Source organism: Candidatus Methanoperedens sp. (genome assembly GCA_012026795.1).
GTDB lineage: Archaea > Halobacteriota > Methanosarcinia > Methanosarcinales > Methanoperedenaceae > Methanoperedens.
This window is the reverse complement of sequence record VEPM01000018.1, coordinates 1-87215: the sequence shown is the minus strand read 5'-3', so window position 1 is coordinate 87215 and position 87215 is coordinate 1. Positions and strand designations below refer to the sequence as shown.

The 87215-nt window shown below is 39.0% G+C and carries 87 protein-coding genes; 32 read left to right on the top strand and 55 right to left on the bottom strand.

Annotation, left to right across the window (positions count from 1 at the left end; translation table 11 throughout):
- Positions 1–169 precede the first annotated feature (169 nt).
- Positions 170–1183, top strand: coding sequence for a DNA primase regulatory subunit PriL (priL, locus tag FIB07_10315; GenBank protein NJD53249.1), 1014 nt, complete (start codon positions 170–172; stop codon positions 1181–1183).
- Between the two features lie 255 nt (positions 1184–1438).
- Here the strand turns inward: priL and FIB07_10310 are convergent, their stop codons facing one another.
- The 8 genes from FIB07_10310 to FIB07_10275 all read right to left on the bottom strand — a co-directional run bounded on the left by FIB07_10310 (position 1439) and on the right by FIB07_10275 (position 8590).
- On the bottom strand, positions 1439–2068 hold the full coding sequence (locus FIB07_10310; GenBank protein ID NJD53248.1) for a hypothetical protein: 630 nt from the start codon (positions 2066–2068) through the stop codon (positions 1439–1441).
- Between the two features lie 24 nt (positions 2069–2092).
- Positions 2093–3067, bottom strand: coding sequence for a biotin--[acetyl-CoA-carboxylase] ligase (locus FIB07_10305; GenBank protein NJD53247.1), 975 nt, complete (start codon positions 3065–3067; stop codon positions 2093–2095).
- Entirely contained in the window at positions 3057–4547 is a 1491-nt protein-coding gene (locus tag FIB07_10300) for an acetyl-CoA carboxylase biotin carboxylase subunit (GenBank protein NJD53246.1), read from the bottom strand. The genes FIB07_10305 and FIB07_10300 overlap by 11 nt, the downstream gene beginning before the upstream one ends.
- Before the next feature lie 107 nt (positions 4548–4654).
- The gene (locus tag FIB07_10295; GenBank protein NJD53245.1) at positions 4655–5734 is read right to left on the bottom strand and encodes a hypothetical protein; all 1080 of its coding nucleotides are present in this window, start codon (positions 5732–5734) and stop codon (positions 4655–4657) included.
- Between the two features lie 86 nt (positions 5735–5820).
- A complete protein-coding gene (locus FIB07_10290; protein ID NJD53244.1) occupies positions 5821–6411 on the bottom strand; it encodes a hypothetical protein in 591 nt (196 codons plus the stop codon).
- 68 nt (positions 6412–6479) lie between these two features.
- Positions 6480–7967: a hypothetical protein gene (locus tag FIB07_10285; protein ID NJD53243.1), complete on the bottom strand. Its 1488-nt coding sequence runs from the start codon at positions 7965–7967 to the stop codon at positions 6480–6482.
- Positions 7968–7979: 12 nt separating this feature from the next.
- The gene (locus tag FIB07_10280; protein ID NJD53242.1) at positions 7980–8252 is read right to left on the bottom strand and encodes a hypothetical protein; all 273 of its coding nucleotides are present in this window, start codon (positions 8250–8252) and stop codon (positions 7980–7982) included.
- On the bottom strand, positions 8249–8590 hold the full coding sequence (locus FIB07_10275) for a TrmB family transcriptional regulator (GenBank protein NJD53241.1): 342 nt from the start codon (positions 8588–8590) through the stop codon (positions 8249–8251). Before FIB07_10275 ends, FIB07_10280 begins: the two co-directional genes overlap by 4 nt.
- Positions 8591–8724: 134 nt before the next feature.
- Here FIB07_10275 and FIB07_10270 point away from each other — a divergent pair, with 134 nt between their 5' ends.
- The 19 genes from FIB07_10270 (at position 8725) to radB (ending at position 27020) form a co-directional block, all read left to right on the top strand.
- A complete protein-coding gene (locus tag FIB07_10270; GenBank protein NJD53240.1) occupies positions 8725–9189 on the top strand; it encodes a hypothetical protein in 465 nt (154 codons plus the stop codon).
- The gene (locus FIB07_10265) at positions 9186–10184 is read left to right on the top strand and encodes a hypothetical protein (protein NJD53239.1); all 999 of its coding nucleotides are present in this window, start codon (positions 9186–9188) and stop codon (positions 10182–10184) included. Before FIB07_10270 ends, FIB07_10265 begins: the two co-directional genes overlap by 4 nt.
- Positions 10185–10198: 14 nt before the next feature.
- Positions 10199–11644 carry a 4Fe-4S binding protein gene (locus FIB07_10260; GenBank protein NJD53238.1) on the top strand — a complete coding sequence of 482 codons (1446 nt, stop codon included), beginning with the start codon at positions 10199–10201 and terminating at the stop codon, positions 11642–11644.
- Complete coding sequence (locus tag FIB07_10255; protein NJD53237.1) at positions 11626–12072, top strand: hypothetical protein; 447 nt, start codon at positions 11626–11628, stop codon at positions 12070–12072. Before FIB07_10260 ends, FIB07_10255 begins: the two co-directional genes overlap by 19 nt.
- A 9-nt stretch (positions 12073–12081) precedes the next feature.
- The gene (locus tag FIB07_10250) at positions 12082–13320 is read left to right on the top strand and encodes a hypothetical protein (protein NJD53236.1); all 1239 of its coding nucleotides are present in this window, start codon (positions 12082–12084) and stop codon (positions 13318–13320) included.
- Positions 13317–15389, top strand: a complete 2073-nt coding sequence (locus FIB07_10245; GenBank protein ID NJD53235.1) for a hypothetical protein — start codon at positions 13317–13319, stop codon at positions 15387–15389. The genes FIB07_10250 and FIB07_10245 overlap by 4 nt, the downstream gene beginning before the upstream one ends.
- A gap of 167 nt (positions 15390–15556) precedes the next feature.
- On the top strand, positions 15557–17131 hold the full coding sequence (locus FIB07_10240) for a hypothetical protein (GenBank protein NJD53234.1): 1575 nt from the start codon (positions 15557–15559) through the stop codon (positions 17129–17131).
- Complete coding sequence (locus FIB07_10235) at positions 17128–17817, top strand: hypothetical protein (GenBank protein NJD53233.1); 690 nt, start codon at positions 17128–17130, stop codon at positions 17815–17817. The genes FIB07_10240 and FIB07_10235 overlap by 4 nt, the downstream gene beginning before the upstream one ends.
- 15 nt (positions 17818–17832) lie before the next feature.
- On the top strand, positions 17833–18240 hold the full coding sequence (locus FIB07_10230) for a hypothetical protein (protein NJD53232.1): 408 nt from the start codon (positions 17833–17835) through the stop codon (positions 18238–18240).
- A 144-nt stretch (positions 18241–18384) separates the two neighbouring features.
- On the top strand, positions 18385–19095 hold the full coding sequence (locus FIB07_10225; protein ID NJD53231.1) for a hypothetical protein: 711 nt from the start codon (positions 18385–18387) through the stop codon (positions 19093–19095).
- 33 nt (positions 19096–19128) lie between these two features.
- Entirely contained in the window at positions 19129–19854 is a 726-nt protein-coding gene (locus FIB07_10220) for a signal peptidase I (protein ID NJD53230.1), read from the top strand.
- Between the two features lie 59 nt (positions 19855–19913).
- A complete protein-coding gene (locus FIB07_10215; GenBank protein ID NJD53229.1) occupies positions 19914–21527 on the top strand; it encodes a hypothetical protein in 1614 nt (537 codons plus the stop codon).
- Entirely contained in the window at positions 21499–22473 is a 975-nt protein-coding gene (locus FIB07_10210; protein NJD53228.1) for a hypothetical protein, read from the top strand. The genes FIB07_10215 and FIB07_10210 overlap by 29 nt, the downstream gene beginning before the upstream one ends.
- Positions 22474–22509: 36 nt before the next feature.
- Positions 22510–23829 carry a hypothetical protein gene (locus FIB07_10205; GenBank protein NJD53227.1) on the top strand — a complete coding sequence of 440 codons (1320 nt, stop codon included), beginning with the start codon at positions 22510–22512 and terminating at the stop codon, positions 23827–23829.
- A gap of 4 nt (positions 23830–23833) precedes the next feature.
- Entirely contained in the window at positions 23834–24241 is a 408-nt protein-coding gene (locus FIB07_10200) for a hypothetical protein (protein NJD53226.1), read from the top strand.
- Positions 24242–24244: 3 nt separating this feature from the next.
- The gene (locus tag FIB07_10195; GenBank protein NJD53225.1) at positions 24245–24856 is read left to right on the top strand and encodes a YkgJ family cysteine cluster protein; all 612 of its coding nucleotides are present in this window, start codon (positions 24245–24247) and stop codon (positions 24854–24856) included.
- A gap of 84 nt (positions 24857–24940) precedes the next feature.
- A complete protein-coding gene (locus FIB07_10190) occupies positions 24941–25573 on the top strand; it encodes a metallophosphoesterase (GenBank protein NJD53224.1) in 633 nt (210 codons plus the stop codon).
- Complete coding sequence (locus FIB07_10185) at positions 25573–26331, top strand: cobalamin biosynthesis protein CobN (protein ID NJD53223.1); 759 nt, start codon at positions 25573–25575, stop codon at positions 26329–26331. The genes FIB07_10190 and FIB07_10185 overlap by 1 nt, the downstream gene beginning before the upstream one ends.
- Complete coding sequence (gene radB / locus FIB07_10180) at positions 26328–27020, top strand: DNA repair and recombination protein RadB (protein ID NJD53222.1); 693 nt, start codon at positions 26328–26330, stop codon at positions 27018–27020. Before FIB07_10185 ends, radB begins: the two co-directional genes overlap by 4 nt.
- Before the next feature lie 30 nt (positions 27021–27050).
- Here the strand turns inward: radB and FIB07_10175 are convergent, their stop codons facing one another.
- The 6 genes from FIB07_10175 to FIB07_10150 all read right to left on the bottom strand — a co-directional run bounded on the left by FIB07_10175 (position 27051) and on the right by FIB07_10150 (position 32859).
- Entirely contained in the window at positions 27051–27380 is a 330-nt protein-coding gene (locus tag FIB07_10175) for a DUF2551 domain-containing protein (protein NJD53221.1), read from the bottom strand.
- A gap of 81 nt (positions 27381–27461) precedes the next feature.
- Positions 27462–27905, bottom strand: coding sequence for a hypothetical protein (locus tag FIB07_10170; protein ID NJD53220.1), 444 nt, complete (start codon positions 27903–27905; stop codon positions 27462–27464).
- On the bottom strand, positions 27905–29545 hold the full coding sequence (locus FIB07_10165) for a hypothetical protein (protein ID NJD53219.1): 1641 nt from the start codon (positions 29543–29545) through the stop codon (positions 27905–27907). Before FIB07_10165 ends, FIB07_10170 begins: the two co-directional genes overlap by 1 nt.
- Before the next feature lie 145 nt (positions 29546–29690).
- Positions 29691–30929, bottom strand: coding sequence for an MBL fold metallo-hydrolase (locus FIB07_10160; GenBank protein ID NJD53218.1), 1239 nt, complete (start codon positions 30927–30929; stop codon positions 29691–29693).
- A gap of 111 nt (positions 30930–31040) precedes the next feature.
- Positions 31041–32342: an ATP-binding protein gene (locus tag FIB07_10155; GenBank protein ID NJD53217.1), complete on the bottom strand. Its 1302-nt coding sequence runs from the start codon at positions 32340–32342 to the stop codon at positions 31041–31043.
- Between the two features lie 52 nt (positions 32343–32394).
- On the bottom strand, positions 32395–32859 hold the full coding sequence (locus FIB07_10150; GenBank protein NJD53216.1) for a phosphopantetheine adenylyltransferase: 465 nt from the start codon (positions 32857–32859) through the stop codon (positions 32395–32397).
- 68 nt (positions 32860–32927) lie between these two features.
- Here FIB07_10150 and FIB07_10145 point away from each other — a divergent pair, with 68 nt between their 5' ends.
- Both FIB07_10145 and FIB07_10140 read left to right on the top strand, forming a co-directional pair.
- The gene (locus FIB07_10145) at positions 32928–34436 is read left to right on the top strand and encodes a lysine--tRNA ligase (GenBank protein NJD53215.1); all 1509 of its coding nucleotides are present in this window, start codon (positions 32928–32930) and stop codon (positions 34434–34436) included.
- Between the two features lie 123 nt (positions 34437–34559).
- The gene (locus tag FIB07_10140; GenBank protein NJD53214.1) at positions 34560–36275 is read left to right on the top strand and encodes a DUF11 domain-containing protein; all 1716 of its coding nucleotides are present in this window, start codon (positions 34560–34562) and stop codon (positions 36273–36275) included.
- An 18-nt stretch (positions 36276–36293) separates the two neighbouring features.
- On the opposite strand, the gene engB is transcribed toward FIB07_10140, so the two are convergent.
- The gene (gene engB / locus FIB07_10135; GenBank protein NJD53213.1) at positions 36294–36866 is read right to left on the bottom strand and encodes a GTP-binding protein EngB; all 573 of its coding nucleotides are present in this window, start codon (positions 36864–36866) and stop codon (positions 36294–36296) included.
- Between the two features lie 43 nt (positions 36867–36909).
- Positions 36910–38574, bottom strand: coding sequence for a DUF11 domain-containing protein (locus FIB07_10130; GenBank protein ID NJD53212.1), 1665 nt, complete (start codon positions 38572–38574; stop codon positions 36910–36912).
- A 200-nt stretch (positions 38575–38774) separates the two neighbouring features.
- Between FIB07_10130 and FIB07_10125 the strand changes: the two genes are divergently transcribed.
- Positions 38775–38963: a hypothetical protein gene (locus FIB07_10125; protein NJD53211.1), complete on the top strand. Its 189-nt coding sequence runs from the start codon at positions 38775–38777 to the stop codon at positions 38961–38963.
- 147 nt (positions 38964–39110) lie between these two features.
- Here the strand turns inward: FIB07_10125 and FIB07_10120 are convergent, their stop codons facing one another.
- From FIB07_10120 to gmd, 27 genes are all read right to left on the bottom strand, one after another.
- Complete coding sequence (locus FIB07_10120; protein ID NJD53210.1) at positions 39111–41702, bottom strand: oligosaccharyl transferase, archaeosortase A system-associated; 2592 nt, start codon at positions 41700–41702, stop codon at positions 39111–39113.
- 116 nt (positions 41703–41818) lie between these two features.
- Positions 41819–42685 carry a glycosyltransferase gene (locus tag FIB07_10115; protein ID NJD53209.1) on the bottom strand — a complete coding sequence of 289 codons (867 nt, stop codon included), beginning with the start codon at positions 42683–42685 and terminating at the stop codon, positions 41819–41821.
- A 9-nt stretch (positions 42686–42694) separates the two neighbouring features.
- Positions 42695–43630, bottom strand: coding sequence for a GDP-L-fucose synthase (locus FIB07_10110; protein ID NJD53208.1), 936 nt, complete (start codon positions 43628–43630; stop codon positions 42695–42697).
- A 35-nt stretch (positions 43631–43665) separates the two neighbouring features.
- The gene (locus FIB07_10105) at positions 43666–44892 is read right to left on the bottom strand and encodes a glycosyltransferase (GenBank protein NJD53207.1); all 1227 of its coding nucleotides are present in this window, start codon (positions 44890–44892) and stop codon (positions 43666–43668) included.
- Positions 44893–44895: 3 nt separating this feature from the next.
- Positions 44896–45891 (bottom strand): hypothetical protein, encoded by a 996-nt coding sequence (locus FIB07_10100; protein ID NJD53206.1) that lies wholly within the window; start codon positions 45889–45891, stop codon positions 44896–44898.
- Positions 45888–46463: a class I SAM-dependent methyltransferase gene (locus tag FIB07_10095; GenBank protein ID NJD53205.1), complete on the bottom strand. Its 576-nt coding sequence runs from the start codon at positions 46461–46463 to the stop codon at positions 45888–45890. The genes FIB07_10100 and FIB07_10095 overlap by 4 nt, the downstream gene beginning before the upstream one ends.
- A gap of 64 nt (positions 46464–46527) precedes the next feature.
- The gene (locus tag FIB07_10090; protein NJD53204.1) at positions 46528–47397 is read right to left on the bottom strand and encodes an FkbM family methyltransferase; all 870 of its coding nucleotides are present in this window, start codon (positions 47395–47397) and stop codon (positions 46528–46530) included.
- A 41-nt stretch (positions 47398–47438) separates the two neighbouring features.
- On the bottom strand, positions 47439–48929 hold the full coding sequence (locus FIB07_10085) for a radical SAM protein (protein NJD53203.1): 1491 nt from the start codon (positions 48927–48929) through the stop codon (positions 47439–47441).
- Complete coding sequence (locus tag FIB07_10080; protein NJD53202.1) at positions 48926–50143, bottom strand: glycosyltransferase family 1 protein; 1218 nt, start codon at positions 50141–50143, stop codon at positions 48926–48928. The genes FIB07_10085 and FIB07_10080 overlap by 4 nt, the downstream gene beginning before the upstream one ends.
- A gap of 6 nt (positions 50144–50149) precedes the next feature.
- Complete coding sequence (locus FIB07_10075; GenBank protein ID NJD53201.1) at positions 50150–51457, bottom strand: nucleotide sugar dehydrogenase; 1308 nt, start codon at positions 51455–51457, stop codon at positions 50150–50152.
- A gap of 13 nt (positions 51458–51470) precedes the next feature.
- Entirely contained in the window at positions 51471–52448 is a 978-nt protein-coding gene (locus tag FIB07_10070) for an SDR family NAD(P)-dependent oxidoreductase (GenBank protein ID NJD53200.1), read from the bottom strand.
- Positions 52449–52587: 139 nt separating this feature from the next.
- Positions 52588–53463: a hypothetical protein gene (locus tag FIB07_10065; protein ID NJD53199.1), complete on the bottom strand. Its 876-nt coding sequence runs from the start codon at positions 53461–53463 to the stop codon at positions 52588–52590.
- Positions 53464–53511: 48 nt separating this feature from the next.
- A complete protein-coding gene (locus FIB07_10060; GenBank protein ID NJD53198.1) occupies positions 53512–54576 on the bottom strand; it encodes an NAD-dependent epimerase/dehydratase family protein in 1065 nt (354 codons plus the stop codon).
- Complete coding sequence (locus tag FIB07_10055) at positions 54573–55598, bottom strand: hypothetical protein (GenBank protein ID NJD53197.1); 1026 nt, start codon at positions 55596–55598, stop codon at positions 54573–54575. The genes FIB07_10060 and FIB07_10055 overlap by 4 nt, the downstream gene beginning before the upstream one ends.
- Before the next feature lie 37 nt (positions 55599–55635).
- Positions 55636–56574, bottom strand: coding sequence for an FkbM family methyltransferase (locus FIB07_10050; protein NJD53196.1), 939 nt, complete (start codon positions 56572–56574; stop codon positions 55636–55638).
- Positions 56522–57040, bottom strand: coding sequence for a methyltransferase domain-containing protein (locus FIB07_10045; GenBank protein ID NJD53195.1), 519 nt, complete (start codon positions 57038–57040; stop codon positions 56522–56524). Before FIB07_10045 ends, FIB07_10050 begins: the two co-directional genes overlap by 53 nt.
- 34 nt (positions 57041–57074) lie before the next feature.
- Positions 57075–57872, bottom strand: a complete 798-nt coding sequence (locus FIB07_10040) for a DUF268 domain-containing protein (GenBank protein NJD53194.1) — start codon at positions 57870–57872, stop codon at positions 57075–57077.
- Between the two features lie 33 nt (positions 57873–57905).
- The gene (locus tag FIB07_10035) at positions 57906–59096 is read right to left on the bottom strand and encodes a hypothetical protein (GenBank protein NJD53193.1); all 1191 of its coding nucleotides are present in this window, start codon (positions 59094–59096) and stop codon (positions 57906–57908) included.
- Positions 59097–59116: 20 nt separating this feature from the next.
- Positions 59117–60064, bottom strand: coding sequence for a class I SAM-dependent methyltransferase (locus tag FIB07_10030; GenBank protein NJD53192.1), 948 nt, complete (start codon positions 60062–60064; stop codon positions 59117–59119).
- On the bottom strand, positions 60054–60590 hold the full coding sequence (locus FIB07_10025) for an HAD-IIIA family hydrolase (protein ID NJD53191.1): 537 nt from the start codon (positions 60588–60590) through the stop codon (positions 60054–60056). The genes FIB07_10030 and FIB07_10025 overlap by 11 nt, the downstream gene beginning before the upstream one ends.
- The gene (locus FIB07_10020; protein ID NJD53190.1) at positions 60587–61657 is read right to left on the bottom strand and encodes an N-acetylneuraminate synthase; all 1071 of its coding nucleotides are present in this window, start codon (positions 61655–61657) and stop codon (positions 60587–60589) included. The genes FIB07_10025 and FIB07_10020 overlap by 4 nt, the downstream gene beginning before the upstream one ends.
- Before the next feature lie 38 nt (positions 61658–61695).
- Positions 61696–62499: a hypothetical protein gene (locus FIB07_10015; protein NJD53189.1), complete on the bottom strand. Its 804-nt coding sequence runs from the start codon at positions 62497–62499 to the stop codon at positions 61696–61698.
- A gap of 2 nt (positions 62500–62501) precedes the next feature.
- Complete coding sequence (locus tag FIB07_10010; GenBank protein ID NJD53188.1) at positions 62502–63572, bottom strand: radical SAM protein; 1071 nt, start codon at positions 63570–63572, stop codon at positions 62502–62504.
- A gap of 36 nt (positions 63573–63608) precedes the next feature.
- A complete protein-coding gene (locus FIB07_10005) occupies positions 63609–64844 on the bottom strand; it encodes a DegT/DnrJ/EryC1/StrS family aminotransferase (GenBank protein ID NJD53187.1) in 1236 nt (411 codons plus the stop codon).
- 28 nt (positions 64845–64872) lie between these two features.
- Complete coding sequence (locus FIB07_10000; protein NJD53186.1) at positions 64873–66327, bottom strand: flippase; 1455 nt, start codon at positions 66325–66327, stop codon at positions 64873–64875.
- A gap of 44 nt (positions 66328–66371) precedes the next feature.
- The gene (locus FIB07_09995; protein NJD53185.1) at positions 66372–66725 is read right to left on the bottom strand and encodes a hypothetical protein; all 354 of its coding nucleotides are present in this window, start codon (positions 66723–66725) and stop codon (positions 66372–66374) included.
- Between the two features lie 363 nt (positions 66726–67088).
- Positions 67089–68129 (bottom strand): GDP-mannose 4,6-dehydratase, encoded by a 1041-nt coding sequence (gene gmd / locus FIB07_09990; GenBank protein NJD53184.1) that lies wholly within the window; start codon positions 68127–68129, stop codon positions 67089–67091.
- Positions 68130–68271: 142 nt separating this feature from the next.
- Here gmd and FIB07_09985 point away from each other — a divergent pair, with 142 nt between their 5' ends.
- Entirely contained in the window at positions 68272–69033 is a 762-nt protein-coding gene (locus FIB07_09985) for a coenzyme F420-0:L-glutamate ligase (protein NJD53183.1), read from the top strand.
- Here the strand turns inward: FIB07_09985 and FIB07_09980 are convergent.
- Genes FIB07_09980 through FIB07_09970 form a run of 3 tightly spaced genes read right to left on the bottom strand, consistent with a single transcriptional unit; the run spans position 69014 to position 70846 of the window.
- The gene (locus FIB07_09980) at positions 69014–70204 is read right to left on the bottom strand and encodes an HD domain-containing protein (protein NJD53182.1); all 1191 of its coding nucleotides are present in this window, start codon (positions 70202–70204) and stop codon (positions 69014–69016) included. The two genes, FIB07_09985 and FIB07_09980, sit on opposite strands and share 20 nt — an antisense overlap.
- Before the next feature lie 3 nt (positions 70205–70207).
- Positions 70208–70618 carry a type II toxin-antitoxin system VapC family toxin gene (locus FIB07_09975; protein ID NJD53181.1) on the bottom strand — a complete coding sequence of 137 codons (411 nt, stop codon included), beginning with the start codon at positions 70616–70618 and terminating at the stop codon, positions 70208–70210.
- Positions 70619–70846 (bottom strand): AbrB/MazE/SpoVT family DNA-binding domain-containing protein, encoded by a 228-nt coding sequence (locus FIB07_09970; protein NJD53180.1) that lies wholly within the window; start codon positions 70844–70846, stop codon positions 70619–70621.
- Positions 70847–70955: 109 nt separating this feature from the next.
- Between FIB07_09970 and FIB07_09965 the strand changes: the two genes are divergently transcribed.
- From FIB07_09965 to FIB07_09950, 4 genes are all read left to right on the top strand, one after another.
- On the top strand, positions 70956–72476 hold the full coding sequence (locus FIB07_09965) for a 2-isopropylmalate synthase (protein ID NJD53179.1): 1521 nt from the start codon (positions 70956–70958) through the stop codon (positions 72474–72476).
- A gap of 247 nt (positions 72477–72723) precedes the next feature.
- Positions 72724–73134, top strand: coding sequence for a hypothetical protein (locus FIB07_09960; protein NJD53178.1), 411 nt, complete (start codon positions 72724–72726; stop codon positions 73132–73134).
- Between the two features lie 580 nt (positions 73135–73714).
- Positions 73715–75055, top strand: a complete 1341-nt coding sequence (locus FIB07_09955) for a DEAD/DEAH box helicase (GenBank protein ID NJD53177.1) — start codon at positions 73715–73717, stop codon at positions 75053–75055.
- A 5-nt stretch (positions 75056–75060) separates the two neighbouring features.
- Positions 75061–76560, top strand: a complete 1500-nt coding sequence (locus FIB07_09950; GenBank protein ID NJD53176.1) for a DUF790 family protein — start codon at positions 75061–75063, stop codon at positions 76558–76560.
- 15 nt (positions 76561–76575) lie between these two features.
- On the opposite strand, the gene FIB07_09945 is transcribed toward FIB07_09950, so the two are convergent.
- The 6 genes from FIB07_09945 to FIB07_09920 form a co-directional block, all read right to left on the bottom strand.
- Positions 76576–77592, bottom strand: a complete 1017-nt coding sequence (locus FIB07_09945) for a bifunctional oligoribonuclease/PAP phosphatase NrnA (GenBank protein ID NJD53175.1) — start codon at positions 77590–77592, stop codon at positions 76576–76578.
- Between the two features lie 2 nt (positions 77593–77594).
- Positions 77595–77951 carry a prefoldin subunit beta gene (locus tag FIB07_09940; protein ID NJD53174.1) on the bottom strand — a complete coding sequence of 119 codons (357 nt, stop codon included), beginning with the start codon at positions 77949–77951 and terminating at the stop codon, positions 77595–77597.
- Positions 77952–77994: 43 nt separating this feature from the next.
- The gene (locus FIB07_09935; GenBank protein ID NJD53173.1) at positions 77995–78252 is read right to left on the bottom strand and encodes a hypothetical protein; all 258 of its coding nucleotides are present in this window, start codon (positions 78250–78252) and stop codon (positions 77995–77997) included.
- A 50-nt stretch (positions 78253–78302) separates the two neighbouring features.
- The gene (locus FIB07_09930; protein NJD53172.1) at positions 78303–78560 is read right to left on the bottom strand and encodes a ParA family protein; all 258 of its coding nucleotides are present in this window, start codon (positions 78558–78560) and stop codon (positions 78303–78305) included.
- Between the two features lie 221 nt (positions 78561–78781).
- Positions 78782–79048 carry a hypothetical protein gene (locus tag FIB07_09925; protein NJD53171.1) on the bottom strand — a complete coding sequence of 89 codons (267 nt, stop codon included), beginning with the start codon at positions 79046–79048 and terminating at the stop codon, positions 78782–78784.
- A gap of 3 nt (positions 79049–79051) precedes the next feature.
- Positions 79052–79291: a DUF2683 domain-containing protein gene (locus tag FIB07_09920; protein NJD53170.1), complete on the bottom strand. Its 240-nt coding sequence runs from the start codon at positions 79289–79291 to the stop codon at positions 79052–79054.
- 264 nt (positions 79292–79555) lie between these two features.
- Between FIB07_09920 and FIB07_09915 the strand changes: the two genes are divergently transcribed.
- Together FIB07_09915 and FIB07_09910 are read left to right on the top strand one after the other, a co-directional pair.
- Entirely contained in the window at positions 79556–79954 is a 399-nt protein-coding gene (locus FIB07_09915; protein ID NJD53169.1) for a hypothetical protein, read from the top strand.
- A 789-nt stretch (positions 79955–80743) separates the two neighbouring features.
- On the top strand, positions 80744–82531 hold the full coding sequence (locus tag FIB07_09910; protein ID NJD53168.1) for a hypothetical protein: 1788 nt from the start codon (positions 80744–80746) through the stop codon (positions 82529–82531).
- Between the two features lie 120 nt (positions 82532–82651).
- On the opposite strand, the gene FIB07_09905 is transcribed toward FIB07_09910, so the two are convergent.
- Both FIB07_09905 and FIB07_09900 read right to left on the bottom strand, forming a co-directional pair.
- Entirely contained in the window at positions 82652–83269 is a 618-nt protein-coding gene (locus tag FIB07_09905) for a protein clustered with O-phosphoseryl-tRNA(Cys) synthetase (protein ID NJD53167.1), read from the bottom strand.
- 6 nt (positions 83270–83275) lie between these two features.
- Positions 83276–84655, bottom strand: coding sequence for a hypothetical protein (locus tag FIB07_09900; protein ID NJD53166.1), 1380 nt, complete (start codon positions 84653–84655; stop codon positions 83276–83278).
- A gap of 111 nt (positions 84656–84766) precedes the next feature.
- Here FIB07_09900 and FIB07_09895 point away from each other — a divergent pair, with 111 nt between their 5' ends.
- Positions 84767–85813, top strand: a complete 1047-nt coding sequence (locus tag FIB07_09895) for a flippase-like domain-containing protein (protein ID NJD53165.1) — start codon at positions 84767–84769, stop codon at positions 85811–85813.
- A gap of 53 nt (positions 85814–85866) precedes the next feature.
- The gene (locus FIB07_09890) at positions 85867–86466 is read left to right on the top strand and encodes a CTP--2,3-di-O-geranylgeranyl-sn-glycero-1-phosphate cytidyltransferase (GenBank protein NJD53164.1); all 600 of its coding nucleotides are present in this window, start codon (positions 85867–85869) and stop codon (positions 86464–86466) included.
- Between the two features lie 144 nt (positions 86467–86610).
- On the opposite strand, the gene FIB07_09885 is transcribed toward FIB07_09890, so the two are convergent.
- The coding region (locus tag FIB07_09885; protein ID NJD53163.1) for a transposase at positions 86611–87215 on the bottom strand (605 nt) is incomplete at its 5' end.

Below are 87215 nucleotides of genomic sequence, written 5' to 3'. Positions count from 1 at the left end.
ATTGGTTTTTCGGATAATTATTTTCAATGTTGCTGTTTTAGAGAAAATTTGCCAGTATTGTCTGGCTTAACCGGAAAAAGGGGGTCTGAATAGTTACAAATATATAAGCCTTAATTCATGTAGTTTTTAATTCGATTGATTAAGATATATTGTATATCAGGAAAAATATATGGATGTTTTCAGGTTTGCTTATTTTCCTTTTGTCAATGCAGCCGCCAAATATGTAGAAGCACTGGATTTCAAACTTGAAGAACTCTTTTCCGAGAGGGCATTTGAACAGGTAAGAGAACGCGGAAAGCACCGCGTGCTCGAGGCTATCGGGGATGGTATCACACGAAATCCATCTCCTGACCGGGTGAGCGCAGAAAAGGAACTTCTCTCCTATCCTGTTGCAAGAATTCTTGTGTCGTGCATCAATGACGGATATCTTATCAAGCGGTATGCGCTTTCTGAGGCAAAATCAGCTTTTGAGAAGGTAAAAGAACTGCGGGAAGATGAGCTTAAGGAATTTGCGCTTGATTTCAATATAAACGCTGTTCTTGATGAGAAAGGAGCAGTCATTCATTTTACGGATTATATATGCTATGCGAATGTGATCCATGAACCCAAATGGAAGCTTGTGAACAGGAATATTGATCATGGCAGGGTGTCCCTTTCAAAGGAAGATTTCTCACGCATAATGGAAGAAGCCATCAGGAAACGTATTGAATATGGTCTTCCGCTTGCTGTTCCTCCTGAGATATGCACGTCTTTGGCGCTAAATCTAGAGGATATCAGGAACGCCCTGACAACCCGAAAATCCGAATTCAATATCGAGGAGTTCAAGGAAATAATGCCTGATTGTTTCCCTCCATGTGTTCGCCATGCCCTCGAAAATGTCAAGGCCGGGGTGAATCTTGCACATTCGATGCGCTTTGCCCTTGTCTCTTTTTTGCTAAATATCGGGATGAACATGGAGGGGATAATTGAACTCTTTAAGGTCTCACCGGATTTTGATGAGGAGCGCACGCGATACCAGGTCAATCATATCCACGGCGCAACAGGCACAACATATACATCTCCTTCATGCGCCACCATGATAACATACGGGAATTGTTATAGAAAAGAGGCGCTGTGCGACAGGATCTCGCATCCGCTATCGTATTACAGGAAGAAAGCATGGATATTGAAGAAAGGGAAATGAGAGAAATTATACTATATACAGCTCCATACAACTGATAGCCTATTAGACCCCGCTGGACTCACTTCACCTTGCTGTGGCGCAGAACTCTCTGCTATGCCAGACAGGGTGTTCAGTCCTGAGGTGGCGGCTTACCCTTCCCTCATGCTGGATTTTCACCAGCTGGCGACTATGGGCTTTGCCCGGCGCGTCCGAACAATCCGTGTTCTGATGTCATTTTGTAGTATGAAAAAGCGCCACAAAAATTATAGTGAATTTCTATCTGTACCCATACTCCCTTTTTGCTTTCATCAAATCCCCTATCTTCGTTGAAGTCAGAAGTTCAAAAACTATTAGCAATAAGAAAAAATACATAAGATTCATTGCAACTCCAGAAGTCCCTTTCTCCAGTGCTATCAATGCCACGATCAAAGGTGCCGCAAGAGTCCCGAAAACACCTGAAGCGTGCATGAGCGCTCTTTTCACACCTCTTGCTTTAAGGTATGAAATATAATTGATCCGAAGAGTAGGCTCGATGCGTGCAGGACCATTAAGATAATAATGCGTGAACCCGATCCCGAAAAGTCTGCCTGTCAAATAATGTGAAAGCGGATGTAGTGTCGCCATAAGAATGAAGGCGCATAGATATAATATCCAGTCTGTATTAATCCGAAAAGCAAGAACAACAGCAGCAATTGTAGCAATAATTTCCAATAAGTTCCCGGTAAATAATCCGAGGGTAAAAGACACTTTTTCTTCAAACCTTTTCCGGCTTAAATTTTCAATTTGCATGAGAAGTTCATTATCATCAATCTTATCTTTCTTAATCTTATTAACGATAGACAGGAACTCTTTTCCATTGTAATTGTTTTCAAGCTTTTTCACGCGTTCTTTCAAATCATCGTGCATAATATCCTTCCTTACTGAAGTGTTTTATGAGCGCCTCAGGTGCTCGCAACTCCCTGACACGATCTTTTCAAGACGTCCTTCACCTGTTTCAAGAATGAGCGCTCCTTCACTATCCACACCTATCGCTTCACCATATATTGAATGCGACTGGGTCGTTATCTTAACCCATTCGCCTATTGTGGCCGACATATTTCTCCAGTCTTCCAGTATGGATTTGAATCCTTCCTTCTGGAATTTCAGGTACAATCCATCAAACTCTTCAAGTAACTTCCTGAAAAAGCCAGCACGATTTATTTTCGTCCCTTTTTCTTTTTTAAGCGATGTTGAACTATCCCTGACATCATCGGGGAATGATTCCGTATCTACATTTGCATCTATTCCTATCCCTACAATAAGATAATCAATGAGATCAGCTTCAGCCCGGATTTCTGTGAGGATGCCGCATACTTTTTTCCCGTTGATAAGAATGTCATTAGGCCATTTTATTTTTGCAGGAAGACCCAGACTCCGTATTGCCCTGGCAACACAAACTCCTGCAAGAAGCGTGATCCTGGGAGCATGTGAAGGTTGTATCTGCGGCTTGAGTATTATAGAAAGCCATATTCCTCCTTCAGGAGAAATCCATTTACGCCCGAGACGGCCGCGTCCTGCTGTCTGGGCTTCAGCTATCACAATGGTACCCTCATCAACTGATGCTGCTATCTCATGAGCCACAATATTCGTACTTTCTGTCTCTTTAAAATATTTTATCTCTTTTCCTATAATCTTTGTTTTAAGCCCGGCTTTAATCTCACCGGGGGTGAGCCTGTCAGGTGTTTCGATAAGTGAATACCCGAGATTTGTTGACGAATCGATCATATATCCCTCATCCCTTAAGACCTTAATATGTTTCCAGATGGCAGTTCTTGAAACGCAAAGTTCACTTGCGAGCTGTTCTCCGGAAATCCGCATGCCTTTATTATTAATTAGTCTTTCAAGTATCTTATCTTTAATGTTCATTTAGTTCACCCAGCTTTGCATTCTGGATATATGTGCCAACAGCCGCTGTTATTGCTGCCACCTTTTTATCCTCTGCTCCCAGGGCAGATGCAAGCGTGGCGCCTTTTTCCTTTTCAGCTTCTATTATTTTCTCCACCTCTTTTATGATATTATGATCTTCAATGAAATGAGTGGTCAAATCCCCGCGCTTGAAATATTCGTTATTCATAACTGCTTTATGGAACGGTATGTTAGTAGTTACCCCGACAATTATATATTCATATAATGCGCGTCTCATCCTGGCGATTGCTTCGTTCCTGTCCCTGCCCCAGACAGTTAGTTTCGAGATAAGGGAATCGTAGTACGGTGTAATGGTAAATCCTGTATGTACGCCGCTGTCCACACGCACGCCCGGACCGCCGGAAGAGCGGTATCTCCTGAGCTTACCCGGAGCGGGCGTAAAGTTATTAAGCGGATCTTCCGCATTCAACCTGCACTCAATAGCCCAGCCTCTTTGCTGGATATCCGACTGTTTATATGTCAGCGTTTCACCCGAGGCTATCCTTAATTGCTCTTTTGCCAGGTCAACTCCTGTTACAATTTCAGTTATCGGATGCTCTACCTGCAACCTTGTGTTCATTTCAAGAAAATAATAATCCCCTTTTGAATAAAGGAACTCGATTGTTCCCGCATTAGTATAATTTATAGCAGCAGCCGCTTTCACTGCATCAGAACCCATCTTTTCTCTTAATTCAGGTGTCATTATGGGAGATGGTGATTCTTCGATCAATTTCTGGTGCCTGCGCTGGATAGAGCATTCACGGTCACCAACATGGATAATATTCCCGTATGAATCTGCAAGTATCTGGAATTCAATATGGCGCGGCTCTTCCAGATATTTTTCAATGAAAACTGTTGCATCCCCGAAGGATGATTTTGCCACTCTTCGTGTGGATTCTATGGTTTCGCGCAGCTCTTCGGTCTTCCTGACCACTTTCATGCCTATGCCGCCGCCGCCTGCCGAGGCTTTAACGATCACGGGATAACCGATAGATTCCGCCACATCAACAGCAGAATCCAGATCATCAATACCATTCTTGCTGCCAGGTATTACCGGGATCCCTGCAGCTTCCATGGTCTTTTTTGCTGCGATTTTACTGCCAACACTTTCTATGGTTTTACCTGAAGGGCCGATAAAAACTATCCCTTCTTTTTTGCACCTGTCTGCGAAGATCTCGTTCTCAGACAGAAAACCGTAACCGGGATGGATAGCTTCTGCGCCTGTTTTATGCGCCACTTCAAGAATGTTATCCATATTCAGGTAGCTCTGTGAGGCAGGCGCAGGGCCTATGGGACGTGCTTCATCCGCGTACTTTGCAAAAAGCGCATTTTTATCTACATCAGAATAAACCGCCACTGTCTTTACATCAAGCTCCCTGCATGCACGCATGACGCGGATTGCTATTTCACCGCGGTTGGCTATCAGGACTTTTTTGAACATGAATTTTATTACTCCTTCAACAGACTAAAATGCTTATTGTCTTGGAGGCTTAAATAATTCATTCTTGAAGTTATCAAATGGAAAAAGTGAATTCAAGTGCTATTACTCTATGAATACCTGAAATGCACATCAATATCAGCCTTGCCCATAGTTGATTGGATAATGATTCCTTCTCCTTTTTTTGCCGTGACTTTGCGGCTGAAGGTTTTTACCTGTTTGCTCTCTAATATGGAATCTATATTGTTATTCTTCAGGAAGAGATCATACTGTTCCCTGCCTTGCACCAGGTAAATGTCAATATATTCAGTTGAGCTGATATCAACAGATACAGGCACATCGAAATCAAATGGGTACGAAGGGTCGTATAAATATGTGAACGTCACATATCTATAATCCAATTTTATATTTTGATTATTCTCAAGACCCGCAAAAACCATTACTGCATAACAATTTTTCTTTTCGCAATATACTCCTGTCCCGCCGTCGCTGAACAACCTGTCCCTGTCCACGATCGGAGACCTGTGTCCCGGACTTTTCATCCATCCGTCCACGATTGCCCGGCTCATATTTCCTTCATCGCTTAAACCTTCTATCATATACAGGTCTTCTGCGACTATAGTGTAAAATATTTTATTTTCCCGAAGCCTGTCACCAACGCTCTTCCCTTCAAGGTCCTTATGGGCAAACCCCTCAATAGAAAGCGTTTTGCTGTAATTCCTGGCAATCTGTGCGATCCTGGTATCCCATTTGAGCGTACTGGTCCCTGAAGTCTTTCTTTCCTCATTGATATTATCGAAAATTTCACTTTCTATCTTTTGAATATCAATAAAAGAAGCGTTGAAAATGGCTTTATTGAGCTCGTTTCTACTTAGTGAAAAATTTATCCCGCTATAATTGAGACTATCCTTCGGGAATTCGAAAAAGAATTCAAATGCCTGGTTATTGTAAGTCCCGTTTATGGAAATAAGTCCGGGTCTCAATTTCTCAATTGTTGTGACCAAGCTTCCATTCGTTGCGAATCCCAATAAATTATCGTTGTTATAGACATTCCCTTCAAGAGGTTCAAATGTCTCATTCACGAAAAAATGCATTTTATAAGAGCTATCTCCGATGTATGACGTGCATCCTGCTGTGAATGTTGCAAGCGTAATAAGAAGAAGAACTGAAAATGCATTTTTGAATCTCATGTTAACAGGGTAATATGTTTTGATTAAATATAATTTTCTATACTTTTAAATAGATCGATGGAAATTTGAAACGGGCATGGTCACTTCTAAATTTTTCCATATATCAAACGCATGATTACAAAATACCCTATGAAAACTCCCAGGTAAATAAATATACTATTATTGACCGATTGAACATGGTTCATCTCCCAGTTTTTAGATGTGAACATTGATTCGGCATGTTCTGTTTTAAAAGAAATCCTCATATCTTCAGTTTCTTTTGTACCTATCTCGATACTATCTTCAAACTGCAGGGAAGAGTCAAAATTAAATTCAGCTTTGACAGGTTCAAGCCACCTGTTTACCCCTTTATCAGTACGGCTTATTTCAGGCGGTTCAAGATTGAACTGGAGAATATACTCCCCGGGTTTTAGAGCCACATTGGCACCATAATGAAATTTCTCCCCATACATTGGCATAAAATTGATATCTTTCCGTTCATTATTTTCCCTGTCTATAACAGTAACTGTTATTTTCATGTACGGTATTCTTGATCCATCCAGGGATTCAGGTATTACTTCAAAATGATGTGTTTCTCCTGCCTGAGGCTTTTTTTCTTCCAGAATAATTTTACCATACGTTGTTGGTAAAATTGCAAAAAAAAATAATATCAGCAAAATTGTAACGATTTTTCCCATATTAAATCAGATATAAACAAATTTACCATATATATATTTTTGTATTTGATCCATCACATTTTTTATTATTAAACGTTATATTTTTTTATTAAAAAACATATGCTGAATGCGATTATCCCATATAATATTTCAAATCCGGGCAATTTTTGCCTTTCCTGATAAACATTGCTATCTTCATATACGACCGTCCTCATTTCGGTCTTGATATTACCTGCCCGGTCTATGGCGGTTATGGTAATCAGGTTAGAGCCGGGCGAAAGAGCAAGAGTTGCATTCCAATCAGTACTTCCGGCTTTTGTTCCATTGACGATTACTACCAGGATACCGCCTTGATCCTGGGCTCTCCCGGAAATAACAAATTTTCCAGAACTTACCCGGGAAGGGATTGTGTCGATCTTCAGTACAGGTGGGATATTATCAGGAACTGCGACCGGAGCTGTTCCCTCTTCCCGCGGATCCGGGGCGCCAAAGGCAGATACATAACCGTTTTGTGTTACAGCAAATAACATATTGTCTGATAGAGCAAGGGATTTTATCCCGCTTTCAAGTTCATCATATTTTTCTACTAATTTTCCATCATGGTCAAGAATATATATGGTGCCATCCCTCGATCCCACATATACCAGGTCTCTTGTTACTATCGGCGATGAATCGATCCGGTCGTTTGTCTGGAATTTCCAGATTATATCCCCATTATCAATACTAAATGCGTATAGGAAGGTATCCTCAGACCCGATATATACTTTCTTTCCGATAATTGCAGGAGAAGAACTGATCCTGCCATTTGTTCTTTTGCTCCATTTCAACGTCCCGTCCCTCATATCAAATACATAAAAATTATTGTCATCTGACCCGATATATACCTTTCCGTTTACTACGGCAGGCGATGATGATATTCCCCTGTTCGTCCGCTTTTTCCATACAAGGCTCTGGTTTTCATAGTCGATAGCATAAATGTAATTATCATTTGAACCAAAATAGACTATTCCCTGAGCGATGGCCGGGGTAGATCCGATAAAACCTTCTGTTTCATATTTCCATTTAATGCTTCCATTATTGATGTAGATGGCATAGGCATACTTATCAAATCCGCCATATAGAACATTTTCATAAGCTACGGGAGGAGAAAACATACTGCTTGCCGTATTATATTTCCATTCAAGGTCTCCCTCAATATCCAGAGCATAAATATAATTATCAAAAGAGGCGGCAAATATCATACTGTCTTTTGAAGTCGGTGTATATACCTTTCCCTGGGTGGGAAATGACCATTTCAATTTTCCTGTTTTCACATCAATTGCATACAGGTTGTTATCATCAGACCCGATGAACAGGACGCCTTCATTTACTACCGGGGCGGATATATCTGGGCCTCCGATTTTATATTTCCATCTTAACTCCAGAGGAATCGGCGCAGTATCTGCAAATCCGCTGTGCACAGGGTCGCCGCCGATATTCTGCCAGGCTCCCAGGGATATGGGAGCAGATAAAACTATATATAATGCAACAAAAGAAAAAAGAACCAGGATTTTATTAATATGTTTAAATAATTCCATATAATTAAAAATTTATTTATTTATTTTAATTGAGTACAATATCATGAACATTCCTATAGTAAACATTGGTATCCTGACCAGATGAGCATGTATTACTTCATAACCCATGATGTTTAACACAAAATCTTCAAAAAGATTGGAAAAGGCGATGACAAGAAAACCTGCACATAATATTAAAAAAGACCTGTTCCGGTTCTTTTTATATGTCCTGTAACCTATTAAAAAAAGATGTACTCCTATCGCCATTGAGATTATGCTCAGAACAGAAAGATATAACGCCATCATGAAGTATCACTCAATTTATTCCATATTTCACTTAATTTTTTACTGTCGTCCATCATATAATGTACTTTAATATTATTTGAATCTATGGTTAGAATTATTTTATTAAATTTTGCATGATATATTTTGGAGTGGTGCCCGTCATAACTCAATGTCATTTTATTTACGCCGATGACATTCTTGTTTTCAAGGTCATTTAAAATCCGGTAAGTTGTAGATATAGGGATATCCAGCTTTTTGCTAAGCTCCTGTGCCGAATTATCTGAATCGACAAGTGAAAGGAGGATTTTTTTACTGTTCTCCTGTGTCAATATTGATAAAATGACCTCATCCTGCAACATTGTGATAAAATTCGTCTTGATATTATTAATCCTTTTCTCATGCAGTGAGAATGATATTATTGGTATATGTTATCATAAAAATTAGTTAGATACTACACTATTTAAAGTGACATATAAAAAACGGACGAATAAGTATGAAAAAGGACAAGTTAATCCAATTCTTAGTGATTTTTGTTATTTTTGCAAGTATTTTGATAACAGTTGGTACATCGGCCACAACAGACCCGACAGAAGAACATCCCCAACGAGAAATCATAATTGAAGCAAAGAAGTTCTCTTACAACCCTGAGATCATCGAGGTCAACCAGGGAGACAGGGTGACTATCATTTTAAAAAGCACTGATGTTCATCACGGCTTATATATCGATGGCTATGAACTCAAAACAGACGCCAAACCCGGTTCTGAGGGAAATATCACATTCATTGCTGACAAGACCGGAAAATTCGCTATGCGTTGTTCTGTTACCTGCGGCCCTTTCCATCCGTACATGATAAGTTACCTGAAAGTTAAGCCGGATTACAGGTTATTTGGTTCTATTGTCGCCACTATTACTCTGTTCATCGGCTCAGTATTATTAGTATTCAGGGTGAAAAAATGATTACCTTAGAAGATCTGCACTGGAATGAGACCAAATCCAGGATATGCGATCACTGCGGCGCATGTGTGCCATTTTGCGATTGGGAAAAATGTAAGAACGATAAAAATAAAATCGATGATCAAAGGCTTGGCAAATGTGATATTTGTTATCTGTTCTGTCCCAGGACTTCTTCAAGTGCAATCAACTACAAAACAACTGTAAAGAATAATTTCTCCACGAACAGTGTAAAATCTGTTGAAGTCGCAAAAAACGGGCAGGATGGTTCGTTCGTAACTACACTAACAAAATATTTGCTGAGAGATAAACTGGTCGATGCAGTTATCCTGACAGGAAAAAATGAAGAATGGAAACCAATCCCGTTCATAGCAACAACAGAAGCTGACATAGAAAGAGCATCCGGATCAAAGTATAGTGTTGCTCCTGCCCCTTCTCTCATAAAAGAAGCTACCGAGAAATTTGAGAAAATAGCGTTTGTCGGCGTCCCATGCCAGATCAGGGCATTGCGAAATATGCAATTGCAGAAAAAACACGATCTGAAAATGGATAGGATAATTCTTGCCATCGGGCTTTTTTGCCGTGAGAATTTTGAATACGACAAGCTGAAGGACTTTGTGGAAAACGAAGGAATAAAAATGGCCGATGTCAAGAAGTTTGACATCAGCGCAGGGAAGTTCAAAATATATACTGATTCGGGTGTCATTGAAAAACCAGTCAGGAACCTGGACCGGCAAGTCTGGGCGGTATGCCATTCCTGCATTGATTTTGCATCTGATTTTTCAGACCTTTCAGCTGGTTCGGTGGGATCCAAAAAAGGATTTACTACCGTGCTCATAAGAACTGATAACGGATATGAGATGTTCAGGAGAATGCTTGAAAAGAACCTTTTTGAAATTGAACCTGAAGTCGATCTGGCATTAATAGAAAAACTCTCAAATGACAAGAAGAAGAACATTGAAAATCTTTCTGATGAAGTTAAAAATATATTATTATGTTAAATGGAGGATAAAAAATGAAAGAAAAATTGCTGGGAATTATTCCTCTCGATTGGAGGTTTGATATTGCATCTTTACCTCATGTTCGTAGTGTATTGAAAAGCAGATGGTTTCCCTTTTTAGCCATTGTGTTCAACCTTTTATTTTTCACAATTATATTATTGGCAGGCCTTGTTGGGGGGGTTTCGGCTGGTAACTACAATTTTGCCATTATGTTTGTCTGGATATTATGGTGGGTAATGCTGATGCTGATATTAGTCCCTATCTTCTCAAGACTATGGTGTTCCGTCTGTCCGCTTCCCGCTTTCGGGGAATGGATACAGAGGATGGGATTCATCAGGATAAGTAATAAATTACATGGTTTACAAAAAAAATGGCCAAAGCCATTGAAGAATATGTGGCTTATGAACATATTATTCCTTGCAACCACATTCACGACCGGTTTCCTGACAACACGCCCCATTGCCACATTTATTCTTCTGATGACGATCATTGTGGGTAGCATAATATTGAGTTTGATATATGAAAAAAGGAGCTTCTGCCTGTATTGCTGTCCTGTTAGCGGATTCCAGGGCCTATATTCGAATATGGCGATGACAGAGGTACGCGTTAAGGATCCGGGCGTTTGCAGGGATCATAATGTATCTACACGCGCAAAAGCGCTTGAGTGTGATTACCAGCAAAGGGACTGTATGCGAGGAAATGATAAAGGTTATGGTTGTCCATGGCTGGAGCGTCCTTTTGATGCCAATAGAAGGAATACGTATTGCGGCATGTGCTTTGAATGCTTCAAAACATGTCCGAAAGATAATATTGCGTTCAATATCAGGCCTCCGGCAACTGATTTACTTATAGATAAAAAGCGAGGTTATGATGAGGCATGGAAATCGTTCATGATGCTTGGTATAGCGATCCACTTCTTCCTGATAATGCAGGGCCCTTTCGGGTTCCTGAAAGATTGGGCGAATGCCGCAACTCTTAAAGGCTATCTCTCATACATCAGCATTCACTCACTATTCAATCTGTTAGTTGTCCCGGGCATATTCTTCATCTTTGCTTACGTTTCTTACTCGATAACAAGTAAACATGTTACCCTGAAGAAGATATTTATCGATTATTCCTATACTCTTGTTCCTCTTGGTCTAATGGCCTGGATATCTTTCAGTGTAGGATTGATATTTGCCAATGGAAGCTATCTTGTGCATATAATATCAGATCCGTTCGCATGGGGCTGGAATCTATTCGGAACTGCCAATTTCCCATGGACACCGTTTTTGACAGGATATGTACCATACATGCAAATAGGAGGATTGCTCTTCGGTCTTGCCTTATCCTTAGACATAGGAGTGAAGATAAGCAGAAGGACATTTAAAAATATTGATGATGCGATCATGGGCTATTATCCGGTAGCCGCTTTCTTAACAATTACAACTATGTTCCTGATATGGCTGTTCACAGGATAGGAGATGTAAAAATGGAAAAAAAACAAATTTTTGAAATAATAGCAGGGATCCTTTTAATCCTTGCCACTGCTGGTACAATTTCAGGAGTGTATCTTTATGAACATAAGTTTATCAATGAGTTCAAGACCGTAGATCTGGAAGCCCGATCCCCTGAGATGGGCAACTGGAGCTTACCAGAAATAAACCTGGTGCAGGGCGAAGAGATTAGGTTAAGGATCAGAAATACCGATACCGTTACACATGGTTTCAGTGTCCCTGAACTTGGTATAGGGGTGGATCATCCCATTGAAATAAAAGCAGGGCATGTTGAATTTGTATTTATAACACCAACTAAAAAAGGGACTTTCCTGTATGCATGTACTGTATGGTGCAGCAAACAACATCCCAAGATGGTTGGAAAAATAATTGTTACTGAAAAAAATACATAGGTGATAAATATGAGATTTAAAAATATATCTTCTGTATGTAAAATTCTGACAATAATTGTTTTCTGGACAATTTTACCTGTTCAGGCCTCCCCTGATGATTTCAAGAACAGTTTTACCTGTTCTGAATGCCACAAAGGGATTTTTGACCAGTGGTCGCGTTCAATGCATGCACTGGCAATCAGCGACCCGATTTTCAGGGCAGCTTATACAAAAGCGCTACTATCCAACCCAAAAAACAGAGAATACTGCCTGGATTGCCATGCTCCTACGACAATATGGACAAAAGATTTCAATTTAACAAGATCAATATCAATCGAAGGAGTTACTTGCAGTTTCTGCCATGCGGTTAACAAAATTGATGGAAATAATTACAGCACTAATGACGGAAAAGAGATGGAAGGGCCACATGGTGAATTGCATAGTGATTTGCAGACTGAAGCTCATGGAACAAAAAAATCCCTGTTGCTCCCAAAATCAGAATTCTGTGCCGGATGCCATGAATTTTCATTGAACGGCGTACCTATCTCGGAAACCTATTCTGAATGGAAGGAGGGCCCTTATGCGGAAGAAGGCAAACAGTGCCAGTTCTGTCACATGGCGCCAAAAAGCGGATTTGAACCTGAAAAAGGAACTCAAAAGGAAAATACTTTTGGACATATCTGGTCTGGGGGGCATTCAGGACAATTACTGGAAAAAAGCATGAAAATGGAGTCAAATATCAAGAGAACGGGAAACAAAGCACAAGTTACACTCAATATTACTAATGTTAACGTTGGCCATAAGATCCCAAGCGGTTTTCCTTCTAGGAAGTTGATCCTGAATTTCATTGCATCCGACGGTGATGGGAAAATAATTTACAGCGATGAGAAAAAATATCAAAAAACTCTTGTCGACCAGTATGGAAATGAAATATATGACTTCTGGAAAGCATACTCCATAGCTTCAGATAACAGGATCAAGCCAAAAGAAACACGCGTTGAGGTATTTGAGTTTGATATCCCCGATGGAACGAAAAAACTGGATATCCGGGCTTCCGTGACCTACCAGCTTGATGCGGAAATCATGGAATTGTCAAAAGAAACCATGAAAGTCGAGATCGCACGATTAAATGAAACCAGGTTGTTGTTTGAAGCGCCCGTCACAACGCCCCGGGAATCGCCGGCCATTGGATGGATTATCACTGTAATGGTATTTGCAGTATTGATCAGAAAGATGAAAAAACCTGACAATGGAGGAAAAACCGAATGATATCCCGAAATACAATCTGGGCGGTATTTTTTATTATCGGGGTAACGATCGTAGGACTGCTACTGGCTGGATTACCTACTTCAGCCCTTGGTAAACTTTATTCCTTAGATCAGGGTTTTTCTGGTGATGTTGTTAATTCGGTCGGCGTTCCTGTCACAGGAGCAAAAATACATCTTTTACCGGTATCATATATTAATAAAGCGCCTATAAAGGCTAGCGATATTTTTTACCCGCCATTCAAAGCAGAATCGTATGATGAACCGCTCGAAGATGCGATCAGGCTGCATGGGACGGATTTCCCAAATGCTGTCACGGATACCGGTGGCAGGTTTATTATTCCTGAAGTTCCGGACGGGAAGTACTTTATTTATGTAACACCTTCCGAAAGGGATACTGAACACCTTCCCGGGGGCGACAGGAGCAGGTTAGCAATTGACGCCAGGACATTGCGAAGCATGGCAATGACCATCAAGGTCTCAAGCCGCCCGCCTCTTGATGCTTCCTATGTCGGCAGCTCAAAATGCCTTGGCTGTCATCCAAATCGTGAAACGCTGAAGCAAACAGGACACAAATTAGCCCTGACAGTACCGGATGCCCCCGGCGGCCTCCAGGACCATTCCAGGTTTCCGGACTATTTCAATGCGCTTTCAAAATTCATAGAAGTGGATCGATACACTGACGGAAAACATCTGGAACTTGGCGATTATGATCCGTCAAAAGGTACAGACAAATTCAAAATAAGGGAGTTTGGCGATACCAGGCCATCGATAGATACGATATATTTCGATGTCTATCTATGGAAGAATAAAACAGATGGGAAATATTATATCAGCATTTCAAACAGGTTAAATCCTTCTGATCAGATGAGCCCTTCGCATTTGCAGTTGAAACTGATCTATGGTGGTGCGGTTCACAGACAAAGGTTCATAGTACAGGTTCCTGAAAATATGGGAGACAGAAAGGCCTGGTACGTTGTGCTTCATTACAATCCTGACGGGAATAACGACAGGTGGAATGAAGACAGGCGCATTTGGAAGGATTATTCTTTCGATGAGTTCTGGGATGCCGGAGCGGATGAAAAATACGGTACTGGCGATGATGTCCTGAAAGTGCCATCCTTAAACAACCGGACTTTCCAGGGACAGTGCGCTGCCTGCCATGTAAATGGCTGGGAGCGATATGAGGACCCTGATACAGGCGAGCTGCTGGTAAGAGGTGTAGATGATCCGAATGGCGAATTGAATATAGATGACGATCCCCAACAAGACGAGATCAATATAGGTTGCGAGAAATGCCATGGCCCCGGATCAAAACATATTACAAATCCGGGAAGATTCATCGTGAATCCGAAATTACTCGCATCCGAGCGTACAAGCGTTATCTGCGGCAGATGCCATGACAGAAGGCAGGGAAATGAAGGCGATATAGACGGAATCCAGCCTCTTAATGAAAAAGGTGAATTTTTGAGACCCGGGGAAAGCCGGAACACGTTGCTTACAGAATATAGCAACCCGAAAAAGAAAGGGCCTGAACCAAAACTGGACATATGGCCTGATGATATCCATTCAAAAAGACCAAACCAGCAATATTCTGATTTTGTGAAGTCAAAACTGTATAGAAATGAGAAGATACTGGTCACATGCACAGATTGTCACGATATCCACGGGGGAACGCCTTACAGGCGTTTGCTTTCGAATAACCCGGATGATGCATTTTCACCGTTGTGCCAGAAATGTCATCCTGTTGACTTTATCCCTCACATGGAAAACAGGTTCGGGGCGAAAATGAAGGGCAGACTGACACGCTGTATTGATTGTCATATGCCGGGTACCGCGATAGAGGAACATGGTGGTACTTTTGGAGGATTCATAAAATCCCCACCGTACAATTCCACCGTAGAAGAAGACAAGAACGTCTACTGGGAAGGACTGATAAATTCACATACATTCAAAGTTCCCTTCAAGAACAATCCCGGAATTGCGGGAATTGATCCGGGAAAGGCCATGTTCATCCCCTATACAAATAAATGCGGAGGTTGTCACTTCATTTATAAGTTACCTTTTAAATAAAACTGCATGGATGGCATAGGGAACTGATTTCTCTATGCCTTTTCATGAAAATCGTCTGCATGATTGCCTGGTAGAAAAGTAAAAAATGTCATTCAAAAACAATGGCCGACCATATAAATCGTATTTATAGAATCATATTAGTTCTGCTAATCATTAACATCAGCGCATTGCCTGCATTATCGGATGATGTCGAATGGGTGGATGCACAGGAGAAAACGCTCAGGTTCAAAGAATCTGTTTCCAGAAATGGTTATCTGATCGAAGCAACTGATTTTTTTGGAGCGTCTGTCCTTATAACGGTCTATTCTTCTAATGGCAGCCTATTATTAAGAAACGTCAGCAGGACTGGCGATTATATGACATTAAATGATGATTTGAATATCACTGTACTTGAAGTTCGGGAGAAAAGAGGTAAGATCGGCGCAAACCTGGGATTGAATGTCATTGTTGATGAATGGGCAAAGATCCAGACAAGGATCGCAGGAAGACCTGTGCCAAAGGTGTCGGTGGTCCCATATCAAAAAAGGATCAACAAGAAATTGAATTTAAGCTATGAATTCACATCAAACTCGGATATCAGGATCAATATATCAGTAAAAAATGATGGGAAAGCGGTCTTCAGGAGTCCAAAACTAAAAATAACTTCAAAATTGCCGTTGTTCGAAAGAGAAAAACTGGATTACGAACTTGTGGATATAAAAGGGATGAATGAATCCGACGACATTACCGTTTTATTCAAAGCTCCTCCGGCGGATGAGAAGAAAAATTTCACGATTCAGGCTGAATTAACAGGCTATGATGATTTTGGGAAAGCATACAGATCCAGTGATTCCATAAACATAACTGTTTTGCCGACCAGTGAAAGAGATGGAAAACTCGAAATCAAGAAATATGTTTCTGAAAAAATATATGTCGGGGATGTCGCAGTTGTTTCCCTGGATATAAAAAACCATGGAAGCCGGAAAATCAGCAATGCCACTTTGACCGAGATCCTGCCCGCTGGACTTGAACCCGTCGATAAGAACCTGACCTGGGATCTTTCTTTTGAGCCTTTCGAATCAAAAATGATATCCTATAAAATAAAACCGGATAAACCGGGAATTTATTATTTCCTACCCGGAAGCACCCGTATAGAATATAATGGCATACTGAAATCCAACCCAAAAACTAACAGGTTGATCGTATCGGGACCATATATCATTTTAACAAAATCAGCAAGTATTTTTGAAGCTGCCAAAGGAGAAGATGTCACAGTAAAAATAGAAGCAAAAAATATCGGGGACGCTACAGCAATTGTAAAATTCGTAGATGTTGCTCCTGTAAATCATTCACTTTCAGATACAGGGAAAATCAATATCCAGGACACATTAGTTGTCCGGCCTGGAAGATCAGAGTCCGTATCTTATACGGTTTATTCAAACACTTCAGGCAGTTTTCAACTATCCCCTGTGAAAGCAAAAGTAACCGATCGTTTTCTTTATAATGAGGAAAGATATGCACAGAAAATCACGTCCAATGATCTTTTAATAAATGTCAGAGAGAGCAGGACGGATGAATCCATTAAATCCATGATTACACCTCTGCCCGCAGGAACAGCGAAGGCGGTCGAGCCGGAGACCACTGAAATCCCCATAACCGGAGAACCGCAAAAATCTCCGGGATTCCAGAGAAATATGTTATTGGGCATCGTTTTTGGAATTATTCTAATAATAAAATTAAGGGATTGTGAAAAAACCAAATGAAAAAAGTGATAACAATGTTCGGATCCAAAAAATGTTTTATTACTTTATTATTTTTAATGTCTTATATTGTTTTAGCATCGCCACCGGCTAATGCTTATGAAAGGCAAGAATTCATGGACGGACTGGCTGAAAAATGGCACCCTGGAAGTTTTTGCATACCATGCCATTACACCGTTGCAGGAACAGAAAAAGCAAAGAAGATATCAACAGGCTGCCAGTGCCATAATTATAAACAGAAAAATAATCCCGGCATGAAAATCGATATGACAAGGATACTTGACATCCATACTGACATGGTGTGCATAAAATGTCATATGGGATCGGAAAAAAACCTGGGAAATACCAATGCATCGGATATACACAGGATCATGAAAAGGGTGGCATGCCTGAAATGTCATTCTGTTGAGAATGGGACTATGTTAAAGCCGAAAGATAAAAAATGCTCTTTCTGCCATGGCGCCGATCCTCACATAGTTCATGGAAAGAAACTTGAAAGCATTTGTGTGGCATGCCATGCTGAATTCGGGGAAAAATACGTAAATAAGAGCGTTGACCAGACCGAGAAAATGAGCTCCCCTTCTTCAATTGTTAAAATGGAGAACTCAATCCAGGGAGAATCAAGGAATCCTTCAATTGGAGAAATAGTTAGTAAATTATTTTCATCAATGATGAATTTGATATGGTGATTTATGAGAAGAAATATGATACTTTTAATTATTATTTTAAGTATCCTGATATCAGGATGTATCGAAAATCCTTTCAGGCAGGTACCGATAGTAAAAATAAATATGACTTTTATTGAAAAAGATGGCATTGCAGAAGTTATGAATTATGATATAACACAGGAAAGCGTGAGCTATCTTGCAAGGCCTGTGAGAGAACATGCTCCATTCCCTGCAATATCTGCCAGAGCAATGATAGTTAAAGGCATAAATAGCAGCATAGGGCCATGGGAAATGCTGCCATATTCAGGTCCCGGTACATATACCATCAACGTTAGTTTTGAAAAGAACCCTGTTGTTAATGATAGCATACATATATCAGTATATGTTCTGGATAAAGATGGGGAAAGGATGGGCGCCTTCAAGGATAATATCGTATGGAGATAATATTATCGGTAGACACATTCTCACTACCTGAGAATTATATTCTATATTAATAATCCATGGGAAGAATCTATCCATATTCCTGCCAAATTAATACCAAATTTTTGCAGAATTGGGTAGGATGAATAAATGTAGGAGGACATAAAAATGGATAAAAAAATATACCTGATTGGGATTGCAATAGTGGCAATAGGATTGGTTGCGCTTCCGCAGTCACTTGCGTTGTTCTCAGGCCAGCACAACTGGTATGATACCGGAGCAGCTGATTTACCTGAGGATGACAAAGCAATTCCCTGTCAAAAATGTCATGGAGATATACAGGCTGAACTTGATCAACCTGGTTTTCCAAACCAGATGCATAGAGGACAGAGTTGTAAAGGTTGCCATATGGCAGCACCTATAAGGAAAGGCAAGACCTGGGGTGGAGCTATTGAAAACGATTTCCACGCCGCTGCAGCGCCAGCATGTCTGGATTGCCATGACGGATCATTCACAACGGATGCAAGGTCCATACAAAATGGTACTGAAGAAGTTCACAAGCCATTCGTACGAGAAGTTGCAAAGGAAGCGAATTCGATGTTAAAGGGTGCTAATGAAGCATGCATTGGCTGCCATACCCATGTTGCTGTTAATATTAACTGGACAAAAGCATATATGATGAAATTCAACGTCAATGAATATGTTTATGTGAACCAGACAGGTGTTACCCTGCATGACTGGACAGTTGGTAATTTCTCAGCAAATGGTACAGCTCTGATAGAGACGTATGGTAACCAGACGGGAGCGATCTATAATGGTACCAAACCAATACTTTCCATCTCTCCACCACCCCCAGGATTTGATCCGAACAATCCCTGATTAAAAGGATTTTATTCCTTTTAATTTTTTTTTATGTATTTAACAACATATTATATAGCGTTTGTTCTTTTGACAACTATTGTTTTATTGTTACTATATAAAAGAATATTATACGATTATAATCCTTTTGAATCTATGATGAACAAATATTATGAAAATGAACGAAATTCAAAAATAAATAATTATATTAGATACGTATATAAAAAGCCAGCTGATCTCCAAATGATAATATTTTCAGAAAGTTTAACATTAATGGGCGTTCTTCTTATCATTTTCTTTATCATAACCAATAGTTTGTTTTTCACTGCAATAATATCGGATAGTATGCGCCCATCCTTTGAAAAAAATGACCTGGTTTTAATTCAAAATATTCAGCGAACATATGATGAGGGAGATATTATCATGTTCAAAACACCCGATACCTCAAAACCGATTCTTCATAGAATTGTCTTAAAATCAGACAGTGATAATATTCGTACGGCAGGTGATGCCATAGGCCAGATGGACTGGTGGGTGCTCAAAGAAGAAGATATTATTGGAAAAGCTATTCTGATACACGGCAGGCCCCTCGTCATTGAAGACATTGGAAAATTTTTTATACTCGATGAGAATAGCGAGGAGTATGGTGTTTTCAAACAGGAATATGGTAATTATTTCTTATTTTTTGAAATAGTTAAGTTTTACGGATATATCATTGCTGCGGCTTCATTGATATTATATATAATATTTACGGTCAGGACAAAACCATGGCAGGATTAGATAATATGATTACTTCATACTCATACGAACAAATTTAACGTAATATTCTTGGATTTATTATGGCCCGGAGACATTTATTCCTGTTAACAGCGATATTATCGGTTGGTATACTGATGGTACCCCAGGTTCTATCTTTATTTTCAGGGCAGCATGATATGTACGACACAGGCCAGTCAGATGACCCGGAAGATGATTTTTCCATACCATGCCAGAAATGCCATTCTGATGTCCAGTATGAATTGAAATCCTCCTCGATACACCAAACGTTCAAATGCTCAAATTGTCATGTGAAATCCGGATCAAATGATTCACATGTAAGCATCGAAGCCCCCAGATGTCTTGACTGCCATGCGAACGGAAGGCAGGTAAATGACTCCAACGGGAACATCCGTATCGCGCCTATCGCAGATGTATTCGGGGAAAATATTTCAAGTAATGAAGTACATATACCTTTTATTGAATCTGCTAAATCATCTTATATGATGAAAGGCGAGAATGAAGCATGTATGGCCTGCCATACAAGAAAATCGCTTTCAATTTCCTGGCTTTTCTATGACACTTATAAATTCAATGCAGACAGGCTTACATCAAGCTCATGGGATGTTTCGAGATTTTCAAAAAGCGCTGAACCGGGGACTCCCGCGTTGATATTTGCGAATGAGTCAGTAGGCAAACATTACTTTTCGGAAAAATCACAGTTAAAGTTCAAATGTGAAAAATGCCACCCAAATATCAGGTCAGAGCTGAATATATCAAAACATCACACAAATTTCAACTGCTTTTCATGCCATCAACGCCATACGATATTCCATGCAGCAAGCGTACCGCCATGCCTTAGCTGTCATGGAAATCCACCGGCTGAAGTTACGGACAGGAACGGCGTAAGTTTTATCGCCCCCATAGCCCCTGTTTTCTCAGACAATATAATGAACGGGCCGGAACCGCACATACCTCTGGTCAGCGGCGCAAATAACAATATGGTCTCAATAGATAAAAATGAAGCATGTGCATCCTGTCATTCAAGTTTCAAGAATAATATTACATTTTCAAGGCCAGAATTCGTAGAATGGGATATTGTGACTGTAAATGGAAACTGGATCATACAAAATATGACATATGGCCCCATGAAGGAAATAAATGTAATAAAAAACCTGGATGGAAAAGTGCATAATATATCAAATATTGAAAATGTGAATTGCGTCGCCTGCCACCAGGATATCAGGCAGGCTGTATTAAATGGGGGTCATTCATTTGAACAATGGAAGAGAAAACATGATCCTGGCAGTTCCGATTACCGGGATAATATCAATTCCTACTGCAAAGCCTGCCACAGGCCTGTAACTGAAGATCAATACGAGAATTCCCCGTATCCGGCATTCCCTTTCAATTCAACCGTCCATGCTGCAATGAAAATTGCCTGTCTGGACTGCCACTCCAAACCGGATGCATTTTCGGTTTATATAAACGGAGGAATGAGAAAACCGCCATGGGACAATGAAAAAATGCACAACGTCCAGAATTCGATAAACCAGCAGCCTGCTTTTGTGAGATCCTATATCTGCATAGCATGCAAGAACGCAGACCTCCCAACACCGGAGAATAAAATACACTTTAAACTATACACGGAGCCACTGATAAAAGTATATGTCGACGGAAGACAGCAATACCCTTAAATTAAAGAGAAATCCTTTGATCGATATAGATGAGGATATCTTTATCAAACCGTTCCATCAATATTCTTTCTTTAAAAAAATCGGTTTGATGAGTGCATTAATTATTTCCATAGTTATCTTAATATTTTCAATTTTTTCTTTATACAACGATATTATTCTTACTGATAACTATAATTATGCTATTATAGATCTCATTGTTATTGTTCTTGTGTGCATGTTCGTGGTTTTTTATATCATTGATGAATTTAAATCAAGGATCGTTACTGATATACTGATTGATAGTGCATTTCAGGAAGGTATCTATAAAAGGATGCATCCATTGATTGAGAATATTGCAAAGGCGCATATAGATACGAACCTTCTCCTGGAGAAAGTTGAGAAAATCGATTTAAAAATCCAGAACCTTTCAAAAGAAAGCTATGAAAAGGAGATAAATACCGACAATATTATGCAGGAACCCATTGCCCTGGGCACCTCCATTAAATTCACTGTGAAATCCATATTCTTTATAACCTTGACCATGGCAGTTTTCATGTTACTTGTGAATTTCAATATTGGCTGGGTAACACAGTATGCAGTGCTTTCCATATTTTTCATATGGTGGTGTTTCATTACCAATGAATATAAACTCTGGAATGAAAAAAACGCATGGAGTTTTGTTTTTTTACCGGTGCTGCTTGTCCCGGTCATTGTAATGGTTTTAAACAAGACCCTGAATTATAACCTATTGATCGCAACACTATATTTTTTCGTAGGGTCATATACTATTGTTTATTATCTCTGGGCAAATTATATTTCTACCGGGGGCCTGCCTTTTATCACGATAAAAAAACAAAACCAGACACAGGATTTTTTTTCCATGCAGAAAAATGGCTTCTTCACGGACTTATTGAGGTCAGTAGCAAGCCGGCTTGAACAGAAAATAAATAAAGAAAAAAAGAAGTAAAAATAACTAAAAATTGCTTTTGGTGTTAAAGATATTATGATGAAAAACGTATTTAATCCGTATCTCAAGAATGTGGTAATGATTTTTATATTGTTGCAGCTGGCCTTCCCGGCATCTGCGCTGGACGGATATGCCCAGATAGTATCCAATGTAAAAGGATTGCAGGATTACGAACTCCACTGGAATGATAAGTTCCCTCCGGGAAGCAATTTGAAGATTTACGTGGAAGCATCGGAAATCAATCATAAACGTTACGTTGGAGTAGATTATGTTTTTATTATCCGGGATTCGAATAATAATAAAGTGGATATAAAGTCATTCAGCAACAGATATGAAGATTACAGGGAAAATGATTTAATTACATATTCCATGATAGTCCCGGAGAAATGGGACGACGGTGTTTATAAGGCGTATATCTATATATTTGACCTTCTGGACGATGATATAATGGAAGAATATCAGAATAATATCACGGTCTCCATGCTTAACGATAGTACCCTGCCTGATATCCCCTATCTGGAAAGAGGGGAGATCCTGCTCATGAACGGCACTGAAAAACAAAAACATTACAAGGCGATTGAGAAAGAATTCTATATTGATAAATATGCAAACAAATATCCTATGGACAGATTCAGGGTCGAGAATATGAAGCTGGATAAAATAATTATTGCTCCGGGTGAACCGATGCATGTAAGTGTTAACGTATCAAACATTTTTTATGAAAAAGGTTCAACATCACTTGACCTGATATTAGATAATGAACTGATAGACAGCGCAAAGGTGGAAGTTAATGAAAGCGGGACGGCCCAGGTCAATTTCACGTTATCCACTGAACACATAGGACATCACACTGTTGAAATAATCCCATCCGGGAAAAATACTATCGCGTTGAAAACGATAGCATTTTTTGAAGTCAGTTCATTACAAAAAGTTGAGACCCCGACAAATTTCGTTTACAGGGAGATCACGACCGATAAGATAAAGGTCGATCCTTCAGTGAAGGTCAATATCTCTATCACAGTGGAAAACAAGGGTGGAGAAGGCTCTCAACAGATAGGATTATACATTAATGATGTCCTTGAGGAAGAAAGACAGGTACATTTGAAAAATTCGGAAATTAAAGAAATAATTTTCGAGGTTGAAAAGCAGGATGCTGGGGCTTACAGGGTAACGACCGCGCAATCAAACCTCAGCAAGGTCTTTTTCGTGGGAACACCTGTGACCACGCCTGAGGCTATTACAGAACAGGAGACAAGAAAAGAAAATAAACCGAAAGCTGCAATAATACTTGGGTTATCGATCCTTGTTATTTGCACCCACATTTTGAGAAAATATCTAAAAAAGAGATATAAGTGATATCATGCTCGATGATAACAGTGTAAGACAGGCTAAAGAAGACAGGCTGGAAGAAGTGGATTATGCTATTTTAAAAGCGATAGCCTGCGATATCAAGACAAACAAGGAAATAACAAAGGCATTGAAAATAAGAAATATTATTGTGGATAGACAACTTTATAAATTGATCAAGGAAGGATCGATCAAATATCTGCAATATGCTGTCCTTACTTCCAGAGGTAGTGATCGTATAAGGGATTTTGAAATAAATAGACCTGAAAACGTCTGGAGACCGATACATGAATATATAGTTTCGGTCAAGGAACATGATATGGAACTTAAACAGAAGAGAATAAAATTGATTGATAAGTTTTTATTAGTTTTTATGGCTATTTTAATAATATTGATCATTTATTTTATTATATATTATTAGAGAATGATAAAAGCTGAACTGGCACGCCTCAGGAATTCGTTCCATAAAGCCCTGGAAATTGATGAAAAAGAGCTTGCTATGCAGATAAAAGCAACAGGTTTCCTGTGCAGGAAATGCGCACAGTGCTGCAGGGCTGAATTTGGCGATAATACCGTGACCGTTTTTCCTTCGGAAATAAATTGTATTCGTGAAACAACAGGGCTTTTCCGTGATGATTTTGTAATACCCACTCCTTCAGTGGATAAGGATGCGAAAGGCAATATCCATACCTTTGAATGGGTCCTTAGGAAAAATGGCGATTGCATTTTCCTGGAAAATGACCTGTGTGAAATATACGAATGCAGGCCGCATATATGCAGGACGTATCCATTTTTCCTGCTTGACGGGAAACTTGAGGTTTCAGAATGCATCGGGCTTGGAGGCAATATCAATGATGAAGAGAGCCTGATGCTGGCAGTGCTCCTTAAACAAAGATATATTAAGGAGATAATGGAGTCGATAGCTCTTCTTGAAAGATTCAATGGATTCATTCCTGGCAGCAGCGGCAATGTATGCGTGCATGACAGCGAGGGTGAACACTGGTTAATGATTAAGGATCATACTAATTTAGAATAGGCTAATTACGATTGGCTAATTCAACTTTTTTTAAACCACATACTGACATTACCATTATAAACATTAAACTAAATATGACACAATATGAAACTGCTCGCTTTATCAGACCTTCACGGCGATTATTCGCACGTAGCATCTATTCTTGAGAAGGCAGGGGATATTGATGCTGTCCTGATAGCAGGCGATATAACCGATTTCGGACCTGATGAAAAGGCGCTTGAGGTACTGGGAATGTTCAAGGTTCCTGTTCTTGCAGTACCCGGAAATTGTGATAAGCCCTCAATACTGAAGGTCCTTGATAAGGAGAAAAATACCATTAATCTGCATAATTCATCTCATACAATTGGGGATTTGACATTTATCGGGATTGGCGGCTCAAACCCGACTCCTTTTAACACACCATTTGAATTATCAGAAAAAAAGATCGGTGAATATGTAGGAACATTATTGGGCAGATCAAAAGGAAGACTGGTTTTATTATCCCATGCCCCCCCGAAAAATACTACGGACAAATTACCTCATGGGAACGTCGGAAGTGCTTCACTTGCAAGATACCTGGGAATATTTGACCTGATCGTTTGCGGACATATCCATGAAGCGCGGGGAATTGTAAATGCTAATGGTACCCAGGTCGTAAATCCGGGGATGGCATCAAAGGGACAGGGGGCTGTGATTACGATAGGTGAAAAAATCGATATAGGATTTATTGATGCATAATGACCAAAATAGCAATATCAGGTAAAGGCGGCGTAGGGAAAACAACACTCGCAGGGACACTGGCGCGGCTTTTTGCAAGAAAAGGATACGATGTTCTTGCAATTGACGCTGATCCCAGCATGAACCTTGCCTCTGCGCTTGGAATAAAAAATCCGCCAGGACCTCTTACACAATATAAAGAATTGATCGATGAAAGAGCCGGCGGCCCTGCAGGTGTTTTTAAGCTGAACCCGAAAGTGGATGATATTGTTGATAAATTCGGGGTAACAGGGCCTGATAATGTGAAACTGCTGGTAATGGGTACTGTTGAAAGAGGGGGTAGTGGATGCATGTGTCCTGCAAGCTCATTCCTTAAAGCCCTTATGCGCCATGTGATCCTTAAATTGAACAGTGTCGTGATACTTGATATGGAAGCAGGTGTAGAGCACCTGGGGCGCGGCACTACAAAAGGAATAGACTATATGGTAATTGTAGTAGAACCGGGCGCAAGGTCAATTGAAACAGCAGGCAGGATTGCGGAACTCGGTCGCCAGATCGGGATAGACAAATTCGGCATTGTCATAAATAAAGCGGGTGATGAAGTGCCGGATATCGAAAAAAAATTAAAAATATACGATTTACCTGTTATTGGTTCGATCCCCTTTGATAATGATCTTGTCAGGGCCGACCTTGATAGCATTTCGCCGATCGAAATAGGTGGCGCAGCAATTTCTTCGATAACAAGGATCTTTGAAAAATTATCTGATAAAATGGAGTGAGAACCATAAAAAAGCCTGAACTGATCCCAAGCGGATGCGCACCCCTTGATGAAATGCTGGGCGGCGGCTTTGAAACCGGAATCGTCACACAAATATATGGGGGCTCAGGTACGGGAAAAACCAATATATGCATACAGCTGGCAGTAGAATGTGTCAGGAGCGGAAAAAAAGTCATATTCATAGATACCGAAGGTTTCTCAGCCGAGCGGTTCAAACAGATAGCTGGCGAGGATGCAAAAAAAATCGCCGGAGAGATAATCATATACGAACCCGTGAGCTTTGAGCAGCAGTATTCTGCAATTACCGACATCGAAAAGCTCATGAATGAGAAGATCGGTTTGATAATTCTTGACTCTGCAGCGCTTTTTTACAGGCTGGGACTCACTCAGGATGACACAGGTGAAGAGAACGTGACAATTAGGCGTGAACTTGTGAACCAGATAGGAATACTTCACGGAATCGCGAGAAAATATGGTGTAGCAGTCGTGATCACAAACCAGGTCTATAAAGATGTGACAACAGGAGAACTATGCCCTGTGGGGGGAAATGCATTTGAACATCTCTCAAAAACTATTATTTTATTAGATAAGATCGGGCCTTCAAAACGAAGAGCAACTTTACGAAAGCACAGATCAAAAAGCGAGGGGGTTTCCTGTGAATTCATGCTGACCGATAAAGGTGCTAAATAGGCTGATGAAATTAAAGGCAGTTAAAAAAAATTAAGGGATAGAATGTAGTGTTTTTCCTGGAAATCTGGTTGGAGTTGATAAAATCATTTTCACAATGTCCCTGTGGTCTTCCTTGAGGGAATAACATCGATGTTCCCTTTTCAGATAAATACGCAATATTCCAAGCCTTGTATGCATTTGCCCGACCATAGCAGAGACACCCCTGTAATTAACTTCAAATCCCTGTTTTTTGAGATAATCATAAACTTCACAGGTTGTATAATTCCTGGTCTGCAAGAACAGGTTCAGAAGAGATTTCCTTATGCCTACTTTATCCCTGACAAGAAATTTTAATAACCTTGTTTTCACACCATCTTCCATATTATTTGTTATAGCATCACCTATAACAGGTATGTACGGATTGTTTATTAAACTTGCTGGTTTAATTCTGAAAAAACATGATTATGATTTTAATTTTATTTTCTCCCCTTTAAGTATTTTATATAGTTTCTGTAAAAAATCCTTTACTTTGAAAATCAATGTTTTCGGCTGGTCAGCAACAGGAGGTGTGGCAGCAGTTGTACCATCCATAACAACAGGTACATCCTTCTTTACAGCAGGTGCAGATTCCTTTAAAAGGTACCATGTCAGTACTTTATGATATGATATAACCCCGATAAAAGCAGACCATATAAGGAGAAGGATGTGCAGGTTAAATACCTGTATCCCTGAATATGAGATCTGCAATATTGAAACGAATGCCTCCGCCGTATCCGGAAGAATAAAAACAAAAACCACAGGAATAAGTATCATGATCAAAGCGGAAAGTAAAGGCGATACAAATACCATAATTCCAAGAATCAGGAGTGAATATATGAAAAAAACCAATATTGAAAAAATATCCATTAATTCGACCTCGTCTTAATTTTTGTTATTAAATAAGCTGTGAATGCAATACTTCCGATTATTCCGGATATCACAATAAATGACACTATCATAAATGCTATTATCTCATAGCGACCTGCATTTATATGTGTATCCACATTATCGAGTTTTGTTGATCCGGGGATTTCGTTCTTTTGTATGGCGTTTGATTGTGCCTGCCTTATGGTCCCCCGGATATCACGATATGTTGCATAAGCTTCAGGAAGAGAGATGACATTGCCTTTCAATGAATACTTGAAACTTGCGCTCTTTCCGGCATCCACAAAACCCGACCAGGTTGTTGAGCCGCTCTCCAGAGGAAAGCCATCAGGTATTTTATCATTCACCGTAACAATTGCGGGCCTGTCTCCACTATTGGTAATTTCCAGTTCTACATCTGTCAGGCCATCATTGTTCAATGCCTTCTTGACCAAGTTTATGTATGGCATGTGAACGGTCATATTAACATTCTTTGATGTACTTTTCTCTCTGTCCCACTGCGCTGTTGCGCTGGTAAGCTGATATACTCCGGGTTTTGAAGGAGCTATATAATATGATACGTTCGCTGATTTCTTTGGCTCTACTTCAATACGCCAATCCCTCTGGTTTTCTAATGAGTCTTCGGTTACGTTATCATGAATGCGTACGAATGTCCTGTTTGGTCCGGAATTATATACTAATAATTCAACCAGGACTTTTTCATCATCAGTTTCTTCAGGAACACGTTTTATAATGGATATATAAGGAGCAACAGATACTTCCTTGCTTTGTGTGGATATGTAGGTATTATTGAAGTAGTCGCGCCCTTCTATTTTTGCATTAATGGTGAGCTTTAAATCTGGAGGAAGTTTATTTATCCGGGATTTGAAGGATTTTGTACCATTAATATTAACCCCGGTAAAAAGATCTGGCTCGAATGTTATCGGGCTTTTACTATCAAGACTCAAACCTGCAATGTTAAGAGTTTCATCAGCCGTGATATTTATTAATATGGAAATGTTTTCATCGGAAAAATATTCATCTTTATCAGTAATTATTTCTGCTTTGATTGTCGGGATCTTATATTTGAAAAGTTCAATATCTATAAAACCGGTTCTATTTATATCCCTGACTACTATTCGCAAGTTATCATAATTTTTTGAACCATTTTTTGTGAAAACATCTGTATTAACAGTTTTTTTGTTTGATACAGTAAGATTTACTGAATTTTTACCAATGGCCTCAATTCCTATAGAATAATCTTCAAACGAATATATATCTGCCCATTTTAAAGTCATTCTTCCTGAAGGTATCCAGATATCTTTGTTTTCAAGGCGGCTAAAGGCGATCCATGAATCGTCCCCGGTTATCCCCAGAAGAGTTATTCCGATATCATCATATTTCTTAAATTCATTTACTCTAAACTCTTTCGTTTCTACCAATCCCCTGTCTTTGTAAACAATCATTGTTGAATTTGTATTATTCAGGGCAATAACTTTCACAAGATAATTTTCAAAAGCCATAGATTCATCGACCTTAGTAAAACCTGAGGATTTTGCGCTCCAGACCTTTTCGGTTGCACCGAGAGAGGCAACAGGAAGAAAAACTATTATTATGAAACATATTATAATTTTTATATTCATTGAATTATAAATTGTAATACTCAATAAGTTTAATACCTCTTTTGACTTCATATTGAATATATCATTATATATTTATGCTTGTATATATAATTAATTGTTTAACAGCTTATATTTTGAATTCAATTGGTTTGAACATTTCCTTGGTTTAAATGTATATTGTTTCTTTATTGGCAGGAGCAAGGGATTTTACACCAAGTTCTTCATTGACCCAATTTGCGAACCCCCCGGTGTTGTCACCATGTACTGCGATAACGGTTTCCGTACCTCTGTCGCAGAAAGTCTTTACAACATCTTTTAATTGTGTATCCCCGCAATGTGCTGAAAAATCATACAGCTCAAGCCCGCAATTAAGCCTGACAGTACGTTTCCCGTTTTCTATGTACCTGCTTTCAAGAGCCTTTCTTCCATTTGTGTTTTCTGCCTGGTAACCTGTAAGATGGATCTTGGATCTGGGATCATCGAAAATCTCATCGATATAATATAAAACAGGTCCTCCGTTTAACATTCCAGCGCTTGTTACGATTATGGAAGGTTCATTTATTATAGCTTCCCTGTCTTCCCTTTTTACGATATTTGCGCTGGTGAACGCGTTTTCAAGTTTCTTTATATCAGATATATTTTCAGGGGACTTCCTGATCAGGTTGAATACATCAACCCCCATGCCGTCAACATATGCAAAAAGCCCGTGTTTTTTAAGTATCAGCATGATCTCCTGAGTCCTTCCAATGCCAAAAGCCGGGATTATTGCTCTTCCTCCGCTTTCAATTGTTTCTCTTATTGATGCGATGAACCGTTCCTCAAGTATTTTCCTGGGAGTATGATCCCTCCCGAAATATGTACTTTCAATAAGAAGTATATCGCTATCCGGGAAATCTGTATCTGCGCCAGTCTGGAGTTCTGTCCTGATCGTGTTCAAATCTCCGGTATAAAACAGGGTCTGTTTATCCTTTTCAAGATGCACCATGGAAGAACCCGGAATATGGCCTGCATCGTAAAAAGACACAGAATACCCATTTGTATTGAATTCTTTTTTGTATCCTATCGGCCTGACTTTTCGTTCGAATTCCTGGATCTCTTCATGATAATAAGGGATAATATGGCCTTTTTTACCTGCTATTTTAAGAGTATCCCTGGCCAGGAGCCCTGATAATTTTGCAGTCAGGGATGTGCAATATACCTCAGGCTCAAGATCCATGAGATTCGGGGCAAGTCCGCAATGGTCAAGATGTCCGTGGGAAATTATCATGGTTTTCGGACGAAGACCATTTGAAGGATATGATGGCGGATCAGTAGGTTTAATTCCGTAATCAAGAAGAAGCTCATCGTTTAACAGGATGGCGGATCGTCCAACTTCTCCTGCTCCTCCAAGGAATCGTATGTTTATGTTATCGCCTCAATAATTTTGTAGCCTTAATTCTATTCAGGAGATATTATAGTCTTTTGTTTTGAAGATGATTTGATATTCTGATATGGATCATGCCACCACATAAATAAATCATATACTCAACAGCCATAGCCACATAGGCATATAACTTATCTTCTTAGTCCCTATAACTTCTTCAGCTTCGTAGTCTTCTGTTAATATAAGACCACTCTCAAGATCAAATTCATTCAAAACCGAAAGCATACCCTCAACTTCGCGCTTTTTGACTTCAGGTTGAATAATTTCCCAGCATACCTGAATAGCATTGCTTACCTTGTTTTCGCTCATCTGGAGGAAATCCGTTTCTTTTTGCTTTTTGTCATGCCAGTAGAATATTCTGGACAGGGGATTAGAAGAAGTTCTTCTTTTTAACTCTATGAATACAATATTTTCAGCAATTCGTCCGTAATCCAGAGAAAACCTAAATCCTTTGATATTCCGTATGCCATTATCTATGCAATATACTTTCTTGGGATTTATCTCCTGCGCTTTAACGGAAAAGCTAAATATTGGCACAGTAAAGACAAGGTACGCATCCCTCAGATATGTCACATACTCACCAACTGTATCCACAGAAAGTAAAATATCCTTTCCGATTTTGCTGAAATTCATGGGATTTGAGATGTTCTGTAAAAACATATTGATCATTCTTTCCATCTTTGCTGCACTTCTCAGGTCCCGTTTTTTTATTATGTCCCTGTAAATTATAGTGTCAAAGTAAAACTGAAGCAGTTGTTTTTTCATGCCGGGATCCTTTTCAAGGACAACTTCTGGAAATCCCCCAAATTCCATATATTCAAATAAATAATGCTTTATTTCATCTTTCTTAGAAAGAGCTTCGATCTTATCTTTAATTGTGAGCTTTATTTTGAGGAATTCTTTGAAACTCAAAGGATAAACTTCAAAGTACGCAATTCTGCCTGCGAGTCTGAAGCTGAAATCCTCCTTTTGCATCGAGAAGTTTGAACCTGATATAATTAATTTAATTTCTTTTTCCAGATCATATATCCGTTTCAGGGTATTTTCCCAGTTATCTATCTCCTGGACTTCATCAATAAAAATAAAAATCTTGCCGTGCGGATTTACCAGTTGCATGTAGCTTTTTATTGCATCATCTATCAAATTTTCTTTTTGAACCCTGTCATCATCGCATTTGATAAAAAGAATGTTTTTCCGGGGGATATTTGAACTTAATCGGCTTATGAGGATATTCATTAAAGTCGTCTTGCCAGATCTTCGGACACCGAGAAATCCTAATATCTCCTTTCTTTCAAGCCATGGTTCGATGTCTCCTACTAATTCGCGTTCGATCAGCTTAGATCCAGCCGTTTCCTCCCAGTGAGAATTCCATTCAACCAGAATCTCTTTATTCATACATTCTACTATAGTAGAGTGATATAATTAAATCTTTCGATTATAATCGAGTCTATTGCGAATTCATATTTAATACCTTCCCGTGCTCATCTATCTCCCCGTTCCTGATACGAGTGCTCGATATCGGTAAACCATCTTCGGCAAAAACATAATCAACAAGAACGATCTTTAATGGTTTCATGTTTTTTTCACTGCGTATCCTGTTTATTTTAAGTCCGATAGGATGCGTTTCAGGAGATACCACAAGATAATCAAAATCCTCAATTATGGTCGGTCCACAGGGGTCATCAAGCTTTACAATCCTGGGGACAACACCCTGGTCACGGATAAATTCCATTACTGCATTATAGCGCGACCGGTAATCATCGACTTCATGTTTCTTGTTTTTCACCATTTCATCCGATGTCAACCCTATCAGCAGCTCACCATTCCTTCCCAGTTCAACAGCTTTCATCAAAAGTGCCTTATGCCCGTCATGCAAAGGGTCAAAAGTTCCTCCAACAGCTACTCGCGCCATGCACTAATTATTGGAGAATTAAACGATAAGAGTATCTTTTAATATCTCTTGTGCGATTTTAGGGGAATATGACAGAAGAGACAATACACTGGGCAGATGTTATAGCGCAAAATCTGCTTTCGCGCGGAAAAAAGCATACTGTGGCCTCAGGAATTACTCCTTCAGGCCCCATTCATATAGGGAACATGAGAGAAGTCGTGACTGCGGATGCGGTTTACAGAGCACTTCTGGATAAAGGGGCAGATGTACGCCTGATCTATATCGCTGACACTTTTGATCCTCTTCGTAAAGTTTACCCGTTCCTTTCAAAGGATTATGAAGCACATGTGGGAAAACCGCTTTCTGAAATCCCATGCCCCTGCAGGAACCACAAGAGCTATGCAGAGCATTTCCTCCTGCCTTTTATTGAAGCGCTGCATACTCTTGGTATAAAACCGGAAGTTTACAGGGCAGATGTGCTTTATAAAGAGGGAAAATACATTGAATCAATTAAGAAAGCACTCACCAGCAGGGATGCAATCGCGCGGATATTGTCAGACGTTGCAGGCCGCGAACTTGAGCCTGACTGGAGCCCATATAATACGATATGCAAAGAATGCGGGCGGCTAAGCACCACGAAAGTAACGGGTTTTGATGCAGAGAAGGAAACTATTGATTATGTGTGCAAATGCGGCTCTTCGGGAACCGTTTCCATGAAAGGCGGTGGAAAACTCAACTGGCGCGTTGACTGGCCTGCGCGCTGGCCGCTGTTTGGTACAACTGTTGAACCTTTTGGCAAAGATCATGCTACAGCCGGGGGTTCTTATGACACGGGAAAACGTATCGCCCGTGAAATATATGATTACGAACCTCCCTATCCGATCGTATATGAGTGGATAATGTTAAAAGGCAAAGGTGCAATGCATTCATCTACTGGTCTTGCGATATCCATTAATGATATGCTTGAAATAGTGCCGCCTGAGGTCCTTCGTTATCTTATCATCAGGCAAAAACCCGAAAAACACATTGAATTTGACCCGGGTCTTTCCTTCCTTAATCTTATTGACGAGTATGACCAGGTTGAAGGCGATAAAAGAGCTTACCAGCTTTCAAGGACAGAAGGGACAAAACCTTCAAAGATCCCTTTCAGGCACATGGTTACAGCGGTACAGATCGCTGGTGACAGGGGTTTTGACTATCTTCTTACTGTTCTGAAACGAACAGATTACGATACATCGGATGTAGAAGCAATCAGGCAAAGAGCAAATAATGCAAGGAACTGGCTTGCCAAATATGCTCCCCTGTTTGTTAAGTTTAAAGTCCAGGAGACAATTCCTCCCCAGGTAAAAAGTTTCACAAAAGAACAGAAACTTGCACTCGCAATTCTTGCCGATGAACTGGAGCATGGGATGTCAGGACAGGAGATACATGATAACCTGTATAAGATTGCCAGGGAAACAGGTCTTGATGGAAAACAGGTTTTTGAGACCGTATATCTGGCACTTCTTGGTTTGAAGTCCGGACCCAGGGCAGGGCATTTCCTTGCGTCCCTGGAGAAAGATTTCATTGTAAAAAGGTTTAAAGAGGCAAGTTTGTAAAGAACATAATCATCATACTGATTATTTGTATGTTCGCAATTCCACGAACATAGCCTTTAAGTACTATGTAAGATTTATTATCTCTGAGGTTGTAAGATTATTGTAAATAATTTTACTAGTAATATGACAGAAGGAAGGAAAATTTCAGGGCCAATAAATTGGATAATAATATGTGTTATATTTTTATATTTTGCCAGTGTTGCGGCTGCCTATGATGGGCTCGAATGGGAAAACGGAACATCCGGAACCTTGAAACGGAACGAGGTAATTTCGTTTGGAGATTATTCTGTAAAGGTTGTGGCTTTTAGCTCTCCTGTAGAATCAGAAAAGTATAAAAATATACCAATTGAACCGGTCGAACCTTTTGTGGGATTAAATATTTCCAGGAATGGTAGTTTTCTAAATGAAACGTTTCTCGCACAAGGCGAGTCATTTATCTCTGCTGATAGCGAATTTAGGGCTGAAGTCGTACAACTTCCGTCAGGTTCATCCAAAGATTGGTTATATGAAAGTTACAATCCATGGGCGACATTACAATTAAGCAAGAGAGGAAAACCACAATTAGAACTATCAATAGAAACTGATGATGAGTATATAGCCAGTCAGAACACTGAAATCAATGCAGTGATCACATTGAGAAATACCGGAACAGCCGCTATAAATGATGTTGATCTGGACTTAGGTACGGAACTTCCTACATTGAGAGGGAAATTAAAATATCATTATGAGACGATCACGAAAGGAAAGGAGATCAGTGAGAGCGTTACTTTTTCAACACCAGCTATTACGGAACTAAAAAAATTTAATATATTCGTGAACTCCAGCGGAGTTGATGCCAAGGATATTCCTTATAAAGAAACACAACTAAAAACTATCCTGATCGCACCACCCCCCCAGCAAGCTCCTTCCCTGACTAAGAATGCGAATTCAAAGGCTTACTTAAAAGACTTGATCATGGTATCGATTTCTTTTAAGAACAATGCTGATTATGAACTCAAGAACATCAGTATTGTGGATTCCGTTCCAAAAGGATTCAAACAGGTGAGCAATAGCACGCTTCGCTGGGTTGTCAATGTCGGTCCGAATAAAGAATGGTATTTCCGCTATCTTTTGAAGCCAACGGGAGCCGGGAAAGTAATATTCCCCTCCACTACCGCGGAATTTGATATGAAGAATGAATATTACATGATCCAGTCGAACAGACCGGAGACCGTAATATATGGGCCAAGGATTGAACTGAGTAAACAGGCAGATAAATCAGAAATTAATCCTGGCGGTGATGAAGTGACCGTTACTGTCATCGCTAAAAATAGCGGAACCACTCCCACAATGGTCATGATCAAAGACGATCTACAGCCGGATACTACGCTCATAAACGGTACTACAACCATTGGAGAGTATCTTGAAGCCGGAAAGGAATCAAGTATAAGCTATACTCTCACTACAAATTCCTTAGAACCTGTTCTGTTGCCTCCGGCTAAAGCAGAATATTTTGAATTAGGCTCCCAGGGTTCAAAATTAACTACAATGAGCGAAGAACTCCTCCTGAGCATCAGGCCGCCGCCAACCCCCGAGCCAACTCCGGAACCCACCCCTGATCCAGCTTTTGAAATATCGGATAATTCTACGGAAGTACCCATTGACCAGCAAGGGGCTGAACCTGTAGTTGATCCCGGACAGGAGCCTGAACAACCACCTGTTATTGTAGAACCCACACCAACTTTTGGTGACGCAAATTCTGTTTTGAATCTTCTTATCGGGTGCGGGAGTAATAACGATGGTATTCCACAAGTCAATATGACAACTGACATTTGCTCCCTTGTAGGAAATAATCCCTAATTAACTTCGATACCGAAACTAAACTGAATTAGAGATTTTTTCCATTTTCTTTTGTATCAGTTGTTTTAATTCGCCAAGATTTCCTTTTTTTGCGCTTACAGGAACGATCTTATCCAGCCACTGTCTCCAGGGAGGTGACATGCCTAACCGTTGTGCTATCTCATCAAGCGCTAAATCCCTATCCTTCACTTTATCCATTTTATTAGCAGCTACTATCACATCTATGTCCAGTTCACCGAAGAACTCGAAAAGCTCAACTTCCACAGGTATTTCATTTTTCCAGGTCCACCTGTCCACGATTTCTGCAAACGATGTTGTATTTACGACCAGAACTGCAAGAAGGATATTTGATGCATTATCTTCTATATAATGAACAATATTATCCTTTATCGCTTCCTGGCCTTTCCTGGTTATCCTGCTCATGTATCCAAATCCCGGCATATCGGTAATTTGAATATTCTGGTAAGGTAAATGAAGTGGCTTTCTTGTTACGCCCGGAAGTTTTCCTACAGGGACTTTTTTTCCTGTAAGCGCCCTGATCAGAGTGGATTTACCAACATTAGATCGTCCTACAAAAATTATCTCTTTCATGTACCAACTGCATTTATCAAAGTCATATAAAAATGCTTCTTGATCATTTATGCCTGGAAATTGAAGCAAGCATCAATACAATGATCCCAAACATGATACCGAATCCCGGAGTGATGGGAGTGGGAGTTGGTTCTAAAGGGGGTGATGAGGTTGCCTGTGGCAGGATAGCTTCTACTGATTTCATCTGGACATTTGGAGTAAGAGTCGGAATGTCTGGATTTATCGATCTATTCGCTGATGGATCAAAAATTGTGATGACAGGGCGTCCGGATTTTACAGATGAGCGTGTCATTCCCCTGTATTCTATGCCGGTATAGTTAGCCATAGCCGCAGGTAGTTCAATATTTTCTCTGGTATTTATCCTGATTATATAGCTGAATCCTATAGGAGTATTTAACTCCAGGAATGTCGAATCAAGAGACGTTGAACCGCTGACAAGGCTTACATTCTCCGGAAGAAAATCTTTAACTTCCATACGTGTTGCAATATTTCCTATATTCTGAATGCTCACTGTCACTGTTACATCATCACTGATGTTTACAATCTGTTTATCTACTGTTTTATTAATTATTATTTTTGGCCCATTTACAATAACCGTAGAAGTATTCGAGGAAATATTATATTGTTTATTATTAACTTTGAATTGGGCATTAACTGCCGGAAATGTAAATCCATTGATGTTTGTTTCCAGAGGTTTGATGGAATACGCTATCTCCTTCCACTCCCCAGGTTTAATGACAGGTATATCCCAGGTCAACGGTATATCGGATTTTAATTCGAAATTTGGGTTTATGCTATCTGTTAAGGTAATATCTGTCATATCCATTGCACCATTATTTGCAACATTTAATCTGACCATTAGCATATCATTGAGATATATGCGGCTTTTGCTGAGGGTTTTGCTTACTGAATAATAACTCTGTTTGGGGGAGATTGTAATGGAAACATATCCGTTTGATTTGTATTCGAGATTTTTAACATCGAAGCTTTTTGTATCTGCGCTTAAATTATAGGTTTCCTGATCCAGTACCTCAGGAACCAGGAATACGACTTCATAACTTTTACTTTCATCTTTTTTCAATTCAATATATGATTGGTGGAGCTGTCCTGTACCGCCTCCCCTGAGAACCAGTTTATCCGGATTCAGGAGAACATCCACATTCTTAGCAATAGCATCACCGTTGTTTTTAACAGTGACTTTAGCTGTTATGACCTGGTCACGGCTTGAAGTATATGATTTTTTTTCCGTTGTAACGGTTACATCAAGTTCAGGCTTTCCTCTTAATGAGACCGCAACTTTTGCCCATGGCTTATAGTATTCCATTACCCATTCTTTTGAATTTCCCGGAAGAAAACCCGTTCCCGAAATCTTGACCTCGTAATCGGGGTCTAAATCCGGTCCGCTTTGTATGGTCAATAAAGCTTCTTTAAGGAAAGTGCCATCCTTATATACCTCGAGATATACCATCGGATCAACTGAAGTTTCCGGAATTATCTCTCCTTTAAAGTTCTTAAATCCCCTGACAGGAGATGGGAATTGTACTGCTTTTACCATATACGGTCCATTCGTGAGAGTGCTTCCTTTGTAAAGAGTACCTTCTACCGCAGGCGCCCATTCTATTTCATCTGTTATGAAAGCTGCCACCGGAAAAGAGCTGGCAAACAACATGATTATTAATAGGACAACGAATCTCTTCTTATACTTCATATTATAATTATCATGATGAATTTGAAATAAATAGTTTACTATATCAAATTATAATAATTTTATGATGCAAAGATATATATTCATGAATAACCAAATCAGTGTTAATCGGTTGGCTTATATATGGCAACTATTAGATAAAATGAATTATCTAAGGCTGTTTTTTTAGGTTAATTGGTTTAAAATATAAAGGAAAGAAATAAATGGACAACGATAGAAGAGGCGGTTCACGTGGTGGAGGCAGAGGCTTCAGACCCAGCGGACCAAGAGAAATGCATAAAGCAACATGTGCAGACTGCAAGCAGGAAACTGAAGTACCATTTGTGCCATCAGGCGACAGACCGGTATATTGCAGGGAATGCTACCAGAAACATAAGCCAGCAAGATATTAAATATTAAGTAACTTTTTTAAGTAGAGGGTTTCAATAATCCTCATTTTTTAAATTTCATTTCCAATCGGCAAAGAATACTTTAATTCAATTAAAAAAATATGCACGGATTTATTTTTGTATCCATGCGTGTTCCCGCTGCTTCAATATTCAGACAATGTCAATGGTTATAGTTCCTCCATCAAGTACATCCCTTTCAGCAACATCAACCTGCTTTGAGACATTACCTGCTGTCACGGAATAAGGACCTACAGGCGCTGTGTCAAACCGCGTCTCACCCTGGATCGGGCCAAGCGTTGAATAAGGAACGGTGAATGCATAAGCTCCATTCGAAGTTGTCACCTGTTTATACTGGATCGTTCTTCCGATATTCGTTTTTATCGTGTTGGTCAGCGTGACATTAGTACCAGTCGGAGCACTTCCTGTGATCCTTGCTCCTTTTACATATTCGAATACCTTTGCATATCCTGAATATTCAACTGGTATATCTGATTTAAAAGCAAAATTATACCAGTATTTACCTACACATATATTCTGATCACAGACTGGTGCAATTTGGTTACCCTGATTATATACTCCCACTTCATAATATCCTCCCTGTGTATTAGGATTAGGCCGGGATTCGTGAACCAATCTGTAATACTTCATACCGTTGGTATCAAAAATATGTAGCCGGCTTTCCATTGTATCATAGTATTTCTTGCCCGGGACAATCAATTGTCCTCCTCTGGTATTGATAGCATATACACTCCCATAAACATCACTTTTATTCCATCTGGCGAATATCGGTTGTATAGCATACGCCATATACGCATTGCTTACAACGTATCTTGCTCCCGGTTTTCCGTTAATACCCAATTTATCAAGTACAGCATTTGCCTCTTCTTCTGTTTGTGCGGTCAGGAATGTTGATGCACCAGGTTCATGTGTCAGGCCACCGCCAATGCCTGACTGGAAGGGATTCGCGTTAGGGATCCGGTGTCCCCAGTATGTGATGATGTGGCCATAATCCCACCAGCTCATAACACCATAATCATTCCTGGAATAGTTATATGGTTGGCCTGGCTCCGGTTTTTGATAAATTGAATAATATGGTAAATCAGGTACAGGAGTATTATCTTTCATCCAGGTCAATGCTTCATTCCATTCGTAAAATCCTGATGAAACAGCGCCCCCCGGCGCATCTGCCATAGTTAATTGATAAGGAGATGCACCAGATGGCAAGAATCCGATAACAGCGATTACAAGGATAAGAGAAATAATGTGCTGTACCCTTATCTTTTTTACACATTCGATAATATCGTTGGAATTAAAACTTTTCCAGTCAGCAAAATCCAGGAATATGGAACCAATTATACCTGAGAGTATTGCTACGTTTACAGCATAATAATATGTAAACCTGTTCTGGGCAAGCATTATACCCAGGACGAAAAGACTCCAGACAACCATTAATGAGTATTCTGCATTGGATTTCTTGAGAACATAATAACAAAGAAGGATAATTGCAATATACGACAGAATATAATTATATCCAAAACTCCCCAGCGCAGCCGCGTAGCTTGTGGGCCAGGCTTCTCCTATAGTTAAACCGCTTTCATCAAATCCTCCAAAAAGAACTCCTATTTGACCTATTGTAGCGTTATAAAGATCGGGAGATATCAATTCCAGGAGTATTATTCCAACAGTAATTGCAGCTAAAACGAATAATAGATAATGATATCCTTTGTATTCCCGTTTATTCATTTCCCTGGAAACAAGACTCAAAATAGCAAAAATAACTGCTATACCTCCGGTAACTATAATATGCAATTCAGAATACCTGAATACAGCAAATCTATTATCTAAACTAACATATGGCAGTACCATTATCATAGCAACAAAATAAGCTATTATTCCCACAATACCAAGGTATTCCGTAGATTTTCCTCTTAAGTGATCTATAATATATTGAGTGATTATAAAAATACCAAATACAACCGCGAAAAACACGCCTGTGGTCCATGTCAACAGGTATGCCCCAAATGAAATTCCGGCCAGAAGAGAATAAATTATAGGAACCTTTAAGGTAGCCCAATCTCTCTTAAGCCAGTGATCCAGGGTGATGTTTTCAGCTTTTTTAATGGCAATTATGAAGAACATCATCATCAAAGTAGTGAACAAAACCTCAGCTATATGATTATCCGTAAAACCCAGGACAGACCTTCCAAGGAATTGACCCGGGAGAATAGCTATCAGAAATGCCCCGATAAGTCCTGCTTTGTTACCGAATAATTCCTTACCGATAAAGTATACCGGAAATACAACAAGAGCACCCAATACTGCAGGAAAGAAGACACCAACAGTATCTATCGTGGACTGTGCCGGCAATCCACCATTTAAGAGCAGACCGGCAACTATCGCAAAAAATGCTATCATCTGGTCAAATAATGGCCCCCAGTGAATGGTGCTTCCATATGGATAGATCGTAAATGCATCGAAAAATATCCTGTTAGGAAAAAATTGGATCGTATTCTCTACAAGTCTCATATGGAATACAGAATCATCCGTCGCAAAACCCACAAGTCCCTTCTGGAAGACGACTTCCATGGGGGTTATGCCACGTATATAAAATGAGAAAAGGAATATCGCAATAAGAAGTATATATGAAAGGTACGTGACTTTCAAAGACGTCATCGTTTCTTTTGTATTTATACTATTGCCCTGTTTTTCCCTGTATTGTTTTTTAGTTTTTGCTTTAGCCAATGTACACCTCGGAACAGATTTATAAGTGGAATTCGGAGACTATAAAGTTTACGGATTATTGTATATTTATCTTATTTTCTTATTGTTTTTGCGTTTTCGCCATAGATTCAGGCTCATTAATTATCCTTGCCCTTCAGGATAACTTTCTTCTTGTAAGAAAGATATGTGATCGAATATTTCCCGGAGTTAACTAAATACCTGACATACTTCCTTCCGATCAAAAAATTCAAAAACGGAAAGCAAATAGCCCAGGCGTAAGATATGAGCCAGGGTATTGTGATCGCCCTCAATTGATTTTTCCGGCGTGCCCTGGCTGTTTCCTTAATTAGCTTTACGGTGTTGGCAGTAATCCCTCCGATTTGCATCCCTGCAACAATTAAACCGTTTACAAAATAAGCATCCTCTCCATCCTTAAAGACCCTGATTAGCAGTTCATAATCTCCTGCAATTCGAAACGATTCATCAAACTTCCCGTAGCGTTCAAAGAGGCTTCGATGATGAAACATCCCCTGATGCGCAAAAGTGCATATTCCATCTATAATAATGCCCCTTCGTGTGTACTCCCACGAATTACCATCAAGACAACTTATCTCATTATTTTCTGTTACCCTTGCAACCTGCCCATACACCATCCGCATACCCTGCGATTCAGCCCTGGCCAGATGCGGTATTATCTCTTCAAATACATTATTATTCCAGAGATAATCATCAGATCCAAGGAAACATATCCAGTCTCCCCTGGCATGACCCAGTGCCTTATTCCATGCATCATAAATACCGTTATCAGGCTCTGATTGCCAGTAAGTGATTTTATCCTGGCCGGATCTTAGGATTTCTATCGTACCATCTGTAGAACCCCCGTCGATGATAATAAGCTCTTTATTAAGATAAGTCTGATTTGATACACTATCGATACAACGTTGTAAGGTTTTGGCACCGTTATATACAGCCACAATAACAGAGATCAGGGGGTTTGAAGTCATTTTATTTCATCAGTGTTTGCCTGCATACAGCTCATATGTTTGTTTAATTCCATCCCTCAGGGATATACTTGCTTTCCATCCAAGCCTGTTCAACCTGCTGACATCCAGCAGCTTTTGCGGAGTCCCGTCAGGCTTTGTGGTGTCGTACACGATCTTTCCCTTATATCCTGCGATGTCTCCTATCAGTTCAGCAAGCTCACGAATTGTCAAATCCTCTCCAACCCCTATGTTTACAAACTCCCCGATGGCCGGAGCATCATAGTTTTCCATCAAATATACACATGCGTCAGCCATATCATCCACGTGCAGGAACTCCCGCCTGGGCATCCCTGTGCCCCATACAATGATCTGCGGCGCGTTATTCATCTTCGCCTCATGGAACTTGCGGATAAGCGCAGCCATGACATGAGATGTCTTAAGGTCATAGTTGTCATTGGGTCCATAAAGGTTGGTTGGCATAACCGAGATGAAGTTCATCCCATACTGCTGGTTGTAATGTTTACACATTCGTATTCCCGCAATCTTTGCAATAGCATACGCCTCATTGGTGACTTCAAGCTCGCCTGTTAGCAGATACTCCTCTTTCAGCGGTTGCGGCGCAAGCCTGGGATATATACATGAAGAGCCAAGGAATAGCATTTTTTTCACGCCGCTGGTGTATGCTGCATGGATAACATTGGCTTCGATCATGATATTTTCATAGATGAAATCCGCAGGATACGTACTGTTTGCCATGATACCTCCCACCTTTGCTGCTGCTAAGAAGACGTATTCCGGCATTTCTGTTTCGAAGAAGTTGCTGACAGCCTGCTGGTTGGTGAGGTCAAGCTCGCTGCGGTTGCGGGTTATGAGGTTACGGTAGCCTTTTGATTCCAGGTTTCGTTTTATGGCTGAGCCGGCCATACCCCGATGACCCGGAATGTAGATTTTGGATGTGTAATTCATGATATCTTCTCTTTCTTAGTTGTCTTTTCCACCAGTTACGACAATCGTTTTTCTTTGATTATATGGTAAAGTTCCTCATATAACATAACCATTTTGTCTAATGTAAAGTGTTTTTCAACATCTTTTCTTGCAGACAAACCTGCTTTCTCTCTAAGTTCGACATTATCTAAGAACAGCCTAATTCCTTTCACGAAATCATCCACATCTTTGTATCGTGCAATGTACCCGGTTCTCATATTTGTCAAAAGTTCAGGAATACCGCCAGTCTCAAATGCTATTACCGGAGTACCACAGGCCATTGATTCTAAAACTACCAGGGGGCAGTTATCAGCAAGTGAAGGATACAGGAACAGGTCTGAGGCAGCATAATATTCTGCCATCGTTGTTTCATTATCGACATATGGGATTGAAATCCATTCAATCGATTTTTTTACCCGTTTTTCTAAATTTTCTTTTGAGCCAATATTTAAAAAAAAGATTTTTTCGCCATCTATCTGTTCCAGTGCTTTTAATAGATAATCCCCGCCCTTCCAGGCATTTTTGAGTCCGGAATATGCGCTGAACATCAATATGGTTTTATCAGGCGGTAAGTTAAGTTTTTTCCGGACATTCATTTTGTCCATCGGGTGAAAGATTTCAGGATCGATCCCATTGTATATCACATATGTCTTTTTATCTGACAGAATGCTTTTTTTAAGTTTATTTTCCATCCATCTTGATGGTGTCACTATGATAAAATCAGATTTGCTATAAATATTTTTTTTAATCTCCCAGAGATTGTGTGTAATATCATACCATAATGCCGGATATACCTTCAGATAGGGGCAATCTCCACATCCTGTCTGCCATTTATCACAATCGAACGAGTGAGCACAATGTCCGGTAAAGGCCCACATATCATGCAATGTATATATAGTAGGTTTTAGTTTTGATAATTCAGGAAGCGCAAGTAGATTAAAATATCCTCCATGAAGATTATGCAAATGGATAATATCTGAATTTGTGACATCGCTTCGATTTTTTATTCGGAATGTACCCCGGAAGATCAGGCCGGGACGCAGGATTGCGGCAGAGAATACATAATATCCCATCTGGATATATTTGTTCCAGGAAATCTGCTTTACATCCTGGCTTTTGCGAAATTTATACCCTACAAGCATCCATGAATTATACCCAATTTTTTTCAAGCCGTTTTTTAAGCGACAGGCTACTTTTGCTGCGCCACCGGTGTTGTCGAGTGTGTTTATATGGAGGATGTTCACGTATCAATACCAAAAAAACTTGTTTATCTGATTCTTGAAAAACTCAAAATCCCAATCGCGAATTAAATAGCGTGGTAATTCGTATCTGTTAGACCATGAATGTACCTGGCTATGGAAATTGGAGCAGGCTGTGCTAAAACCCTCTTCTTTGCAAATTGCAACTGAATTTTTGTTGTAATCTATTATAGAGCCAAACGGATAAGAAAAGTGTTTAATTCGTGTATTCGTCCAATCTTCTAATTGCATTCTGGATTGGATAATCTCATTTTTCTGTTCATCTTTTGACAATATTGATAATGGGGGATGTGATTGGGTATGGGCCCCAATGGTTGCATATTCACTACTGGATAGCCTGGACACTTCTTTTATATTCATTGGCCTATATGTCTTGCGGCCTTTATAACTTAAACCGCCCCAGTCTAAAATCTTTTTGATTAAATCATCCCTGTCAACTGATTTTCGGAATTTAAGCAGAGGATGTAATTTTTTATATGTTTTCAACTTTGATGCAGGATTGGATGTATCAAAGTTATATTTTTTCCCGGAAATATCTAATGATAAGGAGACAGGTAGAATTACATCATTTAAAAAAATCCGCTCAAGATCATCCCACCAGAATTCCCTTTCAGAACCAATTGAATCTGTCGTGATAAAAAATGTAGCATGGGCTGACAGGGCTTCCAGAACAGGCAATGCCTCCAGGCAATTATCTGCATATCCATCATCGAAAGTTATTACTACGGATTTTTTTGGAATACTTCCGTTTTTCAAATGATTCCCAAGTTCTTCAAGAGTGATTATATTATACTTGTTTTTTAACCATTCGACCTGCCTGTAAAAATTATCAGGTTTAACCGCCAGTAATTGAGGATCATTTTCCAGAAATGCTACCCTGTGGTATATCAGAATGATAGCCGGCGAATCAATGAGATTGCAAGCAAAGCGTATTGGCGAACAGGCTGCTTTGTATGTCTCGTATATCTTGCCCTTTAAACTCATAGTGGTTTGTTAATTACAGCTGTTATAAGCATCTGGTAGTCTTGGTCAACATAATCCAGTTCTTCCCTGGTCAATTCATCGCAAGCCAATCCATGAAGAAATGCAACCGATGATAAAACATTACCATACGTTTTAATTTTAATATTTTCTTCAGGTACATATTGTTCAAAAAGCATTGCAAGGGATTTGTCTGTAAAACGCCAGTAATCCCCCCACCTTTTCATATCATACCTGGATATCTGGCTGATACCAGCGACAGTTATTAATGCAACGCCCCCTGGCTTCAGACATTTAACCACATTTTCGGCTGCAGAATGGAATTCATAAATAAATTGCAGTGTTTGTGTCATGATAAAACAATCGAAAGTATTTTCAGGAATTCCCTGGCCTGTAGCCAGGTCCCCAACAATGGTAGCTTTCGGATTTCCATCAACAGCATGAAGGACTTCTGATCCAAGGACGTTTTTTCCCCCGAATTTTTTTGTATATTTATTGTCTGCAATTTCAAGAACTTTTCCTTTGATGCTGCTTGAATTATTTTCCAGAAATGACTCTATGTAGTACCTATCTATTGGTTGTCCGCGATCAAGACCAAACATACGACTGACAGGTTTTGTGGTTCGGAGATTATACCAGTTAACTTTTTTGAATAGTTTTATAATCTTTTTGAATAATTCTATCATCTTTTTCATCTAATCTCCGGGCATAGACAATTAAAAAATAGGTTGTATCTCTGGATATTGTTAATGGGGTCCTGACAGCAGGATTTGTTTCATAGTCAAAGTGGTTGATTATATAACGGAAACCATTTTTATGCAACAATGTTAATATATTATGTAATTGTGGCTCATATCCGGGAAAATGGTGATATTCCAGAACCAGTTGATCAACGTTATGTATTACCGGTTCAATCTCTTGAAAAACATCCCACTCGGCTCCTTCGATATTCAGTTTGAGAAAATCCACTGGTTCGCTTAAGTATGAAGATAAACGGCAGGATTTTACTTTGATTTGATTAATGTTTGTTGAATTCTTATTGACCAGTGATCCGCCATCAGAACCATCAGCATCAAACATAAGGTATCCATCGACTTTTGAGACTGCTGAATCTATTAGCTCGACATTTGTAATATGATTTCGCTCCATGTTTCTTTTCAGTATCTGGAATATTTTCGGATCAGGTTCAAAAGTGATTATTTTTGCATCAGGATATTTTTTCCTGAAATATAATGTGGACATTCCAATAAATCCGCCACAATCGATAATCCTGGGAGCGGGTTTAAGGGAAGTGAAACCATATATTTGTTTTAAGAAAATATCCTTGTTTTCAATGTAAAGCGATAATAGGTCGGGTGCTTCTATATAATAACCATGGAGTTTATGGATATGATTTTTTCGATATCTTGAAATCTCTGCTGAAATCCTCATTGGTAAGTACCTGAGCATGGTCAGGGAGAATGAAAACCTGTTTATGCAATAATTAATTATTTTAAGTGTTCGAGCCATTATATCAATCTCATAGAATTAAGAGTTTTAAGCAATATTTTCTAAAATATTTTCTTATATGCATTATTATAATTATATTTATCCACATATTTTAAAGCTTCTAAGGCAATTTTTTTAAATTCTTCATTATTCATAGTACCAGTATAAGTTATATAAGGATACCACATATCGCTTTTCATGAAATCCTTATCAAGCTGTCCCTGTTTTTGCAGGTCATAATAAAAATCTGTACCCGGATACGGGCAAAAAATGCTTAAATCAACAAAAGTCGGTTTTATTTCTGCGATTAAATTAATTGTATCCCGGATTTCTTCTCTGGTTTCCGTAGGAAAGCCAATTATTAAAAAAATTCTCCAATTTATACCTGATTGCCGTATTATTGATATTTGCTTCCGGATTATTTCTAAATTAATGCCTTTTCTAATGTAACTTAATATTCTGTCATTTCCTGATTCAATTCCAATCTGAATCTCATAACAACCGGCCGTTTTCATTTTTTCCAGTAATTCAGCATCAATTTTATCTATTCTTACCAGACATAACCACCTGATGTCAAGTTTATTATCTATTATTTTCTGGCATAATTCCATGGTCCTATTCTTATCAATTGTAAACAAATCATCCCAGAATATGAAATTTTTTTGGCCAAAAGTATTTACAAGATATTTCAATTCCTGAATAATATTATCGATGCTTCTAAATCTGGTTTTTTTCGTTCCCCATGCTTCATGTGCAGCACAAAACCTGCATGGGAAAGGACAGCCTCTTGTTGTTAGAATATCCCCGAATGCATCAATATATTTAATGTCATTATTTTTTTCTACGATGAACATTGATTCCCTTTCAGGAAACGGTATTTCATCCAGGTTCTGGATTAATAACCGGGGTGGATTTTTTATGATTTTATTGGATTCATCCCTATAAATAATCCCTTTTATATCTTGTATTTGATAATTATTGATATTATTAATTATAAAGCTTACAAGTTCCATCATCGTTTCTTCCCCCTCCCCGGTAACTAAATAATCAATCGGGCTGTTTTTCATCAAATATTCAGAACAAGTTATCGCTGATGGCCCTCCGACAACGACTTTTGCCTCAGGTAACACTTCTTTCACAATTTTTGCTAAAACAATTGTTGAAGGAATATCAACTACCTTAGATCCAATCCCCACAATTTTTGGGTTTGCTTTTTTTAAGATACTCCTAACCTCATCCCATATCGGGTTATCTATATCATTAACTATATTATAATATTCTGGCCATTTTTCAGCAAAATCTACATTATCTGAATATGAAAGAAATTTCGTTTTCAATAATTTATAAAAAGATGTAAGAAAAGTTTTCATTTTTGTTGGGCTTTGGTAAATGTCTGCATTATATATTTCAGCGTGAATATTCTGTTTATTTTTCAAATATGCAGCAATATACCCAAGACCCAATGGAAAATTAGTACTACTTCTATTCATGAATCTTAAAACCGGTGGAATAATAAATAGTACATCAATTTTTTTGGCTTCTTTTTTAATCATAGTCCTAATTCAATTCTAATAATTTCATCTAATTGTTTTGCCCTGTGTGAAAAGGTATGTTCTTTAAGAGTACGTGCCTTACCCGCCCGGGCTATCTCTTCTCTTTCTTCAGGATGCTCAAGTAACCATCTGATCTTCTCTATACACTCAGAGACGGTTTTGTAGACAACAACTTCCTTATCAGGTTCGAAAAGTTCATGTATATTTTCCTTCCAGTCTGTGAGTAAGCATGTTCCGACACCCGTTGCTTCAAATAAACGTATATTGGAAGCATAAGTTGGAGATGAATCTGCATGGATATTGAGAGATATCTTTGAATCTCGTAAAACCTGGAACATTTCTATGCCAAAAACAGCAGGTTTCATACTTTGCTGGAGTTTGCGATTGATCGGAAAACGCGGTCTGGATGTCCATTGAGTAACTTTACCGATCACAGGTAAAGACTTTATTGTTGATTCTAAAAAACCAACATGCTTCGTAATCTGGTACCCCTCATAAAGTATTTGCATCAATAAAGTCTTTAAATCGTCTTTCCATCCAAAATCCGCATTTGGTGAAAAAATGTCTATATCAACATGCGATGTAAGCTGTTCAAGAAAATGCTCACGATACAGGTGAAACTGGCTTCTGAGTACTATTTGTCCAATAAAGGAAGCGTCACTCTTTTTTGGATTATCATTAAGCCGGCAGTTTATTCTCGGATCAAATCCGTGATGTATTTGCTTACAGCGAAATCCGGCTGCCTGGAGATAGTCCCGGGATTCGGGTGCACAGGTTAATATCAAATCCATATGCTGCCATATATTTGATTTGGGTATTGCACTCCCAACCCAGCCCAATACAAGACGAATTGAAGGAAATTCAAACCGGATTCGCTTTAATAGATCTTCACTTAAATCATCAAACCAGAGAATATCCGGTTGGAACCATTTTATCTGCTCTAATGCAATCTCGTTCAGGTCCATTCCGCCAGAATCAGGGATTGAATTTTCCCGTGCCCATGCCCGTTGCATGGATTCAGCATTTAATATAATTTCCATGACTTCATATCCAAGCGGTATCAGGGCATGATCCCAGAAATCAGACCAGCCAAATGCATTATATTCCAGAATTTTTTTCTGTTCCTGAAAAGATTGTTTTGAGATGCCCTGATGCCTTCTATAAAAGTCTTCCAGATTGCGGGGATATAAAGTTGTTATTCTGGCTAATTTCATGCTGTCCTATTTCCAATTTCCCAATTTAAATATATTATCATATTTATCTTTTACTGCATTTCTGGAATCATATATTAATTTAGCATTTCCTGATATCATCTCATAATCAATATTCGAATGATTGGTAGTAACAAGAACTAAATCACTCTTTCGGATCAGGTCCGGAGTAAGTTCCTTCGAATAATATTCTTTTGCGGATATCTTTGCGCTGGAAATAAAAGGATCATGGTATATAATATCTGCTCCTTTTTTCAACAGTAATTCTGCGACTTTCATTGCCGGGGATTCCCTGAGATCATTTATGTCTTTTTTGTAGGCAATTCCTATAATAAATATCAGGGACCCATTAATACTCTTTTTGTGCTTATTCAATGTATCCACAACTTTATCAATAATATATTCAGGCATCTTGTCATTAATTTCCCCGGCAAGTTCAATAAACCTTGTTGAAAAATCGAATTCTTTGGCTTTCCATGAGAGGTAGAAAGGATCCAGGGGAATGCAATGGCCTCCCGTACCCGGTCCGGGATAAAATGGCATATAACCAAATGGTTTGGTTTTTGCAGCAGATATGACTTCCCATATGTCAATATTCATTCTGTCGCATAACATTGCCATCTCATTGACAAGAGAGATATTGACTATCCTGAATATGTTTTCCAGCAGTTTTTCCATCTCGGCAACTCTCGGGGAGGATACTTCGAATACCCCCCCGCTGGTAATCTGTTCATAAAATGCCCTGGCATTTTTTGTGCATTCTTTTGTGACCCCGCCTACGACTTTGGGGATATTATAGGTCTTAAAATTAGTGTTCCCGGGATCTATCCGTTCAGGAGAAAAAACAAGATAAAAGTCCTTTCCGGCTTTTAATCCTTTACTTCCAATACGGGGAAGAATTATTTCTTCGGTAGTTCCGGGATAGGTGGTGCTTTCCAGTATGATGAGCTGTCCTTTTCTGATATAAGGCAATGCCGATTCTATAGCATCTTCTATATATTTAGTGGATGGTTGCTTGTTCTTATCAAGTGGAGTTGGAACGCAAATTATGATTATATCTGCCTGTCCTATCTGCTTAAAATCATTTGTTGCCTGTAATTTTCTTTCTTTGACAAGCTTCCTAATATCTTCGTCCTGGATATCCGGTATATAATTCCTGCCCTGATTTATCAATTTGATTTTCGGCTCACTTATATCGATACCGGTTACTGAGAATCCGGCTTTTCCAGCTTCTACTGCAAGAGGAAGACCTACATAACCCAGTCCTATTATTGCGACATTGGCGATTTTGTCTTTTATTTTATTCATTAAGGACATTTTCGCACCTTTTTTATTTACAAAAAGTATTTTCATACGATTCAATCATTTCTTCAATACCCTGGCGTAAACTGATAGTGGGCTGATAATTATTCGTTACTTTATTTAGCAACGTTGCATCAACAGCTTTGCGGAATCTACCTTCTGGTTTTGTTTTGTCAAATATCAATCTGGGGTGCTTTCCTGACACATCGCAAATCAATTTTATTAAATCAGCTATTGAAATCTCATCTTCATAACCAATATTTACCGGTTGTGCACATGCATAATGCTCGGTGATCAACATCATTATCTTACCAACATCTGTCGCATGTAAAAAGTTACGTTTCTGATTTCCACTACCCCATACAATTACTGGATCTTCTCCATCAAGTACTTTTTTTACCAATGCAGGTATTACATGTGATATATTTTCGTCCCACGGGGATCTTCCCCCATAGGCGTTTGTAGGTCGAACAATCGCAATCTCCATTCCATATTCCCGATAATAGTAGGTTGCCTGCAATTCTGCTATGCGTTTTGCCCATCCATATCCTTCATTTCCATGTTCTGGTTTGCCAGTTGCTACGTCGAGTTCCGGCGTGGGAACAAAAGCATCATCCGGGTAAACACAGGAAGAACTAACTACTAAAAATTTCTCAACATCATTTAGCCTGGCAGCTTCTAACATGTTCAGTTGTAAAATAGAATTATAATACAGCATCTCTCCATGGTGTTGCATGTTATATTCCAGACCATAAGCCTTTGCCGCTAAATTCATCACAACATCTGTGTCGGTTGTCACTTCTTTGCAGGTATCAAGTTGGCTTACGTCACACTCAATAAATTGAACTGAATCAATAACACTGGAGATGTTCTCAAGCTTTCCATACTTTAAATTATCTGCTACAGTGACATGAGCGCCGGCAGCTACAAGTTCTTCAACAAGATATGACCCAATAAAGCCACATCCACCAGTTACAAGTACTTTACGTGATTGCCAAAAAGACATTTATCTACACCTTTTTTATTTTTTATAATTTATAATATAATATTCCATCATATATGAAGTATATTGTATGCGATGTATGATTTCATTATATGATTATCTTTGTATTAGATGTTTGGGTCTTTATAATAGTCATATCTCCCTATCGTAAGCGAGATAATATGGACTCCATAAGACCAAATATCGGACTCAGGCGCGGATGGAGTGCTTGTAAAGTATAAACTCTGCGTATAATACGTTGCATTGTCATTCGAGGACGTTTTAGCCCTTTAGGAGTAAGAACCAGGGTTGCATCCTGCAACGTAAATGCGTGTTTGTACCCGCCAGCCAGTTCTAGATTTATTAGGAATTCCGGATGTTTTATAGCTTCTGGTTTTCTCCAATCCCAGCCAACTGAGGAGTAACCATGATTTTGATGGACAATGGTAATGACAGGTGTTGCATCTATTATGGGTGCTCCCAGAGAAAGAGTTCGATAGAAAAGCCAATTATCATGAACTGCACGTCCGATTATAAAAGGAGGGACATCAGTCCAAAATCCACGGGGAAAAACCAATAGGTCTCCCGATGTAGGTGCATGCAAATTTCCATACTCTTTTAGACGGTCTCGTAATTGAACTTCCCAATCATCATTTGTGAACTTAATCTCCTCCACCACGTCAAGATCCCATCGTTGGGCAGACATCAAGAAAGAGGTCTCTGTAATGGATTCAATCGCAGGGAGAAAATCATTCATCAGTATTATATCAGAGCTGAGCCAAACAATAATGTCAGAGGCCCCGGTATTCTGTGCGATTTCCAGGAAGGAATTCATAAGTGGCAAACCAGACTCACTACATGCGACATCAGGCACATGTTTAATTCCAAATTCAGATGCAATATCAGCAGTACCTTCATCATTCCCAATCAGAATAATTTCACATTTTGGACTCAAAGCAAGCCAGCTACGGATAGCATTTCTTTGAATAATTTCATAATGACCAGTGAATGGTCTTGGTGTTGTGACTATCGTTATCATTTAAAAACACTGTTAATTTTTTTGATTTGATACAATACGATTAAAATCTTAAAGTTTCAGGTCTTGAGTGTATCTTTTCGTTTCAGTTTCACATAACTCTTTTAGAATATCATCTAACGAATGAGTGATGTTCCAATTTGGAAAATGGGATTGCAGTTTATTCAAGTCAGTAATATAACAGATATGATCCCCTCTTCGGTTGATCTTGGAATAATCGTAATTTATTTTTTGTCCTGTTATTTTTTCAGTCTTGTAAATGGCCTCAATAATTGATACACTATTATTTCTCCCACCGCCTATATTATACACTTCACCTGGTCGAGGATTACAGCGAAAGGCTTCAAATGCTTGAATTACATCATAGCTATGTATGTTATCGCGAACTTGTTTGCCATTATAACCAAATATATGGTAAGTTTGCCCGGTGACTGCAACTTTAACCAGATATGAAAGAAAACCATGTAATTCCACTCCAGAATGTGAAGGGCCCGTTAAGCACCCACCCCGGAATACGCATGTATTCAGGCCAAAATAACGACCATATTCTTGCACCATGATATCTGCTGCCAGCTTTGATGCGCCAAAAAGTGAATGTAGCGATCGATCTATACGGCAATCCACTGAGATGCCATTAAAATCTTCTGGATTTAAATAGTCATAACGTGTTTCGAGTTCTTTAAGCGGGATTTCATTGGGAACATCCCCATATACCTTATTAGTACTCATGAATATGAATATTGCATCGGAACAGAACTGTCGAGTTGCTTCTAGCAAATTAACCGTGCCCATGGCATTCACTTCAAAGTCGATCAATGGTATTTCTTTTGCCTTGTCATGGGATGGTTGTGCAGCACAATGAATAATCAAATCAAAATGTTCATTCCTGAAAAGATCGAAAATACGCTCTCGATTTCGGATGTCTATATTACAATGAGTAAAATGTTTAGTTACCTGCAATAGGCGTTTCAGGTTCCATGTGGTGTCCCCATTGGAACCAAAAAACTCCATCCGCATATTATTGTCTACTCCAAATACAGTATGCCCATGGCGATCATAGTACTCAACTGCTTCAGATCCAATAAGTCCACTACTTCCTGTAATAAGAACTCTCATTGTATATACTCCCATTCATATGTTCTTCGGTCAATTGACCAAGGTATATTCGTATTACCATACTTATCTTTTATGAAATCTAATTCATTAGTTCTGCCTTCGGAATGAAAACCCCATTTCTCAAAAAATAGCTTATGCACACGCTCTGCATTTTTTTCGATTTGAGTCCAAGAACGCGTTCCTCCATATGGTCTATAGTGGCTATATTCTATATTAGGAATCCAGATATTATTGAGATTTAACTGAAGTGCTCGTAATCCCCAATCTTCATCTACCAATAGGGCATTGTATGTCCCCCAATTTTCACATTTTCCGATTTTCTTCAATTTATCCATTTCAATAAGTACAAAGTGATTAAAAGGTGCATGACATTTCACCGGAGCTTTGGGAAAATCGTATGGCAAGTTCGCGTAATATTCTCTCAAATGTTCAGAAGGCAAACGATATTCCATATGCAATATGCTTCTGATTTTGGTATCAATTGAATGTACACGATGATTGAAAAGAAACGGATTCTCCCATTTATCCGGTAGGCTATGAAACTGAAATAGTTTTCTTCTGTTCCAACCATTTTCAAAAAGATGATCTTTATGATGTCCTGGCCTAGTGGACGGAGCCCAATGACCGTTCAAATAATCTTTGTCTGTGAAACTCACCCATCCGACTGGTTCACGAATGTTTCTTAATATATCTTCAACATTGGGGAGAAAGTTAGATGTCAGCAATTCTATATCATCATGAGACTTAATGAAATACTTGTACCCATTTGATCTATCAATTGAATTGTTGATGAAATCAGCCCAATAAGATTGTTTTTCGGGCATTAAATCGATTTGTTCACTATTCTCGCTTTTCAGATTATAGATGTATTTTTTTATTTGCTCATTTACGAAGGGGGCTATCTCAATAATTATTTTATACTTATCAGTCCCAATATTTGTCATTATACTTCTTATTGTAGTTTTTACAAGATTCAGTTTACTATTTGGACTGCCTATCTTGATTGCGATTGCAACACTCATATTATGTAACTCCATCATTGACTAAATTTTTTTCTTGCTATTTAATCCCGGAAACTATTTTTTTCAGTTTAATAATAAAAATATTAGGATTTAAAAATAATATCCAAAGCTGCAATATCATCAATTCGATTGTTCCAAGATTACGTTTACGAAGAAATTTTGGTAGATGCTGGATTTTTGATTCTTTCAAATCAACACCATGCCAGGATAATCTCATATTTCCTCGTAGAAAAATCGTTCCATCAAAGCCTTGGAAGAAGTATGTAATTGAATCTAAATTTGTTCTCATTACTTCTGGAGTATTGTTTTCAATCTGAAACAATGGATAATATTCCTTCCTTATGAAAAACGCATTAAAATCCAAGACAGATACTAATTCATATCCTTTTATAACTCCAAGTTTCATCAACGATAATAAACTTGAACCCTGGTTAACTGACATATCTTTTGATTGTACAAATTCAATATTTGTAGGAATTGTCGGATTGAACTCAACACAGATTACTTTCGGTTTGTAAGTCAACATCTCACTCCATATATGATAATCATTTCCATCCACATCAATACTGAGAAAGTCAAAATCTACCGGAATACAAGTTTTCTTTAAAATCTTATCAAGAGTATATTCTCCTTCAAATCCAACGAATTGATTTATCGTAATTACTTTATTATTATTTAAGTAATTCTTTTGTAATTCTATGAATTTTCTTTTATCCCCCTCTATTAAAATTGATGAATAGTTTTTATTTTCGATTAGATTCCTTGTATTACTCATCGTTTTACCATCGTGCGCCCCAAATTCTACGCACCATTTGTTGAGTGGAGTAATAATATCAAGGATATTCTCAATTATTCCATCCTCACCTGATTGTGAGTAAACATTTTGTTTATGATCTAAAAGCCAAGTTGGTTTATTCATATTTTTAACCTTTTTTAGAACTAAATCCCATTGTAGAATAATGTCTGCTTGCATCATTTACGGGGAAATAATCATAATCTATTTTTTTTATATTAATAAATCCCGATTCATGTAAAATATTCCTGGTAAGTTTTTCATTGAAAAAAGCCTTATGAGTATTCTCAGGATAGTCCTGCCCACCTAAAAAATCTCCCAACAGGTTTATATCTAATGTTCGATATTTTAATCCTTTTTTGCTGATTCTTAATAAATATGTATTTACCAGTATATCAAAATTAGGTACTCTTATAATCAATTCTCCATTTGTAACTAATACCCTATTCCATTCATTTAATATTCTTTTTACATCTGTATAACTAAAATGTTCTAAACAATGACAAGAATATATTAACTCTATTGAATTATTATCATATTCATTTAGACTTGATATATCCATTATTTTATCTGTTGCTATTGTCTTTCTTGAATCAATATTTATAAAATTTTCCAATTTTATGTTTCCACAACCCAAATGTAATTTCATCTAAATCTCCAAAGAATTTTGCTATCATCTTCCTTCAATTCAAATTCTTTCTTTTTCTAATAATTCTAATTTGTTGAATGTATGGAACACCGCCAAATGTACCAACATTTAATTCGCTTTCTTTTACACCCGGAATATCTACAATCTCAAATCCTTCGAACAATTGTGCTATTCTATATGGAGTATACAATCTATGAGCATTGAAAACTACATGTCCCTCATAATCTGGATGACATGGGAAGACTATGATTGCAAAACCTCCGGGCTTCATAATTTTGCGAATAGAATCCATCATTTTCAGATCACCAAATGAGTCAAGCGGATCACTGTAACGTCCTAATCCTATATGTTCAATGGTGCTGATACAAGTAATTAAATCATATTTTGGTTGCAAGTTTGAATTGTTGCATAGGTCAATGCGTTGCACAATTACTTTCTCATTATCTACCTCGATATCTCTTATCTCAAAAACATTACATATTTCGATTCCTGCTGCAATTTGTATAGCCGGGTATGCACCCGTTTCACAACCGACATCCGCTCCTATCTTTAGATTCTCTGTTTCAACAAGTTCACAAATAATTTCATAAATTCTTCGTGTGATATCCGGATATCCAAAGTTAAAATCGTTTCTTTTAATTTTTTCCAAATACGAATTTATTGATAACTTACGTATACTGACATCTGCCTGATAACTTATACATTCATGCCACTTTGCAGCCCTGTCATTATAAAAACCCTTTGTAAATTCATTCACCATGTTTGATGGTATCTGCACTTTTTTATGATCCTTTATAAAGTGTTTCTTCAACTTTCGGATTATCACTTGCATTTTATTTCCTCATTGTTGCATAATATATTGTTTTCATCTCTTATTTAGTTCCCGGAAAAGCTGTGCCAGCTGTTCTAAATCCTTGTTTGTCGTTGGTAGTGAATAATTCTTTAGTTCAGGTTTTTGTAGCAAATTAAGATTTCGGATACTCACTACATTACTAAAATCTAATAGATACCTTTTATGCCTGGCCATCACCTTTTCTGGGAAATCAAACATCTCATAAAAAACATAACTGTCTATTCCATACAAACTGGCTGAACGTGATGAAGTGGATGCGACAGAGTATACTGCTCGAATCTCTTCTTTACGCATCGAATAAATCATTTCTGACGTTTCATTTTTATTATATATTTCAAATCCCGCCAGGTCATAAGGGATATTCCCATTTTCAGCAGGATGAGCTTTGAGTAACAGAACTACGTTTTCATCCCTATAAAGATCAGTCAAGGCATGCAATATCTGATTCATTGTAGCAATCCACTTTTCTCTTGAGATATTAGAAAACAGGGATGTCCATCCCAATCCATCATCAAAAAAGAAAACAAATCTTTTTTGTTGGGTTTCAAATTGTTTATTTTCAATCAATGGATATTTGATTTCAATATAGTCATCATGCTTTTCAAATTTTTTCGAGAATACAAGGAAACAATCGATGATATTTCTCTCCTGATAGTATCTTCGTTCAACGACCATCCATCCATATAAATACACTGAAACCGGATATGCTCCAATTAATATATATTTATTATGCAGTAGCCAGGATAGCCAGCTGTTGGTATCACATTCAAGGCTTCTGTGATAGCATGGGCCTATCCGGCAAATCACAGAATGTATTGTTTCGGTTCGAAATTTCCTTAAAAGTAATCTCACCGATAGTGTGGCTTCTGTCATTTCAGAAATTATACATAGTGAATCGTCTTGAAAGCTGATTTTCTTTTCTTCGTTGAGAAACGCTTTGACATCAATAAATCGTTTAAAAATAATCCAAGGCAACAACTCGTAATACCAACGATTCGTGTAAGCACATTCACAAACCGGTAGCCTGATCACAGAATCAAAACCTTCCAAAAACTTTCTATAATTTACCAGCGAGAAATAGGGGTGTTCAACTAACATCAGATGCTGTTTTACTTCAGGAAAGAACTTTTGGAAAAATGAACATAACTCATGATATTCTACAAGGTCAGTGAAATGGCCGCATATGTAGTAGATGTTTTTCATGAGGCTTTATCTTCTATTTTCTATTGTGTAACCTTAGATGCTACAAATCTCAAACAATTACCCTTTAATTCAGAATTAACAGCTTGTTCGAAAATTCGATTAAATTCACTTTCTATTTTGTCATCTACATGAGGTAACCTGACATCATCCTTTTCATTTTTGGGAATTATATACTTTTCTAATATGTCCTCAATATTATTCTCAGAATATGTATTACAAAGTATATTTTTTAATTGCAAAAGACTGTTGTAACGCTCAACCGTTTCAAGTCTGATTTCATTAAAACCACATGTTTCAAGATAATTCTTTAATACTTTGGGCGAAAAATAATAATAGTGGTTGGGTTCATAATGAAATCGTTTAATAATCTCATTATTAAATATTGAGATTCTCCAGTCATTTTCATTGGGAACTTCCCCGAGGAAAATCCCATTCGGTTTTAATGCTGAAAATATTGATTTTACTGCGGATTTTACATCTACAAAATGTTCAATTGTATGAAAAGATACGATTATATCATATCTTTCGTTGAAATTCATATATTCAACAGGCTTGTTAAAAATATTAAATCCAAGTTCTTTAGAATACTCCCGGTATTCATCATTCAATTCAATTCCCTCAATCTGGGCACCTGCATCTCTCAAATTTTCCATTAAACCACCTGATGCAGAACCTATTTCAAGGATTTTTTTACCTTTGAGATCAACATTTTCTGAAATGAACCGGGTTCTATCTCTGGCATCCTTTATTGAAACTTTATCATTATGGTGTTCCTCTGCAGTTTGAACAGGCAATGTTTTTATTTTCCTGTACTTTTCTTTATAAAATGACTCGATCTCTTTATTGGTACTTGCCATTTCTTTGAAAACCAGACCACAATTATTACATTTTAATATATTATTTTTCTCATGTCTTGTCCAATCAAAAATTATTGAATTATTCGGTGACTCACAAAAATTACATTTCATAAGATTTTCCTGCCAGTGAATTGTCCATTTTCAAGCTATGATTCTGGATCATTCTATTTTCCCATAGTTCATAAAATTCCCTCACAACTCCTTCCCCGCCTTTTTTCTTTGCTATATAGCTGCATACTTTTTTTACATCAATGATTGCATCAGCAGGACATATCGATATCCCTACCTTTTTAAGAACGCATATATCATTTATATCATCCCCGATATATGCTATTTCAGAATAATCCAGATTATATTTGTTTTTTAGTTCCTCAAGTGCCAATAATTTGTTTTCAACCCCTTGATATAAATTATCCACCCTAAGTTTGTTTGCTCGCCTCTCAACAAGTTTAGTTTTTTCTTTTGTAATGATTGCTATTTTAATGCCATTTTCCTTCAAAAGTTGTATTCCCATTCCATCGCGTGTATTAAATTTTTTTAGTTCATCCCCATTTTCAGAGTAATACATGCTGCCATCAGTCAACACTCCATCAACATCCATAGCCAGCAGTTTTATCCGGCCCAGCTTTGCTTTCATTGGTTCAAATCCACATCTTTATAATTGATAACCACGTCTTCATCAATATTATTTAATGCTTTTTTTCCAACAATTTTCCCGATCTCTTTTGGCGGAATGCCAGTTCCCGGACTTTTTGTTGTCAGCATATTTCTCTCAATTACCGTTCCTTTACCAATAAAGCATGTAGAAACAATACTCTTTGCCAGCTTATGCCTTATCGGGATTTCCGAATCCAATATTTTCTTTTCACCGGACCCGAGAGAATCTTTAATATTATGGATATCACGTATCATTTTCGATAAACCGTAAGGTTCAAGTGATGCAGCATGATCTCCACCTTTCCAGGTTCTGTTTAATGTAAAGTGTTTTTCTACTACACATGCGCCCAGGACTGCTGCTATCACAGGAGCAATAATTCCATCATCATGGCCGGAATAACCTACCAGCAAGCCATACCGTTTCCGAAGCACTGGTATAACATTTAAATTTATATCAGAAATAGCACATGGATAAGTTGATGTACATTGCATCAGTATAATATCATGTGTATAATTCTTTAATAATTCCACAGCATAATCAATTTCAGAAATATCCGCCATTCCTGTTGCCAATATAACGGGTTTTCCTTTTTTCGCAATGTGCTCCAGAAGAGGTATGTTAGTCAAGTCGGCAGATGCAATTTTATAAGCAGGAACGTTCAATTCTTCAAGAAAATCTGCACTTTCTTCATCCCATGGACTTGCCAGGAATATAATATTTTTATTATCACAATATTTTTTAAGCTCAAAATAATTATCCCTGGATAATTCAAGCGCTTTTCTGTGCTCGCCGTACGTAGCCCCAAAACTATGAGGTCCACAATATGGTTTTTCAAGAGCCTCTTTTGTTAAAATCTTGTTGATCGTTCGTTTCTGGAACTTTACGGCATCTGCCCCGCAGCTGATTGCCGTGTCAATCATTTTCTTAGCTATTTCAACATCACCCTGGTGATTTATGCCTATTTCTGCAATTATAAAAGTTTTACAACCATCTCCAACCAGAATATTACCAATTGTCACTTTTTTCTTTGATATTTCCTTGTTCATGATTCTCCGTCAAATGAAATTTTCTTACTTATCAGGCTTTATTGTTTTTTAATTTCAGTTATTGCAGATTGCTGGTGCTTTATAAAAGCTTCATTTAAATAATTGTTGATTTTTAATAAATGCTGGTTTTCATCTAAAAAAGCCATTAAATTATCAAAACTTACATATTTATCTTCATCATAGATATTATTGTAAATAATTTCAAAAAGTTTAAAATCATCCATATAGTCCAGGGTAAGCCGTATATCCCTGACATATTTTCTGGATAGGGTCTTATTTATTACATGAAGATGTGTTTTATTTATTTCTTCATATTTTTCAAAATACATAAATACATGTTCCACGTCCTCCGGGTATCTATCATATAATTTGGTTATTCCTGAATAGCTCATTCCTGAAGGAACACAACCTAACGGGTAACCCTCCCATGTCAAATAATCAACCTCCGGCATTATTTGCATTAATGCTCCTGTTTTATCTATTAATGAAAAATCCAAAAGAAGATCATCACAATCAACATTTACAATCGATTTCACCCCGTACTTTTTTCCAGCATCATAATACCGCTTTAATACAGATTCTGCATGGCCCCTGAAACAATTGATTTTACATTCATTTGCGATATCTTCCAATTTGTCATCTTCCTTATCAGTAGTGGTACATAGAACAATATTTTTAATTTGAGTATGGGCTTTAATCCTTTCAATCAAATGTTGTATCACTGGTTTACCTTTTAATTTCAATAGATGCTTTTTAGGTAAACGTGATGACCCAAGCCGAGCTCTTAAAAAAATGGCTGTATTTTCCATTTCAAATTCCGAATTAAATGTAATGTTAAGCATATTTAATTGTTGGTATTTTTAACTAACCTGCCGATAAGAGTCATATCGCATTGTTCAGTGCATTTTATTCCTTGTGTTAAATTAAAATGATCTTCCCTGAATTTTCGATACTTCTCCCCATTCCAGATAGCATAGAGGGATTCTTTTTTAGCATCCCCCAGGATTATCTCATTATTGAAATCTTCTACACATTCTACAGATTCACCATTGGATTTGATCGTCATTGATGACCAGGGGAATTGACAGAACTCTATCCAGTGAATAGAATTCGTTTTATTTTTATTATCCTGATACCATTGCTGATCCTGGCTTTTCAGATAAACGTAAGCATCCAGACCTTTGAAAGATTCCTGAAGCTTTTTAAATTCTTCCTGCTGCCAGGGCTTATTTAGATTCAGCATCGTAATAATAATTGTTGTCTTGTATGAATATTTACGTTTAAGTTCGAATAATTGAAGAATTTTTTTATAGCTTTCCGTAAAATTGGAAGCTTCTCCTCTAACTTTTTTATGCCTGGTGTCGTCCACGCTTTCCAGTGAAAATTTGATGTAATTCAATCCATTCTCAAACATTTTTACTGTTCTTTCAATATTGATGTTGGCCGGATTGCAGCTGAAATAAGAAGGTATGTTTCTTTTTTCCAACAGGCGGACCCGTTCAGGCATATTCCTGTCAAGCAAAGGGTCCCCATATCCATGAAGAACCAGAACTTTCGGAATAACATACAGGAAAAAATGATTTTCACTCATGTCATTTCTTGAAATTTTGTAATTTTTCTCTACGAAATTCTCCCATTCACTCCACTGGCTGGCCGAAAAGGGTTTAATCTGATCTATAATTTTTTCATAAGTTTCCATATCCAATGTTTCAATCGGCCGTGTCATCCTGGTAGTGCGCGGGCACATTTCGCATTTCATATTGCATGCGTTCGTAGTTTCTATGTTATAAATCACAGGTTCCCTGCTTCGAAACTCCTCAAATTTGTTAAATACCTCATCTCTATCTTTTATCGCCCCGTCCATCAATTGCTTTTTTAGATCAAACACCTTCATATAAAATGATATATCGAACATTTCTTTATCACATCTTAAACACAATTAAGCCATATATTATTTTTCAAGTTTATCTATTGTTTTTTTCAAAGCCATCGCCTTGGATTTTGCCAGATCCATATCCCTATAATTCGTTTTAAATTGCATGATCCTGGGCTGTATTGACTCTGCGACCGGGCATAATCCTTTTTCATAAGATATATTTACATTGTACTGGGGACAGTTTATCGGGCACCCTTTCCCATAGTAATATCCATTTTGCATAACCGGCTCCAGATATGGAACGCTCCATGCTGCATAAAAGCCATCTCCCCCATTTTCGATATATGCTTTTCGGAATTCTCTCCATGAAACTCCAATTGATTCGTCGCCCTCGTACTTAATAGCATAAGTCCAATAAGAGCTTGTATAGCCTTCAGGAACTTTTTGCGGGACCAACCATGAACAACCTTCAATGGCTTCCTCAAAATACTTAGCAATAGTGACCCTTTTTTCAACAATTTCTTCCAATCGTTCCAATTGTGCTACAGCAACAGCAGCATTTAATTCAGGCAACCTGTAGTTCCATCCCAGAGTATCATGGCGTTTATAATCTGGATCCTGGAAAACATCCTCATTTAACCGTATTCGTCCGCCATCCGCACTCAAATTCTTAAAACCGATCCCGCCGCATTTCCTTACCTTTTCTGCCATTGTTTCATCGTCAGTAAGAACAATCCCGCCTTCTCCCACCGAGATGTGTTTGGAATTCTCGAAACTGAAACATGAAAAATCCCCTATAGAGCCTGCAAGGCGGCCTTTATACTCTCCCAGATAGCATTGTGCACAATCTTCTATGACCGGGATATTTTGTTCTTTGGCGATTTTCATTACAGGATCCATATCAGCCGGAAGCCCATATAAATCTACTACTATTATTGCTTTTGTTCTTGGAGTTATTTTTCGTTCAATATCTTCAGGATCAACATTAAAAGTTTCCGGATTTATATCTGCAAAAACCGGGACTGCATTTTGATGAAGAGTTACAAAAGCATCCATCATTACAGTTAGAGCAGGACTAATTACTTCATCACCTGGCCCAACCCCAATTGCGGACAGGCAGCTATGTAAAGCAGATGTACCGGAGTTATGGGCAATTCCAAAACGTTTATTGAATCTTTTGGCAAACATATTCTCCAGGCGCTGATTCCACCCCCCACTTGTTGCCGACTTCATATCAGATTCTAAAACTTGCCTTACATACTTTAACTCATTGCCGATAAATTTCCCATGATTATTTTTCATATTTACCATTTTACCTCACATAATATATTTCTTAACTTTATTTATTTAATGTCACTATTTTTTTTAATTCGTTAAATATCTTCATATCAAATTTTAACACCAAACTCACATATACAACAGCTCCAAGCACAACCGGAACCAGTACCAGCCAAACATTTGAAAGTGGCACCAACATCCGGAAGCCTCCCACTAAAAGCGACATCGCAAGAGCCGCCATTAAAATATTCAACAAACTACCAATCTCCATCCTGATTATAATCTTCTTTGACAATAACCGCATTGCAAGAACTGCATTAAATACCATTGTAGCTAGTGTTGCAACCGCAGCCCCGGTAATACCAATTGCAGGAATTAATAATGCATTCAATGCAATGTTCACAGCAATTGCCACTAAAGTGATCTTAAACAGGTCCTTCAGATGGTCCAGTGCTATCAGGTATGATATGAAAGAATATTGGAAAATATTTACTATCTGCACAATTAATAATACCACCATTGTTATATAGCCGCGCCCAAAATCCGCTCCGTATAAATAATACAGAAGTTTATCGCCCAGTAAGACACCACCTGCAAGCATTGGCATCGCCAGAATAAATGAATAAGTAAATGCACGCGAAAGCGATTTTTCTATCAATCCGGTTTCACCAATCTTTCCCCACCGACTAATCTTGGGAAATAATGTCGAATTAAGTGCGATTGTTGTAAATGCTGCCAATGATGCAAATTGCAGTACTATATTGTACACACCCACCTCGGCTTTATTAAGATAATAGCCTATCATAACCGTATCTGTTGTCGAAAATACTATCATTCCACCTGAGATCAAAAATATCCATATTGAAAATTTTGAAAGGCTTTTGATGTGCTCCCATCCGAAATGCACAAAATGCAAGTCAAAAAAATGTAGCAGTACTATAGATCCAACAATTATCCCGGCAATAAAACCACCAGCAAGGCCTCCAAATCCATAACCTAAGAAAATCAAAATGACCTGAAAAATAATACGAGAAACATTTTCAATGAAACTGGCAGTTGCACTGATCCCTATTTTTCCACATCCTTGTATACCGCTTGAAAAGGCCCCCCCAAAAAATGATGCTATCAGTGCCAGTAAAAACCAGATAAATGTACTATTGTTAAAATCAATAAAATAACTGCGAAAAGCGATAAGTACAGCCACTACCACCATCACAAAAACAAAACGAAGTACGACAAAAGCACTGAAATACTCATCCTGCTCTTCTCCCTCACTGATACGTTTAACTGCAGCTCCGCCAAATCCGCCATCTGTCACAAGACCAACGATGCTAAGATAGGCAATAAACAGGAAATATTCGCCTATAACGCCTGGACCCACCGCATGTGCAACATACATTGTACTTAAAAAACCGATAAATTTAAGTCCAATCTGCCCGATAAACGATACTATACTCTGTCTCTGGATTACATCTATGCTCATAATGCGTGAAAAGAAGGTGTTTAATTTGAACATAGTTTGTATGCGATTTATTATCGATAGGAGATTATAAGAGATTGTTATTCAACATACGATTTTCCGAAGATTTCTTCCAAGATCTCCACATCATTAGAGCAACCTTCGTCTCCTTTCCTCTTCTTTATATATTCAAGACCTGATAATGTTTTTTCCTTTGCCAGACCAAATTCATCGGCAAGCTTTAAGTACAATTCATACAGCTTTTCGAGAGTTAAATGATAGCCTGGCATGATTCGCCACTGCACCAGGCCACATTGCCTGCAGTAGGGAAATGAAAATAATTCTCCAGTTATATATATTCTATGAAAAGTATCAATTTCATAGGATTTGCATTCAATGCACATCCTTGTTCCATGCTCTCTGACATGGTCGGATAATTTTTTCTTCATAGTCATTGCTATTTTACCTCACATCCGGATTATTGTAGTAATAGATGGATGGTCACTGGGAGGATGGAGGGAACCAATAATATATACTTGATTTTATGTAAATCATAAACTCATCTTAAAGCCTCAGCGATGTTTCTCTATCCAATTCCATTTAAATCCTCTGTTATAAAGGGGTTTTCTAATTTTTTTCAATAATTTTCTTCCAGTTGGGAAAAACAAATTATCTCCACGACTCCACAGGCCAACTCTCTATAATTGTTCCTTCTTTTCCAACCATTACCAAATCGGCCATGACATTCGCATGCGTCATAATATCCTTTAAGTCAATATATATTTTTCTATCAGTCCTGATTATTATTATCACATATATTATTCTGCCAAAGATTTCATATCCTCTGTCATCATTATTTTTATCAATTCTTCAAATTGGACTTTTGCTTCCCACCCCAGCTTCTTTTTAGCCTTCGCCGGATCCCCAATCAATATATCCACCTCAGTCGGCCTGAAATAACGCCTATCTATCTCAATTAAAATATCCCCGTTCGCCGAATCCACACCAACCTCGTCCACACCAGTTCCTTTCCATTCAAGCTCAATCCCAGCTTCCCTGAATGCAAACTCCACGAACTCACGCACAGAATGCGTCTTTCCCGTTGCTATAACAAAATCATCTGGCTCATCCTGCTGGAGCATTAGCCACATGGCTTCCACATAATCCCTGGCAAATCCCCAATCTCTTTTTGCATCCAGATTTCCAAGATATAATTTTTTCTGTAGCCCTTTTTTTATTCTGGCTACCGCCATCGTGATCTTCCTGGTAACGAATGTCTCGCCGCGGATTGGGGATTCATGATTGAAAAGTATACCATTGCATGCGTACATGCCATACGCTTCCCTGTAGTTCCTGGTTATCCAGTAAGCATATAACTTGGCAGCAGCATAAGGGCTTCTTGGATAGAATGGTGTTGTCTCTTTTTGCGGGATTTCCTGTACCTTACCATAGAGTTCGCTGGTTGAAGCCTGATAGAATCTTGTTTTCTTTTCCAACCCAAGTATCCTTATAGCTTCAAGAAGCCTCAATGTTCCGACTGCATCAGAATTTGCAGTGTATTCAGGGGTTTCGAAAGAAACCTGCACATGGCTCTGGGCTGCAAGATTGTATATTTCGTCAGGCCGGGTCTCCTGGACAATTCTTATCAGGTTTGTGGAATCGGTCAGATCTCCGTAATGCATGAAGAAATTCACGTTCCTCTCATGCGGATCTTTGTATAAATGATCTATCCGCTCCGTATTAAAAGATGATGATCTTCTTTTTATTCCATGAACGATGTATCCCTTGTTCAGAAGGAACTCTGCAAGATATGCGCCATCCTGTCCTGTAATGCCAGTTATTAAAGCTGTTTTATTCATGTTCAGTCCCTTAAAAAGCTGCTTCGATTTAAAAACTAATATGTTTTATTCATTAAAAATATTTCGTTGTTTGTTGATGTTTAACCCATAACATTAGAAACAATTATTATTCCGCCCGCTTTTACAGGGGCGAGGAATCTTATTGAATGCAGCAGTATTTGCCGTAGAAAATATTCCGCTCATCAAGAAAGGCGATGACATAGCCCGTATTCTGGCACAAAGAGCACAACTTTGCGAACATGACATTATTGTCATTTCTTCGACTGTTGTTTCCAAATCCGAAGGAGGGATAATTTCCCTGAAAAACATGAAGTTTACAGAGAGAGCAGAGCTTATAGCTATGAAGAATAAAACCGATCCGCGGTTTGTCCAGGCTGTGCTTGATGAAAGCGTTGAAATATTGCTTGAATCCCCTTTTCTTCTTGTCCGCACAAAGAACGGCAGTATCTGCGTTAATGCAGGAATTGACCATTCTAATGTAGAAGGCAGCGACAATATCCTTCTGCTTCCGAAAAATCCTGATAAGAGCGCATCTGACCTGAAAAAATCATTATTTAATTACACCGGTAAGAATGTCAGTGTAGTTATCACAGATACCAACGGCAGGGCATTCCGTACAGGACAGACCGGTGCAGCCATTGGATGCGCCGGGATTAAACCAACACGGGACTGGCGCGGGACAAAAGACCTGTTCGGCAGGGTGCTTGAAGTAAAAAATGAAGGCATTGTTGATGAAATAGCAGGTTTTGCCAACATATTGATGGGTGAAGGCGATGGCGGTATGCCCATAGTCGTTACCAGGGGTCTTGACCTTTATAGTGAATCTGATGGGATAAACGAAATATACAGGCCTGAAAAAGAAGACGTGATACGTAGGGCGATCCTTAAATCCCGGTCAGTTTGAACTGCTTGGTTTCTTTTTTGACTTCAAAGAATTCTCTTGCAATATTTCCGACTTTTTCCCTGTATTCCGGGGGTGTGAAAACACCGAGACGCCAGTTGTCAAGCTGCGCTTTTCCGAGTGATGCTACAAGATTTGAAGCTTTATCAATAGAGGTCATTTTACCATTTATAATAACCTGGGCTTTCATTTCAGCAATCGCGGGTTTTTCAGGAATGTCCACCAGTACGTATCCAGGATCGATGCCTGCACTTTGCGCTATTTCATTTTCGATCCTCTGTGTGTTTTTGTTTTTTTGAAATTTTACAACATCAATATTCACAGAATGAAAATCAGTATATAGCGCCCGCTTAAAAAGCCGCCTTTCATCCAGCCTGTTTGCTATTTCGGATGCGTAACCTCCTGCCTTTTTCATTTCCATCATGAAAGTATAATCATCCATCCTACTCAATAATTTCGGATCAAGCCCGTTCTCTATCATATACTGCGCCGCATGATGGCACATGGATTCCGCGATCCTGCTGACATGATGGAAATATACTGTGGGATGCATCAGGAATCTTGATACAAGCAGGGATTCTGCGGCCTGTAACCCTGCGATATTAAGAACCAGCTTATTTTCATTGAATTTCATTTCATGGATTAATCTAACATGGTCAATAAGCCCAAAAGCCACGCCTGTATAATGAGCGTCCCGTACAAGATAATCCATCCTGTCCACATCGATTTCGCTGTGTATTATCTGTCCCGGATTTGTTTCTCCCCTGATATGCCGGGCAATTGCTGAAGGGGATAGGGAATAATCTCTGAGTATATCGGAAATTTCTCCTTTTCGTAATAATTCTTCTATATCTTCATGGCTTTTTCTTGTATAGTGAGAGATCACTTCTTCAGTAGCATGGGAAAAAGGCCCGTGGCCGATGTCATGGAGCAGCGCTGCTGCCAAGAGTTCATTACGCTGCTTTTCATCCACCTGTTTTATAAGTTGTTTTGCAAGATGATATACACCAAGTGAATGCTCAAAACGTGTATGATTCGCGCCAGGATAAACAAGATTGGAGAAGCCCAACTGCCTTATCCTGCGAAGTCTCTGTACCTGCGGCGTTTCGATTAAAGAAAGCGCAAGGTCGTCGAGTTCAATATAATCATGTATCGGGTCGCGAATTACTTTCATATTTTATTTGATAAGTTTTAATGCAGTTTTCAGGTCAATTGGTTTTATAAGATTCTTTACAGAATCAAAATGGTCATCGTCTGTCAGGATATGTTTGACATTCTCAACTATTCCGGTCGCTGCGATGAGCGAATCAACTGTTGGTATATCATATTTCAGGCGTAGTTCTCCGGCACGTTTGGCAATTGCTCGACCCACATCCACAAAAATAAGATTGGAGGTCACCAATTTGTCAAGATCACTATTCATCCGTTCATTCTCTTTCATGCCGCGTATCTTGATAAGTTCTGTTATGGTGATCACTGAAGCAAGTCCGGTTATTTTTTTATTATGTATGGATTGTGCAAGTTCAAAATATGAATCATCCATGAGCAAGCCGGCCACATATATCGTATCGATCAAGATCGTATTCATCTAATACCTATCTTCTTTACGCATATCTTCAATTTGCTTCCTCACAGATTTAAGGTCAAGATCAGACCATGATCCGCAAAGCGTTCTAAGGTCTGTGGGAGGCAAAATTTTAATATAACCATCCTCCTCGACAATGATGAGCTTTTCACCTTTCTCAAGCCTGTACTTCTTCCTGATATTCGCAGGTATCACTATCTGTCCCTTTGCGCTCATGGTTATAGTTTCCATATCTTACCGGTAAGACTGCATAGGACATATATTTTATCATGGCTTATTAGAAAAAGCCTTTATACCATAAAACGATATTTAGGCTTGATAACCATGATAAACGCGAGGGATCGTCTTTTACACCATTGAATCGCTAAGGAACAAGAAAATAAGCATTTTTGATACCACGCTGCGTGACGGGGAACAGACACCGGGAGTATCGCTTACATTTGATGAAAAACTTCTCATAGCCCAGCAGCTTGATAAACTCGGTGTGGATATTATTGAAGCTGGTTTCCCGATGTCATCCGAGGGAGAAAAAGCTTCAGTCAGGAAAATTGTGGATGCAGGATTAAACCTCAAGGTATGCGGACTGGCCAGGGTCATAAAATCCGATATCGATACCTGTCTTGATTGCGGCGTAGATATGGTACATACGTTTGTTTCAACTTCTGATGTCCAGAGGATATCAACTATCAAGAAAAGCAGGGATGAAGTCTACAGCATGGCAATTGATGCAGTGGAATATATAAAAGACCACGGGGCAAAATGCATGTTCTCTGCCATGGATGCAACCCGCACGGATGCTGATTATTTAATCAATATTTATAAAGGCGTGGAATCTGCACACTGCGATATAATAAATGTTCCAGATACAGTGGGCGTGATAGTTCCTTCAGCCATATATAGACTGATAGGTGAAATAGCAAAGAACGTCAAAATTCCCATCGATGTGCACTGCCATAATGATTTCGGGCTTGCAGTAGCAAACAGCCTCTCGGCTGTGGAAGCAGGAGCAAGCCAGGTACAGGTCACGATCAATGGCCTTGGCGAGCGGGCAGGAAATGCAGACCTTGCCGAGACTGTGATGGGACTGCATGCATTATATGGAGCAAAGACCAATATCAAAACAAAATATATTGTTGAGACATCCCATCTTGTGGAAAGACTGACCGAAGTGAGGATGCCTCCGACCATGCCTATTGTGGGGGATAATGCTTTTGCCCATGAATCAGGCATACATACTCATGGAGTTCTCGTACGGTCAGATTCTTTTGAGCCTGGCGTCATGACCCCGGAAATGGTGGGACATAAAAGGCGCATCGTGCTCGGGAAGCATGCAGGAAAGCATGCCGTAAAACAATCGCTTGAATTTGCCGGACTGCATCCCCATGATGAGCAATTGAATGAAATAATGAAACGCATCAAGGATATTGGCGATAAGGGCAAACGTGTTACGGATGCTGATCTCTATTCTATTGCAGAATCCATAATGGGTAATATATCAAAGTCTGAGCAGGCTATCGTCCTGAAAGAAGTATCGGTCATGACAGGGAACATTATAACCCCGACAGCGACTGTAAAGGCTATTGTGAACGGACAGGAGCGTCTCGGCGCCCATATCGGTGTCGGGCCTGTGGATGCTGCACTAAACACAGTAACAAGCATCCTTGGTGAGTATAAATTCAAATTGCGCGATTTCAGGATAGAAGCCATTTCAGGCGGATCTGACGCACTTGCAGAGGTTCTCATCGGGGTCGAGGATGAAAAGGGCAGGATCGTTTCAGCACGCTCGACGAATGAGGATATTGTAATGGCATCTGTTGAAGCGCTCGTGGCTGCAATCAACCAGTTGATGAGAAAGAGATGATGGCTTTGAAACGCTGCACTTTCAGTTCTCTTTAAGCAGTATCAACCCCGTGTAGTGGGATTTTATCCCTGTGGATATATGCCGTTACACTCTTTTTTTGATGTCCTTTTTATTGTTCCTTTTTTCCTGCGCAATTTCTATTGGAATTCATACTTTAGTATTACTTTCACCCCGCTTTGCCATCATCTATATGCTCATAGAGTTATTCGAGATATAGAAATAGAAACATGAAGAGAAGAAACATTCCATGAATATTGTGACAGTTAATGACATACAAATTTATATTACCACACTTATATTACTTGTAGCAACATTGACTTTTTTATTTGGACCTGGTATCCTGGAAAAAAAGAAATTGGAGAGACGTGAAAAAATAATTTTGAAAAATCATTTAAAAGAATTCGTATCTTTTTGGAAGAATAAGAATCGAATCATTGGCAGCGAAATAAGAGAACTAAATAAAAAAGGAGATGAAATAAAAGATTTAGAGATTAACCTGTTACCTCATGATATTGTAGATAAAACTCATAATATTGGAAATAAAATTATAAAACTATCAAAAACTTTAAAACTTAATAACGATGAAAGCAGAAGAGAATTTGAGCGAAAAGGTGATGAGCTTGTTTTAGAAGTGGAGGCATTTCTTGATAAAATATAATATATATCCTGTCTTCGCCAAAACTTTCCAGCCTTTTTTAATTGAATTAGTTAGTGAATAGTGATTATGCCATATCCTTCATGGGCCTATCGTTGTCCTAATTGCTGGAGTACAGGTATCAAAAAACGAACCCGCCTGGGTGGCTATTACTGCCAGTCCTGCGGTACGATATTTCGGCAGCCTGTAAAGCAAGACTAAAGATATGCTTGAAAATACGAACATAAGGGGGTTTGCGCGTCGCGCATCTGGGCGCGGGCCGAGATCGGGATGCAGGTTCCCGGTAGCAGAATCGTGGAGAGTTGCCGAAATTCCAGGTGAGGGGGTTAGGGTGCGGGGAAGGGGGAGAGGTATAAGGGTTTAACTCGTCCCTGATTTTAATCAGTTTTAATTCGGTGGTTATGAGTGAGTATCCAGATGTATTTTTGGACAGGATTACAGGATTTACAGGATGGAAATTAATCCTGTCCATCCTGTAAATCCTGTCCAGAATAAATTTTCAGACATGCTCTAAGATGGACATTTCAATTAGTTTTACATTCCTCACCAATGTTTATTAACATATAATTACGATTTCTATTAAATCATGCAACTTACCTTTAATCGGGGAACAATCACAATTAGCGGGGATATGCGAATCCCGCATTCAACATGGGATGAGCGTTCCGGGACATTCAAAGCAATGGCTTTGCACTATAAAGATATTATTGATTACCTGAAAAATTCAGGGATCGAATATACGGATAATGTCCTTAATCTCTTGCCATGTCCTGATTTTCATAGCAACATTATATTGAGGGATTACCAGAAACAGGCCCTTGATGCATGGATTCTGAATGGCCAGCGGGGGGTGCTTGTATTACCGACAGGAAGCGGTAAAACAGTTATTGGTATGAAGGCTATATTCTTACTGAACACTCCAACAATAGTGATCGTTCCGACCCTTGACCTCCTTGACCAGTGGCGCACCAGGCTGAAGGAGGAGTTTAAAATCGAAGTAGGGATGCTCGGTGGCGGGGAGCATGATATCAAAGCCTTAACTGTTTCTACCTATGACTCTGCTTACATATATGCCGAAAAACTTGGCAATAAGTTTGGTCTTATAATCTTTGATGAAGTCCATCACCTTCCAGCCGACAGCTTTAAACAAATTGCTGAAATGTTTGCTTCACCGTTCAGGATGGGTTTGACTGCTACTTATGAGAGAGAAGACGGACTTCATATGGAGCTTAACAGGCTAATAAGCGGGAAGGTATTTGAGACAAAAGTAAGAGAGCTTGAAGGGGAGTACTTATCACCTTTCAGGATTCAAAAGATTGTTGTTGAACTAACCGCAGAAGAACAAAAAGAGTATGATATAAATCATGGAATTTTCGCGGACTACCTGAGAAACAATAATATCATACTCAGGACTCCATTGGATTTTCAGAAGATTGTAATAAGAACCGGAAGAGATCCTGACGCAAGGAAGGCGCTTCTTGCAAGGAATAAGGCAAAGGATATCTCTTTGAATAGTGTCTCGAAGATAGAAAAATTCTCAGAAATCCTGAAAAAGCATAAAGAAAATAGATTATTCGTTTTCACAGAACATAATAAACTGGTTCACATTATATCAAAGGAATTCCTGATACCAGCCATTACGTACAGGACCACAACCAGGGAAAGGAGCTACATTCTGGACAGGTTCAGATCAGGAATATATAGAGCGGTTGTTACATCGAGAGTTCTTGACGAGGGAATAGATGTTCCCGAAGCTGATGTTGGCGTTGTCTTGAGTGGAACAGGCAGTGAAAGGGCTTTCATACAGCGGCTGGGAAGGATACTCAGAAGAAAAGAGGGGAAGGAAGCTATCCTTTATGAAATTGTATCCGGTGAAACAAGTGAAATTAACACGGCAAAACGGAGAAATAAAGCTATAAGGTAAGAAAAATGCTCACCAATGACCTTCTTGTTACAAAAATCCACAAAGGAAAAATAGAGCCTGTTTACGCCACGCTTGACCAGAAGAACCTGGAGATATCAAGATCGGTTATTAACCTGTTCCAGGAACATATCGGAAAAACATACGGGGAACTTATTGGGGAAATCGAAGGTTTTGAGGAGATAGATTACCGCTTAATCCGTGGACTAACTCAAATCCTTGAGAGAAGATGCATCATTGGGATGGATTCGCCCATAGAACCGATCACTGCAAGACGAATTGTTTTTGAGGAATGCAATGGCGCAGTTACTGATATTAAGGAACGAAAAGAGATTATTGAAAGGGTCGCCAGGAAGCTGTCTATTGAAACAAATGGTCTTGAAAAGGCCCTGTGGGCAGATATGGAAGAGAATCTCGTAATAAAGGAATTCAAGACAATAACGCCTGAAAACCTGCTCAGACAATATAATCTATCCCTGACGCAAACACTTCTTTTTAAAGCATGGAGTATGGAAATCCAGATAGAAGGGAATTACCAGGATGTCTTCTGGAAGATTAAGAAACTTGGATTAATGTATCTCATTCAGGATGGAAAAATAATCATCGATGGTCCTGTTAGCATTTTCAAAATGACTGAAAGGTATGGCACAGCTCTGGCAAAGTTGCTGCCAGTTATCATGAAATGCAGCAAATGGAGTTTAAAGGCAAGTATCCTGAAAAAAACAATGCAGGGAAAAAAGGTTTATGATTTTACCCTGGATAATACCAGACAGATTTTCAATATTGAAGCATCTGATATCGAGACTTTTGATAGTGCTATTGAAAAGGAGTTCTCATTACTGAACTTCAATGAATGGTCATGTAAGAGAGAACCGGAATTGATTAAAGCAGGCCAGTATGCCTTTATTCCTGATTTTTCCCTTGAGAGGAACGGTACCCGGATATTCGTTGAAATCATTGGGTTCTGGACACCTGAATATCTCAGGAATAAGATCCAGAAGATAAACCTGTTGACAGAAAAAGATAAACTGATACTCCTGGTGAATAATAATCTTGCTTGCTCAGGTTCTGAATTCAAAGTTGATAACCTGATCTTCTATGATAGGAAAATACCATATCTGGAAATATTGAAAATCTTGAGAAGATATGAGGAGAAACAGCTTACTGAAGAAGTTGGAAAGCTTAAAAACATTGAAATTGTTTTGAAGGAGAGTATTATTGATCTTAATGAAATAGCAAGAAAATATGATGTCGGCCTGAATGCCTTAAAGACCGTGATACAGCAACAGCAGAAGATCAACGGATATTTGCTCATCGGAGACCAGCTTGTAGATAATCAAACTGTTAAAACAGTTCAGAGCGAACTGAATGGCATTAAAAAACACAGTGAGGCCATCATAATTTTCGAGAAATACGGAATAAAAAGCCAGCAGATGCTTGATGTTCTCGGTTACAAAGTTAAATGGGTCGGGCTTGATCCTGAAAATGCAGAAATATTGAAGGCATAAAAATTAGTCATTTTCTTACAATCCTGCACGGCCATTTACCCCGATTGTTTCATTGGTCCTGAAACTTCCCTTTAAACTTCCACTGCTCTCTTTCTTTGTAATTGAATTTCTGGCATATCCAACACAGGAAGCAAGGATAGTTTCTACATCCCCCGATGCATCCATTCCTGCTGCGCCTTCATGACCGCCTCCGGTACCATTGAATCTGGCGCTGATATCTTCCATCAATTTTGCAAGGTTTATGCCTGCGTTCTGTATTTCCCTTCTTGCCCTGCCGCTCACTTTGACAACATCATCCCTTTTTGCGCCAACAAATGCAACATCTGCGCCTATTGAGACAAGGCTTGATGCTGCTGCGCCCCCGAAAGAATTCACATGAGATGAAACGATTATCCAGTCATCCACCCGTTCTATGACCGAGCGCTGGGCTGCTTTTAAAAAGGCAATTCTCATTGAGACATCCTGCGGAACTGAAGATAAAAGATCAATAACTTCGTTGTACTCTATACCGCTGATATCCATAAGTTCAGCTACGGCTTTGAATGAATCTGATGATGCATGCCTGAAGTTGCCTGTATCCGTGATAATGCCTGACAGCAGTGCAAAAGCAGTTCGCCGCATAATGGGTGCGTCCATTTTTTTTAAGACTTCAAAAACGATCTCGGCTGTTGAACTTTTATTGCGGTGAAGATAAAAATCTGAATTCTCAGAAAGTGAGGAGGTCGAATGATGGTCAATAACAGCATAAGATTTTAATGGAAACCCATTCAGCTGGGCAGGTGTGGATGTATCCACAACAACCACGAAGTCATAATCCCCCTTTGGCGAAAGTTCATATTCTATATTCAATTGGCCGGCGATCTGGGAGGCAACCCTGTCGCATCCCTCAACAACTCCAATCGTTCCCCCGATTGCTTCTTTTAGCGCAAATGCGCTTCCTAATGCATCAGGATCCGCGTTCCTGTGACATAAATAAAGAATGTTGTTGTAGTCCAGCAGTTGATTATAGAATTCAGATTCGTCTAACTCCATAATTACTTGGCGGCCGGATTACCGATCGCCTGTTTAAGCTGCTCCTGTAATTGCTGGAATCTTTTCTGGATGCGTTCTTCCTGTCGTGTAATAGTCTCTGCACGCAGTCCAAGAGTATCTTTTTTCTCAACGAGGGCATTTTTCGTTTTTTCACGCTCGGTCTTAATAAGCAAATCTCCGATTGCCCTGTAAACCACAGCATTATCATCAAGTTTTTCAAGTTCTGCTAAAGCCAGTTCTGTTTCTTTTAAATTGATCTCGACCTGGTTCTTCTGGGCTGCCAGGGCTTGAGCCTGCTGCTGTATCTGCTGCAACTGCGCAAGCTGGTTTTGAATTTGTGGGGGTAATTCTGAACTCATTTAATACACCTGTAAATCTGATGTAGTATTGTATATCCCCAATTTATAACTTGTGTATCGGGATACCGAAGGTTAAAGAACACATCTCTTGTGTGATTTTTACGAGCCGCAGCCATCCATTCAAGGCAGCCCTCATGGAAACTGTATCATTTGCCTCAACTTTTAAAACAATCACATCATCCTTAAGCTCAAGCGATGCTGTAGTACGCTGGTAATCCTGGTCAAGTTCCGGTAGTAATGCTTCATAAATTATGCGGGCATCTTTCCCGGCATTCAATTCAAACTCTGCGAGAACTTGCATGATGTGCTAAGTGTTTTGATGTTATTTAGATTATTGGAATATGGATCAACTCATTTGAGAGAGCCATGTATGCCCTGACCCTGCTGAATCAAGAGCATAGTCAAAATCGTCTGCTTATGATTCGGTGCTTCTGCCAGCTTTACTCTTCGAGGAATGGTCGTATTCAGGACGATATCACCGAGTACTTCCCGTACCTTTTCTTTGATATCCTTTGTAAGGTTTGTCCTTTCATCATACATAATCAGAAGAACAGCGCCCACTTTCAGGCCTGGATTCAGATCTTCTCTGACCTGCGAGATCATGTTCATAAGCTGCGTCACTCTTCAAAAAAGTATAGTCACGATTCTGGGCTTTTCAAATTCAAAACTATGGATCATCAAAGAAATGCTTGAAATAACATGCCCCACTGATCTTGAAGATATTAATGCGAGAGGGCTTGTTTGTCACATCGAAGGAGGGCATGGATATGGGTTGGGTCGTTTATGTCTTGCCTGTAAGACCATGAATCATTCGTCATTATTTGAAAACATTAATGTTTATAGATATTGTCGTGATGATCATAATCTTCCAGAGTCACTATTTTTGAATCCTCATCAACAGAAAAAGTTAGCACAAAATGTTTGTCTACATGAACTCTTTTCCAATCATTCAAAGGCGTTCGAAGACTCTTATATCGGTGAGGATTTAATAATATTTCATCTATCTTTTTTAGAATGATCTCAACTTGTTTTCTGTTCTTTTTTGCCAACTTTTTGAGGGTCTTTTCAAGTTCCGGCTTTATCTTCAAAGTATACATGAATCAAAGGTCTAATCGATCCCTCAAATTTTCAACCGTTCCCACATCGACAGCCTTTTGCTGATGTATTTTCTTCGCCTTTTCTATATACGCCGGTTTTAACTCTGGATCGAGTATTTCTTCTTCATATTGCATTGCCATAAGGTCTATGGCAGCACTCTTATCATTCAAGTCGTATTTGGCTTTTACAATATTCAATATCCTGTTGGTATGTTCATTAATGTTTATTATGGCCTGAACCATATATATCGCCTTAATATCATGTTTATTTCGTATTAATATATATCTTTTCATTTGAATGATTCCCGTTCATTTAGGCAGATACTTCTTTTTTCAAATCCCTGAATCTGTGGAGGATTTCTGCCGGCATGGAGCGCCGGGTGAGAGGTTGGGGGTGCGGGGAAGGGGAGAGGGTTTAACTCATTGTTAATCCGATTCCCGAACATATATGATGATGATTTTGTATATAAACAGTTATTTGAAATCCCGAGAGAAATAATGAACAATATGCATACCTATCTTAAAAGAAATATAGACATAGCAATCGATTTGATGGATACTCCTATTGATTATGAGGACTATATTTCCTTCAAAATCAAACCTACTGAAGAAGGATGCTGCTGCCTCAATAACTGGTCTATAACATGGGATACCATTAATAAATATATTTATCCAAATGGGCCAGTAAAAAATGAAGGAGCTGTCGTACTAGATAAAAACAAAATGAAACTTGTTTTAGAATGCCATGAAAGTGGGCCTGAGATTATCGCTTATCTTGGGTTAGGAACAGCATCTATAATTCTTGTAAAATCTATAATTGATTTAATCGTCACTGTTCTAAAGGCTCGGCAGAATGAGTCCCATTCTGGAACTTTCAAGAATTGGAAAGGGGATATCTTTGAGTAACAGGTCTGAATTGGAAGGTCTTGGTAATTATTCGCAATGGAAATACTCTATCCGTCAATAACAAAAATAAAATAGTAAAAAATCAGTCGCAAGATAAAATATACTAATATACTATCCTATGCGCCAAGAAAGAAGAGAAATATTTCAGCGTATTAGTTGTTTCTTCGGCTTTGGTTTTCCTTTCGTCCCTTTCTTTGCCATCCGTTTTTGCCCTCCTGATATTTAAAACTGAAAATAAATATAATGACTTTTTATATATAACTATTCCTATGGATTTTTTAAGCAATATGATGAGATTCTTTTTTCATCGAGGCGCTCATGACCGCCCCCATTGCCAGCGCTTGTTCGACCCAGGCCATATCCTTCATAACAAAGACCATCTTATCCCGTAGGGGATAATTCTCAATGGAATTTTTAAGGAGTTCGCAATATTTTTGATACTTGCCGATCTCAACTGTATAAGCGCTGGATCGTCAATAATGGTGGGATCGTAGCCTCTCATGTCGAGAAGCTTCATGATTTTATTTCTTTCACCCGCAGTTGCCATCCTGAATCGGTATCGAGATTTTTCATAGAACGGCTCAAGCTCCCGGAACAGCTCTTGATCATCGAAGAAATGCTTGAAATAATACGCTCCACTGATCTTGAAAATTTTGATGAGTATGGAAATGATGGAGAGAAAACAGAAGTTTTAAGTATTAGATAATCAAGGTTCATTCCTATAAGAAAGGTGGTATCTCGAATACAGGTACTATCTTGTCTTCAAGGTTGAATGGTGTGTGATGAAATATGAGTGTTAATAAAATATATGGAGGGCATGCCCTCAGAATAGTTTTAGGAATAACTATACTGACATTTTTATTATTGGCTGGCGATGCAGGTGCGATAACAAACAATGGCGTTGAGAAACTAATTGATATAGAGGGTGATTATGATCCAAGTTACAATCCAGATGGAAGCAAAATTGTTTTTTCTGTTGGGGATCCAATCCTTAATTCAGGCTCTGTCTGGATTTTAAATTTAACTTCAAAAGAAGTAAGCAGAATTAATACGCCTGGAGGAAGAGACTATTTATATACAGAATGGAGTCCGCTAGGCGATACCATTGCGTACAATTCCTATTATAATGGAGTAGCTGATATATGCACTATAAACATAGATGGCTCGAATGAAAATTGTCTAACAACTGATCAAAATTTTGATGTTGGTGGACCGGAATTTAGCCCGGATGGAAGTAAAATTGTATACTTTTCTCATATTCATGAACCATACGATATAGGTGATATATGGATAATGGATGCCAACGGTGAAAATAGTGTTCAACTGACTAATGACAGAGATTATCAATCTGGCCCTTCGTGGAGTCCAGACGGCACCAAGATAGTTTATTCATCTGGCGCTTGGCCTAACGCTCATATTTGGGTAATGGAAGTCGCTAATCCGAACAACAAAGTGCAACTAACATTTGGTCCTGGGTTTGAAGGTAATCCTTCATGGAGTCCAGATGGTATGTTCATAGCATATCAAAAACAGGACATTGCACTCCAAGGTCCTTGGAATATTTGGGTCATGAATGCAGATGGAACGAAACAAACCCAACTCACAAATAACGGAATAGATGGAGCACAACCTGATTGGAATTCTGACGGGAAAAAAATAGCATTCGTTTCACATGGTTTCAATAATAATATTAACTGGGATATTTATGAAATGACACTTGGAGGAATTGATAACACTCCACCTACAATTGATTGCGGCAGTGCAGATGGCCTCTGGCATGGAACTGATGTAAGCATCGCATGCACCGCAACTGATAGTGATTCAGGCCTCGCCAACCCGGATGATGCTAGTTTCTCATTATTCACAAATGTTGCAGCTGGTGAGGAGACTTCAAGTGCTTCAACCGACACCAGATATGTCTGCGATAATGCCGGGAATTGCGCAACGGCTGGACCGATCAGCGGCAATATGGTGGACAAGAAAGAGCCAAGTATATCAATAATCGCGCCCATAACTGGCTCTTACACGCTTAATCAGGCTGTGGCAGCAAACTATAGTTGCACCGATAGCGGTTCAGGCGTGGCAACCTGTGATGGCCCCGTATCATCAGGCAGTAATTTTGACACCAGCACGGTAGGCTCTAAGAGCTTTACTGTCAATGCTCAGGATAACGTTGGGAACACCGCTTCAGCTACCCAAAGCTACGATATCATCTACAATTGGAATGGCTTCTTCAGCCCTATTGATAATCTTGATAGCAATAACAATCTGATACTGAATTCTGTAAAAGCAGGGAGCGGAGTACCCGTAAAGTTTAGCCTGAATGGAGATCAGGGTCTTGGTATAATTGCTACAGGTTTTCCAAAATCTTCACCAATAAGCTGTGATTCAAATGCAATAGTCGATCCAGTAAATGAAACGGTAGCAGCAGGCTCAAGCGGTCTCTCTTATGATGTGATTGCAGATCAGTACATCTATGTCTGGAAGACCGAAAAGGCTTGGAGCAACACCTGTCGCCAGCTTAACGTGAAACTCGTAGATGGAACAACACACGTAGCAAATTTCAAGTTCACATAGCAGCATGGACTTTCTGGGGAGAGTGGCTCCCCACCATTTTTTTGCTTGGGAAAAAGGAGTGTATCGTATGGTTAGACATAAAAATTGACCAACGCCAGCTTGATGAGCCTTTTCAGAAACTCATGAAAAGGTCTCCGGGATTTTCCCGATAGCCTCGTCGATATCTTTTGCTAATTCAAAAGGAATTCCTACAACCACCTCATCATCTCCATATTTGCTATGCTTCCTTGAACCTTTACATCCCAGGGAGAAACTTAATTCTCCCTGCAATGGATTCACCGTACAATCGCTGCAAATTGATGCTATACCCCCGGTCCTGATCCTGGCCTGTTTACCCTCAAGATATGCATAAGCCTGGATTATTCTCATCACCCTGACTGGTTTCAGGTAAAGGATCAGGACATCGAATTTCTCTCCCTTATCTCCTTTAAAAGGAGTAATTCTTATTGAGAGGCCATTAATTTCAAACCTTTTTAACGAAGAAACAGCATTTGATGCCGCCTTCCGGTTCTTGTACCTGCCAGTGCTGTTATAATAATCCCCGGGTGAATTTTGCGTATTGCAAAAAATATATTCACAAACCCTGCATCCCTGGCTCGTGATTATAAAAGATTCGCCATATCTTGCTTTATGCACCAGTTCACAATATAAAAGTGGACTTTCCATACCCTTTTCATTGGAAATAAGAATACTTACGGGATTTCCTTTTTCCATTAGTCGCATAATATTGTCAAGCATAAAAAATCAATGGGCTATTGTTGTAAGCCCGTCAATGTATCCGGTTTTCCGGGCTGTCACACTGATAGTTCCCTGTCCTGCCGCATTAAGTTGCAAGGTTACGTGGCCTTCTGAATCTGTTACGCCTTCACCTCCGACCCCGCCTCCCGAAGCAGTAACAGTTGCCCCGCTTACCGCAGAACCTGCGCTTGTAACCGTAAATATAACATAGGTGGTTACCCAGTTGGTCAGACTGGACGGGTTTGCAGTAATAGTGAGCGATTGCTGGCCTGATACCCCAAGACTCATACTTCCGGTGGAGAAACCATTCTTTGTTGCAATAGCAGTAATTCCACCGGTGCCTGTTGAATTAACAAATAATATTACCTGGCCATTCTGGTTGGTGATCCCGCTCCCGCTAACAGCACCTGTAAGTGTGACTGCTGATTCGGCAACAGCATTACCACCGCTTGTTACTGTGAAAGTGACATAAACAGGAATCCCTGCTGTGACTGTTGCAGGATTTGATGTTATGGACAATGATTGTAATCCTGTCGATGTGATAGTAGTAGAACCTCCAGCATAGCCAGTCCTGCTCGCAGATACAGTAATTGTGCCTGCTGCGCCGGGTGTCACAAGCAGGATGGCTTTTCCATACTGGTTAGTGATCCCGCTTCCGGATGCCATGCCGCTTAAGCTTACAAGGGCATCGTTCACGGCTGAACCTGCGGCAGTAACCGTAAATGTGACATATGTCGGAGCATTTACTGTTACTGCACTGTGGCTTGAAGAAACACTCAAAGTCTGCTGGCTCGTGGATGTTATAGTGGTTGAACCTTCAGTATAATTCTGTTTTCTTGCTATCGCCAGGATCGCGCCTGTTTTGGGAGGATTTAGTTGCAGGACAACTTCACCATTGCTGTTTGTAACCCCATCCAGTGAGATTCCTGCACCTGATAGGTTTACCAGAACATCTCCAACAGGTTTTCCAAAACTGCTCGCTGAAAATGTCACAAAAGATGCTGTATTTGATGTAAGTAATGTGGGTGTAGCGCTGATAACAAGCCCTGGTATGGCGATCATAGTTGACGTTGCATTATAATAACCAGTTTTTCCCGCAGTGATATTAATGTTTCCGCCTGACGTGGCATTGACAGTCAAGGTCAACATCCCGTTCTTATCTGTTAATCCTGCGCCCGATGCAGACCCATCGAGATTTACACTGGCATTACTTACTACTTTATCATTGCCAAAAGTTATGAACGTGACATTGGTAGCCTTTCCTACATCAACCTCGCGTGTAATTCCAATAATATATAATTGTGAGGATTCCAACCAACCTGTTATATACCTGTCAGAAACAAACCCTAGTATCAGTCCTCCGATCAATGCAATCAAAATAAACATTTTTGTTTTTCTCTCTTCATCGTACCTTCGAATAATTTATCCCTCCGATATTCTATTTTAATTGTGATTAAGGTAAATATATATATATCTATTAATGTGGATTAAGGAAGAATGAAGCCTGGCGAAATAATCTTCATATTCAGGTTATTAACATTAATTATTATACTCCAGCTTATCGATTATCAACAGCTCGTCATAATTCTTCGATCAATTGATCCAGGCCTGGTAATTCTTGCAATTTTGCTTGAACTGTGCGGATTCCTGGTTTGGACCTTAAAATGGAAATTCCTTGTGGACAGGCTAAAGCCGGTAAAATTTTCAACACTTTTCCTGGGGCTTATGGGAGGAAATGTCCTCAATACCAATGTAGCGCGCGCAAGAACATTTGGAGGTTTCGGAAGGGCGATGTTCCTTAAGAATGTAACCAATGATTATCGCCATGCTAACTGGTATGCTACTGTTGCCATGGACCAGACAACAAACAGCTTTGTTTTTTCGGTCCCTGTGATCTTTTCTTTACTTTTTGTATTCCTGTTCCTTGACATACCCGGTTGGTTATCCATTTTATTAGAAGTAATAGCACTCATACTGTTCTTGCTTGCATTTTTTGCATATCTTTCCAAACATAAGATAAACAGGTCTGCCCGGATTTCATTCTTCTATTTGATCCTTAAGCGAGCATATTATTTTTCACTGTTCAAATTTATCAGGAACAGGTTTGATTCATATCAAATATTTGAAGAACTTATAACAACAGGTATTGCTGAATTCGAGAAAACCTACAAATCGATCATGAAAGACAGAAAAATCCTTTCAATGGATATTGGTCTTTCTATTCTTATGTTTGCATTTATTTATTTAAAAACTTACATGATCTTTCAAAGTGTGGGATATGGCATTACCATTGCAGGTCTCATCGTTTCCCTTTCCCTGATACTCTGGTTGAGCTCTATTCTTCTGATTCCGGGAGGTCTGGGAATAAAAGAATTGGTCATGATAAGTATATATTCAATGGTTGGAATACCAATAACCATTGCAGTCATAGTTTCCCTGATGGACAGGGTGATCTATTTGTTTTTTGTAATTTTTGTAGCATATGCAGCCATCTTTATAATGCGATTGCTTCATATAGGGCAAATAGGTCAGAGCAAAGGATGATATGCAAGGTATCATTGATATAGATAATTTGCGCGAAAAAGGAAAGTGAAAATTTGCATCGTGAAGATATTGTCCAGGAACTGATACGAAAAGCAATACATGTGACCTCTATCATAATAGTCCTGACTTATCGTTTTTTCGGCAAGGAAGCAGTACTTGTTTTGCTCACGGTTTATTTGATCGTAATCCTCGAACTTGAGTATTTCAGGATAGAATGGGGAAAAAAAATACCTGTATTCCATAGCCTTTTCAGGATAAAAGAAGCAGACAGGCTTGGAGGCCATGTATTTTTCACGATAGGCAGCATAATCGCAATTTCAGTTTTTTCTAAAGAGATTGCTTCGGCTGCCATCCTTATGACCACATTCGGGGATGCGTCGGCAGCTATCTTCGGGAAGGTGTTCGGCCGGACATGGATCAGGGGATTGAAAAACAGGGCATATGAAGGTTGCGCCGCAGAGTTTATCGTAGATATTATTATCGGATTGTTGTTCCTGCCAAACCTGGTCCTTGCCCTTGTGATGGCAGGTACGGCAACGATCGTCGAGACAGTTACCAATAAGCTGGATGATAATCTCCTGATCCCGGTTTTTACCGGATTTAACGGGCAGCTTACAGTTATTATTTTAACATATCTTAATTATCTTAACTAAGAGCTTGTCTGAAAATTTGGTATACATTTGGACAGGATTACAGGATTTACAGGATGGAAATTAATCCTGTCCATCCTGTAAATCCTGTCCAGAATAAATATTCAGACATGCTCTAAGCGGATAACTACAATATTTACCCAACTTTCACCCTTGGTTATGACAACAGCCAAAAATATCCATAATTTTTTTCTGCTCTCCAGTCATAGAACTCGTTCTTTTTAGCAGCTTATCTCCATGATGGATTTTTACGGTATAGACATTGTCCAAAAGCTCTTTTATCTTATCAAAACTATAATTCAGCTCTTTGTCCTTGAGTTCCGCTTCGACATATGTTGCCACAAGATATGCAAGATGGCAAAGCATCACGAAAGCTCTTATTTTTTTGTCTAACTGAAACCTTAATGGCTTAACATTGAGAACATTTTTCATTGTTTGAAAGCCCTTTTCAATTCTGTCTCTCTCGAAATATGCTTTTACTGCCTTTTCTTTTGGCATGGAAGTATCGGAACAGTAAATGACATAAATTCCGTCATATTTCTCTGCTTCTTCAAGTTTATCGTAATCGATTTTCCACTCTTTTCCATATTTTAAAAGATATTTTTTAAGGCCATCCTTGATTGGCTTCCCATTTTTCTTTTTTTCAATAGCTTCTATCACTTCATCATAACGATGCTCTTTGATAGAGACTTTCAACTTTTCATTGAAACAAATAACAAGCTTCCCCTTCTCTTTTGGGATCTCTTTTACAT

Excerpts from the sequence above, each read along its gene's own strand:
- FIB07_10140 (NJD53214.1), top strand. The coding sequence starts at position 34,560 with ATGACAGAAGGAAGGAAAATTTCAGGGCCAATAAATTGGATAATAATA.
- FIB07_10170 (NJD53220.1), bottom strand. The coding sequence starts at position 27,905 with ATGGATATTTTTTCAATATTGGTTTTTTTCATATATTCACTCCTGATT.
- FIB07_09995 (NJD53185.1), bottom strand. The coding sequence starts at position 66,725 with ATGACTATGAAGAAAAAATTATCCGACCATGTCAGAGAGCATGGAACA.
- FIB07_10100 (NJD53206.1), bottom strand. The coding sequence starts at position 45,891 with ATGAGTTTAAAGGGCAAGATATACGAGACATACAAAGCAGCCTGTTCG.
- FIB07_10015 (NJD53189.1), bottom strand. The coding sequence starts at position 62,499 with ATGCTTAACATTACATTTAATTCGGAATTTGAAATGGAAAATACAGCC.
- FIB07_10125 (NJD53211.1), top strand. The coding sequence starts at position 38,775 with ATGGACAACGATAGAAGAGGCGGTTCACGTGGTGGAGGCAGAGGCTTC.
- FIB07_09935 (NJD53173.1), bottom strand. The coding sequence starts at position 78,252 with ATGCAAGTTCTCGCAGAGTTTGAATTGAATGCCGGGAAAGATGCCCGC.
- FIB07_10085 (NJD53203.1), bottom strand. The coding sequence starts at position 48,929 with ATGATTAAAAAAGAAGCCAAAAAAATTGATGTACTATTTATTATTCCA.
- FIB07_10110 (NJD53208.1), bottom strand. The coding sequence starts at position 43,630 with ATGAATTACACATCCAAAATCTACATTCCGGGTCATCGGGGTATGGCC.
- FIB07_10145 (NJD53215.1), top strand. The coding sequence starts at position 32,928 with ATGACAGAAGAGACAATACACTGGGCAGATGTTATAGCGCAAAATCTG.
- FIB07_10200 (NJD53226.1), top strand. The coding sequence starts at position 23,834 with ATGCTCGATGATAACAGTGTAAGACAGGCTAAAGAAGACAGGCTGGAA.
- FIB07_10215 (NJD53229.1), top strand. The coding sequence starts at position 19,914 with ATGGCCCGGAGACATTTATTCCTGTTAACAGCGATATTATCGGTTGGT.
- FIB07_10130 (NJD53212.1), bottom strand. The coding sequence starts at position 38,574 with ATGAAGTATAAGAAGAGATTCGTTGTCCTATTAATAATCATGTTGTTT.
- FIB07_10115 (NJD53209.1), bottom strand. The coding sequence starts at position 42,685 with ATGACTTCAAACCCCCTGATCTCTGTTATTGTGGCTGTATATAACGGT.
- FIB07_10300 (NJD53246.1), bottom strand. The coding sequence starts at position 4,547 with ATGTTCAAAAAAGTCCTGATAGCCAACCGCGGTGAAATAGCAATCCGC.
- FIB07_09980 (NJD53182.1), bottom strand. The coding sequence starts at position 70,204 with ATGAAAGTAATTCGCGACCCGATACATGATTATATTGAACTCGACGAC.
- FIB07_10025 (NJD53191.1), bottom strand. The coding sequence starts at position 60,590 with ATGAAAGCAAAGCTGGGCCGGATAAAACTGCTGGCTATGGATGTTGAT.
- FIB07_09940 (NJD53174.1), bottom strand. The coding sequence starts at position 77,951 with ATGAGTTCAGAATTACCCCCACAAATTCAAAACCAGCTTGCGCAGTTG.
- FIB07_10010 (NJD53188.1), bottom strand. The coding sequence starts at position 63,572 with ATGTTCGATATATCATTTTATATGAAGGTGTTTGATCTAAAAAAGCAA.
- FIB07_10270 (NJD53240.1), top strand. The coding sequence starts at position 8,725 with ATGAAAAAGGACAAGTTAATCCAATTCTTAGTGATTTTTGTTATTTTT.
- FIB07_10230 (NJD53232.1), top strand. The coding sequence starts at position 17,833 with ATGATACTTTTAATTATTATTTTAAGTATCCTGATATCAGGATGTATC.
- FIB07_10040 (NJD53194.1), bottom strand. The coding sequence starts at position 57,872 with ATGCAAGTGATAATCCGAAAGTTGAAGAAACACTTTATAAAGGATCAT.
- FIB07_10175 (NJD53221.1), bottom strand. The coding sequence starts at position 27,380 with ATGGAAGATGGTGTGAAAACAAGGTTATTAAAATTTCTTGTCAGGGAT.
- FIB07_10045 (NJD53195.1), bottom strand. The coding sequence starts at position 57,040 with ATGAAATTACATTTGGGTTGTGGAAACATAAAATTGGAAAATTTTATA.
- FIB07_09905 (NJD53167.1), bottom strand. The coding sequence starts at position 83,269 with ATGCTTGACAATATTATGCGACTAATGGAAAAAGGAAATCCCGTAAGT.
- engB (NJD53213.1), bottom strand. The coding sequence starts at position 36,866 with ATGAAAGAGATAATTTTTGTAGGACGATCTAATGTTGGTAAATCCACT.
- FIB07_10210 (NJD53228.1), top strand. The coding sequence starts at position 21,499 with ATGTCGACGGAAGACAGCAATACCCTTAAATTAAAGAGAAATCCTTTG.
- FIB07_10310 (NJD53248.1), bottom strand. The coding sequence starts at position 2,068 with ATGCACGATGATTTGAAAGAACGCGTGAAAAAGCTTGAAAACAATTAC.
- FIB07_09960 (NJD53178.1), top strand. The coding sequence starts at position 72,724 with ATGAATATTGTGACAGTTAATGACATACAAATTTATATTACCACACTT.
- FIB07_10205 (NJD53227.1), top strand. The coding sequence starts at position 22,510 with ATGATGAAAAACGTATTTAATCCGTATCTCAAGAATGTGGTAATGATT.
- FIB07_10030 (NJD53192.1), bottom strand. The coding sequence starts at position 60,064 with ATGAAATGTAATTTTTGTGAGTCACCGAATAATTCAATAATTTTTGAT.
- FIB07_10060 (NJD53198.1), bottom strand. The coding sequence starts at position 54,576 with ATGAGAGTTCTTATTACAGGAAGTAGTGGACTTATTGGATCTGAAGCA.
- FIB07_09945 (NJD53175.1), bottom strand. The coding sequence starts at position 77,592 with ATGGAGTTAGACGAATCTGAATTCTATAATCAACTGCTGGACTACAAC.
- FIB07_10005 (NJD53187.1), bottom strand. The coding sequence starts at position 64,844 with ATGGTAAATATGAAAAATAATCATGGGAAATTTATCGGCAATGAGTTA.
- FIB07_10020 (NJD53190.1), bottom strand. The coding sequence starts at position 61,657 with ATGAACAAGGAAATATCAAAGAAAAAAGTGACAATTGGTAATATTCTG.
- FIB07_10150 (NJD53216.1), bottom strand. The coding sequence starts at position 32,859 with ATGGCGCGAGTAGCTGTTGGAGGAACTTTTGACCCTTTGCATGACGGG.
- FIB07_10255 (NJD53237.1), top strand. The coding sequence starts at position 11,626 with ATGGCTGTTCACAGGATAGGAGATGTAAAAATGGAAAAAAAACAAATT.
- FIB07_10075 (NJD53201.1), bottom strand. The coding sequence starts at position 51,457 with ATGTCCTTAATGAATAAAATAAAAGACAAAATCGCCAATGTCGCAATA.
- FIB07_10220 (NJD53230.1), top strand. The coding sequence starts at position 19,129 with ATGTATTTAACAACATATTATATAGCGTTTGTTCTTTTGACAACTATT.
- FIB07_10260 (NJD53238.1), top strand. The coding sequence starts at position 10,199 with ATGAAAGAAAAATTGCTGGGAATTATTCCTCTCGATTGGAGGTTTGAT.
- FIB07_10250 (NJD53236.1), top strand. The coding sequence starts at position 12,082 with ATGAGATTTAAAAATATATCTTCTGTATGTAAAATTCTGACAATAATT.
- FIB07_10190 (NJD53224.1), top strand. The coding sequence starts at position 24,941 with ATGAAACTGCTCGCTTTATCAGACCTTCACGGCGATTATTCGCACGTA.
- FIB07_10245 (NJD53235.1), top strand. The coding sequence starts at position 13,317 with ATGATATCCCGAAATACAATCTGGGCGGTATTTTTTATTATCGGGGTA.
- FIB07_09915 (NJD53169.1), top strand. The coding sequence starts at position 79,556 with ATGCATACCTATCTTAAAAGAAATATAGACATAGCAATCGATTTGATG.
- FIB07_10235 (NJD53233.1), top strand. The coding sequence starts at position 17,128 with ATGAAAAAAGTGATAACAATGTTCGGATCCAAAAAATGTTTTATTACT.
- FIB07_09930 (NJD53172.1), bottom strand. The coding sequence starts at position 78,560 with ATGAACATGATCTCGCAGGTCAGAGAAGATCTGAATCCAGGCCTGAAA.
- FIB07_09895 (NJD53165.1), top strand. The coding sequence starts at position 84,767 with ATGAAGCCTGGCGAAATAATCTTCATATTCAGGTTATTAACATTAATT.
- FIB07_09920 (NJD53170.1), bottom strand. The coding sequence starts at position 79,291 with ATGGTTCAGGCCATAATAAACATTAATGAACATACCAACAGGATATTG.
- FIB07_10305 (NJD53247.1), bottom strand. The coding sequence starts at position 3,067 with ATGAACATTAAAGATAAGATACTTGAAAGACTAATTAATAATAAAGGC.
- priL (NJD53249.1), top strand. The coding sequence starts at position 170 with ATGGATGTTTTCAGGTTTGCTTATTTTCCTTTTGTCAATGCAGCCGCC.
- FIB07_10070 (NJD53200.1), bottom strand. The coding sequence starts at position 52,448 with ATGTCTTTTTGGCAATCACGTAAAGTACTTGTAACTGGTGGATGTGGC.
- FIB07_10155 (NJD53217.1), bottom strand. The coding sequence starts at position 32,342 with ATGAATAAAGAGATTCTGGTTGAATGGAATTCTCACTGGGAGGAAACG.
- FIB07_10165 (NJD53219.1), bottom strand. The coding sequence starts at position 29,545 with ATGAATATAAAAATTATAATATGTTTCATAATAATAGTTTTTCTTCCT.
- FIB07_10295 (NJD53245.1), bottom strand. The coding sequence starts at position 5,734 with ATGAGATTCAAAAATGCATTTTCAGTTCTTCTTCTTATTACGCTTGCA.
- FIB07_10055 (NJD53197.1), bottom strand. The coding sequence starts at position 55,598 with ATGAGTGTTGCAATCGCAATCAAGATAGGCAGTCCAAATAGTAAACTG.
- FIB07_10090 (NJD53204.1), bottom strand. The coding sequence starts at position 47,397 with ATGGCTCGAACACTTAAAATAATTAATTATTGCATAAACAGGTTTTCA.
- FIB07_10225 (NJD53231.1), top strand. The coding sequence starts at position 18,385 with ATGGATAAAAAAATATACCTGATTGGGATTGCAATAGTGGCAATAGGA.
- FIB07_10280 (NJD53242.1), bottom strand. The coding sequence starts at position 8,252 with ATGATGGCGTTATATCTTTCTGTTCTGAGCATAATCTCAATGGCGATA.
- FIB07_10185 (NJD53223.1), top strand. The coding sequence starts at position 25,573 with ATGACCAAAATAGCAATATCAGGTAAAGGCGGCGTAGGGAAAACAACA.
- gmd (NJD53184.1), bottom strand. The coding sequence starts at position 68,129 with ATGAATAAAACAGCTTTAATAACTGGCATTACAGGACAGGATGGCGCA.
- FIB07_09925 (NJD53171.1), bottom strand. The coding sequence starts at position 79,048 with ATGTATACTTTGAAGATAAAGCCGGAACTTGAAAAGACCCTCAAAAAG.
- FIB07_10285 (NJD53243.1), bottom strand. The coding sequence starts at position 7,967 with ATGGAATTATTTAAACATATTAATAAAATCCTGGTTCTTTTTTCTTTT.
- FIB07_09950 (NJD53176.1), top strand. The coding sequence starts at position 75,061 with ATGCTCACCAATGACCTTCTTGTTACAAAAATCCACAAAGGAAAAATA.
- FIB07_09900 (NJD53166.1), bottom strand. The coding sequence starts at position 84,655 with ATGTTTATTTTGATTGCATTGATCGGAGGACTGATACTAGGGTTTGTT.
- FIB07_10035 (NJD53193.1), bottom strand. The coding sequence starts at position 59,096 with ATGAAAAACATCTACTACATATGCGGCCATTTCACTGACCTTGTAGAA.
- FIB07_10290 (NJD53244.1), bottom strand. The coding sequence starts at position 6,411 with ATGGGAAAAATCGTTACAATTTTGCTGATATTATTTTTTTTTGCAATT.
- FIB07_10000 (NJD53186.1), bottom strand. The coding sequence starts at position 66,327 with ATGTTCAAATTAAACACCTTCTTTTCACGCATTATGAGCATAGATGTA.
- FIB07_10195 (NJD53225.1), top strand. The coding sequence starts at position 24,245 with ATGATAAAAGCTGAACTGGCACGCCTCAGGAATTCGTTCCATAAAGCC.
- FIB07_10265 (NJD53239.1), top strand. The coding sequence starts at position 9,186 with ATGATTACCTTAGAAGATCTGCACTGGAATGAGACCAAATCCAGGATA.
- FIB07_10050 (NJD53196.1), bottom strand. The coding sequence starts at position 56,574 with ATGATGCAAGCAGACATTATTCTACAATGGGATTTAGTTCTAAAAAAG.
- FIB07_10065 (NJD53199.1), bottom strand. The coding sequence starts at position 53,463 with ATGATAACGATAGTCACAACACCAAGACCATTCACTGGTCATTATGAA.
- FIB07_09975 (NJD53181.1), bottom strand. The coding sequence starts at position 70,618 with ATGAATACGATCTTGATCGATACGATATATGTGGCCGGCTTGCTCATG.
- FIB07_10080 (NJD53202.1), bottom strand. The coding sequence starts at position 50,143 with ATGAAATTAGCCAGAATAACAACTTTATATCCCCGCAATCTGGAAGAC.
- FIB07_09970 (NJD53180.1), bottom strand. The coding sequence starts at position 70,846 with ATGGAAACTATAACCATGAGCGCAAAGGGACAGATAGTGATACCTGCG.
- FIB07_10275 (NJD53241.1), bottom strand. The coding sequence starts at position 8,590 with ATGTTGCAGGATGAGGTCATTTTATCAATATTGACACAGGAGAACAGT.
- FIB07_09910 (NJD53168.1), top strand. The coding sequence starts at position 80,744 with ATGAGTGTTAATAAAATATATGGAGGGCATGCCCTCAGAATAGTTTTA.